General features: G+C 66.6%; 104 protein-coding genes and 2 pseudogenes (2 of these 106 cut by a window edge). 52 read left to right on the top strand and 54 right to left on the bottom strand.

Annotated elements, in window-relative coordinates; genetic code table 11:
* Positions 1-1,191 carry the 5' portion of an ABC transporter substrate-binding protein gene (locus tag ABV518_RS08750; RefSeq protein WP_367766544.1) on the bottom strand. The gene continues 453 nt to the left of window position 1, outside the view, so only the first 1,191 of its 1,644 coding nucleotides appear in the window; its start codon is at positions 1,189-1,191; its stop codon lies beyond the left edge, outside the window.
* A gap of 168 nt (positions 1,192-1,359) precedes the next feature.
* Positions 1,360-3,114 carry an exo-alpha-sialidase gene (locus tag ABV518_RS08745; protein WP_367766543.1) on the bottom strand — a complete coding sequence of 585 codons (1,755 nt, stop codon included), beginning with the start codon at positions 3,112-3,114 and terminating at the stop codon, positions 1,360-1,362.
* Between the two features lie 65 nt (positions 3,115-3,179).
* On the opposite strand from ABV518_RS08745, the gene ABV518_RS08740 reads away from it, so the two are divergent.
* The 3 genes from ABV518_RS08740 to ABV518_RS08730 all read left to right on the top strand — a co-directional run bounded on the left by ABV518_RS08740 (position 3,180) and on the right by ABV518_RS08730 (position 6,508).
* A complete protein-coding gene (locus ABV518_RS08740) occupies positions 3,180-4,118 on the top strand; it encodes a carbohydrate kinase (RefSeq protein ID WP_367766542.1) in 939 nt (312 codons plus the stop codon).
* A gap of 173 nt (positions 4,119-4,291) precedes the next feature.
* Positions 4,292-5,512 (top strand): MFS transporter, encoded by a 1,221-nt coding sequence (locus tag ABV518_RS08735; RefSeq protein ID WP_367766541.1) that lies wholly within the window; start codon positions 4,292-4,294, stop codon positions 5,510-5,512.
* A gap of 36 nt (positions 5,513-5,548) precedes the next feature.
* A complete protein-coding gene (locus tag ABV518_RS08730) occupies positions 5,549-6,508 on the top strand; it encodes a LysR family transcriptional regulator (protein WP_367766539.1) in 960 nt (319 codons plus the stop codon).
* A gap of 81 nt (positions 6,509-6,589) precedes the next feature.
* On the opposite strand, the gene ABV518_RS08725 is transcribed toward ABV518_RS08730, so the two are convergent.
* From ABV518_RS08725 to ABV518_RS08695, 7 genes are all read right to left on the bottom strand, one after another.
* Positions 6,590-7,366 (bottom strand): SDR family NAD(P)-dependent oxidoreductase, encoded by a 777-nt coding sequence (locus ABV518_RS08725; protein WP_367766537.1) that lies wholly within the window; start codon positions 7,364-7,366, stop codon positions 6,590-6,592.
* On the bottom strand, positions 7,366-8,370 hold the full coding sequence (locus tag ABV518_RS08720) for a fumarylacetoacetate hydrolase family protein (RefSeq protein WP_367766535.1): 1,005 nt from the start codon (positions 8,368-8,370) through the stop codon (positions 7,366-7,368). Before ABV518_RS08720 ends, ABV518_RS08725 begins: the two co-directional genes overlap by 1 nt.
* Before the next feature lie 11 nt (positions 8,371-8,381).
* Positions 8,382-9,455: an amidohydrolase family protein gene (locus ABV518_RS08715; protein ID WP_367766533.1), complete on the bottom strand. Its 1,074-nt coding sequence runs from the start codon at positions 9,453-9,455 to the stop codon at positions 8,382-8,384.
* Positions 9,452-10,576, bottom strand: a complete 1,125-nt coding sequence (locus ABV518_RS08710) for an FAD-dependent oxidoreductase (protein ID WP_367766531.1) — start codon at positions 10,574-10,576, stop codon at positions 9,452-9,454. Before ABV518_RS08710 ends, ABV518_RS08715 begins: the two co-directional genes overlap by 4 nt.
* A 62-nt stretch (positions 10,577-10,638) precedes the next feature.
* The gene (locus ABV518_RS08705; protein WP_367766529.1) at positions 10,639-11,682 is read right to left on the bottom strand and encodes a cyclase family protein; all 1,044 of its coding nucleotides are present in this window, start codon (positions 11,680-11,682) and stop codon (positions 10,639-10,641) included.
* Positions 11,679-12,626, bottom strand: a complete 948-nt coding sequence (locus ABV518_RS08700) for a fumarylacetoacetate hydrolase family protein (protein WP_367766527.1) — start codon at positions 12,624-12,626, stop codon at positions 11,679-11,681. The genes ABV518_RS08705 and ABV518_RS08700 overlap by 4 nt, the downstream gene beginning before the upstream one ends.
* A 6-nt stretch (positions 12,627-12,632) precedes the next feature.
* The gene (locus tag ABV518_RS08695; protein ID WP_367766525.1) at positions 12,633-13,652 is read right to left on the bottom strand and encodes a VOC family protein; all 1,020 of its coding nucleotides are present in this window, start codon (positions 13,650-13,652) and stop codon (positions 12,633-12,635) included.
* Between the two features lie 239 nt (positions 13,653-13,891).
* On the opposite strand from ABV518_RS08695, the gene ABV518_RS08690 reads away from it, so the two are divergent.
* From ABV518_RS08690 to ABV518_RS08680, 3 genes are all read left to right on the top strand, one after another.
* Positions 13,892-14,674, top strand: coding sequence for an SDR family NAD(P)-dependent oxidoreductase (locus ABV518_RS08690; RefSeq protein WP_367766523.1), 783 nt, complete (start codon positions 13,892-13,894; stop codon positions 14,672-14,674).
* Positions 14,675-14,759: 85 nt separating this feature from the next.
* Positions 14,760-16,052, top strand: a complete 1,293-nt coding sequence (locus ABV518_RS08685; RefSeq protein ID WP_367766583.1) for a DUF6379 domain-containing protein — start codon at positions 14,760-14,762, stop codon at positions 16,050-16,052.
* Positions 16,053-16,087: 35 nt separating this feature from the next.
* Positions 16,088-17,566, top strand: coding sequence for a DUF6379 domain-containing protein (locus tag ABV518_RS08680; protein WP_367766521.1), 1,479 nt, complete (start codon positions 16,088-16,090; stop codon positions 17,564-17,566).
* A 77-nt stretch (positions 17,567-17,643) separates the two neighbouring features.
* Here ABV518_RS08680 and ABV518_RS08675 read toward each other — a convergent pair whose 3' ends face one another.
* Complete coding sequence (locus ABV518_RS08675; RefSeq protein ID WP_367766520.1) at positions 17,644-18,588, bottom strand: LysR family transcriptional regulator; 945 nt, start codon at positions 18,586-18,588, stop codon at positions 17,644-17,646.
* A gap of 282 nt (positions 18,589-18,870) precedes the next feature.
* Here ABV518_RS08675 and ABV518_RS08670 point away from each other — a divergent pair, with 282 nt between their 5' ends.
* From ABV518_RS08670 to ABV518_RS08620, 11 genes are all read left to right on the top strand, one after another.
* A complete protein-coding gene (locus ABV518_RS08670; RefSeq protein WP_367766519.1) occupies positions 18,871-20,166 on the top strand; it encodes an ABC transporter substrate-binding protein in 1,296 nt (431 codons plus the stop codon).
* Between the two features lie 53 nt (positions 20,167-20,219).
* On the top strand, positions 20,220-21,179 hold the full coding sequence (locus ABV518_RS08665; RefSeq protein WP_367766518.1) for a carbohydrate ABC transporter permease: 960 nt from the start codon (positions 20,220-20,222) through the stop codon (positions 21,177-21,179).
* A 2-nt stretch (positions 21,180-21,181) separates the two neighbouring features.
* On the top strand, positions 21,182-22,018 hold the full coding sequence (locus ABV518_RS08660; RefSeq protein ID WP_367766517.1) for a carbohydrate ABC transporter permease: 837 nt from the start codon (positions 21,182-21,184) through the stop codon (positions 22,016-22,018).
* Positions 22,019-22,163: 145 nt separating this feature from the next.
* A complete protein-coding gene (locus ABV518_RS08655; protein ID WP_367766516.1) occupies positions 22,164-22,937 on the top strand; it encodes a TIM barrel protein in 774 nt (257 codons plus the stop codon).
* Complete coding sequence (locus ABV518_RS08650) at positions 22,934-24,493, top strand: GMC oxidoreductase (protein ID WP_367766514.1); 1,560 nt, start codon at positions 22,934-22,936, stop codon at positions 24,491-24,493. Before ABV518_RS08655 ends, ABV518_RS08650 begins: the two co-directional genes overlap by 4 nt.
* A 55-nt stretch (positions 24,494-24,548) precedes the next feature.
* Positions 24,549-24,944: a DUF6379 domain-containing protein gene (locus ABV518_RS08645; protein WP_367766512.1), complete on the top strand. Its 396-nt coding sequence runs from the start codon at positions 24,549-24,551 to the stop codon at positions 24,942-24,944.
* Positions 24,941-26,044: a sugar phosphate isomerase/epimerase family protein gene (locus ABV518_RS08640; RefSeq protein WP_367766510.1), complete on the top strand. Its 1,104-nt coding sequence runs from the start codon at positions 24,941-24,943 to the stop codon at positions 26,042-26,044. The genes ABV518_RS08645 and ABV518_RS08640 overlap by 4 nt, the downstream gene beginning before the upstream one ends.
* A 17-nt stretch (positions 26,045-26,061) precedes the next feature.
* Positions 26,062-27,126 (top strand): sugar phosphate isomerase/epimerase family protein, encoded by a 1,065-nt coding sequence (locus tag ABV518_RS08635; RefSeq protein ID WP_367766508.1) that lies wholly within the window; start codon positions 26,062-26,064, stop codon positions 27,124-27,126.
* A gap of 8 nt (positions 27,127-27,134) precedes the next feature.
* Positions 27,135-27,533 (top strand): DUF6379 domain-containing protein, encoded by a 399-nt coding sequence (locus ABV518_RS08630; protein WP_367766506.1) that lies wholly within the window; start codon positions 27,135-27,137, stop codon positions 27,531-27,533.
* A complete protein-coding gene (locus ABV518_RS08625; protein ID WP_367766504.1) occupies positions 27,530-28,726 on the top strand; it encodes a Gfo/Idh/MocA family protein in 1,197 nt (398 codons plus the stop codon). Before ABV518_RS08630 ends, ABV518_RS08625 begins: the two co-directional genes overlap by 4 nt.
* Positions 28,727-28,738: 12 nt before the next feature.
* On the top strand, positions 28,739-29,743 hold the full coding sequence (locus tag ABV518_RS08620; RefSeq protein WP_367766503.1) for a sugar phosphate isomerase/epimerase family protein: 1,005 nt from the start codon (positions 28,739-28,741) through the stop codon (positions 29,741-29,743).
* 144 nt (positions 29,744-29,887) lie between these two features.
* Here the strand turns inward: ABV518_RS08620 and ABV518_RS08615 are convergent, their stop codons facing one another.
* Positions 29,888-30,889, bottom strand: coding sequence for a restriction endonuclease subunit R (locus tag ABV518_RS08615; protein WP_367766501.1), 1,002 nt, complete (start codon positions 30,887-30,889; stop codon positions 29,888-29,890).
* Positions 30,890-30,947: 58 nt separating this feature from the next.
* Here ABV518_RS08615 and ABV518_RS08610 point away from each other — a divergent pair, with 58 nt between their 5' ends.
* Complete coding sequence (locus ABV518_RS08610; protein ID WP_367766499.1) at positions 30,948-31,373, top strand: DUF6379 domain-containing protein; 426 nt, start codon at positions 30,948-30,950, stop codon at positions 31,371-31,373.
* Between the two features lie 106 nt (positions 31,374-31,479).
* Here the strand turns inward: ABV518_RS08610 and ABV518_RS08605 are convergent, their stop codons facing one another.
* Complete coding sequence (locus ABV518_RS08605) at positions 31,480-32,742, bottom strand: ROK family protein (RefSeq protein WP_367766497.1); 1,263 nt, start codon at positions 32,740-32,742, stop codon at positions 31,480-31,482.
* A gap of 106 nt (positions 32,743-32,848) precedes the next feature.
* On the opposite strand from ABV518_RS08605, the gene ABV518_RS08600 reads away from it, so the two are divergent.
* The 4 genes from ABV518_RS08600 (at position 32,849) to ABV518_RS08585 (ending at position 37,948) form a co-directional block, all read left to right on the top strand.
* Positions 32,849-33,889, top strand: coding sequence for a Gfo/Idh/MocA family protein (locus ABV518_RS08600; protein ID WP_367766496.1), 1,041 nt, complete (start codon positions 32,849-32,851; stop codon positions 33,887-33,889).
* Entirely contained in the window at positions 33,886-34,704 is an 819-nt protein-coding gene (locus ABV518_RS08595; RefSeq protein WP_367766494.1) for a hypothetical protein, read from the top strand. The genes ABV518_RS08600 and ABV518_RS08595 overlap by 4 nt, the downstream gene beginning before the upstream one ends.
* 139 nt (positions 34,705-34,843) lie before the next feature.
* Positions 34,844-36,346 (top strand): MFS transporter, encoded by a 1,503-nt coding sequence (locus ABV518_RS08590; RefSeq protein ID WP_367766492.1) that lies wholly within the window; start codon positions 34,844-34,846, stop codon positions 36,344-36,346.
* A 21-nt stretch (positions 36,347-36,367) separates the two neighbouring features.
* On the top strand, positions 36,368-37,948 hold the full coding sequence (locus ABV518_RS08585) for a GMC oxidoreductase (RefSeq protein WP_367766491.1): 1,581 nt from the start codon (positions 36,368-36,370) through the stop codon (positions 37,946-37,948).
* A 21-nt stretch (positions 37,949-37,969) separates the two neighbouring features.
* Here the strand turns inward: ABV518_RS08585 and ABV518_RS08580 are convergent, their stop codons facing one another.
* Both ABV518_RS08580 and ABV518_RS08575 read right to left on the bottom strand, forming a co-directional pair.
* Complete coding sequence (locus ABV518_RS08580) at positions 37,970-38,341, bottom strand: lipopolysaccharide assembly LapA domain-containing protein (protein WP_367766489.1); 372 nt, start codon at positions 38,339-38,341, stop codon at positions 37,970-37,972.
* 165 nt (positions 38,342-38,506) lie between these two features.
* Positions 38,507-39,682 carry an ABC transporter substrate-binding protein gene (locus ABV518_RS08575; protein WP_367766487.1) on the bottom strand — a complete coding sequence of 392 codons (1,176 nt, stop codon included), beginning with the start codon at positions 39,680-39,682 and terminating at the stop codon, positions 38,507-38,509.
* Positions 39,683-39,884: 202 nt separating this feature from the next.
* On the opposite strand from ABV518_RS08575, the gene ABV518_RS08570 reads away from it, so the two are divergent.
* The 3 genes from ABV518_RS08570 to ABV518_RS08560 all read left to right on the top strand — a co-directional run bounded on the left by ABV518_RS08570 (position 39,885) and on the right by ABV518_RS08560 (position 41,852).
* Complete coding sequence (locus ABV518_RS08570) at positions 39,885-40,703, top strand: HAD family hydrolase (RefSeq protein WP_367766485.1); 819 nt, start codon at positions 39,885-39,887, stop codon at positions 40,701-40,703.
* Between the two features lie 95 nt (positions 40,704-40,798).
* Positions 40,799-41,044 (top strand): hypothetical protein, encoded by a 246-nt coding sequence (locus ABV518_RS08565; RefSeq protein WP_367766483.1) that lies wholly within the window; start codon positions 40,799-40,801, stop codon positions 41,042-41,044.
* A gap of 16 nt (positions 41,045-41,060) precedes the next feature.
* Positions 41,061-41,852, top strand: a complete 792-nt coding sequence (locus ABV518_RS08560; RefSeq protein WP_367766481.1) for a glycerophosphodiester phosphodiesterase — start codon at positions 41,061-41,063, stop codon at positions 41,850-41,852.
* Between the two features lie 24 nt (positions 41,853-41,876).
* Here the strand turns inward: ABV518_RS08560 and ABV518_RS08555 are convergent, their stop codons facing one another.
* Positions 41,877-42,302 carry a hypothetical protein gene (locus ABV518_RS08555; protein WP_367766479.1) on the bottom strand — a complete coding sequence of 142 codons (426 nt, stop codon included), beginning with the start codon at positions 42,300-42,302 and terminating at the stop codon, positions 41,877-41,879.
* A gap of 130 nt (positions 42,303-42,432) precedes the next feature.
* Between ABV518_RS08555 and ABV518_RS08550 the strand changes: the two genes are divergently transcribed.
* Positions 42,433-42,660, top strand: a complete 228-nt coding sequence (locus tag ABV518_RS08550; RefSeq protein ID WP_367766477.1) for a DUF6480 family protein — start codon at positions 42,433-42,435, stop codon at positions 42,658-42,660.
* A 56-nt stretch (positions 42,661-42,716) separates the two neighbouring features.
* Here the strand turns inward: ABV518_RS08550 and ABV518_RS08545 are convergent, their stop codons facing one another.
* The 3 genes from ABV518_RS08545 to ABV518_RS08535 all read right to left on the bottom strand — a co-directional run bounded on the left by ABV518_RS08545 (position 42,717) and on the right by ABV518_RS08535 (position 47,128).
* Positions 42,717-43,781, bottom strand: a complete 1,065-nt coding sequence (locus ABV518_RS08545) for an EAL domain-containing protein (RefSeq protein WP_367766476.1) — start codon at positions 43,779-43,781, stop codon at positions 42,717-42,719.
* Between the two features lie 173 nt (positions 43,782-43,954).
* Positions 43,955-45,496, bottom strand: coding sequence for a putative bifunctional diguanylate cyclase/phosphodiesterase (locus ABV518_RS08540; protein ID WP_367766475.1), 1,542 nt, complete (start codon positions 45,494-45,496; stop codon positions 43,955-43,957).
* Between the two features lie 21 nt (positions 45,497-45,517).
* On the bottom strand, positions 45,518-47,128 hold the full coding sequence (locus tag ABV518_RS08535; RefSeq protein WP_367766474.1) for an ATP-binding protein: 1,611 nt from the start codon (positions 47,126-47,128) through the stop codon (positions 45,518-45,520).
* 257 nt (positions 47,129-47,385) lie between these two features.
* Between ABV518_RS08535 and ABV518_RS08530 the strand changes: the two genes are divergently transcribed.
* The gene (locus ABV518_RS08530) at positions 47,386-48,147 is read left to right on the top strand and encodes a class I SAM-dependent methyltransferase (RefSeq protein ID WP_367766582.1); all 762 of its coding nucleotides are present in this window, start codon (positions 47,386-47,388) and stop codon (positions 48,145-48,147) included.
* 8 nt (positions 48,148-48,155) lie between these two features.
* On the opposite strand, the gene ABV518_RS08525 is transcribed toward ABV518_RS08530, so the two are convergent.
* The 3 genes from ABV518_RS08525 to ABV518_RS08515 are packed head-to-tail and all read right to left on the bottom strand — an operon-like array spanning position 48,156 to position 51,616.
* On the bottom strand, positions 48,156-49,148 hold the full coding sequence (locus ABV518_RS08525; protein ID WP_367766472.1) for a ribokinase: 993 nt from the start codon (positions 49,146-49,148) through the stop codon (positions 48,156-48,158).
* Positions 49,145-50,572 (bottom strand): MFS transporter, encoded by a 1,428-nt coding sequence (locus ABV518_RS08520; protein ID WP_367766471.1) that lies wholly within the window; start codon positions 50,570-50,572, stop codon positions 49,145-49,147. The genes ABV518_RS08525 and ABV518_RS08520 overlap by 4 nt, the downstream gene beginning before the upstream one ends.
* A complete protein-coding gene (locus tag ABV518_RS08515; RefSeq protein ID WP_367766469.1) occupies positions 50,573-51,616 on the bottom strand; it encodes a nucleoside hydrolase in 1,044 nt (347 codons plus the stop codon).
* Positions 51,617-51,861: 245 nt separating this feature from the next.
* On the opposite strand from ABV518_RS08515, the gene ABV518_RS08510 reads away from it, so the two are divergent.
* A complete protein-coding gene (locus ABV518_RS08510; protein ID WP_367766581.1) occupies positions 51,862-52,839 on the top strand; it encodes a LacI family DNA-binding transcriptional regulator in 978 nt (325 codons plus the stop codon).
* Positions 52,840-52,918: 79 nt separating this feature from the next.
* Entirely contained in the window at positions 52,919-54,043 is a 1,125-nt protein-coding gene (locus ABV518_RS08505; RefSeq protein ID WP_367766468.1) for a glycerate kinase, read from the top strand.
* Between the two features lie 9 nt (positions 54,044-54,052).
* On the opposite strand, the gene ABV518_RS08500 is transcribed toward ABV518_RS08505, so the two are convergent.
* Positions 54,053-54,715, bottom strand: coding sequence for a DUF6766 family protein (locus tag ABV518_RS08500; protein WP_367766466.1), 663 nt, complete (start codon positions 54,713-54,715; stop codon positions 54,053-54,055).
* A gap of 38 nt (positions 54,716-54,753) precedes the next feature.
* A complete protein-coding gene (locus ABV518_RS08495) occupies positions 54,754-55,248 on the bottom strand; it encodes a DUF6328 family protein (protein WP_367766465.1) in 495 nt (164 codons plus the stop codon).
* 217 nt (positions 55,249-55,465) lie between these two features.
* On the opposite strand from ABV518_RS08495, the gene ABV518_RS08490 reads away from it, so the two are divergent.
* The 4 genes from ABV518_RS08490 (at position 55,466) to ABV518_RS08475 (ending at position 58,807) form a co-directional block, all read left to right on the top strand.
* Positions 55,466-56,365 carry an SDR family oxidoreductase gene (locus tag ABV518_RS08490; RefSeq protein WP_367766463.1) on the top strand — a complete coding sequence of 300 codons (900 nt, stop codon included), beginning with the start codon at positions 55,466-55,468 and terminating at the stop codon, positions 56,363-56,365.
* 48 nt (positions 56,366-56,413) lie between these two features.
* Complete coding sequence (locus tag ABV518_RS08485) at positions 56,414-56,920, top strand: hypothetical protein (RefSeq protein ID WP_367766461.1); 507 nt, start codon at positions 56,414-56,416, stop codon at positions 56,918-56,920.
* A gap of 178 nt (positions 56,921-57,098) precedes the next feature.
* Positions 57,099-57,920, top strand: coding sequence for a GAF and ANTAR domain-containing protein (locus tag ABV518_RS08480; protein WP_367766459.1), 822 nt, complete (start codon positions 57,099-57,101; stop codon positions 57,918-57,920).
* A 17-nt stretch (positions 57,921-57,937) separates the two neighbouring features.
* On the top strand, positions 57,938-58,807 hold the full coding sequence (locus tag ABV518_RS08475; RefSeq protein ID WP_367766457.1) for an SGNH/GDSL hydrolase family protein: 870 nt from the start codon (positions 57,938-57,940) through the stop codon (positions 58,805-58,807).
* A 15-nt stretch (positions 58,808-58,822) separates the two neighbouring features.
* Here the strand turns inward: ABV518_RS08475 and ABV518_RS08470 are convergent, their stop codons facing one another.
* A complete protein-coding gene (locus ABV518_RS08470; protein ID WP_367766455.1) occupies positions 58,823-60,175 on the bottom strand; it encodes a uracil-xanthine permease family protein in 1,353 nt (450 codons plus the stop codon).
* Positions 60,176-60,433: 258 nt separating this feature from the next.
* On the opposite strand from ABV518_RS08470, the gene ABV518_RS08465 reads away from it, so the two are divergent.
* The gene (locus ABV518_RS08465) at positions 60,434-61,039 is read left to right on the top strand and encodes a malonic semialdehyde reductase (RefSeq protein WP_367766453.1); all 606 of its coding nucleotides are present in this window, start codon (positions 60,434-60,436) and stop codon (positions 61,037-61,039) included.
* Between the two features lie 25 nt (positions 61,040-61,064).
* Here ABV518_RS08465 and ABV518_RS08460 read toward each other — a convergent pair whose 3' ends face one another.
* The 3 genes from ABV518_RS08460 to ABV518_RS08450 all read right to left on the bottom strand — a co-directional run bounded on the left by ABV518_RS08460 (position 61,065) and on the right by ABV518_RS08450 (position 63,912).
* Positions 61,065-61,487, bottom strand: coding sequence for a response regulator transcription factor (locus ABV518_RS08460; protein ID WP_367766451.1), 423 nt, complete (start codon positions 61,485-61,487; stop codon positions 61,065-61,067).
* Between the two features lie 92 nt (positions 61,488-61,579).
* A complete protein-coding gene (locus tag ABV518_RS08455) occupies positions 61,580-62,812 on the bottom strand; it encodes a ZIP family metal transporter (protein ID WP_367766449.1) in 1,233 nt (410 codons plus the stop codon).
* Positions 62,809-63,912, bottom strand: a complete 1,104-nt coding sequence (locus ABV518_RS08450; protein ID WP_367766447.1) for a multicopper oxidase domain-containing protein — start codon at positions 63,910-63,912, stop codon at positions 62,809-62,811. Before ABV518_RS08450 ends, ABV518_RS08455 begins: the two co-directional genes overlap by 4 nt.
* Before the next feature lie 82 nt (positions 63,913-63,994).
* Here ABV518_RS08450 and ABV518_RS08445 point away from each other — a divergent pair, with 82 nt between their 5' ends.
* On the top strand, positions 63,995-64,669 hold the full coding sequence (locus ABV518_RS08445) for a metal-dependent transcriptional regulator (protein WP_367766445.1): 675 nt from the start codon (positions 63,995-63,997) through the stop codon (positions 64,667-64,669).
* 78 nt (positions 64,670-64,747) lie between these two features.
* Here ABV518_RS08445 and pgm read toward each other — a convergent pair whose 3' ends face one another.
* A complete protein-coding gene (gene pgm, locus ABV518_RS08440) occupies positions 64,748-66,400 on the bottom strand; it encodes a phosphoglucomutase (alpha-D-glucose-1,6-bisphosphate-dependent) (protein ID WP_367766443.1) in 1,653 nt (550 codons plus the stop codon).
* 239 nt (positions 66,401-66,639) lie between these two features.
* Here pgm and ABV518_RS08435 point away from each other — a divergent pair, with 239 nt between their 5' ends.
* Complete coding sequence (locus ABV518_RS08435; protein WP_367766442.1) at positions 66,640-67,569, top strand: nuclease-related domain-containing protein; 930 nt, start codon at positions 66,640-66,642, stop codon at positions 67,567-67,569.
* 71 nt (positions 67,570-67,640) lie between these two features.
* Entirely contained in the window at positions 67,641-68,306 is a 666-nt protein-coding gene (locus ABV518_RS08430; protein WP_367766441.1) for a DUF4190 domain-containing protein, read from the top strand.
* A 50-nt stretch (positions 68,307-68,356) separates the two neighbouring features.
* Here ABV518_RS08430 and ABV518_RS08425 read toward each other — a convergent pair whose 3' ends face one another.
* The gene (locus tag ABV518_RS08425) at positions 68,357-69,055 is read right to left on the bottom strand and encodes a FadR/GntR family transcriptional regulator (protein ID WP_367766440.1); all 699 of its coding nucleotides are present in this window, start codon (positions 69,053-69,055) and stop codon (positions 68,357-68,359) included.
* A 134-nt stretch (positions 69,056-69,189) separates the two neighbouring features.
* On the opposite strand from ABV518_RS08425, the gene ABV518_RS08420 reads away from it, so the two are divergent.
* From ABV518_RS08420 to ABV518_RS08410, 3 genes are all read left to right on the top strand, one after another.
* Positions 69,190-70,554 (top strand): SLC13 family permease, encoded by a 1,365-nt coding sequence (locus tag ABV518_RS08420; protein WP_367766438.1) that lies wholly within the window; start codon positions 69,190-69,192, stop codon positions 70,552-70,554.
* Between the two features lie 64 nt (positions 70,555-70,618).
* Positions 70,619-71,836: a CaiB/BaiF CoA transferase family protein gene (locus ABV518_RS08415; RefSeq protein ID WP_367766436.1), complete on the top strand. Its 1,218-nt coding sequence runs from the start codon at positions 70,619-70,621 to the stop codon at positions 71,834-71,836.
* A gap of 1 nt (position 71,837) precedes the next feature.
* The gene (locus ABV518_RS08410) at positions 71,838-73,358 is read left to right on the top strand and encodes a carboxyl transferase domain-containing protein (RefSeq protein WP_367766434.1); all 1,521 of its coding nucleotides are present in this window, start codon (positions 71,838-71,840) and stop codon (positions 73,356-73,358) included.
* A gap of 40 nt (positions 73,359-73,398) precedes the next feature.
* On the opposite strand, the gene ABV518_RS08405 is transcribed toward ABV518_RS08410, so the two are convergent.
* The 5 genes from ABV518_RS08405 to ABV518_RS08385 all read right to left on the bottom strand — a co-directional run bounded on the left by ABV518_RS08405 (position 73,399) and on the right by ABV518_RS08385 (position 78,334).
* The gene (locus ABV518_RS08405) at positions 73,399-73,758 is read right to left on the bottom strand and encodes a hypothetical protein (RefSeq protein WP_367766433.1); all 360 of its coding nucleotides are present in this window, start codon (positions 73,756-73,758) and stop codon (positions 73,399-73,401) included.
* 60 nt (positions 73,759-73,818) lie between these two features.
* A complete protein-coding gene (locus tag ABV518_RS08400; RefSeq protein ID WP_367766432.1) occupies positions 73,819-75,921 on the bottom strand; it encodes a hypothetical protein in 2,103 nt (700 codons plus the stop codon).
* A gap of 289 nt (positions 75,922-76,210) precedes the next feature.
* On the bottom strand, positions 76,211-76,414 hold the full coding sequence (locus ABV518_RS08395) for a hypothetical protein (protein WP_367766430.1): 204 nt from the start codon (positions 76,412-76,414) through the stop codon (positions 76,211-76,213).
* A gap of 93 nt (positions 76,415-76,507) precedes the next feature.
* Positions 76,508-76,726: a hypothetical protein gene (locus tag ABV518_RS08390; RefSeq protein WP_367766428.1), complete on the bottom strand. Its 219-nt coding sequence runs from the start codon at positions 76,724-76,726 to the stop codon at positions 76,508-76,510.
* Between the two features lie 171 nt (positions 76,727-76,897).
* Positions 76,898-78,334 (bottom strand): amidase, encoded by a 1,437-nt coding sequence (locus ABV518_RS08385; RefSeq protein WP_367766427.1) that lies wholly within the window; start codon positions 78,332-78,334, stop codon positions 76,898-76,900.
* A 172-nt stretch (positions 78,335-78,506) separates the two neighbouring features.
* Here ABV518_RS08385 and ABV518_RS08380 point away from each other — a divergent pair, with 172 nt between their 5' ends.
* From ABV518_RS08380 to ABV518_RS08370, 3 genes are all read left to right on the top strand, one after another.
* Positions 78,507-78,833: a rhodanese-like domain-containing protein gene (locus ABV518_RS08380; RefSeq protein ID WP_367766426.1), complete on the top strand. Its 327-nt coding sequence runs from the start codon at positions 78,507-78,509 to the stop codon at positions 78,831-78,833.
* Between the two features lie 94 nt (positions 78,834-78,927).
* Entirely contained in the window at positions 78,928-79,908 is a 981-nt protein-coding gene (gene pheA, locus ABV518_RS08375) for a prephenate dehydratase (protein WP_367766425.1), read from the top strand.
* 85 nt (positions 79,909-79,993) lie between these two features.
* On the top strand, positions 79,994-80,194 hold the full coding sequence (locus tag ABV518_RS08370) for a hypothetical protein (RefSeq protein ID WP_131132274.1): 201 nt from the start codon (positions 79,994-79,996) through the stop codon (positions 80,192-80,194).
* A 31-nt stretch (positions 80,195-80,225) separates the two neighbouring features.
* On the opposite strand, the gene ABV518_RS08365 is transcribed toward ABV518_RS08370, so the two are convergent.
* Entirely contained in the window at positions 80,226-81,287 is a 1,062-nt protein-coding gene (locus tag ABV518_RS08365; protein ID WP_367766423.1) for a diacylglycerol kinase family protein, read from the bottom strand.
* Positions 81,288-81,376: 89 nt separating this feature from the next.
* Here ABV518_RS08365 and serS point away from each other — a divergent pair, with 89 nt between their 5' ends.
* Positions 81,377-82,657 (top strand): serine--tRNA ligase, encoded by a 1,281-nt coding sequence (gene serS, locus ABV518_RS08360; protein WP_367766422.1) that lies wholly within the window; start codon positions 81,377-81,379, stop codon positions 82,655-82,657.
* 47 nt (positions 82,658-82,704) lie between these two features.
* On the opposite strand, the gene ABV518_RS08355 is transcribed toward serS, so the two are convergent.
* Positions 82,705-83,724 (bottom strand): hypothetical protein, encoded by a 1,020-nt coding sequence (locus tag ABV518_RS08355; protein WP_367766421.1) that lies wholly within the window; start codon positions 83,722-83,724, stop codon positions 82,705-82,707.
* 261 nt (positions 83,725-83,985) lie between these two features.
* On the opposite strand from ABV518_RS08355, the gene ABV518_RS08350 reads away from it, so the two are divergent.
* On the top strand, positions 83,986-84,843 hold the full coding sequence (locus ABV518_RS08350) for an HAD family hydrolase (RefSeq protein WP_367766420.1): 858 nt from the start codon (positions 83,986-83,988) through the stop codon (positions 84,841-84,843).
* A 183-nt stretch (positions 84,844-85,026) separates the two neighbouring features.
* On the opposite strand, the pseudogene ABV518_RS08345 reads toward ABV518_RS08350, so the two are convergent.
* The 7 genes and pseudogenes from ABV518_RS08345 to ABV518_RS08315 all read right to left on the bottom strand — a co-directional run.
* Positions 85,027-85,152 (bottom strand): annotated as a pseudogene (locus ABV518_RS08345) (hypothetical protein); the annotation flags it as partial.
* A 122-nt stretch (positions 85,153-85,274) separates the two neighbouring features.
* Positions 85,275-86,636: pseudogene (locus ABV518_RS08340) on the bottom strand (beta-galactosidase family protein); the annotation flags it as partial.
* 54 nt (positions 86,637-86,690) lie between these two features.
* Complete coding sequence (locus ABV518_RS08335; protein WP_367766419.1) at positions 86,691-87,392, bottom strand: hypothetical protein; 702 nt, start codon at positions 87,390-87,392, stop codon at positions 86,691-86,693.
* Positions 87,393-87,397: 5 nt separating this feature from the next.
* On the bottom strand, positions 87,398-88,318 hold the full coding sequence (locus ABV518_RS08330; protein ID WP_367766418.1) for a carbohydrate ABC transporter permease: 921 nt from the start codon (positions 88,316-88,318) through the stop codon (positions 87,398-87,400).
* Positions 88,318-89,241: a carbohydrate ABC transporter permease gene (locus ABV518_RS08325; protein WP_367766417.1), complete on the bottom strand. Its 924-nt coding sequence runs from the start codon at positions 89,239-89,241 to the stop codon at positions 88,318-88,320. Before ABV518_RS08325 ends, ABV518_RS08330 begins: the two co-directional genes overlap by 1 nt.
* Complete coding sequence (locus ABV518_RS08320) at positions 89,238-90,521, bottom strand: ABC transporter substrate-binding protein (RefSeq protein WP_367766416.1); 1,284 nt, start codon at positions 90,519-90,521, stop codon at positions 89,238-89,240. Before ABV518_RS08320 ends, ABV518_RS08325 begins: the two co-directional genes overlap by 4 nt.
* A 56-nt stretch (positions 90,522-90,577) precedes the next feature.
* The gene (locus tag ABV518_RS08315; protein WP_367766415.1) at positions 90,578-91,591 is read right to left on the bottom strand and encodes a hydroxyacid dehydrogenase; all 1,014 of its coding nucleotides are present in this window, start codon (positions 91,589-91,591) and stop codon (positions 90,578-90,580) included.
* A gap of 163 nt (positions 91,592-91,754) precedes the next feature.
* Between ABV518_RS08315 and ABV518_RS08310 the strand changes: the two genes are divergently transcribed.
* From ABV518_RS08310 to ABV518_RS08295, 4 genes are read left to right on the top strand one after another with little or no spacing between them, the layout of a single operon-like run.
* The gene (locus ABV518_RS08310) at positions 91,755-93,803 is read left to right on the top strand and encodes a heparinase II/III family protein (RefSeq protein WP_367766414.1); all 2,049 of its coding nucleotides are present in this window, start codon (positions 91,755-91,757) and stop codon (positions 93,801-93,803) included.
* Positions 93,800-94,948 (top strand): substrate-binding domain-containing protein, encoded by a 1,149-nt coding sequence (locus ABV518_RS08305; protein WP_367766413.1) that lies wholly within the window; start codon positions 93,800-93,802, stop codon positions 94,946-94,948. The genes ABV518_RS08310 and ABV518_RS08305 overlap by 4 nt, the downstream gene beginning before the upstream one ends.
* Positions 94,945-95,634 carry a ThuA domain-containing protein gene (locus ABV518_RS08300; protein WP_367766412.1) on the top strand — a complete coding sequence of 230 codons (690 nt, stop codon included), beginning with the start codon at positions 94,945-94,947 and terminating at the stop codon, positions 95,632-95,634. The genes ABV518_RS08305 and ABV518_RS08300 overlap by 4 nt, the downstream gene beginning before the upstream one ends.
* Before the next feature lie 34 nt (positions 95,635-95,668).
* The gene (locus ABV518_RS08295; RefSeq protein ID WP_367766411.1) at positions 95,669-97,627 is read left to right on the top strand and encodes a DUF2264 domain-containing protein; all 1,959 of its coding nucleotides are present in this window, start codon (positions 95,669-95,671) and stop codon (positions 97,625-97,627) included.
* On the opposite strand, the gene ABV518_RS08290 is transcribed toward ABV518_RS08295, so the two are convergent.
* From ABV518_RS08290 to ABV518_RS08245, 10 genes are all read right to left on the bottom strand, one after another.
* On the bottom strand, positions 97,624-97,962 hold the full coding sequence (locus ABV518_RS08290) for a YciI family protein (protein WP_367766410.1): 339 nt from the start codon (positions 97,960-97,962) through the stop codon (positions 97,624-97,626). The two genes, ABV518_RS08295 and ABV518_RS08290, sit on opposite strands and share 4 nt — an antisense overlap.
* Positions 97,963-98,033: 71 nt before the next feature.
* Positions 98,034-98,783 carry a ThuA domain-containing protein gene (locus tag ABV518_RS08285; RefSeq protein ID WP_367766409.1) on the bottom strand — a complete coding sequence of 250 codons (750 nt, stop codon included), beginning with the start codon at positions 98,781-98,783 and terminating at the stop codon, positions 98,034-98,036.
* Entirely contained in the window at positions 98,783-99,877 is a 1,095-nt protein-coding gene (locus ABV518_RS08280; RefSeq protein ID WP_367766580.1) for a Gfo/Idh/MocA family protein, read from the bottom strand. Before ABV518_RS08280 ends, ABV518_RS08285 begins: the two co-directional genes overlap by 1 nt.
* 83 nt (positions 99,878-99,960) lie before the next feature.
* Complete coding sequence (locus tag ABV518_RS08275) at positions 99,961-100,875, bottom strand: carbohydrate ABC transporter permease (RefSeq protein ID WP_367766408.1); 915 nt, start codon at positions 100,873-100,875, stop codon at positions 99,961-99,963.
* Complete coding sequence (locus tag ABV518_RS08270; protein WP_367766406.1) at positions 100,872-101,834, bottom strand: carbohydrate ABC transporter permease; 963 nt, start codon at positions 101,832-101,834, stop codon at positions 100,872-100,874. Before ABV518_RS08270 ends, ABV518_RS08275 begins: the two co-directional genes overlap by 4 nt.
* Positions 101,835-101,836: 2 nt before the next feature.
* Positions 101,837-103,126 carry an ABC transporter substrate-binding protein gene (locus ABV518_RS08265; RefSeq protein WP_367766405.1) on the bottom strand — a complete coding sequence of 430 codons (1,290 nt, stop codon included), beginning with the start codon at positions 103,124-103,126 and terminating at the stop codon, positions 101,837-101,839.
* 141 nt (positions 103,127-103,267) lie between these two features.
* Positions 103,268-104,266 carry a LacI family DNA-binding transcriptional regulator gene (locus ABV518_RS08260; protein ID WP_367766404.1) on the bottom strand — a complete coding sequence of 333 codons (999 nt, stop codon included), beginning with the start codon at positions 104,264-104,266 and terminating at the stop codon, positions 103,268-103,270.
* Positions 104,267-104,368: 102 nt separating this feature from the next.
* On the bottom strand, positions 104,369-105,298 hold the full coding sequence (locus ABV518_RS08255) for an alpha/beta fold hydrolase (protein ID WP_367766402.1): 930 nt from the start codon (positions 105,296-105,298) through the stop codon (positions 104,369-104,371).
* 40 nt (positions 105,299-105,338) lie between these two features.
* Positions 105,339-105,923, bottom strand: a complete 585-nt coding sequence (locus ABV518_RS08250; protein WP_367766401.1) for a histidine phosphatase family protein — start codon at positions 105,921-105,923, stop codon at positions 105,339-105,341.
* A 158-nt stretch (positions 105,924-106,081) separates the two neighbouring features.
* Complete coding sequence (locus tag ABV518_RS08245) at positions 106,082-109,591, bottom strand: Ig-like domain-containing protein (RefSeq protein ID WP_367766400.1); 3,510 nt, start codon at positions 109,589-109,591, stop codon at positions 106,082-106,084.
* Between the two features lie 205 nt (positions 109,592-109,796).
* Here ABV518_RS08245 and ABV518_RS08240 point away from each other — a divergent pair, with 205 nt between their 5' ends.
* Together ABV518_RS08240 and ABV518_RS08235 are read left to right on the top strand one after the other, a co-directional pair.
* Positions 109,797-110,648: a DUF6597 domain-containing transcriptional factor gene (locus tag ABV518_RS08240; RefSeq protein WP_367766399.1), complete on the top strand. Its 852-nt coding sequence runs from the start codon at positions 109,797-109,799 to the stop codon at positions 110,646-110,648.
* Positions 110,649-110,763: 115 nt separating this feature from the next.
* Positions 110,764-111,159, top strand: a complete 396-nt coding sequence (locus ABV518_RS08235; RefSeq protein WP_367766398.1) for a DUF1761 domain-containing protein — start codon at positions 110,764-110,766, stop codon at positions 111,157-111,159.
* Positions 111,160-111,168: 9 nt separating this feature from the next.
* On the opposite strand, the gene ABV518_RS08230 is transcribed toward ABV518_RS08235, so the two are convergent.
* Positions 111,169-111,768 carry a hypothetical protein gene (locus ABV518_RS08230; protein ID WP_367766397.1) on the bottom strand — a complete coding sequence of 200 codons (600 nt, stop codon included), beginning with the start codon at positions 111,766-111,768 and terminating at the stop codon, positions 111,169-111,171.
* 224 nt (positions 111,769-111,992) lie between these two features.
* Between ABV518_RS08230 and ABV518_RS08225 the strand changes: the two genes are divergently transcribed.
* Positions 111,993-112,261: the 5' portion of a phosphoketolase gene (locus tag ABV518_RS08225; protein ID WP_367766396.1), read on the top strand. Its footprint extends 2,140 nt past the window's final position; 269 of the gene's 2,409 nt are visible here — the first part of the coding sequence; the start codon lies at positions 111,993-111,995; its stop codon lies beyond the right edge, outside the window.

Below are 112,261 nucleotides of genomic sequence, written 5' to 3'. Positions count from 1 at the left end.
CACGTCCTTGACCCAGGCGGTGTCCGTGGTGAGGAGCTCGAATTCGAGGCTGGTGACGCCGGCTTCCTTGAGGAGTTCCTCGGCCTTCTTGGCGTCGTAGCCGTACACGTTCTTGGCCTTGACGTAGTCCGGGTGGCCTTCCTGGAAGTAGGAGCTGGCGGCCTTGGCGTTGCCGAACAGCGCCTTCTTGATGATGGATTCCTTGTCCAGGCCGTAGTGCAGGGCCTGCCGGACCAGCTTGTTGTCGAACGGAGCCTTGGCGCAGTTGAACATCAGGAACAGCAGGCCGAAGGACTGCACGGACTCCACCGTGGCCTTGGACTTCAGGCCGTCGATGTCCAGGTAGGGGACATCCTCGATGGCCTGGACGCGGCCGGACTGCATGGCGGTGACGCGGGCGGCGGCGTCGGAAAGCAGCAGCCAGGTCATGCCCTTGGCCAGGGCCGGCATCGGGCCGTTGTAGGCCGGGTTGGCCTCGAACACGATCTTGTCGTCCTTGACCGCGGAGACCAGCTTGTAGGGGCCGGTGCCCACGGGCTTGGCGTCGAACGCCTTGAGCTGCTCGGAGCCCAGCGGGAAGTTGGCCAGCGCCTTGGGCACCACCTTCACCACGGAGATGCGGGCCGCGAAACCGGGGAACGCGTACTTGAGGGTGAACTCCACGGTCTTGGCGTCCAGCGCCTTGACCTCCTGGATGAACGGGATGAACTGGGAGAAGAGTGACTTGTTGGCCGGATCCAGCACGCGGGTGAAGGAGAAGACCACGTCCTCGGCCGTGACGGGGGTGCCGTCGTGGAAGACGGCGCCGTCCCGGAGGGCCACCTGGTAGGTGGTGGGGCTGACCATCTTGGGGTCGGCGGCGGCCAGGGCGTTGTACGGCTCGCGGGTGGCGGGATGCAGTTCCACGAGGCCCTCGTAGATGTGCAGGTTGGCGGCCAGCGGGGTGGCGCCGGAGGAGGAGATGGGGTCGAACCCGGTGGAGAGGGCATAGGAGATGCCCGCCTCGATGATGAGGTCCTTGTTGACCGGAGCCGTATTGGAGGTGGCGCCGGCCGTTGTGGTGGCGGGGGCTCCGCAGGCGGCAAGGGAGGTGGTGAAAGCCGCTGCCGCGCCCAGAGCGCCGGTCAGCTTGAGGAAGCCACGGCGGCTGGCGTCAGTAGCCAGCGGCAGGTTCTTAAGGGTTGTGTTCATGAGATGCCTCGCCATTCCAGGGTGTTTATCGGATGTAGGACGTCCGATGCTCGTAGAACGACTGTAAGGGCCATCACATCCCCGCGTCAAGTGTCAAGCGCCAATCCCCCGATCCCCCTCCCCGCGCCCTCTCACTTCCTGCGGGTTTTTGGCCGGATGCTCTCCCCGTTACCGCACGGTGACGTCGCCGGTGGCCGTGTTGAACCTGAAGGTCCGACGGCGGCGCTCGGCAGTGCCGACGCGCTCGGCGGCCACCTCGTAGGCGACGTCCGTGAAGCCGCGGGCGGCATCCGCGCCGGTGACGGTGTACGTGGGTGTGAAATAAAGGACCTCCTCGCCGGCGCCAAGGTCCGCCACGGGGAAGGCCTCGGAGCCGGGCCCGGACAATCGGACCCCGGCGAGGGGCGTCGATCCGCCGTTGCGTGCCCTGCCGGTGAAGGCGAGGATGTCCCCGGCCTTGTAGCCAGGAATGATCGGGCCGTAGTTCAGGTCCTGCGCCTCCCGGGTGCCGATCACCTGCGCCGCCTCGGCCGAGTAACCTTGCCCGATTTCCTTCCATGTGTGGACGCCCCAGCCATCGCCGCCGGGCGCCATCACATGAAACTCCCCCACATTCCGCCAGACCGGCGGGCGGCCGGGAGTGATGGAACGCAGTACCATGTCGAACACCAGTCCGTCGCCGGGTTCGAGGCGGCCGCCAGCGCCGCCGTGCGGCTCCGGCCCGGAACGCAGGGAGCTCCCGCCGCCCTCGGACCCGGGAAGAGCGCCAGCGGGGAGGCAGGACGTGAGCTGTTCCGCCGGGATCGAGGCAAACACGATTTCCCGGTACCCCTGGCGCTCGTACAGGACGCCGATGTTGCCGTCGGGAAGCCGCGCCGCCGTCGAATACGCCGAGCTTCCCGGGCACAGGACCAGCTTCGCGGGCCAGGTGAGCCCGTTGTCGGTGGAGAGGCTGAGCACCGTGTTCCGCCGCAGCGACGTGTCATGGTTGTTGGTGGCCAGCAGCCAGGCGCCTGTGGTGTCGTCCGCCGCGGCGGCCAGGGCGGGAAGGCCGTCGAAGCGGGCCAGTGAGCCGTTGTCGCCCGGGTCCGGGAGGTCCTCGACCGGACGCAGGGCACTCCAGGTGGTCCCGCCGTCGTCGGACAGTGCGGCAAGGCGGCGCGGTGTGCCGCGGCTGTGCAGCAGGAGCCGGCCGTCTTGGAGGGCCGCCACCTTGTTTTCGTTGGGCGCATGGCCGTGTGTCCGGGCGCCAATGAGCTCGCCTAGGGCCCAGTTTTCGCCGTGGTCGTCGCTGTAGGCGGAGGCGGCCATGATCTCACCGCCCGCCAGGACCACATATTGCTGCACCAGCCGGCCGCGGTAAGGGCCGGTGTGGACCTGGATGCCCTGTCCCGCCGCCGCAAAGATGCCGGTGATGGCCGGGCCGGGAGGGTTTCCGGCAGAGTGTTCGGGCGGGCGCGCCTTGAGCTGGGCGGTGATCCTGCGGTGCCGCCAGGTCAGGCCGTCGTCGTCCGAAAAGCTGAGGTCACAGTGCTGGACACCGTCATCGGGCTCCAGCCCGGTCGCCGCTTCGAAGAATCCTGCGCGCGTTCCGGCGGCGTGGAACATAAAGATCCGGCCGGTCTCAACGTCAACCAGGAGGCTCGGATCGCCGTAGCCGTTGAGGCCGCCACCCGTCCTCACTACCTGCTGTTCGCCCCAGGTGCGGCCGTTGTCCGTGCTGCGCCGCAGCAGGAGGTCGATCGGGTTAGGCAGGTCATCGAGGTTGGGGCGGCCGTCGTAGCCGGCCAGCAGTGTGCCCTCCCGCGAGACGGCGAGGGCGGGGATCCGGTATTGCCGGTAGCCGCCGGTGCCGCGGACCGCCAGCACGTGTTCGATGTCGGGCATGGCAGCCGTCATTGGCCGAAGGACATAGGATGTCATATCTCCATGGTAGGCGATGCGCCACGGGCCGTGTGGGCGGCCGGTTTCTCTGGCAGAGTATGACCATGCTCACTGTTATCGGCGAGGGCCTTGTTGACGTTGTCCAGCGCGCCTCCGGAATCGAAGCCCACGTGGGCGGCAGCCCCCTCAATGTAGCGGTGGGGCTGGCTCGCCTGGACCACCCGGTGCAGTTCATTGGCCGCTACGGCCGTGACGCGTACGGGGATTCCGTGGCCGCGCACCTTCGTGCGAGCTCCGTAATGCTGCCGCAGGGCCCGGACGAGTTGCCCACCAGCGTGGCCACCGCCCTGATCGACGACGACGGCGCCGCCACCTACACGTTCGACCTCACCTGGGAGCTCCCCGGCCTGGCGGACCGGCTCGCCTTTATCCTGCAGGGCACCACCCTGCTGCACACCGGCTCCATTGCCACTATGCTGGCGCCGGGCGCGACGGCGGTGCTCGCCGCCGTCGAATACGCCCACCCGCGCGCCACCATCAGTTTCGATCCCAACTGCCGGCCCAGCATCATCACCGACGTTGACTACGCGCGGCGGCAGGCGGAGAAGTTCGCCTCGCTCGCGGATGTGGTCAAGGCCTCCGACGAGGACCTGGAGTGGCTCTACCCCGGGGTTGACCCGCTGGACTCGGCCCGCCGCTGGCTGTCCCGGGGCGGGGCGGAGGGGCCGGCGATGGTGGTGGTCACCCGCGGTGCGGCGGGTCCCTGGGGGATTACGGCCGCGGGCGAGGCTGAGTATCCGGCGCCTCGCGTGGACGTTGCCGACACCGTCGGCGCGGGGGATTCGTTTATGGCGGCGCTGCTGTCCGGGATTGTGGACAAGGGCCTGGACGGCGCGCAGAACCGGAAGGACCTGCGCGAGCTTCCGGCCGAAGGCTTGGCTGAACTGCTGGCACATGCGTCCCGCGCGGCCGCCGTCACGGTCTCGCGCCCCGGCGCCAACCCGCCGACGCGCGCCGAACTGAACGCGGTGCCTGGGGAGTAGGGCCGATTGCCCGAGGGCACTGGGCAGCCATCCCCTCCCATCCGTCGCGTGGATACCAGCTATCCCAAATGCTTGGTTCCCCGATAGCCCAAGCCTTGCCACAGTGTAGGCAGTCACTTGGCGCCCGTATCAGCGCCGTCCCTTAGTGACCACCAAGAGGCTAAGGACATTCAATGGAGAATATTCAGCTCACGGATACTCAGTCCAGGAACGGGACGACCGTTCCCGCGACCACGCGTACGGCCGGGCGGCTTCAGGCGACCCTCCTCGTTGCCGGCAGTTGCATGCCGGTGCTGGGGGCCGTACTTCTTGCACCCATCCTTCCCACCCTGAACCAAGCGTTCGCAGACAACCCCGGCGTTGCCATCCTGGTTCCGCTTACGCTGACCCTGCCGGCGCTGTTTGTGGCGCTTTTCTCGCCGCTGGCCGGCTACCTTGCCGACCGGGTGGGCCGAAAGCAGCTACTTGTTGTTGCCATGCTGGCATACGCCGCCTTCGGGACCGCGCCGCTCTGGCTGGACAGCCTCGAATCCATCGCGCTGTCGCGGGTCGGCGTCGGAATCGCGGAAGCCGCCATCATGACCTGCTGCACCACCCTCATCACGGACTACTACGCCGGCGAACAGCGGAACAAGTACCTTGGCCTTCAGACCATGGTCAGCGCCCTCGCAGCCACCGCATTCTTCGCCCTCGGCGGTGCCCTGGGCAGCATCAGCTGGCGGACCCCATTCTGGCTCTACGCCGTCAGTGCCGTCATCGTCATCCCCATGGTCTTCAAGCTCTGGGAGCCTGCAAAGAGCCAGCGCACGACGGCGGCCAAAACGCCGGTGCCATGGCGGCAGATCGGCGCCCCGGCCGCGGTGACGCTCTTCGGCGGCATTGTGTTTTACGCACTCATCGTCCACCTGCCCTACGTCATCACCGGCCTGGGTGTCGGGGACGCAGCACTCATCGGTCTCGCCGCGGCCATCGCGTCCCTCGCGACGGCGGCGGGAGCCATCTCCTTCCGCTACCTGGCGAAGCTGGGCACGCGGAACCTGCTGGCGCTCGCTTTCGGGCTGGCCGCCGTCGGACTTTCCCTGGTCTCCGTCGCTGGGACGGTACCGCTGGCTATCGCGGGAGCTGTCATCGCCAGCGCTGGCACCGGCGTGTTGCTGCCCACCTTGCTGACGTGGGCCGTGAATGGCCTTGAATTCCAGCAGCGCGGCCGCGGCACGGGCATCTGGACCGGAACGCTGTTCATCGGCCAATTCCTGACCCCCATCGTCCTCGGGATGGCCGCCGCGGCACTGGGCAGCTTGGGCTTCGCCCTGGGCGCATTGGGAATTGCGTGTGCGGTGGCGCTGCTGGCCGTCCTGGTCCGGGGACCGCGGCCGGCGCCCGTCGACCATTAGAAAGGACACAAGTCCGGGGACGGATAACCTGTGGGTATGAAGAACCTGGACCTGAACCTGCTGCCCCAGCTGCAGGTACTGCTGGAGCTTCGGAACGTTTCCCGGGCTGCTGAGCGGCTCCAGCTCAGCCAGCCGGCCACCAGTGCCGCCATGGCCAGGCTCCGGCGGCATTTCGACGACGAACTCCTGGTCCGCAATGGCCGCACGTATGACCTCACGCCCTTCGCACAGTCTTTGGTCCCGCTGGTTGATGAAGCAATGCTTCACGTCCAGCGGGCCACGCGCGTCCGGTCCGGATTCGAGGCAGGAACAAGCGAGCGGGAATTTGTCATTGCGGCGTCGGACTATGCGGCAGCGCTGATCGTTGGGCCGCTGCGGGGCATCCTGCGCGAGGAGGCTCCCTCCGTGTCCGTGGACTTTGTCCCCACGGCCGGTTCCGGAATCCAGGGCCAGATGGCCGACTATTCGAAAATCGACCTGCTCGTGGGCCCGACGGGCTATCACATGCAGGGCACCAGCAAGCAGCTTTTCCGCGACAGCTTCGTGGCCGTGACTGACGCCGGAAGTCCCCTACTCCAGCAGCCTCGCCTGACACTTGAGGATCTGGCAACGGTTCCGCACGCCGTCGGCTATTTCGGGGAGGGAATCAGTACCCCGGCGGACAAGCTGTTTGAGTCCCGCGGTATCCAGCGTCGGGTAGCGGCGGTGGTGGCCGGGTTCCTGTCCCTGCCGCTGCTCGTTGAGGGGACGGACCTGGCGGCGCTGGTCCCGCGCATGCTGGCGGCACGGGCCCAACGAGGCGCGGACATTGCTGTCCTGGAGTTCTCCGAGGGCACCGAAGCGTCCCTGGTGGAAGCCATGTACTGGCATCCCTCCCAGACGGAGGACCCGGCCAGTGTCTGGCTGCGCTCGGTGGTGCAGCGGGCCTGCTCCCGGCTGCACGAACTCTTCCCGGCCACTGCCCACCCGGTGCCCATCACATCCCCAACTGAGTAGCAGCAGATGTCGTTATGAGCGCTCATACCGACATCTGCTGCGACCTACTTGGGGGTTTGGGGGGCGCAGGAGTTGGGGGCGTCAACGCATCGCGTCGGAGACCGACTTGGCTCCGCCGTGGCCTGACTGGCCGCCGTCCACAGGGATCTCGGCGCCCGTCACGAATGAGGACAACGTGCTGAGGAGGAACAGCACGACGCCGGCCACCTCGTCCACCGTCCCGGTGCGGCCCAGCGGGGTCTCGGCAAGGGTGGCCTGCCTGAATTCCGGCCTGGCGCTCGCCGTCATGGGCGTTTCGATAAAGCCGGGATGGACAGTGTTCACCCGGATCCCGCGCGGTCCAAGTTCCATGGCCGCAACCTGCGACAGGCCCCGCAGGGCCCACTTGCTCGCGGTGTACGCCACCGGATAGTGCGCTGTCAGGCCAGCCACGGAGCCCACGTTCACAATCGCCGAGCCATTGCCCATCAGGGGCGAGAGGGCCTGGATTCCCAGCAGGACTCCGGCGACGTTCACCTCATAAACACGCTGCAGGTCAGTCACCGAGGCGTCCAACAGCCTGCTGCGCTGGGTGATGCCCGCGTTGTTGACCAGCCCGTCCACCTGCCAGCCCCGGGATCGGATCCAGTCAGCGAGACGCTGCCAGCCGTCGGCGTCGGACACATCCAGCTGCCGGTACACCAGTTCGCCGACTGAGGGCGAAGAAATGGCGGCCAGCTGCTCCGGAATCTCCGATGCCAGGTCCGTGGCGATGACACGAGCCCCGGCTTCGGCCAGCAGCCGCGCTTCCGCAGCACCCTGTCCCTGGCCGGCGCCGGTAACCACCACCGTCCGGCCCGAAAGCTGAAGGGAAATCACTACAGCCCGGGAACGGCAGCTGAAGGGACCCGGACCCGGTTCCGCGGACGGACCCGGGCAGCCACCCGGGTCACGGCTTCGCGCCGCTTGCCCACGGTGTTCTCGATGGTCCCGATGCCCTCCACGGTCATCCGCACAACATCGCCGGTCTTCAGCGGCGGGGGAGTCTGTGAGCCGTTGCGTCCCCAGAGTTCCGCCAGGCAGCCGCTGCCGCAGGTGCCGGAACCCAGGACATCCCCGGGCCGCACTACGGAATCCTGGGAGGCGTAGGCCACGAGCTCGGCGAATGGCCAGCCCATGTTGGAGAGCAGGTCCTGCCCGATGGCTTCGCCGTTCACTTCCACGGCCATGGAGATCGGCAGGAAACCCTCGGCGTCGTGGAGGTCCTCGAACTCATCCGCGGTGACAATCCACGGCCCCAGCGTGTTGGCAAAGTCCTTGCCCTTGCACGGGCCCAGGCTGACTTTCATCTCGCGGCGCTGCAGGTCCCGGGCCGACCAGTCGTTGAGGACCGTATAGCCGAAGATGTGCCGGTGCGCCGCGGCCGCGGTCAGGTTCCTGCCCTCGCTCCCGGGAACGCGTCCGACGACGGCGGCAACCTCCGTTTCAAAGTCCAGGTCCGCACAGCCCGCCGGAATCCCGATCACCTCTCCGGTGCCCGTCACCGTATGCGGATTGGTGAAGTAGAACGTGGGCGCTTCGTACCATTCGGGCACCACGCCGGCCACGCCGTCGATGCTTTTCCGCACGCCTTCGACATGTTCCTCAAACGCCACGAAGTCCCGGATGGTGGCAGGCACCAGCGGTGCCAGCAGCTGCACGTCAGCCAGCGGCACGGCGGGCCCCGAACCGACGGTTTCCCGGGCAAGATTCAGCGTTGCTTCGAGTCCGGCGTCCAGCAGGGTCTGGACGGTCTGCCCGACGGGCAGACCATAGCAGTTTCCGTTGTCCACGAAGCCGGACTGCGTCCCGCCGTCGTGGTTCCAGCGTGCAATTTTGACCATTTGAGTGTTCCTTAAGCGTTGGGCCGGGCGGTCAGGGCGGCCGCCGCTGTGATGCCCAGCGTGCGTGCGTTGCCGCCCAAAACCTGAGCCTCGTCGTCGGCAGAGAGTCCGGCCGCCTGGACCTCGTCCACAGGCAGGTCAGAGCCCATGTCGAACGGGTAGTCGGATCCCAGGAGGACCTGTTCCGGGCCGGCGGCCGCGACCAGCGCCCGAAGTTCGGCGGCGCTGTGGACCAGGGAGTCGAAGTAAAGCCTTTTCAGGTACGACGACGGCGGCGCTGCGCACGTGCGTGCCTCCGGCCGCACCTTCCAGGCATGGTCCGAGCGGCCCAGGCTGGTGGGAAGGTAGCCGCCGCCATGCGCGGCCAGCACTTTCAGGTCCGGGTGGCGGTCCAGGACTCCACTGAAGATCAGGTGGGACAGGGCCACCGCGTTTTCGGCCGGCTGGGAAACGGTGTTGGCCAGGTAGAAGCGGTCCAGCCGCTCATCCAGCGAGCAGCCGAACGGGTGCAGGAACACCAGGGCGCCCAGCTCCGCCGCCCGGCTCCAAAACGGTTCCAGCCTGGCATCGGAAAGCTCAACCGTGCTCCGCTGCGGATCGCCGGGCGTGGCGGCGAACGAGCCGATCTCCACCCCGAGCAGTCCGCACTCCAATACAGCGTGCTCGAGGGCTTCCACCATCAGGGCCGGGTGCTGCAACGGGACCAGGCCCAGCCCGTGGAGGCGTTCCGGGGCACGGTCCACGAAATTCCGGACCGCCTGGTTGGCCTGCTTCGAGAGCTGCAGGGACAGCTCCTCGGCGGCGAAGTAGTAGAAGTGTGACGGCGACGGCGAGACCAGCTGCACGTCCACGCCCTGCGCGTCCATGTCCGCGAGCCGGCGGTCCAGGTCCGTCAGTTGTGGCCAGCGCTCCTTGATCATCCGGCCGGAAGCTGCCATGGATTCCGGCCCGTTCCGGCGGGCTTCCAGCGCCTGCTGCGCGCCGAGGCCTTCGGGATCGGCTTCGGCCACCAGCTGCTGCAGGGCAGGAAGCAGGATGTGGGCGTGAACGTCGACGGTGGGTGTTTCCTGGGCGCCGGTGCTCATGCGGGTTCCTTCAGCAAGGTGGACAGCGAGTGCATGAGGCCGGGCACATCGGCGTCGCGGACGCCGTCGAGCATCCACTGGCCCAGTTGGACGGAGGCGTTGACCACTGCCTTTGCCCGGTCCAGGCGCCGGTCGGTGAATTCCTTCCACAGCGTCTCGGTGACGTGGTCGGCGTTGATGAGCAGTTCGGCCAGGACGGCCGCGTCTTCCAGGGCCATGGCAGCGCCCTGGGCCACCGTGGGCGGGCAGCTGTGGGCGGCGTCGCCGATGATGACGGTGCGGCCGCGGTTCCAAGGCCCGTCCACCAGATGAGTGGTGAACCAGGTGTAGTTGATGCGGGCGCTGTGGTCCAGATTGGCGCGGATCTCGTTCCAGGGCCCGCCATAGGCGGCGGCGAGTTCGGCCATGATGCGCGGGCCGTCCTCGTGCCTGCGCTCCTGGGCCTTTTCCACGAGGTAGGCGTAGATGGTGTCGGGGCCGGTGGGGCAGTAGCCCGCGATGAAGCAGGGTCCGCCGTAAGTCAGGTCGGTGCGGACCACGTCCGCGGGCCGTTCCACGAAGGCACGCCAGATGCCCATGCCGGTGGGCTGGGGCTCGACGTCGATGCCGATCGCCTTGCGGACCGCGGAGTGCAGTCCGTCGGCGCCGATCAGGAGGTCGAAGCTTGCGGTGGCGCCGTCGGCGGTGCTGACGGTGACCGAACCGCCGTCGTCCGTTATCCCGGTGACGGTCTTGCCGTAGCTGATCCGGGCGCCGGCCTGTTCGGCCCGTTCGCGAAGGATGGCCGTGAGGTCGGGGCGGTACATGCCCAGGGTGGCGGGGAGGTCCTCGCCGCCGGTGCGGATGTCCTCGAGGACCGCGATGACGGTGCCGTCGGGATTCGGCGCGCGCAGGCCGAGGGTGCTGAACGGGTAGCCCTTCGCCTCGATCTGCTCCCAGACGCCGAGCTGGCGGAAGATCCGCAGGGCGTTGCCCTGCAGCGTGATGCCGGATCCAAGGGCCTGCGGGGCGTCCGCCTTCTCCAGGACTTCCACGTTGATTCCGGCGTCGGCCAGGAGGATGGCTGCGGTCAGTCCCGCGGCTCCCGCTCCGACGATTCCGACGTTCTGTACTGCTGCCATCGCTGACTCCTTTGTGTTGACGGCGTTACTGCTGGTGGGTGTTTGTTGCTGCTACCTGAAAGCTACCGGAGGGCGATCGGGTTGACCGGTGAGCCGACGGCGCCGGTGATCGGGAGCGGTGCGGCAGTGAGCAGGAAGTCGTATCTGCCGTCCGCCGCGCACGCTTCCGCCAAGCCGTCCGGGTCCCACATTTCACCGAGGAACAGCCCGAGGTTGGGGATGGCGATCTGGTGGAGGGGCTGGAAGGCGCCGTCGAACTCGTTGGGCCGGACTTCGAAGCCCCAGGTGTCGGTGGCGATTCCGGCGATTTCGCTGCGGTGCAGCCACGGCGCGGTGCTGAAGGACAGTCCCGGTGCCGCGCCTCCGGCGTAGTCGCCCCAGCCGTCACGGCGGACGCGGGTGTGCTGCCCGGTGCGGACCACGACGATGTCGCCGCGGCCCACCGTGGAGGTGGGTCCCTGCAGTTCGATGGTCCGCTCGAGGTGTTCCGGGGTGATGGCGAAGCCGTCCGGCAGTTCGCCGTCGGTCCTGCCCAGTTCCGGGCCGAGCGCGCGGCCAACGTCCAGCAGTACACCGCGGGTGACGATCTTGGCTGCGGCCGTTTCGATGCCTGTGACCAGGTCGCCTTCGGACGTAACCACGTCGCCTGCAGCCCGGCCGTTCCAGGCCTTCCCCTGGTCGAAGATGTGGCCCAGTCCGTCCCACTGGGTGGAGCACTGCAGCGGCATCGCAATGACGTCGTCCGCACCGCCGAAACCGTGCGGGAAGCCCTGGTTGCCGCGTTCGGCGTCCACGCCGGTGTCCGTCATGGTGTGCACAGGGTTGGTGCGGCGGCGCCAGCCCTTCTGCGGGCCGTTGGTGTCGAACGGCTGGGAGAGCGAGAACGCCTCGCCTGTGCGTACCAGGCCGGCGGCCTCGACGCGCTTGGCAGCGTCGATGAAGTTCAGCGTTCCCAGTACGTCATCGGCACCCCAGCGGCCCCAGTTGTTGTGGGCAGCCGCCATGGCCCGGATGCTGCCCAGCGGGTCCTCACGCCGGATCACCGGGAAAGCATCGGCTGCTGCTTCCCCGGTGACGGTGTTCGGTGCAGTTTCCTGCGTGGTCACGGCTGGACCTCGTCCTTGCAAAGGATCAACTGGGTGCCGAGGCCGGTGATGGTGCCCTCCATCACGTCGCCGTCCTGCAGCAGCCGCCCCCAGTGCTGGCCGTTGCCGGCGGGGCTGCCGGTCAGGACCAGGTCGCCCGGGCGCAGCGGCATGATCTGTGAGGCTTCGCTGACCAGTTTGGCCACCCCGAAGATCATGTCGGAGGTTGACTCGTCCTGCATGGCCTTGCCGTTGAGCTTCAGCGTCACCTGGACATCCTGCGGGTCGCCGAAGTACTTCGCGGGCACCAGCAGCGGACCTGTGGGAAGGAAGCCGGGGGCGTTCTTGGCGCGATACCAGTCCGAGCCGATCGCGGGCATGTCCTTGCGGAAGACGTACTCACGGGTGGTGATGTCGTTCACCATGGTGTAGCCGAAGACGTAATCCAGGGCTTCCTCGGGGGTGACCCGGAACGCCGTCTTGCCAATGACGGCTGCCAGTTCCAGTTCCCAGTCGTGGGATGTGGAGTAGGCAGGCAGGGTGAGGTCGTCCGTGGCTGACGCGATCGCCGTCGGGAGCCCGATGAAGAAGTACGGTGTGCCCTGGCCGGCGCGCTTGTCCATCATGGCGGCGGTCTTGGCGCGGACTTCCTCTTCGTCCTGGCCAGGTTCGCGGTGCGCTGCGGCGAGATCGATCACGTGTTTCCGGTAGTTGGCGCCGGTCTGCAGGACCTGGACCGGCTCCACCGGGGCAAGGACCTCGACGTCGGCCAGCGCCAGGCCAGATTGTTCACCGGTTGAGGCTGCCAGGGCATCAAGCTGGCTTTCCATGGTGTCCCAGTGCTGGATCAGGGAGTTGATTTCGCCGTCCAGCGGCAGGACCCGCTGGCCGACAAGCAGGCCCACGCGGGCCTTGCCGTCACCGGCCTCCTGGAACCGGATCAGGGAATATGTCGTTTCAGGCATATTCGCTTAGCCCCGTCCCTGCTTGGCGTACGGGTTCAGGAGGGCTTCCTTCATTTCGGGGGAGGCGCCTTCTTCGGTGGCAGTGAAGCCTTCGGCCGGGGGGAAGGATTCGGTCATGGAGTGCGGCATGGCGCCGTTCTTGTAGAAGTTGTTGGAACCCTCGGACGGCTTCCAGGTGTTGGCTTCCCAGTCCGGGACGTAATTGCGGTAGCCACCGGAGTTCAGTTCCACGCGCAGGCCTGACGGATCGCGGAAGTACAGGAAGTTCTGCTCGCCCACGCCGTGGATGGAGGGGCCGTATTCCATGGCGGTGCCGTTTTCCATCATGACGTCCGCGGTGCGGAGCAGGTCTTCGGTGGCGTCCACCCAGAAGGCGATGTGGTTGACGCGGCCTGCGCGGCTGGAGGTGTCCAGTACGACGCCCAGGTCATGGGACTTCTCGTTGGTGGTCAGGACGGAGAAGACGGTGATGGGTGCTTCGTCCAGGTCAACAAACGCCATCACGCGGAAGCCCAGGGCCTCGTTGTACCACTTGGCGAAGCCGCGGACGTCGGAGCATGCCACGGTGACGTGGTCCAGGAAGCGGGGTGCTGCGGCGTGGCTGCTCCGGCGCTCCGGACGGTCCGGGTAGGTGGACTCGAAGCCGGGTTCGGCCACGAACTTCTCCACGTCATAGAAGAGGCGCATCCGGTGGCCGTAGGGGCCGGTGAATTCGTAGGACTTGCCGTAGCCGTGGCCACCAACGGTCCAGGTACCCTGTACGCCGGTTGCCTCAACCCGGGCGGCCGCGGCTTCGAGGGCTGCCTGGGAGTTTGTGCGCCATGCCATCCGGCCGAGGGATGCTTCGGGTCCTTCGGTGATGACCAGGCTGTAGCGGTAGTAGTCGCCCCAGCAGCGGAGGTAGACGTTGCCGTCCACGCGGTCGATGATGCGCATGCCGAACTTTTCCTCGTAGAACCGCGCCGACGCTTCGACGTCGGGTGTGGTGATCTCGAGGTGGGCGAGGTGGGAGAGGGGAGTTTCCACGTTGAATTCCTTCTGAGTTTTGGCTGCGGTCGGATTGGTGCAGGTCCTGTAACCACTGTGAACCAGCTCATGTATTTGGTGAAGAGGGATCTACTGATAACTGGCATTTGTCTGGCAGATACCCCGCGTACCCATCCTGACCATCCACGCGGCTGATACCAACTACTGCCGCAGCGCCGTTCCCCGTCCGGATCTCTCCTGGGAAAGTCGAGGAAATGTACCTGTCGAAAGGACCCCCTATGCCTGTTTCCAGCCAGCGCCTCGCCGGCAAGACTGCCGTCATCACCGGAACGGCCAGCGGCCAGGGCAGGGCCGCGGCGCTTGCCTTCGCCGCCGCGGGCGCCCTGGTCGTGGGCTGCGACATGGACGACGACGGCGCAGCGGGCACCGTCGCGGCGGTCACCGCTTCAGGTGGCCGGATGAGCAGCAGCCGCGTGGACCTCACGGACGAGGCCGCCGTCGCTTCCTGGGCCCAGGACGTGGCCGCGACCTGCGGACAGGTCCATATCCTGTATGCCAACGCCGCGGTCACCCGGTTCGCCCCGGTGGAGCAGCTTACGTTCGCTGACTGGAAGTGGAACGTGGAGCATGAGATGGATGTGGTGTTCCTGCCGGTCAAATACTTCTGGCCCCAGCTGATCCGGACGCAGGGTGCCGCCATTGTGCTGGTGGGCTCCACCGCAGGAGTCACCGGTTCCATGACCAACGGCCGGCTGGCCCACACTGCCACGAAGGGGGCCGTGGTCGCCATGACAAGGCAGCTCGCGGCCGAAGGGGCTCCGCACGGACTGCGCGTAAATGCCGTCAGCCCCGGAATGATCCGCACGGCGGCCACCGAAGGCAACCTCCTGGCCCCGGACCATCCCATGCGAACCATCGCCGGCAGCATCCCGCTGGGCCGGATCGGTTCACCTGAGGAAGTCGCCAGATGTGCACTGTTCCTGGCTTCCGATGACGCCTCGTACGTAACGGGCGCCAACCTGATGGTGGACGGCGGCTGGTCTGCGGTTCTTCCGGGCTAGTTGTTTCGTGGAATCTCAACAAACTTAGGTACGAAAGCGACATAATGGTGTACGCTGTACCCGCACCTACAGAGAGTGAGCAATGATGCTTCTCGAAAGAGACCTCATCCAGTCCGTCGGATTCCGTAACGTCACCGAGGGTGGACGCGTGACCGGCTTCCAGTTCCGTGTCCGCATGCCGTCCTACCGGGGCATGGCCGCGTCTCTCATTGACGGCATCGCGGTCCGCGTGGGCAACGTCGTCGACGTCGGCCCGGACGTTCCGCACTGGACCTTCGGCGGGCAGACCTACACACTGCAGCAGCTCTGGGATAGCGACGGTGTCCGGTGGCCGCTGGAGGAAGCGGCGCTGGTCACCGTACCGTTCGACGGCGGTCTGCCGCAGGGCGTCCATGAGCTTTCCATCGATCTGCGCCTGCGCATGTCCTATATACCGGTTGAACACCAGCCCACTATCCACCGCGCCAGCCGGACCGTGACGCTCGCACCCGAAGGCGGCGACGGCACATTCCGCTACGGCGTCTCCCTCTACAGCTTCATGGGCGACTACGGAACCGTCATGGACCTGGAAACGGCGCTCGCCGCCGTCGCTGACGTAGGCGCCACCGGCGTCGAAATCCTCGGCGAGGGACACATTCCCGGCTACCCTGAGCCATCCACGGCCTGGACGGACACCTGGTTCCGGCTCCTGGAGAAGTACTCCCTGGAGCCCACCAACTACGGTTCCTGGATCGACACCCGGCTCCACCACGGAAGGACCATGACCGCTGGAGAAGGTGCCGAAGCCCTGCAGCGCGACATGCGGCTCGCCCACCGGCTGGGCTTCGGCTTCGTGCGTCCGAAGATCGGAGTGGTGTCCGGGGACCTGGTCCCGGATCCCATCTGGACGGAATCGGTGGAACGCTCGCTCGATCTGGCGCACGAGCTTGGGGTCGTCATCTGCCCTGAGATCCACTCGCCCACGCCCATCAAACACCCCGTCGTGGAGGACTACATCGGCCTGATCGAACGGACCGGCACCAAGAACTTTGGCCTGCTCATCGATACCGGCATTTTCCAGGACCGCCCGATTCCGCTGCGCGAAGGGGAGTCCCGCGAAACCCGGCCCGCATTCCTTGACGGCATCGGCGTCGATCCGGCCGATTTCGCCGACATCGCCCAGTACGTGGTGTTCATTCAGGCGAAATTCCATGACATCAACGAACAGTTGGAAGACCAGCAGATCCCCTGGCAGCCAGTGCTCCAAAGCCTCAAGGACTCCGGCTATACCGGCTACCTCTCCAGCGAATACGAAGGCGAACGTACGCCGTGGCGCGCCATCGAACAGGTGCGGCGCCAACATGCACTGATCCGCCGCATCGCCGGCGGGCTTTCCTGACCCATCCCACCTCTCCACCTGCAAAGAGAGACACCATGCCAAACGGACTCATTGACGACGCAAGCCTGCGCACACACCCCGAAGGCTTCGCCCTGGCGCTGACCCTCCCGTGGTACCGGAGCCTCTGGCTCTCCTCGGTATCCACGCTGCGGCTCACCGTGGACGGCGAGGAGATTCCCGTTGGGGAGCTTTCCCTTGACCTCGGCGGTGTCCGCTATGCGCTCGCGGACCTTCCGGCCCAAAGCGACACGCTCTGGTACCTCCAGGAGCATCCGCTGCTCATCGCGCCGAGGGACACCCCGGTGTCCCTCGGCGAGCGGCACCAGGTTCAACTCATCGGGGAACTGCGGCTGCCGTACATGCAGATTGCGCCGGGACAGGACGGCGGTCCCGGCATGTACGTGCCGAACTTCGTGAACCAGACGCTGGAGCTGACAGTGACGGACAGCGCAGCGCCGGCGCCGGAACTCACGGCGGCGCTCACGCCGCCTCCGCCGAAGGCCGAGGATGATCCTTTCTCGCTGGGGCTCACTCTCTACTCGGCAAGCGCCGAATTCCGGGCCGGCTGGTACGACTTAGACGGCCTGCTCAACCGTGTTGGTGAGCTTGGCATCGGTCCCGGGATCGAGATCGTCGCATCCCAGGTCCTGCCCACGTACCCCAACGTCACGGACGACTTCGCCCGGTCCTGGCAGGAAGCCTTCGACAAGCACGGCTTCGTGGCCAGTTCCTTCGGCGCCAACCTGGACATGGGCCGCCGCCGCGACCGCGACATGACGCCGGATGAGGAATACGAGTTCACACGGACGCTCTTCCACGGCGCCAAAAAGCTGGGCTTCCCCCTGGTCCGCATCCAGAGCGCCAAGCCTGACCTGCTCCGCCGGCTGCTGCCGCTCGCCGAGGACCTTGAGCTCAAGCTGGCCTATGAGATCCATGCACCGCTGGGGCCCAACTCGCCGGAGATCATGAAGGTCCGTGATGTTTACGCCGACCTCGACTCGCCGCTGTTGGGATTCGTGGCTGATTTTTCGTCCACTATGCACAGCATGTCTCCCACGCTCCTGCGTGCTGTCCGTCGGGCCGGCCTCGACGACGGCGCCGTCCAGACGCTGCAGGCGATCTGGGCCACTGACGCGCCGATGCGGGCGCGGCAGGAGGAGTTCATCGGTTATCTCCGCGGACGTGACTTTGATCCCGCCCGCCTTGGTTCCTTCGCCCACTTGGCCTTCAACATGCATGGCCACGTCAGCCCGAAGGAATGGGCCGACATCATGCCCCAGATCATGCATGTACACGCGAAGTTCTACGACATCGACGAGCAGGGCAATGAGCCGGCGATTGATTACCCGGAACTGGTCCGGGTGTTTGTCGAAGGCGGCTACCGGGGCTATTGGTCCAGCGAGTGGGAGGGGCATGCCTTCGCCGAGCTTGGTGAAGTGGATCCGTTGCTGCTGGTCCGGAAGCAGCATGACCTCATCCGCCGCAGCATGCGGGCTGCTCTCGCCCCTGCCTGAGCGCCAGCCTGGTTTAGTGGAGCCAGGCTCCTGAAGCGATGATGCCCGGCCGGTGAAATCGGCCGGGCATCAGCGTCTTAAGGCACGTTCTTTAGCGCGGCGGCAGCCACGATGCCGGCTGCTTCCTCAAAGAGGCCGCGCATCCACTCATGTTCCGAATCCCGGTTGTGCACCGGGTGCCACCACAGCGCGTTGACCAGCGGCGTCGCATCGAACGGCAGCGGCAGCACGCGAATTCCGCCCAGTTGAAGGGCGAAGGGGGCAAGTGCCGCCTGGATGAGTCCGATCCGCTGTGTTCCGACGACGAAGTGGGGCAAAGAGAGGAAGCTCTCCACCACCACTTCAACCCGGGGCTCTATGCCGAGCTGCTGGATCTGGCGTTCCGCCGAGGTGAATGCCGAGCGTGACTGGTAGGACATCACCCACGGAAGTTCGGCCACGTTTTCCATGGTGACCTGATCACCGACGGCGTCGTTGGAGGATGACACAACGGCCACCCAGCCGTCCCTCCAGAGGTCCAGGTAGGGGAGCCCGGTGAGGAACCCGTGGGGCAGCACCATGCCGTCCACCGAGCGCAGGCGGTTGGCGGCGTCTTCCACCACCATCGGATTGTGGAGCATGAATCTGAACCGGACGCCCGGGGCACGCTCGGCCGCAAGCTCCGAGGCGACGCGGCCTATGGTGGTAAAGCCGTAATCCGATCCGTAAATGGAAAACTCACGTTCGGACTCCGCGGGCTCCCACGTGGCCTGGCTCTCGAAGACGCGGCGCGCGGCCTCAAGCGCTGTGGTCGTGTGCTCAGCCAGGCGCAGCGCAAAGGGCGTGAGCTCGTAGGCGTTGCCGCGCCGGGCCAGGATGGGGTCGCCGAAGTGCGATCTGAGCCTCGCGAGTGAGGCGCTGAGCGCCGGCTGGCTGAGATGAAGCCGCTCCGCCGCCCTGGTGACGCTTCGCTCCGTGATGAGGGCATCCAGGGAAATGAGCAGGTTGAGGTCAAGCCGGGAAAGCAGGGCAGAGTTTGTCACGGCGCGGCGATCCTTCGGGGAGGGATTCAGTCCGGCCAGTGTATCAGCGGCATCAATAACTTCCGCGGCCTCCATCATATTCTTCGATGGAAGCGCGACACTTTGGCTGCAGGCCGCCATGGACACGACACCCTCCCGATAGGCCTTCTGCAGGCCCCCGTACAACTTATGTCGAGTATCGGGAATACTTATGTGCTTTTTCTGCACATCTCCTGCATACTGATGAGTGACCGGGGTCACGGCTCCCGGATTTTTTCGACAACGAAGTCAGAAAGGCTGGACATGACACAGCACAGTCGCTTTTCGGGCCTGAAGGTCGGCGCCCTCGCCCTCCCCACCGCCGCAGCCCTTATCCTCACCGGATGCTCCGGTTCCCCCGGAAGCAGCACCGCCACGGGCGGAGCCCAGGAATTTTCCCTCAGCTTTTCCACCTCGAACACCATCGAGAGCCCGTTCCAGACGCTGGGCGAGAAGTACATGGAAACGCACCCCGACGTAAAGATTACCTTCAACCCGCAGCCCAACGACTCCTACGACCAGACGCTTCGGACCCAGCTTCAGGCCGGAAACGCGTCCGACGTCGTCGTCACCTCCCCGGGTTCCGGCACCGGCCGCAGCATCCTGCCCCTCGTGCAGGCAGGATTCCTCGAGCCACTGGACGGGGCCGCCAAGGCGCTCGTGCCTGAGGGCAGCGAAGCCCTGTTCGGGACGGACGGAAAAGTCTACGGCCAGGCGCCGGAGATCACCGTGGTTGGTTTGGTCGCCAACGAGACTGCCGCCAAGGCGGCCGGCATTTCCGATTTCCCGTCGGACTTCGCCTCCCTCGAGGACCAGTGCAAGTCGCTCGCATCGTCGGGCAAGTCGTTTATCGCGCTGGCCGGCTCCGCAGCTCCAAACACCGGCCTGATGGCGATGTCCCTGGCTGCGTCCCGCGTCTACGCGGAGGACCCCACGTGGAACGAAAAGCGTGCCGCCAAGGAAGTCACCTTCGCTGGCTCGGATGGCTGGAAGGCATCCCTTGAGGCAGTCGCCACGCTCAATGACGCCGGCTGCTTCCAGAAGGGCGCTGCAGGTGCCGGGTTCGATGCCATCACCAAGGGCCTTGCCAGCGGAACATCGGTTGCCGGCTTTATCCCGGGTCCCAGCTGGAAGCAGCTGAGGACCGCGGCTGCCGACTCGGATTTCAATGTGCGTGCACTCCCGGCAGAGAAGAGCTCAGGCAGGGCCTTCGTCTACGCCAGCGCGAACTACGCGTTTTCCATCAACGCAGCGTCCAAGAATAAGGACGCCGCCCAGGCGTTCCTCGACTGGGCGGCGGAGCCTGAGCAGACCAAGGCCTTCGCCGAAATCGACGGCGCCCTTCCGGTTACCGGGCTGGACAGCTACAACTTCGACGCCAGCGCCTACAAGAACGTCGGCGATCTCATCAAGGACGGAAAGTACGGCCCGCTGCCGAACAGCCAGTGGCCCAACTCCGCTGTGTATGACGCCCTCGCCACCGGCGTCCAGGGCCTTATCACCGGACAGAAGACCGCCGATCAGGTACTCCAGGCCATGGATACAGCCTGGGGCCAGTGACGGTTTCAGATCACCACAGTTCTGACGACTCAAAGGGACAAGCAAGGATTACCATGACTGCGACGATGCAACCGAAAAGCGAAGCAGCTAAAGCACCCCTGCGAGGCAGGCGCGCTCCGGGAGCGGGCGAAAAAACCCGTCCCCGGAGCACGGGCCTGCAGTTGGGGCATTGGTGGTGGGCGCTGCCCGGGATTGCCCTGGTCGTCGCCATCCACTATGTGGCAACCGGTATCGGCGGCTTCTTCGCCTTTACCAACTGGTCAGGCATCGGCTCGTTCAAAATCGTGGGCTGGCAGAACTTCGAAGCCATCTTCAAGGACCCCACCAAGCTCGGGGCCCTGACGAACACGTTGTTCCTGGCCTTTGGCTCGGTCTTCCTCGGCAACGTCGGCGGACTCATCATCGCCCTCGGCCTCAACCGGATGCTGAAGACGCGGTACATTCTCCGCACGCTGTTTTTTATGCCCGTGGTGCTCAGCCCCCTCGCGACTGCCTACGTGTGGAAGTACATCTTCGACTTCGACGGCCCCATTAACGTCTTCCTCATCTCGATCGGTGCAGGCGACCTCGCCAAACCATGGCTTGCCGATCCGCAATGGGCCATCTGGACGGTCCTGGTAGTCCTCGTCTGGGGGTCCACCGGCTTTGCCATGGTGATCTTTATGGCCGGACTTGCCAGCGTCCCGGTGGAGGTGGAGGAGGCGGCCGCCATCGACGGTGCCAACCTGTGGCAGCGTTTCCGGAACGTCACGTTGCCGGCCATCCGCCCCGCTATCGCTATTGCCACAACCCTGGGAATCGTCCAGGGGCTCCGGGTCTTCGATCCCATCATGGCGCTGACCAACGGCGGACCCGCCGGCGCAACCGAAACCCTGGCCACCCAGGTCTACAAGCAGGCGTTCGCGCTCGGCAACTTCGGCGGCGGTGCCGCCCTGGCCCTGGTGCTTGCCGCCATCATCCTGTTCTTCGCCGTGATCCAGCAACGGCTGACGCGATCGAACCCCGAGGACTGACAATGTTCCGTTACACCAAGCTCACCCTGCTCCGCGAGATTGGCCTTTGGGCCCTGGCGCTGACCTTCCTCGCCCCGTTCTATTTCCTGGTCACTACCGCCCTGAAGCCGGACAGCGAGATGTACACCACCTCACCCTTGGCGCTGCCGAAGAACCCTGACTTCAGCAACTTTGTGGCCGTCCTGACGGCCCAAGGCAATTCCAACGTGGTCATGGGCCTCGTGAACAGCATCATCATCACTGCCGGAAGCATCGTGGGGCTGATCGCCCTCGGGTCGATCACCGGCTACGTCATCTCCCGCAGCACGCGCCGCTGGAGCAAGGGCGTGTACTACCTCTTCCTGATCGCGATCATCCTCCCGGGCCAGCTCGGCGCAGTACCGCTTTACATGGGTGCACGTTCCCTGGGCCTCACCGGCTCGGCGTGGGGCCTGATCATCCTGTACACCGGCATGCTCCTGCCGCTGTCGATCTTCCTGTACTCAAACTTCTTCCGCGGGCTCGGTACCGACTACGAGGAAGCGGCAACCATCGACGGCGCCAGCAGGTCGCAGATCTTCTCGAAGGTGGTGCTTCCCATGATGGCTCCCGCCACAGGGACAGTGGTCATCTTCGCGGGGCTCATCGTGTGGAATGACTTCTTTACCTCGCTGATCTTCCTGGGCGGCTCCGCGAACCAGACCCTGCCGGTCGCCATGTACTACTACATCGGTTCCCTGGTCTCGGAGTGGAATTCCATCTTCGCGATTGTGATCGTGTCCATGGTCCCGATGCTGGTGCTGTTCCTGTTCGCGCAGAAAAGGTTCATCCAGGGCTTCTCCGGCGGCCTGAAGGGCTGACCGCACCAAACAGACAACCGCGGGGCGTACGAACGCCTCGTGGAGATATTCCACACCCAAAAACAGGTCTAAGGAAGCCGCCGGCTGCCGCCCGCCGCCGACGGCCATGTTCAAAACACCCTCCCTACACTTCCAGGAGATATCCATGTTCCAACTTTCGCCCAACATCGATCTTTTGTTTGCCGAAGCAGGCGACAGTGCCGCCGATCGCGTCCGCGCGGCCGCCGCAGCAGGCTTCGACGCCGTTGAAATGTGGGGTCCCACAGGCAAGGACATCCCGGCGCTCAAGGCCGCGCTGGAAGAGACAGGCGTCCAGCTCACCTCCCAGCTCGCCGAGCCCCGCATGCAGTTCATGATCCCGCCGCGCAACCACGAGCCGTTCTATGAGGGCCTGGACGCAGGCGTCAAAGTAGCCCAGGAACTTGGCTGCCCGCGCATTGTGGTGGGAAGCGGCACGGGATTCGGCGGACGCAAGCGGCAGGACCAGCTGGACGAACTCATCGAGATCTTTACCCGCGGCGTGGCACACATCGACGGGTCCGGCATCACCCTTGTCCTGGAGCCGGTGAACACCAGGGTTGACCACCCGGGTGCGCTCCTCGACCGGACCTCCGAGGCGATCTACATCGCCCGGGGAGTAGCCTCGGAAAACTTCGGCGTCCTCTACGACCTCTACCACTCCACCGTGGAGGGCGAGGATGTGGCCGCCGAACTCGCCAACGCCGGCAGCCTGATCAAGTACGTCCAGATCGCCGATGCGCCCGGACGCGGCGAACCCGGCTCGGGCTCCATCGACTGGCACGCCCGGCTCGCAGACCTGCAGAACAGCGGCTACGCCGGCCCGATCGGCCTCGAGTATTACCCCACCATCGACTCGGCCAAGTCTGTCCAGTGGATCCAGGAACTGGTGGCGCGGTGAGCCCAAACAGGTACCCCGCCGCCGTCGACGTCGCCATCGTGGGCAGCGGCCCCACCGCCTCGGCGTACGCACGGATCCTCAGCGAGGAAGCGCCCGGCACCACCATTGCCATGTTCGAAGTGGGACCCACGGTCAGCAACCCGCCGGGTGCCCACGTCAAGAACATCGAGGATTCCGAACGCCGCAGCCTCGCCCAGCGTGCCTCGGAAGGGCCGGGTGCCGGGGCGCAAACGGTGAACTCGCCCGGGGCTGTGAAGAGCGGGGACCGGCTGGCCCGTCCGGGAACCTTCCTCCTCCAGGATGGCTTCGCCTTCCCGGGCGAGGACGGACTCCCTGTTGCCGCCATGTCCAGCAACGTGGGTGGCATGGCCGCTCACTGGACCGCTGCGTGCCCCCGCCCGGGCGCCGGGGAGCGCATCAGCTTCCTCCCGGACCTGGACAGCCTGCTGGACGACGCCGAACGCCTGCTTGGCGTCACGACGCACGCCTTCGACGGGGCGCCCTTCTCGGACATCGTCCTGGGCCGCCTCGCCGCCGCGGTGGATGAGGGCCGCAACGCGGCCTTCCGCGCCCAGCCCATGCCGCTCGCTGTCCACCGGCGCGAGGATGGCCGCCTCGTGTGGTCCGGCGCCGACGTCGTCCTTGGCGACGTAACCCGCGAGAATCCCAACTTCGAGCTCTTTGATGAGTCACTGGTGGCCCGCGTGCTGGTTGAGGACGGCCGGGCTGCGGGCGTCGAGGTCAGGAGCCGGCGCACCGGAGAAACACATCGTGTGGCCGCCCGTGTTGTGGTGGTCGGGGCAGATGCGCTCCGCACTCCGCAGCTCCTGTGGGCCTCCGGCATCCGGCCCGACGCGTTGGGTCGCTACCTCAACGACCAGTCGCAGGTGGTCTTTGCCAGCAGGCTGCGGGACGTTTCTACGGACAGTGGGCTTGAAGCGGCAAGCGGCGCGCTTCGTGAGCAAAGCGGTGTGGCCTGGGTTCCCTATACGGACGGGATGCCGTTCCACGGCCAGATCATGCAGCTGGACGCCTCGCCGGTTCCGGTGGCTGAGGACGACCCCGTGGTGCCGGGCTCGATTGTGGGGCTGGGGCTGTTCTGCGCCAAGGACCTTCAGCGGGAGGACCGGGTGGCCTTCGACGACACATCGCTGGACGCCTACGGGATGCCGTCCATGCGGCTCCACTACCGCCTGACCGAACGGGACAGGGACGTGCTGGAGCGTGCAAAGCAGGAAATTGTCCGCCTGGGCAAGGCTGTGGGTGAACCGCTCGACGAGCGTCCGTTCGTCCTCCCGCCGGGAGCATCGCTGCACTATCAGGGCACCACGCGCATGGGAGCAGCGGACGACGGCGGCAGCGTCTGTTCGCCGGACAGCCAGGTCTGGGACGTCCCCGGCCTCTTTGTGGCCGGCAATGGCGTCATCCCCACGTCCACGGCGTGCAACCCCACGCTGACGGCCGTGGCGCTCGCCGTGCGGGGCGCACGAAAAGTCGCTAAGGACCTCAATAGCCCTTTACTTATGTCTGAATCAGACAATAGAATGATTAAATAATGAAGAAGCGGCTGACGGCTGCTCTTCAGCGCAAGGCACAGACAAGGAGGTCTCGATGATTGCCGACCGCATTATCGAGCAAGGAACACTTACCACCGAGGGCGGACGCACCGCCATAGAGGTCCGGATCCCGTGGTATCGCGCCCTTCCGGGCTCATGCATCGCCGGAGCTGCATTGACAGTTGACGGCGTCAGCGCCCCGGCGGATTCACTGCGCTGGACCATGAACGACCGCACGTTCAGCTTCGAGGAGCTCGTGGATGAAACCGGTGAATGGTGGTTCCCGCTGGACTCGGCCGTCCTGTCCGGCGATCTGACCGTGACAGATGACGATGCCGAGCACGAGGTACGTGTGGACCTCAAGCTCTACATCCCCTACATCATCACCGACCACGGCGTGCTCCACATCGAAGAAAACGACACCAAGACCATGAAGGTGGCACAGCGATGACCAGCCTCGGCACGCCGATCCAGGGCGTCACCCTTTACAGCTTCACCCGCGCCTCCCACGCCCGGCAGTACGACCTTGACGGGCTGATCCGCAAAGTGGCCGCCGATGGGTTCGGACCCGGCCTCGAACTCATCGGCTTCTCGAGCCTGCGCGGCTTCCCGGACCACATCGATGACACGTTTGTGGGCCAGTTCCGCGACCTGGTCACCGAGGTGGACCTGGTCCCCACGTCGCTCGCGATCAACGTGGACACCGGAATCCGCCGTGACCGGCTGATGAACCACGACGAGCTGGTTGAGTACATGCGCCGCCAGATTGAGGTGGCCGCCCGGCTTGGCTTCCCGATCGCCCGCGTGCAGATCTCGCTGACTCCCGACGCCATGGAAAGCCTGCTTCCCGTGGCCGAACAGTACGGCGTCACGCTTGCCTTGGAAGTCCATGCAGACCAGCACGGCGCCCACGAGCGCGTCCTCGCCCTCCGCGACCGCTACGAGAAACTCGATTCGCCCCTGCTCGGTTTCACCGCGGACTGGGGAGCCACCGTCACCGGCTTTGCGCCGTCGCTGCTGGAGGCCTACCGCCGTCGGGGTGCTTCCGAGGACCTGCTCCGCCAGGTTGTTGACCTGTGGAACGGTTTCTACGCGGAAGGACCGCCCAACACCCAGAAGATCCACGGTGAACGCTTCGGAGCCTTCATTGGCCTCGCAGCCCGCAACGGCCGGCCGGAACTCGGCATCGACTTTGCCATCAACGGGACCGGGCTCTTCGGCCCCGCGCCAGTGGACACGTGGCTCGAAATCATGCCCTGGGTCCGCCACGTCCACGGCAAGTTCTTTGGCATCGACGAGAACGGCGAGGAGCCCTCGGTTCCGGTCCGCGGCCTGGTCCGCCAGCTCGTGGAGAACGGCTACTCCGGCGCCATCTCCAGCGAGTACGAGGGCTGGCACTGGAACAACTGGCAGGACCCGTTCGACATCATCCGCGGCGAGCAGGCCGTCCAGCGTTCCGCCGCAGCCAACGCCGGCTCGGCCATGATCACGGACTCCGCCGAAGCACGCCGCATCCTCAACAGCCACCTCGCCCAGCCCGTCCGCGGCTGAAACAGAAGGAACACAACATGTCAGAAGGCATCGCAGGCTCGGGCATCGAGCTCGGCATCACCCTCTATTCGCTTACCTCAGAGTTCGCCGCCGGGCTCTACACCCCCGAAACGCTGATCAAGGCTGTCGCCGATGAAGGACTCGGTCCCGGCGTCGAATTCAACATCGCGCAGATGCTCCGCACCTACCCCGACGTCGACCAGGACTTTGTGCGCCTGTGGCGCGACAGCATGGACCGCTACGGGCTGACGCCCAGCGCCGTGGGAACCAACCTGGACATGGGCCGCCGCAAGGACCGCGACATGACGCCCGACGAGGAGTACGACTTCTTCGCCAGGCAGCTGCACACGGCCAACCGGCTCGGCTTCCACCGGGTAGTGATCCGCTCCGCCGGAAAGGAACTGCTCCGGAAACTGCTTCCCTTGGCTGAGAAATACGACCAGAAGCTCGGCTACGAAATCCACGCACCGCAGGGCCCCAACGATCCCAAGATCCTGCAGATCCGCGAAATGTACGCGGAGCTGGGAAGCGACCGGCTCGGCTTCACGGCAGACTTCAGCTCCACCATGCACAGCCTCTCCCCGACCCTTTACCGCACACTGACGCAGATGGGGCTCCCCGAGGAGCACTTCGCCGTCATGCAGGACATCTGGCGCAAACCGCTGCCCATGCAGGAGCGCAACCAGGAATTCGAGGATTACCTCAACGCGAACAACTTCGACCCCGCGCGCCTGGGCCCGTTCACCCGGCTGGCCTTCAACATGCACGGGCTGGTTCCCCCGGAGGAATGGCTGGACATCATGCCGCAGATCTTCCACGTCCACGCAAAGTTCTACGACATTGACGAGCACGGCAATGAGCCGGCGATGGACATTCCCCGCATTGTGCGGCAGTTCGTCAAGGGCGGCTACCAGGGCTACCTGTCCAGCGAGTGGGAAGGACACGCCTTCGCCGACCTGGGCGAATCCGATCCGGTCGACCTCGTCAAGAAGCAGCACACGCTCATGCGCCGTGCCATCGAAGAGGCTGTCGAGTCCGCAGCCCCCGATTCCCACTCCACCCTGGTCGAGACAGCGAAGTAAGGAAAGTCATGGCAACTCACAATTCCCTGTTCCAGGACACCGACGTCCGTAGGCACCCCGAGGGCATCGCCGTGTCAGTGCAACTGCCTTGGTACCGCAGCCTCTGGCTGTCTGCTGTTGACGACGTCGTCGCATCCGTCAACGGCGACGAGGTCCCCAAGGAGTCCCTCCGTTTTGAACTGCAGGGGAAGTCCTACTCCATTGCCGAACTTCCCGAGCAGTGGGAAACCCTGTGGTTCGTAGCGGACAAGCCTGAGGTGATCATCCCGCTGGACCGCGTGCCCGACGCCGGCGAAGAGATCGACGTCGAGGTAATCCTCACGCTCCGCCTGCTCTACATGCAGATTGCGCCCCAGCGGTACGTGGGCAACCGCGTGGCGGTGGAACGCAAGGTGGTGCTCGCATGAAAACCCTGCGCGTGGCCATGATCGGCCACGGGTTTATGGGTGCCGCCCACTCCCAGGGCTGGCGGACAGCCCCCCGGGTGTTCGACCTGCCCGCCGAGCCGGAAATGGCAGTTGTTGTAGGCCGGAACGCGTCCGCTACCGCAGCTGCGGCCAGAAAGTGGGGCTGGGCCGAGTCAGCCACAGACTGGCGCGACGTGATCGCCAGGGACGATATCGACGTCGTCGACATTGTCACCCCCGGTGACTCACACGCCGAGATTGCGATCGCCGCACTGGAGGCGGGGAAGCACGTCCTGTGCGAAAAGCCGCTGGCCAACACTGTGGCGGAGGCCGAAGCGATGGCCGAGGCCGCCGAAAGGGCGGCTGCCCGGGGCGTCCGGGCGATGGTGGGGTTCACGTACCGCCGGGTTCCGGCCGTCACGTTCCTGCGCGACCTCATCGCTGAAGGTGCTGTTGGCAGGATCAGCCACGTGCGGGCATCCTACCGGCAGGACTGGCTGGTGGACCCGGAGATGCCGCTGGCCTGGCGGTTGCAGAAGGAGCATGCGGGTTCGGGGGCGCTGGGGGACATCGGTGCCCACGCGATTGACCTGGCCCAGTTCGTCACCGGCCTGAACCTGCAGAAGGTGTCCGGGGTCATCGACACCATTGTGAAGGAACGGCCGCTTTTGGATGGGGCCGCTTCCGGTTCAGGCCTTTCCGGCACTGCCGGTTCTGGCAAGGGCGCGGTGACCGTGGACGACATCGCCATCTTTACCGGCCGGTTCGAGTCCGGGGCGCTGGCGTCGTTTGAGGCCTCCCGCTTTGCCACCGGCCGGAAGAACGCCCTGGAGATCGAAATCTCCGGGGACAAGGGTGCGTTGGCCTTCGACCTGGAGGACCTCAACAGAGTCCAGTTCTATGACCGCACGGTCCCGGCGGACCGCCAGGGCTTCCGGAAGATCATGGTTACCGAAGCTGAGCATCCGTACGTGTCCGCGTGGTGGCCTGCCGGCCACATGCTCGGGTACGAACACGGATTTTCGCACCAGGTCAAGGACCTGGTGGAGGGCATCGTAGGCAACACGGACCCGCACCCCACGTTCGCCGACGGGCTGCGCGTGCAGCGGGTGCTCGACGCCGTCGAACGCAGTTCCGCAAACGATTCAGCCTGGACGGGCGTCGCTTCCGGCGTTCGCGTCCACGCCGGCTAAGGAGGAGAAGGCATGGCCCGACCAATTACGTTGTTTACCGGCCAGTGGGCGGACCTGCCCTTCGAGGAGGTGGCCAGGCTCGCGGGAGAGTGGGGGTACGACGGCCTGGAAATCGCCTGCTGGGGTGACCACCTGGATCCCTGGCGCTGGAACGATGACGCTTACATTCAGGGCAAGCTCGACGTCCTGGAACGCCATGGCCTGAAGGTGTGGACCATCGCCAACCACCTCAAGGGCCAGGCCGTCTGTGACGACCCGATCGACGAACGGCACCGCGGCATCCTGCCGGACGTTGTCTGGGGCGACGGCGATCCTGAAGGGGTCCGCCGTCGGGCTGCCGAGGAGATGAAGAATACCGCGCGGCTCGCCGCCAGGCTCGGCGTGAAGACGGTCACCGGGTTTACCGGGTCTTCCATCTGGAAGTACGTGGCGATGTTCCCGCCTGCCACCGAAAAGATGGTCGACGCCGGCTACCAGGACTTTGCGGACCGGTGGAACCCCATCCTCGACGTCTTTGACGAAGTGGGGGTCTGGTTCGCTCATGAGGTGCATCCGTCGGAGATCGCCTACGACTACTGGACAACGCAGCGCGCTCTTGAGGCGATCGGGCACCGTGAGGCTTTTGGGCTGAACTGGGACCCGAGCCACATGGTGTGGCAGGACATCGACCCCGTGGGGTTCCTGTGGGACTTCAAGGACCGGATCTACCATGTGCACTGCAAGGACACGAAGAAGCGGCTTGCCAACGGGCGCAACGGCCGCCTGTCGTCCCACCTGCCGTGGGCTGATCCGCGCCGCGGCTGGGATTTCATTTCCACCGGGCACGGCGACGTGCCGTGGGAGGATGCCTTCCGAATGCTGAACTCCATCGAGTACAGCGGCCCGCTGTCCGTCGAGTGGGAGGATGCGGGCATGGACCGGCTGGCCGGAGCGCCCGAGGCCCTCGGGTTCGTCCGGCGGCTGTCCAGCTACGAGCCCTCCGCGGCCGCATTCGACGCGGCCTTCAGCACGAAGTAAGCAACCGCCGAAAGAGCGGCCGACCCGTATTTCCCGGGCCGGCCGCTCTTTCTGCGTGGCGCGCGGAGGGTGCGCGAACTGGCAGCTAATGACCCCAAATCCACTTTTTGAGGGCATTAGCTGCCAGTTCGCGCTCGGCTTGGGTCAGGTGGCTGCCCCGTCTGCTAGTGCCGTGGCGGCAACGGCCAGGTGCCGGCGGGTGATGTCTGTGGGGTCATCCTGGAGCCACTCGTGCCCGCCCCATTCACTGGTGAGCGTGCCGGAAAACCCGCTGCTGTCCAGGAGCCCGCCGAGGTCGCGGAGCGGCTGCGAAACGCGTCCGTCAGAGTCGTCCAGGTCCCAGAACTTGAGGTGGAAAGCGCCGACAAGGGGAAGGATGTTCCGAAGGTCTGAGGCGTCGCTGCGGCCGAAGCGGATGACCAGGTTCATGAAAAGCGTGTGGACATGCGGCGGCACGTTACCGGACTGCAGCAGGTCCTTCACGGCGTCGAGCGTGGCAGGGTTTAGCCATTCATCGGCCAGCCGGGTCACCAGCTCAGCGGGGACGCCGCCGCGGCGCAGTTCCTCCAGGTAGCTGGCAGGCAGGGCGGGCATGAGCATGCTGATGTCCACGAGGACCCGGACATGACCGTCCGCCAGCCCTGCGATCGCCTCCAGGGCCGGGGCTATGGCGGCGCTATCGGGGGCCTGCTGCCCTTGGATTTCCTCGTAAAGGACCAGGTCGAGCTCGTGCAGCAACGGCTGCACCAGGGCCAGCAGCTCGGCGCCCGCCTGGCCGATCGGCAACCGGACTCCGGTAGCCCCCACCCGCCGGGCCGCCTGGAGCTGGGGAACCAGGAAGTCCAGCCGCTGCCGGGTGGACCGCCGCTGTTCCGGTGAGAGGAAGTCGTCCAGGCTCGCGCCGACAATGCTCACCTTTCCGCTCACCTTGTCCAGGGCATCGCGGAACTCGTCCACCTCGGCATCCCGGGGCTCCGGAAAGGACCGCCACAGCTGTCCGGGCTCCAGCTCGACCGTATCGGCCACGCCGTCGGCGACGATGCCGGTGACAATGTCCAGGGCCGGGCGGCGCGCCGCCGTGACGTCAGATGTCCAGTTGAAGGCACTTGCGCAGAGGGTCCAGGTTTCAGGAATTCCAGTGGTCATGGGCACCTTTTCAAATAAGCGTGTTAATGACAAACTTATGTCACTTTTAGGATAAAGGATGGAAGTCTTGTTGCAAACAGCCCTGCGCGAAGATGCGCTCACCACCACTGCGGATGGCTTCGAACTTCGGATCGGGCTGCCATGGATCCGCTCCATGCCGCTGTCCAGCGTCTCGGGCCTCGCTGTGGAAGTCGACGGCGTGCCGGTGGGTCCGGAGGATCTTGCCGTGCGTCTCGGGCTGCGGGACATGGCGGTTGAGGCGTTGCGCCAAGAGTCCGGCTGGTGGTTCGTTCAGGACCGCCTGATGGTGACCGGCGGCCGCCGACTCGCGCCCGGCCCGCATGCCGTATCAGTAGACTTCCAGCTTCTGGTGCCGTACCTGCAGGCGCGGCCGGGCTCGCCGCTGATCCTGCCGTTCCACCTGGAAGCCCAACTTGAACCCGGTTGGGCAGCTGTTTCGGACGTCGCCAGGGACGTCGCCTGACGATTCAGGCCGCATCCCGGATTACGACGGCGGTGACGCTACTTCTGGGAGGCGGGTTCGCCCGCGGCAACCCAGTAGTTGAAGCGGGGAAGTGCTCCGGTGAAACCTATGCCGATACCTTTGCCCGTTCCGGTGAGGGCCGGCCCTCCGCGAACCAGCGGGGGAAGGTGACGTCGAAAAGCTGCTCGCGTGCCAGTTCGGCTCCGCCGCGCAGCGGTTCTCGCTCATCGTTGACCGAGAGCGTGATGGTGAGGTCCCGCGTGGCGAGCGGCAATGACAGTTCGTAGACCCGTTGGCGCACCTCGGCCAGGAATACCTCGCCGGCGGAGCCCATCGCGCCGCCGATCACAATAATTCCCGGGTTGAACATGTTCACCAGGGCTGAAATGGTCTCGCCTGCCACTCTCGCCGACTTCTGGACGAGGGTGATGGCGAGCGAATCCCCAGCCTGGGCTGCGAGGGTGATCTGCTCAAGAGTCAGCGCTCCCTTCTTCGCACTCGCTGCCAGGGAGCTTGTGGCGCCTTCCTTGATGGCGAGCTCGGCATCCCGGACGAGCGCCCAGCCGCCGGCCACGGCTTCCAGGCAGCCGATCTTGCCGCAGCGGCACTGTGCATCCGAGTCGGAGACCCGGACATGGCCGATGTCGCCGGCGGCCCCGTTCGCGCCCCGGTGGATCCTGCCCTTGGACAGCAGGCCGGCACCAATTCCCGAACCGATCTTGCAATAAATCAAGTCGGCCAGGGAGTCGCGCCGCCGTGCGCGTTCCCCGAGGGCGAGCAGGTTGGAGTCGTTGTCCACCCAAACCGGGGCATTGAAGCGTTCTTCAAAAGGAGTGCGGACATCGTAACCGTTCCACCCCGGCATGATCGGGGGCGCCACGGGCTGCCCCGATGCAAAGTCCACCGGGCCGGGAAGCCCTACCACCACACCCCATACGGGCACCGTGGGGTCCTTCTTGAGTAAATCGTCGACCAGGGACATGACCGCATCGATGGTCTTCTCCGGACCCTGCGCGATATCCCAGGCGCGGTGCGTGTGGTCCAGGATGTCGCCGTCGAGCGCAGTAACGCCGACCCTCATATGAGCCGCTCCAAGGGCGCATATGACGATCTTTCCCTGCTCCGCCCGGAAGCGAAGGGTCCGTGGCGCGCGACCGCCGGACGAGGCTCCGAACTCGCCATCGCCCAGGAAGCCGATATGGATGGCCTGGTCCACGCGTTGACTGACTACGCCCCTGCCCAGGCCGGTGACCTTGCCGATTTCCGGGCGGGTGGTTGCTTCGCCCGTGCGCACCAGGTTGACGATCCGCAAGAGGCTCGTCACTTCATCCGTTTGGGCTCCAAAGCGGAGTGTGGAGTCTGTCGTCATGGTCACAATTCTCACACATTGGGGCCCACTAAGGTGTCGTGGGACGCGACTATAGCCAGAACGAACCTAACTTATGAATAATAGAGACATAAGAAGGAGGGCAACGATGCCTTGGAACGTAGGTGTGCTGGGTGCCGGGCCGGGGGTTGCCGCGCTTCATCTGGCGACGCTGGGCCGGTTGAGTGAGCTGTTCGATGTGGTGCATATTGCCGATGCCGGCAGCGGCCGTGCCCGAGGCCTGGCTGAGGGGCTCGGTGCACGTTGGTCACAGGGAGAATCGGATCTTCTTGCCGACCCGGACGTGGACCTTGTGGCGGTGTGCAGCCCACCCGCAGAGCATGGCCGGCAGGTCCTCGCCGCCGTCGCTGCCGGGAAGCGGGCCATCTTTTGCGAGAAGCCGCTAGCCACCAGCCCGGAAGAAGCTGAAGTAGTGGTCGCCGCCTGCCGTGCGGCCGGGACCATCCTCCTGGTCGGCACGAACCATTTGTTTGATGCGGCCTGGGGGCATGCCAGGCACCAGCTTGTGGCACTCGAAGGGCGGGTGCAGGCGGTCTCTGTCACGTTGGCGCTGCCGCCGAACGACCGGTACCACCGGCTGGTCGCTGAGGGCGGGCCTTTCCAGCCTCCCCGTCGGGGCAGGCCGGACTTGAACGACCCCGCCGTGGCGGCGGATATCCTGCGGCAACTGCTGACGGGCCTTGGGATCCATGACCTCCCGGCGCTGCGGGACCTTGCGCCCACGATTGAGGAAGTGGTGTACGCGCGGCTGGTTCCGCCGATCGGCTACGTAGTGGGCTATCGCGCGAGCGGGGTACTTGTGCAGCTTGCCCTCACCATGCTTCCGGCGGGGCCCGATGCGCTTTGGCGGATGAGCATCTCCACGTCGCATGACCGCATCGAGGTGGACTTTCCACCGGCGTTTGTCCATGCGGGAAGCGCCGCCACGCGCGTCCGCACCCCCGGCGGACGCTGGACTGACTACGGCCGTGATCCGGAAGACGGGTATATGGCCGAGTGGCGCCTGGTGGCTGCGCTCCTTGAGGAAAAGGTGCCCGTGGAATACGACGAGCTGCTTGCGGACGCCCACTACGCGACTGCCCTGGCTGACGGCGCCGCCGCGAAGCTGCTCGAGGGAGTGCACGCATGAGCGGGGAGACCCAGCGGATGGGCGTCTGCGCCGTCCTTCCCGACTACCGGGCCGCCGTCGCCGAACTCCCTGTCACTGCGGCCTTGTCGGAAAGCCCCCGGGGTTCCGTGGTGGTGGTGCCCGGGGCCGGCATGTGGTGGGACCGTGCGCTCGCAGCCCGGGCGGAGGGTGCGGCAGCCCTCGTCATCGCGGACCCGCAGGACCTGCCGCGGGAAGCCCGGGAAGTCCTCCGGACGCTGACGGGCATCCCCGTCATTATTGAGCGTCCCCGCCTGAGGCCCGATCTGGTTGCCGATGCAATCCAGGGTCGGGCTGGTATTCCAGCCAGCATCATCGCCGTCGAGTGCGGCGCGCCCGCGTCGGAACTTAGTCCGGTTCTCCGTGACGGGTTTGGCTGGGCAAGGGTTTTCGCGGGTGGCCCGCTGAGCCTCCTTTCCGGCGCTGCCACGGCCCAGGCCAGGGTGGCGCTCCTGGAGCCCCGGGAAAGGCGGGCCGGTCCCGCCGTCACCGTTGCAGGCAATGTGGAGGCGGGGCACGGCCCGGGTGGCCTGCTGCGGATCCTGGCACTGGGCGAGGTGAGGTCTGAGGTGTCGGTGGACCAGCCTGCGGGTCTGACGAGGCTTGAGACCTGCACGGAGGAAGGCGGGCTGGTTGCTCCGCGCCGGTTTGAAGCGTCGGCGCGGCTGGCGCTGCGGCGGGCTTTCGAGGCTTGCTCCACGGGCGAAGCCGTGACCGACCTTGAAGACTTCCTGGACGATTGCGCGCTCGGGTGGGGCCTGGCTGCATTCGGAACGGCTGACCAAGCCAGCGTCTGATCCTGTCATTCTTCTGTTGCTTTCAGACAAAAGTGCGTTATGATGGATGTGTCGTCGGGGTCCCCTCGGATCCGTTCTCCGCCGCGATGGTGCGGCGGAGGCACAACACGTCGCGTCGATGGCCCGATCGTTCGGGTAGATGACTATGCCACTTTCGCCTTTGAGATTCCGTCTCCTTGTTATATCCCTGCTCACGGTCTCCTTCCTCGGAGCCCTGGACCACACCGTGGTGTCCACTTCGCTGGCAACCATTGCCGGTGAGCTGGGTGCCCTGAAACTCATGAGCTGGGTTGTCGTGGGGTACACCCTCGCAAGCACCGTGCTGTTGCCGGTGCTTGGCAAACTCGGTGACGTCCTGGGAGCCCGCCGGGTCTTTCTGGTCTCGCTCGTGACGTTCCTTGCTGCTTCCCTGGCCTGCGGCTTCGCCCAGGACATCTCCTGGCTCATCGCCGCGCGCGTCCTGCAGGGGATGAGCTCCGCCGGCCTGCAGCTGATGTCCCAGACCATCATTGCCCGCGTGACCACCCAGCGGGAACGGCCCCACTACATGGCCATCATCGGCGCGGCCTTCCCCATCGCGATCCTGGTGGGCCCCGTCCTCGGCGGTGCCATCACCGACTACTGGGGCTGGTCGTGGGTCTTCTGGATCAACATTCCGGTGGGAGCAGTGGCCCTCGGCCTGGCGCTCGTCGCCGTCCCGCACCTTGAACCGGGAAAGGCGCCGCGCCATTTCGACGTCGCCGGAGCCGCTGTCTTCACGGCCGCCCTGGTGTCCCTGGTGCTGGCTGTGTCGTGGGCGGCCGAGCGGAGCGCCGGCACTGCCACCATCGCGGCGCTCGCCGTCAGCGTTGTTGGTTTCGCTGCCTTCTTTATGGTGGAGCGGCGGGCGCCTGAGCCCATCGTGCCCCTCAAATTGTTCGCCAACCGCACTATTGCGGCCGGCACCGCGCTCTCGGCGATTATCGGCGTCGGGCTATTCTCTATCACCGCCTACCTGCCTACGTATTTCCAGATGGCGTACCAGACCACGGCAACCGTATCCGGGCTCGTGCCGATCGCCACCGTGTTCGGCATGCTGGTCAGCAACCTCCTCACCGGGTATTTGGCGAGCAGGACGGGCCGTTACCGGATCTTCCCCATCATTGGCACGTCGCTGGGAGCCGCCGGTCTTTTTGTGATGGCCATGCTGCCCGCCGGGCTCCCGCTCTGGGTCCCGATGATCGTGATGGGTGCGGTGGGCATGGGGACCGGCGCGTTTATGAGCCTGATCATCGCCGTGGTGCAGGGCGCTGCTCCGGCCAGCCAGACCGGCACCATCACCGCAACCATCAACCTCGTCCGGCAGGTCGGGTCAACCGTGGCCACGGCGATCATCGGCGGCGTGATCGGCTTCGGCGTGGCCGCCCTCCTTCCGGCAGGCCTGGACCCTGCCACCCTGACCCCCCAGTTCGTCCACGGGGCTGCGCCGGCCGTGCAGGCGGACATCGCCCGGATTTACAGCACCGTGTTCGTTCCCATCTTCATTGCCTTGGCGGTCACCTACTCAGTCGGAATTGTCGCCGCGGTCCTGCTTCCGCAAGGCCGCCTGTCCGATGAAGCGGTCCCCGCCACCCAGCCGGCGTCCCAGACCCTTCCGGCCTGACCCTTTAACGAAGGAGACACCATGTCCACCAACCCCACCATCGCCATCGTCGGCAGCGGTCCCATCGGTTCCACCTATGCACGCGTGCTCCTGGAGCAGGTCCCCGGCGCCCGCGTTGTCATGTTCGAGGCGGGCCCGCAGCTCACGGACCGCCCGGGCGAGAGCGTCCGGAACATCGCCGACCCTGATCAAAAGGCCCGTGCCCGGGAGATGTCGCAGGGACCGCAGGCCGGCGCCTACCGGGAGTCACTCGGCATCCCGTCCGGAACCGTCACCGAGGGCATGTTCACCGCGCGCCAGGGCACGCACCTGCTCGATTTCGGCGGAACCGGCTCCGCGCACGCCGCCGGTTTTCCCGCCGCGGCTGCGGCAACCAACGTCGGTGGCCAGGGCGCGCACTGGACCTGCGCGACGCCGTCGCCCGCCTTCAGCGAGAAGATCCCGTTCATCACGGACGGCGAATGGGATGAACTGATCGGCACCGCGAAGGGCCTGCTGCACGTGCAGGGTGCGGCGTTCGCCGACTCGGCCGTCGGTGCAGCCATCAGGTCCCTCCTCGACGAGGAGTTCGGCGCGGAGCTTCCCGAAGGGTACGGCGTGGATACCCTGCCGGTGGCTGGGGACCCGCAGCCGGACGGCTCGATCCGCTGGGCAGGCGCGGACGTTGTCCTCGGCCCGCTCCTCGATCCGGACAGCCCGCTCTCACAGCAGTTCGAACTGCGCGACCTGACGTTGGTCCGTCGTGTGGAACTGGACGGGCACCGCGTCACGGGGCTCACGGTGGAGGATCTCCGTACCGGCGGGACGTCATTTGTGGCCGCTGACATCGTGGTGGTCGCTGCCGATGCCTTCCGGTCGCCGCAGCTCCTGTGGGCGTCGGACGTCCGCCCGCAGGCCCTTGGCCACTACCTGACCGAGCACCCCGTGGTCATCTCGACGGTGGCACTGGATGCCGGGAAGATGGAGCGCTTCGCCACCGAGGCGGACCTCGACGCCGAACTGGCCCGGCGCGCCCTCAACCCTGCCGATCCCGTCGCGGCGGTAAACCGCATCCCGTTCTCCGAGCCGGAGCACCCCTTCTCCGTCCAGGTCATGTACTCCGAGTCCACCCCGTTCCCTATGGAGCCCGGAACGCCCTACTCGGAGAACCGCTGGGGCTACGTCAACATGGGCTACGGCATGCGCAAGCACCCCCGCTATGAGGATGCGGTGACCTTTGACGACAACGAGCCGGACTACAGGGGCTTCCCGAACATGACCATCGAATACGCGCTCACCGAACGGGAGAACTCGGAGATTGCCGACGCCACGGACCGGCTGCGCCGGGCCGGCAAAGCGCTTGGGGCTTTCGTGGCCGAGCCCAGGCTGATGCCCAACGGCTCCAGCCTGCATTACCAGGGCACCATGCGCATGGGCGAGACCGACGACGGCACCTCAGTGGCCGATCCGTGGTCGCGGGTGTGGGGCTACAGCAACCTCGTGGTCGGCGGAAACGCGCTCATTCCCACGGCGACGGCCATGAATCCCACGCTGATGAGCGTCGCCATCGCAGTCCGCGGCGCACGGAAAGCCGCAGAGGGGCTGGGCCAGGAACGGGCCTGAGGGCAGCTGCGGTCAGCTCCGCTAGAGGTTCGTAACCCTGCGCCGCCGTCGTTCAGTGCGGCGGAGCTGGAGGATGCGGGCGCCGCCGGCGATCGCCACAAGGATTCCGCCCCCAACGGCTGCGATGAAGAAGGCCACCCCCTGGGCAAGCCGGCCCTCCCAGCCCAGGAACTTGACCGACACCATGTCCTGGTTCTGGATGAAGAAGATGATCAGCAGCACCAGCACCGCCAGGCTGACGGCTACGGCACTCCAGATAACGGCGGCCCGGGTGACGCGGGTGGGAACAGCCTTACTCGCGGGTGGAGGGGCAGGTTCGGTGCGCTGAACCGTGGGCCGGGAATCCGGCGCGGGCGGCACAGCGGCGGGTGGCAGCGGTTCTTCGGAGCTCATACCGTCATTGTCCCTCCGCGCGGGCCTTTTGGCGGGACGCCGGTGAACATCCGCAGGGCGGCTGTTCCACTAGAACCGCCAGAACGCACGAACCCGCCCACCCGCCCCGAACTGTGTGAAGTTCCGGGCGGGTGCGCGGGTGACGTGTGGACTGAGCGGTAGGACCTACTCCTTGCCGAGCCCAGCAGCCGAGGTCTTCTCCCCTGTGACTTCATTGAGGGCGGTCAGGTCGAAGATCCCGTTGATGTCCGCCTGCTTGGTGGTGCCGGCTTCAACGCCGTCCTTCAGCAGTTTGGGGTAGGTCCCGGCCAGCGGATCCACGGTGAACACGATGTTCTTCAGGGACCGGTCGATGACGTCGGCCTTCAGCTCGGCGCCGGCGGCTTCCTTCAGTGCGGCGTTGATGACCTTGGCCTTCTCGTCAGCGGCGGCGCTGTTCAGCCACTCCACGGACTTCACGTGCCCCTTAAGCAGGGCCTTGACGGTGTCCGGGTGCTCTGCCGCAAACGTCTTGCTCACGATCAGGATGGTGGTGGGGAACTCGCCGGCCTTGCCGGAGAGCGAGCCGTCCCAGAGGTCCTTTTCGTCCACGAGGACCTTGGCGCCGGCGGTCAGCACCAGGCGGGAGGCCCAGGGCTCAGGCAGCCACGCGCCGTCGAGCTTTCCGTCCTGGAACAGTTTCAGGGTCTGCGCGTTTTCGGTCGGGTTGATGGCCACGTCGCCGCTGCCGTCAACGTTGGTTTTGTAGCCCTGCGTGGCGAGCCAGGCGCGGAGCGCCACGTCCTGCGTGCCGCCGAGCTGCGGCGAGGCAAGCGTCTTGCCCTTGAGGTCAGCGGCGGAGGTGATTTCCGGGCGGACCACCAGCTGCGCACCGCCGGCGGCGGCACCGGCGATGATGTTCACCGACTCACCGCCGCTCTTGACGAAGGAGTTGATGGCCGGGTTCGGGCCGATGTACGTGGCATCGATGGCGCCGGCGTTCAGGGCCTCGATCGCGGCGGGGCCTGCGTTGAAGACCTGCGTGGTGAGCTTGGTATCGCCCAGTTCTTTGGCGATGTAGCCCTGGCTGACACCCACCAGCGCGGGGGCGTGGGTCACGTTGCCGAAGTAGCCGAGCTTCAGCTCCGCTGCGGGGTTGCCGGCCGGTGCGGCGGCCTCGGCCGAGGCGGTGCTCGATGAGCTGCTGTTGACGGCTGATGCCACGGCAACGCCGCCGCCGATCAGGGCCAGGATGCCGGCCACGATGCCGATCTTCAGGCCGAGGGGGCGCTTGGGCGTGGCGGACTGGCCGGCCACAATGCGGGTGGAGTTCTGCGGACTGTTGTCCTGCGGTGTTGTCACGGGGATTCCTTTGTTGGGGCGGGTACTGGAGATGAGATTACGGACGGCCTCCCAGCGCCACAACGGGTCATGACACGGACGTTCACCGGACGTCGCGGACGCTCAACAGAACGTAGCCGGGCGTCAAAAAACGTCGCGGGGCGTCTTCAAACAACGGGGTCCGGCGCCTGATGGCCCCGGCCAACGCACGTAGACTGGCAGGATGCGGCTCGTAGCAAGTGACATTGACGGAACGATTCTTGGGCACGACGGAAAGATCAGCGACCGCACCGTCCGGGCATTCCACGCCTGCCGGGAGGCCGGCGTCGAACTCGTTTTTGTCACCGGACGCCCGCCGCGCTGGCTGCACCCGCTCGAAGAACAGCTCGGCCACACCGGCACCGTGATCTGCTCCAACGGGGCCGTGGTCTGGGACCTGGAGGGCAACCGGCTGGTGTCCGCGCGGGCGCTCAGCATCGATGCGGTCCTGGAGATCCGCCGGATCATCAAGGACCTGCGGCCCGCCGCGCTGTTCGCCGCGGAAACCCTGACCGGCTTCCACCTGGAGCCCGGCTTCATCGAGAACGGCTCCAGTGAACTGCTGGCCGAATTCACGCCCGCGCCGCTCGCCGACACCCTCACCCCGGACGACGCCGTGGTCAAGTTCCTCGCCATTGTCCGCGAAGGCACCCCGGACAGCTTCCTGGCCGAGGTGAAACCCGCCGTCCAGCACCTTGCCGCCGCCACCCACTCCTCGCCCGGGGTATCCATGCTGGAGCTGTCCCTCCCCGGCGTCAACAAGGCCGTCACCCTGGCCGAGTACGCCAAATCCCTGGGCATCAAGGCAGCCGACGTCGTGGCCTTCGGGGACATGCCCAACGACATCGAGATGCTCCGCTGGGCCGGCCACGGCTACGCCATGGCCAGCGGCCACCCCGAGGCCATCCTCGCCGCCGGCCAGCAGGCGCCCCACTTCGACGACGACGGCGTGGCCCAGGTCCTCGAGGCCAGGCTCGCGTCGCTCGGGGTAAAGCTTTCCTAGTCCGGCGGCCTATTCACAGCTGGCGCTCACCTGACGTTTACCTTGCCGCCCTACCGTGGGCAGTGGACAACCGATCCGCGGCTCAAGGGGACATCATGGCAAGGAACGTCAAGCACGATGCGGCCGAGGCGCCGCTGCGTCCGGCGGTACCGGAGGCCCACTGGAAGAAGCTGAAGCAGGGCGACCGTGTCCTGGTCCGCCTCACGCCCGGCTTCGAAACCGGCGGCGTCGTGGACGCCATCACGTGGGACCACTCGGCCATCTGGGTGGACCTCGACGGCGGCCGCGGCCGCACGCTGCTGCACTGCAGCGACGGGATTGAGGTTGTGCTCCGAGAGTAGGCGGTACGCTCACCATGTGACTGCACCCTCGCCGTTCCTGCACAACGCCGGCCATTCCGTGGCCCTGGCCCACCGCGGCTTCTCGCGAGAGGGGCTGGAGAATTCCATGGCCGCATTCCGCGCCGCCGTCGACCTCGGCTACCGGTACCTGGAAACCGACGTGCACACTACGTCCGACGGCGTCCTGGTGCTTTTCCATGACGAGACGCTGGACCGGGTGACGGACGGCGCTGGCCGCATCTCCGAACTCACCGCCGCAGAGGTTGCCGCGGCGCGGATCGGCGGACGCGAGCCCGTGCCCCTGTTCGACGAGCTGGTGGCCGCGTTGCCTGGTATCCGGCTCAACCTGGACGTGAAGGACTGGCACTCGGTCCGCAGCCTCGCCGCCGCCATCGAACGGCACGGCCTCCATGACCGGGTGCTGGTGGCCAGCTTTTCAGACCGCCGACGCCGGGCGGTGCTGAAGCTGCTCAGCCGTCCGGTTGCGTCGTCGGCCGGGATTGCCACGAACACGCTCTTTTTCCTGTTGCGGCCGCTGCCCACCGCCTGGCTGAGGCTGCTGCTACGGGCCACATTGAATGATGTCCAGGCGCTCCAGGTTCCGGTCAGATATGGGTCGGTCCGCGTGGTCACCCCAGGCTATGTCCGGCGGGCGCACGCCTTGGGCCTGGCGGTGCACGTGTGGACCATCAACAACCCGGCCGAAATGCGAAGGCTGCTGGACCTCGGCGTGGACGGCATTGTCACCGACCGGGCGGACCTCCTGAAGCAGGTCCTGCTGGAACGCGGGCAGTGGCCGGAAAACTAGGTCCAGCCACTCCGTAACGCAAGGTCAGCTGCGGCCCAGCGCTGTGGAGGGATCCTCGTCGCCCTCACCGGGGTCGGCGCGCAGGGCGTCGGGATCGCCGTCGGGCAGGCCGGCCGGACCCGGAACGTCGCGGGGCACCTCCCCGGCTTCCTCAGTAGCTGCCGAGCCGGCGTCTTCCGCTGCACCGTCGGTTGCGACGTCCGGGGTACTGACCGGCTCCGCCGGCGGGGACGACACGGGACCGGTCGCCGGGCCGGCCTTCAGGCCAGGCGCCTTCTCCTTCTCGGCCTCCATCGCATTGGATCCTTCGCTGATGGACGAGTGGACTTCGACGTCGCTGTTTGGATCCGTTGGTTCCGGAACCCGTGCGTTCTCCGTGGGCGATGATGTTCCCGCCAGGTCTTCCATGGCGTTTTCCGCTGCCTTGCCGATGCTGTCGCCGATGCCCATGTGAGTGCTCCTTCTGGCCAGGGGACGCCGGTTTTGCTGTCCCGTTACCCTTCCAGAATTATCAGCATGCTTACAATTAGTCCAGGGCTGAGGAAGTGGCCGCAGCCTGTCCAGGAAGGAACCAGCACCCATGAGCAGCTACCATCCGGAAAATGATCCCGCCAATCCCGACAAGCCCGGTGGGGAAAGCGATGCCGGAACTGATCAGGCACGCACGCCGACGGATTCAGCCGATACTGCCAACCCTGATCCGCTCGAGGGAAACATCACCGGTCTGGAGCCGGGTGGGGGAGTCCCGCCCGGGGAAACCCCGCCGGCGGAAGACCAAATGAGCGGGGACCAGGGGCACAGCGAATAGCTGGTGTTGGTGAGAGCTTGTCGGAACCACGTTTCGGCAAGCTCAACACCACGACGTCACCGCTTGTCGGCTCTGCCTGACGCGCCCTGGGCCACGTTCTCCGTACCGGAGAGCTGCCGGATGATGCCGTCCGGATCCTTTGCCGTGTTCCAGGCCGCCCATTCTTCGGGCCGCACGGACGGCCGGCCAAGCAGGTAGCCCTGGCCTGCGCTGATGCCAAGATCCGTCAGCACCTGGAGTTCCTCGCGCGTTTCCACGCCTTCGGCCACCAGTTCAGTGCCGATCTGCTCGGCGAAGTCCACCATGCAGGCTGCCAGCGCCTGCTGGGTTGGATCAACGTCCACGCCGCTGATGATGTCGCGCCCCAGTTTGATGAAATCGGGGCGCAGATGCACCATCCGGCTCAGCGCGCCGGCTCCGGAGTAGGAGTCGTCGATGGCAATGCGCAGGCCGCGCTCGCGCAATGGAGTAATTGCGGAAATGAAATGCGGGTATTCGTCATCCGGAATTCCCTCGGTCAATTCGAGCACAATCCGGTTGACCGGCAAATCGATGTGGTCGAACAATTCGGGCAGCCGCGGATCAATGCAGGACGTCGGCGAGACGTTCAGGGAAACGTAGAGATGTGGGGGGAGATTTGCGGCGGCGTCCGCAGCGGAGCCCAGCGCGGAGAATTCCAGGTTGGCTCCCAGCCCTACTGATGCAGCCTCGGCAAACCACAGCTCGGCGCCGGCGCCGTCGTCACTGACGAACCGCGAGAGCGCCTCGACGCCCACCACGCTTTTGCTCGCCAGGCCATAGATCGGCTGGAATGCGGTCATCAGCATCCGGCTCTCCAGCAGGGCGCTGATCCTCGAAAGACTGCGGATGGCATCCAGGCGTTCAATCAGCTGCGGCGGCATGGCATCCCGTGGGAACGCCGCGCGGGCAGTGTCCGGGGTTCCGCTCTCCAGGCTGTCCTGTTGCCGGTTTTCCAGCAGGTGTTCCAGGAGCGCCCGTTCAGGTACTCCCGGGTTTTCGTCCAGGCGGTCGCTAAGACGCTGACGTGTGGCTGCCTGGGCGGGGTCGGACCCCGCGAGGACAGCCGCAATTACTCCCCAAGCCTGCACTCGAACCGACATTAACTACGCCCCCAGTTGACGAAGTAATGACCCGTTGGCCCCGTAATTGTTCAATTTCCAGAAACCTTCGGAATCAGCAACTTCTGATTGAATCCGATCTCCCGCGCAGTGTAATTCTGACACCGCATCATGATCGTATATCGGGTAGGGCAAAAGTACATCCCTTTTCACCACTATGGCCGTATATTCCCAGCTGGGAAGGCCGCGGCCACCAGTGCCGGGATATCCTCCGCCGGCAGGGGTTTACTGAAGAAATAGCCCTGTGCGCTCAGGCATCCGAGGCTTCTCAAGTGCTCAGCCTGTTCGGCGGTTTCAACGCCCTCCCACACGGCTTCCAGCCCGCACGCCCGCACCAGCTGCAGGACCGCGGCCACCAGGGCGGGCTGGTTGGGATCAGTGCCCAGCCCGACGATGAGGGAGCGGTCCACCTTCACGCGGTCCACCGGGAGCCGCCGGAGGTAGCTGATGGATGAATAGCCCGTCCCGAAATCGTCGATCTCGATCCCGACACCCAGGCCGCGCAACCCGCCCAGTGAATAGCGGTCCAGGTCGTTGCCCTTCACGATGGCCATCTCGGTGAGTTCCAGGACCACCTGTTCGGGCCGGACGCCAGTCTCCTTGAGCACCTCCCGGACATCCTCGATGAACTGGAGGCTCTGCAGGTCAGTGGCTGAGATGTTGATCCGCACAGAGAACCCGCTGTCCACTGCGTCGTCCTCCACCCACCGGCGCAGCTGCTCCACAGCAGTTGTGAGGACCCAGCGGCCAAGCTCGGAAATCAGCCCGGCCTCTTCGGCCAGGGGGATAAATTCATCTGGCATGATCCGGCCCCGGGAGGGGTGGTTCCACCGGATCAGCGCCTCTACGCCTTCGACCCGGCCGGTGGCCAGCTCAACCACGGGCTGGTAGTTGAGCACCAGCCCCTCGCCCTTAAGCGCGGACCGGAGGTCGTCCAACAGCTGGCTGCGGAGCCGGCGCACGAGCAGGAGCCCGGGCTCGAAGATATGGAGCCGGTTCAGGCCCTCGGCCTTGGAGGCGTACATGGCGACGTCGGCCTGCATCAGCATTTCCTCGGGCCCCTGCCCGGCATCCCCGACGCTCAGCCCGACACTTGCTGCGCAGCGGATGCTCCGGTCGGGAAGCTCGATGGGTTCCTTGAGCGCGGCCAGGATCCGCTGCCCGACGACGGCGGCCTGGTCGGCTCCCGTGGCCGGCATGACGATGGCGAACTCGTCGCCGCCCAGCCGGGCAACAACGTCGGTGGCCCGGACGGCGCCCCGGATGCGGTCCGCCACCGTGATCAGGACCTTGTCCCCGGCCGTGTGGCCCTGGGTGTCGTTGATGGACTTGAACGCGTCCAGGTCCAGCAGGAGGATGACAGGCGGCAGGGTGTCACGCGCCCCGTCGGACTGCGCCGACTTCAGAGCGGTGAGCAGCGCCGAACGGTTGGCCAGTCCGGTGAGCGGGTCCTGCATGGCCATTTTCTGCATTTCCAGGTGCGCCTCATGCAGGAGCTTGGTCCGGACTTCCACCCGCTGTTCAAGCTCTTCGTAGATGATCTGCAGGTCCTCGGCAAGGAGGTTGGTGCCCATGATGATGGCATCGAGCTCGTCCCGTGCGGGGGACACTTCAATCCTTGAACTCAGGTCGCCGGAGGCCAGCCGGACGATGCCCTCCAGCAGCTGCGAAAGCCTGGGGTCATTGTCAGCGAACACCTGGATTGCTCCTTCCGGCGATCAGCTTGCCGGGGACGCGTCGGTGCCCAGGGGCAGAGTCACGGTTACGGTGGTGCCGGCTCCCAGCTCCGAGGCGACATCAATGCGGCCGCCATGCCGGCTCACGATGTCCTTCGTGATGGCCAGGCCCAGCCCGGTGCCCGGGACCGCCCCGGACATTGCGTTGGAGGCGCGGTAGAAGCGGGTGAAGACGTGGGCGATCTCCTCACTGGAAATGCCCATTCCGGTGTCTGTCACTCGGACGGTGGCCCAGCGCGAGCCGTCAGCGGCGGCGTGGGCGAAGCTGCCCACATGGATTTTTCCTCCGCCGGGCGTGAACTTGATGGCATTCGAGACCAGGTTGGTGAAAACCTGCTGCAGCTGCACCTCATCCCCCATAAGTTCAGGATCCTCCTGCGCGGGTTCCAGCGCTATGGTGACATCCTGCAGCGTGGCCAGCGGACGGAGGGCGCCGGCGACGATTTCCAGCGTGCGGCCCAGCCGGATCGGCGTCAGGTGCAGCGGGCCTTCCCCGCCGCCGCTGCGGGAAACGCTCAGCATGTCCTCGATGAGCATCCGCAGCCGTTCCGTGTTTCGAACCACGATGTCCAGCATTTGGTGAACCTCCGGCGAGACCGGATCGGCGGTGCTCTCCTGGATCATGTCCAGGTACGCCATGATCGACGTCAGCGGAGTGCGCAGTTCATGGTTGACCGTGGCCAGGAAGTCGGTCTTGGCCTTGTCCAGCTCCTGCAGCTGCTTGACCACCTGGAGCTGGCTGCTGATCAGGTGGCTTTGGATCAGCCCGTGGGCGGCATTGCCCGCCACGTGCTGGATGAGTCCCAGTTCGGCGCGTGACCAGGCCCGGGGGCTGTCCAGCAGCGCGATCCACAAAATACCGAGGGAAGAATTCCCTTCCCCCATGGGCACTACTACCGACGCTTTCGCGTGCAGGTCCTCCAGTGATTTTGGCAGCCTGATGGAGCCGTCCGAGCCGTCCGTTGTCAGCACTTCTGCCCTGGCCCACAGCTGGTCCGCGGTGGAGCGCGCGGCGGCTTCGTCTTCAAGCGGGCCGACCGGAAGCGGATCCAGCCCCTGCCGGCTCCACTGGGCGGTAATGGCAGGTACGCGTTCGTCCTCGAACGTGGTCAGCCAGACGTGGTCGGCGCCGAACGTTTCGCCGAACCCCGTCACAACGTAGTCTGCGATTTTCTGTGGATCATTGGTTCCACGCACGGCCGCCGAAACCAGCCGGAGCTGCTCGCGCAGGGCCTCGGCCTCCTGCCGCGCCCGGCTACGCCGTTCCACGAGGTTGATCAGGGCGGTGGCGCGGTGCACCAATTCCTTCGCCACCGGCGGCTTGGCGATGCAGTCGCGGACGCCCGTACCCTCCATGGCCGCGATCTCCGCGCGGTCGTCCAGGTCCACCAGCACCAGCACGGGCACGCGGCTTTCCCTGGGGGAGAGGGAACTGTCAACGACCAGAACGGAAGGCTTGCCGCCGTCGAGCACTGAGAACAGGGCCTCGGCATCCTGGGCCGTGTGGACGAGGTAGCCGGCTGCGCGGAGGGCCTCGGCACTGGACTCGAGCCGGCCGCCGTCGGGGTCGGCCACCACAGCTGTGCGTTGCATAGCTGTGACAAAGGGTGTGTCCGTTGCCACGATGCTCCCTTCGCTCCTAATTGAGTACATTCTAGGGGGACGCGGCGACGCTGCTCCTGTAGCGACGGGCGGAGTATGACGGCGCGAAGGATGCGGCCGCCGCAGGGGTTATGACGGCCGGCAGCGGCGGCATGACGCCAACGGACGTATTGGTGCCCGTCGGGACATATATTTGGACCGTGTCCTCGCCAGTAAAAACACTGCGCTCCGCGCTGCGGAAGTACCTGATGATCCCTAAGCTCATCAGGCTGTCCCGCTCTGCGCCGAAGGACAGGAACGTGGCCTGGGACCGGTACTGGGCGGGAATAGCCAGGACCGGTGCGCAGAGTGAGGTCCTGTGGGACTCCGGAAGCGACCACGAGGTCATTGGTTACGCCGACGTGCTGGGACGCCACTTTGATCCGACGCTTCCGGTGGTTGATGTCGGGTGCGGCCACGGCAGCTTCACGCGCGCACTTGCCCCGTTGTTTCCGCGGGCCGTCGGCGTGGATGTATCCGCCCACGCCGTGGAACGGGCCCGGAACGGGTCTGCCGGAATGGACAATGTCACTTTCCTGATTCGCGACATGACCCAGCCCGGTGCCGGTGCGGGCCTCGCCGGGAACACCGACGCCAACGTTTTTATCCGCGGCGTGCTGCACGTACTCGAACCGGCGGACCAGGCGGCCCTGGTGGAAAACCTGCGGCAACTGGTGGGCAGGCGCGGTGCAGTATTCCTGGCCGAAACGAACTTCCAGGGCAACCCGGTGGAGTACGTCACCCATCTGGGCGCCACCATTGAGGCCATCCCGGCCCCGCTGGAACGGGCCATCCGCGAACTGCCGATGCCCGGCCACTTCGGCCCTGCCGAACGCAGCCGGGCCCTGCCGCCGGAGACCTGGGAACTGCTGGAGGACGGCCCCACCACCATCGAGACGAACCCGATGACCGGGGACGCGGCTGCCAGCCTCGTCCCCGGTTACTTCGCGGTGCTGAAACCCCGCGCTTAGGTCCGGCACTAAGCCCGGGCCAGCAGCCGTTCGACGTCGGCCGTGCCGGGGTAGGCGGCCTGCGTCCCCTTCCGCGTCGCTGCCAGGGCGGCAGCCACAGAGGCGAACGCGGCAGCCGCAGCGAGGGGGTCTCCCGCTGCCAGGCGGGCCGCCACGGCACCGGTAAACGCGTCACCCGCGCCGGTGGTGTCCACCGCCTTCACCGCGGTGGGCGCAATCCTCGTGACCTTCGGTCCGGCCGCCTGCGAATCCAGGACCACCGAACCGTCCGCGCCCAGGGTGACCAGGACCCGGTCCAGCCCGCGCTCGGCAAAGCGCCCGCGGATCCGGTCCCAGTCGGCGTCGTCCGCCGCGGCACCGGGCATCGCAGCGTCCGGCACGTCTCCTGAACCCAGGAACAGCGACGCCTCGTGGGCGTTGACCAGCAGGACGTCCGCCAGTTCCGCCAGTTCCTGGCTGATCCCGGCGTACGGCGAGAGGTTCAGCAGGACGGTGGCGCCGGCGTTGTGCCCAGCGCGTGCCGCGGCCTCCACCGTTTCGGGGCTGACCTCGAGGCAGAGGCAGACGACGGCGGCGCCGTCGAACGCGTCCGCCGCGGCAGAGACGTCCGCAGGAGACAGGGTCCCGTTGGCGCCTGCGGAGATGATGATGTTGTTTTCGCCGTGCGCGTCGACGGCGATGACGGCCACCCCCGTGGCCTCGGGGACGCTCCGGACATGGCCTACGTCCACTCCGGCGCCGGCCGCGGAAGACAGCAGCATCTCGCCGTTGGCGTCGTCCCCCACGGCGCCGATGAGGCTCACATCCGCGCCCAGCAGGCTGGCGGCCACGGCTTGGTTGGCGCTCTTGCCGCCCGGGTTGACGGCGAATCCGGTGCCGTGGACCGTCTCGCCCGGCAGCGGGAGCCGCTCGCAGTAGATGGTCAGGTCCGCGTTCAGGGATCCGACGACGACGATCCTGCCGCCCTTTTCGACGGCGGTGCCCGCTGTTCCGGTGCTCATTCGGCCACCTCAGCCTCAACGGGCTTCGGGATCAGCAGCGAGGCGCCGAACGCGGCAACGGTGATGACCAGGCCGGTGACCACAACGGTCAGGTAGGAGGCCTTCGGGTCCCCGAGTGCCGACGTCGCCACCAGCACGGCCGGCAGCACCAGGAAGCTGAGGCCCGCACCAAGGTTGAAGGCACCCGCATTCATGCCGGGCAGGAAGCCGGGATTTCCGGCGGGGGAGAGCACCACACCAAGGCCGTTGAGCATGATGTTGACCGTACCGGCGTACATGATGCCCAGCAAGACCGTTCCGGCGATCATCAGCGGCAGGCTGCTGAGACCGAAAAACGCGATGATGGCCAGGGCGGCGACGCTGCCCAGCATGCCGATCCGCAGCACCCTGGTGTAGCCGAGCACTGGCGCCAGCCTGCCGCTGATGGGTCCCACCAGCCAGCCGAGCAGGGCGTACGGGGTGAGGATGATCAGCGACATTTCTGTGGGGCCGACGCCGAACCCTGGGGCTGCCGCCTGGACGTAGGCGGGGATGATGCCGTTGATGACGGCGAAGATGCCGGTCATGGTCAGCGTGGTGGTCAGCAGCGGCGCCCAGGTGGAGCGCTGGCGCAGGTGCATGGTTTCCACCATGGGCTCCTTCGCCCGCTTCTCCACCGTCCAGAACGCGTAAAACGCGACGGCGGCAACGGCCACCAGCCCGATGGCCAGCATCACCGTGCCGGCTGAGAACGCGCCCACCAGCTTGGAGCCTTCGTTCAGCGCCGTGAGCAGGGCGCCGACGGCCACCACGATGAAGAACACGCCCAGCCAGTCCATGGTGGTTCCGGCGGCGGGCTTGCTTTCGCCAGCGAGGAGGGCGATCAGGGCGGTGGCCACCACGGCCAGGACCACCATGAGCCAGAAGATGCTGCGGAAGCCGAAGTGCTCGGCGAAGTAGCCGCCCACGAACGAGTCCACGCCGGCCACGCCGCCGTTGACCGCGGTGATGAGGCCCATCAGCGTGCCGTACTTGCGCGGGTTGCTGACGGCGGAGCGCAGCATGATCAGGCACAGCGGAACGGTGGGGCCGCTGACGCCCTGGATGATGCGGCCTACAAAGAGCCACGTGACGTCCGGGGCCAGCGCCGCGATGACGGAGCCGACGGCCATCAGGAGCATCATGCCGATCAGGATCTTTTTGCGGCCGATGATGTCGCTCAGGCGCGGCAGGAAAAGGGAGAACAGTGCGGCGGCGGTGAAGAACCACGTCTGGGACAGCCCGATGACGGCCTGGTCGGTGTTGAGTTCATTGCCCATGGTGACCAGGGCCGGGCTGAGCATGGAGGCATTGAGCTGGAACGCCACGCAGGCTGCCAGCAGGGCAACCATCAGTGCGGTGACGTTGCCGCGGGAGGTCCTGGTTTCAAGGAGTGTGGCGGTCATTTACTTGATCCCTCCGATGGTGACATCGGCACGATCCTGGCGTTCGACGTCGGCCGTGTTGGCGTTGGTGCCTGCCTCGCCGGTGAACGGCTCACCGATCCGGACGAGGGCATCGGTGACAAGGTCCCAGAACCGTCCGTGGTCCAGGTCCACGGCGACCGAGGTATTGCAGTCGGCGGGAGCCGGGGCGCGGAAGTCGGCCACGGTCATGCCGAGGGTCAGCTTGCCCTGGAGTTCGATGTCCACAGGCACCTTGCGGGTGGTGACGATGCTGGGGTCGATTACGTAGGCCACGGCGCAGGGATCGTGCACCGGCGGGTAGTCGAAGCCCTGGGCGTCCTTGTACGTCTGCGTGAAGAACTCCATCAGTTCCATCACGAACTGCGCCGGCTTGGTGCCGATAGCCGCGATCTTCGCCACGACCTCCGGGGTGGCCAGTGCCTGGTGGGTGAGATCCAGGCCCACCATTACCACGGGCCACTTCTCGTTGAACACGATGTGTGCGGCTTCGGGGTCGATGATGATGTTGAATTCGGCCACGGCGCTCCAGTTGCCCACGTGGTAACCGCCGCCCATCAGGACAACTTCCTTGACGCGGTCCACGATGCGTGGTTCCTTGCGCGCCGCCATGGCGATGTTGGTGAGGCCGGCGGTGGGGACCAGGGTCACAGTGCCGGGTTCGTGCGCCATGACGGTGTCGATGATGAGGTCGACGGCGTGGCGCGGGTCCAGTTCGATGGCGGACTCGGGCTGCGCGGGGCCGTCCATGCCGGACTCGCCGTGGATGTCGGGTGCGGTTTCGATGGTGCGCACCAGCGGCCGGCCGCAGCCGGCGGCGAACGGAACTCCGGTGATGCCGGCGATGGTGCCCACCGACAGGGCATTGCGGGTGACCTTCTCGAGGGTCTGGTTGCCCACCACGGTGGTGACGGCCAGCAGCTCGATGTCAGGGTTGCCGTGCGCGAGCAGCAGCGCCACGGCGTCGTCATGCCCGGGGTCGCAGTCCAGGATGATCTTCTTGCGGTTTACGGGGTTGGGGTCCACGTTTGTCTCCACGTCATTGGGGGCCTGCCGGGCTGGGTGCCGGCAGGGCGCTAAAGCAATCAAGGGAGATCATGGCATCTCCGCAGGCGTTACGTCAAGCGCTTAACGTAGAAGGCGTCAAGCGCTTGATGCCTTGCGTTGCCTGATGGCGCCGATTGGCCCTCCGCGCCGACTACCATCGAGGTATGGAAACCGCGGAGCGCACCCAGCAGCAGCCAGGCCGGGGACCGCGGGTCACGGCGGCCATGGTGGCTGCCCGGGCCGGCGTCTCGACGGCGACTGTTTCCCTGGTGGCCAACGGCAAGACCCGGGGGCGCGTCTCCGAGGACAACATCACCCGCGTGCGGGACGCCATCGCCGAACTCGGCTACGTGGTGGACAGTGTGGGAAGCTCGCTGGCCAAGGGCGTGAGCTCCATTGTGATCCTGGTGGCACCGGACATCTCGAACCCGTTTTTTGCCAAGGTGATCGCCGGGGTCAGGGAATCCCTGGGTGCGGATTACCAGCTCCTGCTGTCCGTGACGGACGCCGGCGAGTTCCCGCAGGCCCACGATGTCCGCAAGCTGCTTGCACTGCGCCCGGCCGGGCTGCTCGTGGACGCACCCAACTCCGACTTCCTCGAGGACCTTTCGGCTCCGGGGCCGCTGGTGCTGCTCGACGCCCCGGGGCTGGAGTCGTACGCACCCTCGGTGAACCTAGACGTCGCCTCCGGCGCGCGCCAGCTGGCGGCGCACCTGGCCGATGCCGGCCACCGGACCGTGGCCTACGTTGACAGCGTGACCGGCACTGCCACCTTCGACGTGCGGCGCTCCGCGTTCCTGGATGAGGCCACGGCGCGGGGGATCTCCGTGCCGTCCGGCTGCATCGTCAGCACCACCATCGACGTCGGCGCGGCAGCGGCCGCCTTCACCCAGGCGTGGCCGCAGTGGCAGCAGGCCGGGGTCACCGCCGTCGTCTGCGGAACGGACACCCACGCCTACGGCGTGCTGCAGGAAGCCCGAGTGGCCGGCGTGCTGATCCCGGAGCAGCTCGCCGTGGCGGGCTTCGACGACCTCCCCTACTCCGCCACCAGCAATCCCGGCCTCACCAGCGTGCACTTGCCGGCCACCCCGCTGGGCCTGAAGGCGGGGGAGCAGCTGCGCGCGCTGATGGAGGGCCGGCCGCTCGAGCAGGCCCAGCTGACCCTGGCGAGCTCGCTCGTGGTGCGCGGCTCCACCAGCTGACCCGCTCCCGAAAGCTTCACGTGTCCGTATTACGGATTGGGCAAGCGCTTTCCGGCCGGGGGCTGGCATGATGGAGCGCATGCGCATTCTCATTGCTCCGGACAAGTTCAAGGGCTCGCTGACCGCCGCCGAGGCGGCCGCCGCCATCGCCGAAGGGGCGCTCCGCGTCTACCCCGATGCAGTCGCCACCCAGTTCCCCGTGGCCGACGGCGGCGAAGGCACCCTGGAAGCGGCCGTCTCGGCAGGCTATGAGGAACGGCTCAACGCGGTGGTCGGCCCCATCCTGGCTCCCGTCGGGGCTGCCTGGGCCATCCGCAAAACCGCGTTCGGCGGCGCCACCGCCGTGATCGAGACGGCGCAGGCCTCCGGTCTGGCCGAAATGGATCCCACCCCGGAGAATTCCCTCCGCGCCCACAGCTACGGCTGCGGGCAGCTCGTGGCCGCGGCCCTGGACGCCGGGGCAACGGAAATTGTGCTGGGCCTTGGCGGCTCGGCCATGACCGACGGCGGCAGCGGCGCCCTGCGCGCGCTCGGCCTCAAGCCGCTGGACTCCGCCGGCAACGTGGTGCCCCTGGGCGGCGGGTCACTCGCCGACGTCGTGGCCCTGGATACGACCGAACTGGATCCGCGGCTGTCCGCCGTGCAGTTCCGGATCGCCGTCGACGTCCGGAACCCGCTGTACGGACCCGAGGGAGCCGCCCACGTCTTCGGGCCGCAGAAGGGTGCGGACGCCGACGCCGTTGAACTGCTCGACGCCGGCCTCCGGAACTGGGCGTCAGTGCTGCGGGAGGCCACGGGCCGGGACGTCAACATTCCGGGCGCAGGCGCAGCAGGCGGGTTCCCGGCGTCGTTCCTTGCCTTCACTGACTCCCGGCTGGAAGGCGGCTTCGCGCTGGTGGCGGGGCTCACCGGGCTGGCCGAGCAGCTCGCGGACTCGGACCTGGTGATCACCGGCGAGGGTTCCATGGATTCCCAGTCGCTGACAGGCAAGGCGCCCATCGCGCTCGCCGACGCCGCCCGCGAACGCGGCATCCCCGTCATTGTGGTGGCCGGCCGGATCCTGGTCACGACCGAGGACCTCGCCCAGCACGGTGTGGTGGCCGCAGCCCAGCTGCTCGATGTTGCGCCCAGCCCGGCTGAGGCGATCTCCAACGCCGCCAAGTACCTGACCTGGGCCACCACCCAGGTGCTGGAAGGCGCCTAAAAGGCGGTTTTACGCCCCGGTCTCGTAATGCGGTTCAGCCACCGGCTTCGACTCGGGCGAGCCCTTTTCGCGGAGGTAGACGGACGCGCCCACCAGGACAGCGACCGCAAGGAATTCGCTTTGCCAGTTCTGGAAGGACTGGAACCAGAACTGGCTGGTTCCCAAGAAGTCCAGCAGTGTCACCGTGGGCTGGCCATGGCTCATCTGCTCCTCGTTGTACGCCGCCGTGCCGCCCAGCGCATGCAGGGCGAATGAGGCGACGAACAGCGCCAGGAGCACCAGGGACAGTGAGTGCTCATAAAGCTTGAGCACAAGGCCGCCGCGCTTCACCGGCCACGGCGTGGCGGCCTTGATGGGGGCGTCGCGCGGATCCTCGTCCTGGGGCGCCTTCTTGCCCATTGGCTTGGACTCGGAGGAGCCCTTCTGGAACAGGAAAACCGTCAGGATGACATACATGGCCATCTGCAGGAATTCCGATTCCCAGTTTTCAAAGGTGGCTTCCACGAAGTCGCCCGTGGACAGGTATTCAAGGACAGAAACGGCCTGCTGCCCGTGGGCGGCCTGCTCCTCGCTGTAGGCGGCAGCGCCGGAGAGGATCATCCCGCCGAAGAACACCACGAATAAACCGGCGTTTGCCAGCAGCAGTCCGTGTTCCCTGGCCCATGTGCGCATCTTTGCTCCCGTTGCTGTTTGTGCGGACTCCCGCCCGGCTATTGACCTTTGGCGCGGTGGTTCAGCCGGAGCGGGACGTAGACCAGCAGCACCAGCAGGACGGCCAGCAGGATGCCCCCTGCGGTCAGGCCCGCGGAGCGGCCCGCGGTGACGTCAAAGACGAGGGACGCCGTTCCAATGCTGAGCATGCCCACCCCGGCCAGGGCGATCTTGGTGATGGTATCCGCGCTGGAGACCAGCGTCTCCTTGAGGCGCTGGCGGAACAGTCGCCGATGAACGCTGACCGGGAGCAGGATGAAGGCGGTGGTGAGGGTGGCAATGACCACGTTGACGAGGTAGAGGGTGACCTGGAAATCGTCGAGGCGCCCGAAACGCTCCTGGAAGGGCAAGGTCAGCAGGAAGCCGGCGAGGATCTGGACGCCGGTCTGCAGCACCCGGAGTTCCTGCAGCAATTCCGCCCAGTTCCGGTCCAGCTGTTCTTCGCGGGTCTCGTTGCGGCCGGTGCTCCCGGTGTAGTCCTCCACATCCGACATGCCATCTCCTCCCTCCGCCCGGGTACTGCCTGCCGCGGAGTGCCTGCTGCAGCGCCGGGTGCTCCAAAGCTAGGCCGAAGTTGCGCCAAGATCAACGTTTGATAAGTTTACTGATTATTCGGCCCGAACGGTGGACTTTGCTTCACCCGCCGGGATAGTTTCGAAGGGCCGGAGCAGGCAGGACTCTCGAAACCTTTTCGACGTGAGTAGGTGGACTATGAGCGATACGCAGAAACAGACCGACCCGCCCACAGACCCCAGGGGCGGCTACCACTCCGGGCCGTTCCCGGAGCAGGAACAGAAGCAGCCGGGCCTGACGGCGCCCATGGATCCCCAACCGGACCACGGCGAGTATAGCTATGAGGGGCACGGTGTCCTGCAGGGTAAGGCTGCGCTCATTACGGGCGGTGACTCAGGAATCGGCAAGGCGGCCGCCATTGCCTTCGCCCGCGAGGGGGCCGACGTCGCCATCTCCTACCTGCCGGAAGAGGAAGACGACGCCCAGGACACGGCCAACTGGATCCGGAAAGCAGGCCAGCGTGCGCTGCTGCTGCCCGGCGACGGGCGGGAGGAGGAGTTCAGCACCCGGATCGTGGAAGACACCGTGGCAGAGTTTGGCGGCCTGGACGTCGTGGTGCTCAACGCGGCCTACCAAAAGAACCGGGAGAGCTTCGAGTCGCTCCCCACCGAGGAGTTCGACCGGGTCTTCCGGACCAACCTCTATTCGCTGCTCTGGACGGCGCGCGCCGCGGTTCCGCACTTGAAAGCCGGCGCCTCGATCATCACCACAGCCTCCATCCAGGCGTTCAACCCTTCGCCGGGGTTGATCGACTATGCCATGACCAAGGCAGCGCAGGTGGCTTTCACCAAGGCACTGGCCCAGGAACTGGGACCGAACGGGATACGCGTCAACGCCGTCGCTCCGGGCCCCATCTGGACGCCGCTGATCCCGGCGACCGAATGGCCGGACAAATTGCCCAAGTTTGGGCAGGACACGCCCTTGCAGCGAGCGGGCCAGCCCGCCGAACTTGCAGCTGCCTATGTGTTGCTGGCCTCTGACCAGGGGTCCTACATTTCGGGCGCCGTGCTGCCAGTGACCGGCGGCAAGGGCCTGTAGCAGGAAGTTTGCATGTCAGATTCATCCACATCCACAACAGGAGGAACCATGAGTCAGGACAACCAGTCGGAAGAGGAAGTTGGGGGCTACGGCACGCCGACGGCGGAGCAGGAGATGGGCGGTGCGGACAACAAACAGTTTGCCCAGCCCCGTGAGGAGGAGGACTTTGACGCTGCCGGCCTGAACCAGGACAGCGCCACTGGCGAAACCTTCCCCACCGGCTCACCCAACCTCGGCCACTTGGCTGACGAGGACCAAGACAGTGCCGGCGAGCCCGGGGCCGGCCGCTTCGGGGGCACGGACGACCAGCTCCACGCGGAAGCTGACACCAACGATCCCGGGTTCGAGCCGGGGGTACTGCCGGTCCCGCGCGATGCTGACGTCCCCTCCGCGGAGGCCGAAATCGACGAATCCAACGCTGATGAGCAGGGCGCTGAGCCGTTCTCGTCTGAGTCCGGGCAGGAGGCCGCAGGCCTGCCGGATGGCAGCGGGAATGATCTTCCGGCTGAGAAGGCCCCCAAGGATGACGACGGGGAAAGCTTCGACGCCGGCTAAACGCCAGGTGCCATGCACCGATAACGAAAGGTGCCGTCCGGCTGTGCGCCGGGCGGCACCTTTTTGTTGCCTGGGCCCAGTACTTTCGGGCGGGACACCGCCCCCGCAGGCCGATCCGGACGTATCCTAATTACAGGCTTTGAAGTGGGCCGGCTCGTATCGTAGCGAGGCGTGCACCATGGCCGCGTTGACCCCAGGGGACCCGGGCTGGGAATCACTTCCAGCCCCCCAGGATGTCGTGTTCGACAGCCAGGAAGTGGAGAGCTTCCTTGGCGAAGTCACCCATGAGTTCATGCGGAGCATCGACGGCCACCACCGCGGCATCAGCTGGGCTGCTACGTTCTACCGCCGCGGGGACGTCCACCCGGACGCGCACCCCATTGCCCACACTATCGCCGCAGGCAGCGAGGTCGCCCGGGCCGCAGACCGGGAGCAGTGCTCGTTCGAAGACGGACCCGTGCTGGAGGCCATGCGGTCAGGCGACTTCGTCCATCTCCCCGATATGGACCGTGACCGCAGATGGCCAGGCTACGCCAGCGCCGCCGCCGGCCATGGGGTCCGGTCGCTGCTGTCCATGCCGATTGCCGCCACGGCCGGATCAAGTGCGGCGATTAATCTCTACGCCTCCACTCCGCACGCCTTCACCAGCGAGGACATCGTCAGGACACGCGCGTACGCGCTGGAGGTGGGAAGGGCGCTGCGTGTGGTGCTGCGGGTGGCGGAGCGGGCAGAAGCCAGCGCCGAACTCGCGGTAGCCCAAAGCTCCATGGTGCTGATGGATCTTGCCGTTGGCACACTCATGGCGGACTACGGACTCAGCCGTGAGGTGGCACTCCAGTACCTCCGCACCGTCGCGAAGCACAACAACCAGGGGCTCCGCGACGCTGCCTTGAACATAGTGGCGGCCGCACGCCGGGATCCGGTAACACCGGGCAGGGATGGCGCGGGCTTCCCGGGACTCATTGCAGTCGAATCACAGGCCCTCAAAAAGGGACCCTAGAAGACAGGGAGTACGGCATGAACGTCTGGAAGCAGGACCGGCCAACCCGGGATGCCTCTGCAGTTCCCGCACCGCATCCGTGGCACCGGCTGGTGGCACTCGGAGACTCGTTCACTGAGGGAATCGGGGACCCTGAACCGCTCAGCGAAGGAGGGCTGCGCGGCTGGGCCGATCGCGTCGCCGAAGAACTCAGCGCGAACCAGCAGGACTTCGCGTACGCCAACCTGGCCGTCAGGGGCCTGATGCTGCAGCAGATCCTGGACCAGCAACTGGCACCTGCGCTGGCACTGAAGCCGGATCTGGTCACGCTGTCGGCCGGCGGCAACGACATTGTCTTCCGGCGCAGCGACCCTGACCGGCTGGCGGAAAAAATCGACGACGGCGTCGGTCAGCTGACGAGGTCCGGCGCCACCGTGGTCCTTTTTGCCGGCCCGGACTGGGGAGCCACACCGGTCTTCAGCCAGATCCGCGGGAAGGTGGCGATCTTCAACGAGAACCTCCATGCCGTGGCCGCCCGCCACGACGCCGTGATGGTGGATCTGTGGTTCCTGCGGGAGCTGACCAACCCGGGCATGTGGGACCGGGACCGGCTGCACTTCTCGCCCCTGGGCCACCACACCATCGCCACCGCCGTGCTGAATTCCCTCGGTGTCCCGCATACCCTGGTGCCCCTGCAGCCCAAGCAGCTGCCGCCGCGAACCTGGCGGCAGGCCCGGGCGGAGGACCTCATCTGGGCACGCGAATACCTGGTCCCGTGGGTGCTCCGGCAGCTGCGGCAGCACACTGCGGAAGACGAGTTGCTGCACGCCAAACGGCCCGAGCCGGGCCCGGTTTTTGGCATCGGCAGCCCGCCCGGACCGTTTATCGGCGGGAGCAGCGCCGCCTGACCCGGGCCGCCCCGGTCAGCGCTTCTTGGGTGCCCGTTTCGCGGCCGCGTTGACCGCTGCCTTCACGGCGGGTGGCAGGCCGGCCTGCTCGGTCTCCGGCTCGGCGGCCGTGCCCCGCGCCTTCGCGATCGCCTTCATGCCGTGGTAGATCACCAGGGCGGCGGCCGAGCCCAGCGCAATGCCGGTGAATTTCAGTTCCCCGATGGTCCAGGTGTAGTCGGCGATGCCGATGATCAGCGCCACGGCGGCCGTGGTCAGGTTCACCGGGTTGGAGAAGTTGACCTTGTTCTGCACCCAGATCTTGACGCCCAGGATGCCGATCATGCCGTACAGCATGGTGGCGGCGCCGCCCAGCACGCCAGGCGGAACGGTGGCGATCAGTTCGCCGAATTTCGGCGAGAAGCTCAGCACGATGGCGAACGCCCCCGCCACCCAGTATGCCGCCGTCGAATAGACCTTGGTGGCGGCCATAACCCCGATGTTTTCCGCGTAGGTAGTGGTGCCCGAACCGCCGCCGAGGCCAGCCAGGACAGTAGCCGCGCCGTCTGCCATCAGCGCGCGGCCGGAGACGCCGTCGAGATTCTGCCCGGTCATGGCGGACACGGACTTCACGTGCCCGATGTTCTCGGCCACGAGTACCAGCACCACGGGCACAAAGAGGCCCAGCACGCCCAGGTGGAATTCCGGCGTCTGGAACTGCGGCAGGCCAACCCAGGCCGCGGCATCCATCTTTTCGTAGTTCACTTCACCGCGCAGCATGGCCACCAGGTAGCCCACCACCACGCCCACCAGGATGCTGAGTCGCCCGACGATTCCGCGGAACAGGACACTGACCAGGATGATCGTGGCCAGTGTGATGACGGCGGTGATGGGTGCGGCGTCGAAGTTCATTTTGGCGGCGGGGGCAAGGTTCAGGCCGATCAGTGCCACGATGGCGCCGGTGACGATCGGCGGCATCAGCCGGTTGATCCAGCCCGCGCCGAACTTTTGCACCAGCGCACCGATCAGGGCAAGTGCGACGCCGGCGAGCACCACTCCACCCAGCGCACCGGGCACGCCGAACTGCTGCTGGGACGCCATGATGGGGGCGATGAACGCGAAGCTGGAGCCAAGGTAGCTGGGCACGCGGCCCTTGGTGATGACCAGGAACAGCAGCGTGCCGATGCCGGAGAAGAACAGGGTGGTGGCCGGCGGCATGCCCGTGATGATGGGCACCAGGAACGTGGCTCCGAACATGGCCACCACGTGCTGCATTCCCACACCGATGGTCAGGGGCCAGGCGAGCCGCTCATCAGGGGCCACCACGTGGCCGGGCCGGATGGATTTGCCGTTGCCGTGGAGCTTCCATTTCATTCCGAGCATGCTCATGGCGGAGGCCTTTCGAGGGGGTTGCCGCGGGGGCAGGGATCTTCCGCAGCAAGAATACCGCGCAGGCCGTCTTTCCTAAGCTTGTTCGCGGACCGGAACGGTTAAGGCCAGGAGCTGCGAACCAGCCCCTGAGCCGGGCGCGCTGTGGGCAACGTCACCTGCCGTCATGGGAAGAGGACTCAATCGCTTGAAGTTGCAACCATAGGAAGAGAAACAGGCAGCCGCCGCCCGGCGGGCTGCGCAGCGAAAGGTAAGCCAATGACTATTGCCCACGAAGAAGCGGCCATCGATTCGGCCGCCGTCGACGCCATCTTTGCCGAGGCCCGCACCGCCAACTCCTTCACCGGCGAGGTGACCGAGGACCAGGCCCGCGCCATCTACGAGCTCACCAAGTTCGGCCCCACCGCGTTCAACTCCCAGCCTCTGCGCGTCACCTATGTCCGCTCCGACGAAGCCCGCGCCACGCTGGTTGAGACCCTGTCCAACGGAAACCGCGCCAAGACCGCGTCCGCGCCGCTCGTCGCCATCCTCAGCTACGACACCGACTGGGCCGGGCAGTGGGAGAACTTCCTCCCCGGCTACAACGCCCCCAAGGCCATGTACGACGCCTCGCCGGAGCTGGCAGCCAGCACCGGCAACAACAACGCCCACCTGCAGGCCGGCTACTTCATCCTGGCCGTCCGCTCGCTCGGCTTCGCGGCCGGACCCATGACCGGCGCTGACTTCGGTGCGATCGATGCCGCGTTCTTCCCGGCCGGTGACCAGAAGAGCTTCCTGGTGGTCAACATCGGGCAGCCGGGTGAGGACGCCTGGGGCGCCGCGAAGCCCAAGTTCAGCTACGACGACGTCGTCCGGACCGTCTAATCCAAACCCTCAAAGAGGGGGTGCTTCAGGGGCGCCGTTTCGACAGTTCGGCCTGATCGCCTGCGGTTGCCGGTGCGTGTGCCGGGTCAGGGCAGAGGTGTGCGGCGGCGTCCCGAAGGTCCTGGGCGCGGAACGGCTTGGTCAGGTAGGCGGCGGCGCCGGAGGCCATGCCGGCGAGCAGGTCATCATCTTCCGCCCGGGCAGTAATGAACAGCAGCGGCGCCGAGCTCAGCGCCCGCACGGCCCTGGCCACGACGTGGCCGTCCATGTCCGGCAGCCCGAGGTCCAGAGTGACCAGGGAGACGGCCGGGTCGGCGGCCGCGGCGATGCCTTCCGCCCCTGTGGCGACTGAGCGGACCTCGAAACCGGCGCGCCTCAGCACCATCCCGATCAGTCCGCGGATGTCGTCATTGTCCTCAATGACAAGACATATGCGTCGTTTTTCCATGGAAGCCCCCCGGCCCTAGCTACGACAAGTATAGGGGCGCCACGTTTCCGGGACGGGCGCGGCGTCGCAGGCCCCGGCGCGTGACTCTAAAGCTACGCCAGGACCAACAGCCCGGTGGCGAACATGACCGCCAGGCCGAGGATGATCCCGGCCGTTGTGGCGGCTGTGAAGGTCGTCCCCGCCTTGTCCTTCAGCAGGGGGAGCAGCTTGACGGCCACCTGGGCCACCGCCCCGGCTCCGACGCCGAGCAGGAACGCGGCAAGTGCCGGCTGGTAGACGGTTGCTCCGATGAGTGCGCCGGCGATGGCTGGCGCGCCGGCGACGAGTCCCAAGGCTGCGAGCCGGGGCAGGCCAGGCGGCTGCTTCGCCAGCGGCGTGACGATGGCGAGGCCCTCGGTGGTGTTGTGGATGGCGAAGCCGATGATCAGTGAGGCGCCCAGGGCGAGTGAACCAACAGCGTAGGCGGATCCGATCGCGAGTCCTTCGCCGAGGTTGTGCAGGCCTATGCCGATGGCGATCAGCAGGGCAAGGCGGTGCGGCGGAAGGGCTGCGGACCTGCCCTCCGCGGCCGGGTCCCGGCGCCGGCGCATCCAGGCGTCCGTTCCCTCCAGCACCAGGTACGCCACCGCGGCGCCGAAAAACACCACCATCGGACCGCCGAACGCCCTGTTGTCCGCCACGAGTTCCGTGGCTTCGAGGGTGGCGTCGATGGCCAGGAAGGCGAGCAGGCCCACAGTGACGCCGAGCAGTACACGGACCCAGGACGCGGGCGCACGCCGCACGAACGGCATCCACAGCATCCCCAGAGCCACCGGAATGACGCCGACATACACACCGAGCAGCGTCATGAGGGCAAAGAATGAACCGCCACGTTCCGGACTAAGTGCGGCAGCTTCAATGGTCGCCGGGATCTTGCCGCCGTTCGAGGTCACCAGGGCCACCTCGTAGGGATCGCCGTCCACCCACTGGTAGCTGATGGTGAGGGTCGTGGACTCCAGCGGGGCCATCGTCTCCCGGGTCTGCGTGAACATGGCGTAGTAGTCCGAGACGTTGACCTGGGCGATGGACACCGGATCCGGGCCCTCGTTGCGGACCGTGATGGAGATCTGCCCGGGCGTGAGGCGGACATCTTCGACGGCGACCTCCTCCTTGGGCGGGACGCCCTCGGAAAGTCTGTTGAGGCCGGGCGCGTTGAGCAGGGTGAACAGGCCCAGCACGATCGCGATCAGGACCAGGGGCCCTAGCCCGAGCAGCCAGGGCGGTACAGGCGGCCTGCGGTGCGGTGCGGCAGCCTGCCCGGCCGCCGTCTTTTCGTCCAGGCTCATGCTGCGCCTACCTCGAAGAAGCCCATCCAGCCCAGTTCCGCGAACTCGGTCTTGTGGGCGTGGAACATGTACTTGCCGGGGTAGGGAAAGCGCAGTTCGACGATGCCGCGCTGGCCCTGCACCTGGGAGATGGTGTCGGTGTATTCGCTGGGCGCCAGCATGGTGCCGGTGGGGTAGTAGTGGAAGAAGTTGCCGTGTACATGGAAGGAATTGATGGGGTCGTATTCCAGCACGTTGATGAGGTGGATGCGGACCAGCGCGTGCTGTTTTACCTGGACCGGAAAGTCCATGAAGTGGAACGGCAGGCCGTTGACCGAATAGAACTCGTTGTCATCCCCGCCGTCGGTGTTGTAGCCGTTCATGACCATGACCATTTCGTCGTCGGCCGGCGGGCGGCCCTCGCGGGGTTCGATGATGAAGCCGCCGTAGAGCCCCTTGGCGATGTGCGGCGCAAGCGGTGACTGGTGGCAGTGGTACAGGTGCGTGCCGAACGGTGTGGCGTCGAATTCGTAGGTGAAGCTCTGGCCCGGCGCGATCGAGCCTGCGCCGATGCCGGGTGTCCCGTCCATCCCGGCCTTGTGGATGCCGTGGAAGTGCATGGTGTGCGGATGGGCGCCGGCGTTGGTGAAGTTGATCCGCAGCGCATCGCCTTCGCGGGCCCAGAGGGTGGGCCCCGGGATCCGGCCGTTGTAGGTCCAGCCGGGGAACGTGATGCCGGGCGCGATCTCGAAGTCCTTGTCCACGGCAACGATGTCCCACACCCGCAGTGTCCTGCCGTCCGGCAGAAAGCTGGTCTTCCCGCGGTCGAAGTCCCTCAGGATGGCGGTAGGGTCAATGCCGGCCCGCCCCGGCAGGACCGAGCCGCCCGCGAAGCCGGCATGGCCGGCGTGGTTGGTGGCGGCCGCGGAGGTGGCCGTGCCGGTGTTTCCAGTGCCGGTGTTCTCGGAAGCGCTGCTGCCGGAACCGCCGCCGCCATGCTGGTCATGACCGCTGGATGCGTGCGCCCGGAACGTTGAAAAGGCAGGGACGGCCGCCAGCGCGGCCGCGCCGGACAGCATGGACCGCCTGCTGGGGAGCTGCGCCGCCAATTTTTTCGGCATGCCGATTCCGTTTCACTTCATTGCGAAAACAAATTTGTTCGTCAAGCCTAACATTTGAGGTGGGCTTGGTACTATGGACGTCATGCCGGTCTCTGATTTGTCCCACGCCGCACAGGATTATTTGAAGCTGATCTGGTCAGCCACGGAGTGGTCACCGGCCCCCATCACAGTCAGCGTGATGGCAGAGCGGCTCGGCGTGCGGCCTTCCACCGTCTCCGACGGGATCAAGAAACTGGCCGGCCAGGGGCTTGTCACCCATGCGCCCTACGGCAGCATCGAGCTGACGGACGCCGGCCGCGCCCATGCCGTCGCGATGGTCCGCCGGCACCGCCTGCTGGAGACTTTCCTGGTGGACGTGCTCGGGTACAGCTGGGATGAAGTCCACGATGAGGCCGAGGTCCTGGAGCATGCCGTCTCGGACACGCTGATCGACCGGATGGACCGGAAGCTCGGCCATCCCACCCGGGATCCGCACGGCGACCCCATTCCCGGGGCCGACGGCCGGCCAAGCATGCCGAAGGGGACCCAGCTTTCCGCCGCCGCCGCGGGCAACACGGTGGCCATCACCCGCATTTCGGATGCGGACCCGCAGATGCTGCGCTACTTCACTGAGCTGGGTCTCGCGCCGGACACCAGGCTGACCGTCACGGAGCACCGCCCCTATGCGGACGTCACTACCGTCCGCGTGCACGAGCCCGAGCGGGACATCGACCTGGGCGCATCAGCGTCCGATGCCATCTGGGTAGTCGCAGTCTAGGGCCGGCCTGCGGTTGAGTGCCGGCCGGCTCCCGCTGCCTGCTGCCATCCGGCGCAGGCAGCGGTCCCCAACAGGTTCCTAGGCGATGACGCCGTCAACCAGGGCCTTGGCCTCGGCCTGGACCTGCTTGAGGTGTTCCTCGCCCTTGAAGGACTCGGCGTAGATCTTGTAGACGTCCTCGGTGCCGGACGGGCGGGCGGCGAACCAGGCGTTCTCGGTGACAACCTTCAGCCCGCCGATGGACGCGCCGTTTCCGGGGGCCTCGGTCAGCTTGGCGGTGATCGCCTCGCCTGCCAGCTCGGTTGCTGTAACGTCCGACGGCGACAGCTTGCCGAGTGCCGCCTTCTGCTCCCGCGTGGCCGCGGCATCGATGCGCGCGTAGACGGGCGCGCCGAACTGGTCGGTCAGGCCTTTGTACAGCTGCGACGGGGACTTGCCCGTGACGGCCGTGATCTCCGACGCCAGCAGGGCCAGCAGGATGCCGTCCTTGTCGGTGGTCCAGACGCTGCCGTCCTTCTTGTTGAAGGAGGCGCCGGCCGATTCCTCGCCGCCGAACGCGCCTTCGCCGGACAGCAGTCCCGGTACAAACCACTTGAAGCCTACGGGGACCTCCACCAGCTTGCGGCCCAGGCTTTCGGCTACGCGGTCGATGATGGAGGAGGAAACCAGCGTCTTGCCCACCACCGAGTTCGGGTTCCAGCCGCTGCGGTTGCGGTAGAGGTAGTCGATGGCGACGGCGAGGTAGTGGTTCGGGTTCATCAGCCCGCCGTCGGGGGTCACGATGCCGTGCCTGTCGGCGTCGGCGTCGTTGCCGGTGGCAATGTCGAAGGAACTGCCGCCGTCGGACATCCGCTGGATCAGCGAGGCCATCGCTGACGGTGACGAGCAGTCCATCCTGATCTTTTCGTCCCAGTCCAGGGTCATGAAGGCCCACTGCGGATCCACGGTGGGGTTCACCACGGTGAGGTTCAGGTGGTGGCGTTCGCCGATCTCGCCCCAGTAATCCACTGCGGCGCCGCCCATGGGGTCCGCGCCGATCCGGACGCCGGCGTCGCGGATGGCATCCAGGTTCAGCACGGAGGGGAGGTCGTCGACGTAGCTGCTGAGGAAGTCGAACTTGCCGGTGCTGTCGGCGGCGAGGGCGTCCGCGAGGGGGATGCGCTTCACGCCGCGGAGCTCGTTTTCGAGGAGCTCGTTTGCCCGGTTGGCGATCCAGCCCGTGGCGTCCGAGTCGGCCGGGCCGCCGTGCGGAGGGTTGTATTTGAAGCCGCCGTCGCCCGGCGGATTGTGGCTGGGAGTGACCACGATGCCGTCCGCTTCGGGCGCGCCGGGCAGGCGGGCCTTGTTGTACGTCAGGATGGCGTGGCTCAGGGCCGGGGTGGGCGTGTAGCCGTGGCGGGCGTCGACGAGCACGTGGACGCCGTTGGCGGCCAGCACTTCAAGCGCCGAGTTCTGCGCCGGCTCGCTCAGGGCGTGCGTGTCCTTGGCCAGGAACAGGGGACCGGTGATGCCCTGGCCGGCCCGGTACTCCACAATCGCCTGCGTGATGGCAACAATGTGCTTCTCGTTGAACGACGCCTTGAGGCTGGATCCCCGGTGCCCGGACGTGCCAAACGCCACGCGCTGGCCGGGATCACCAAGATCCGGGGTGATGTCGTAATACGCGTCAAGGAGCGCAGTGATGTCAACAAGGTCCTGGGGTTGGGCAACTGTGCCCGCGCGGCTAGCCATGGCACCAGCATGCCAGACGTGGGCTGGAGTCAAAACGCACTGCCCAAAATGCGGCTCCTATGACGCGGAAAGTCCCCCGCTGCTGGCCGGAAGCAGGTAGTCAACCTGAGTACACCAGGCCAAAAGTACTTATATACCGGGCACCCGCGGCGCTGTTACTTTCAAAAAACCTCGTAAGGACAAGGACGACGGCGGGACTCACCGCCGGGGTCGGACGGCGGAAGAGTGGGGGACCGGTCATGGCGGCAGGCGACAGCGCAGCCGAGCAGTCCCGGCTGGCTGCTGAACGGGTCGCACGCCTCAAACGCCAGCTGGACCTGGCCGAGCGGGCCACCAAATCGTGGGACACCGGCGCGGTGGGCGAACGGGTGGTAGCCGACCGGCTAAGCCAGCTCATCCCGCACGGCTGGTACGTGCTCCACGACGTGCACTGGCCCGGACGGCCCAAGGCCATCCTGGACCACGTGCTCGTGGGGCCAGGCGGCATTGTGGTGGTGGACGCCAAGAACTGGACCGGTGAGGTCCGCGTTTCCTCGGGTGTCCTGTGGCAGGGACGGTATTCCCGGACCCAGTCTGTGGAAGGCGCGCTGGCCCAGTGCGCCGCGGTGGCCTCCGTGCTGTCGCCTCCGCACCGGCGGCTGGTCCGCCCGCTGATCTGCATGGCCGCCCAGCCCGACCTCTTCGGCATCACCAGCTCGGACGTGGCAGTGGCCGGCGTGGAGCGCGTTGTCTCGGCGGTGACGGCGCTCCCGGCCGTGCTGGACCAGCAAACGGTGGTTGGCCTCTATGCGCACCTGGGCCAGATGCTGACACAGGACCAGGAAGACAGTGCGCTTTTGGGAATGCGCCCGCCAGCCGAAACCCCGTCTGGGACGGCGGCGTCAGTGCCGTCAGCGGCCGGAAGCCCACAGGCTGGCAGCGGACAGGCGGACAAAGGACAGCCAGGCAAGGGTCCGGCTGGCAAAGGACCGGGGTCCCGCCCGCAGGTCGCCAAGTCCGCCGGACACAGGCCTGCGGTTGGCCGCCAGACCGGCCGCGGAACCGTGGCGGGAACAGGCGGCCGGAAGTCCCGCGCCCACGACCACGCGGCCGGCAGCATGGCCAGGCTCGTTCTCCTGGGCGCCTTTGTGATCTTCGCGGTGTACATCCTCCCCTACTGGGGCCGGTAGTACCGTGAGCCGGTGGTCCCGGCAACAGTGCTGGCGGTAGGCTGGGAACACAGACTTTTGAGGGGGAAATCATGAGTGACCAGCCAACGCCGCGCCCGGATTCACAAGGGTCCGGCACCCACGCCTCGGGCGATTCGCCGGCCGGCTACGAGCCGCCGCAGTTTGTGCCGCGGCACGGCACCGACATCCCCGCGCCGCCGCTCTACGGCCAGAACCAGTTTGGGCAGACCCAGTACGGGGCCGGCCAGTACGGCCAGAACCCGCCGGGGCAGGACCAGCCGCACCAGGGGCAAGGCACCTACGGCCAGCCGGAGTTTGGCCAGAGCCAGCACAGCGCCGGCCAGTACGGCCAGCCCGGCGAACAGTACGGCCCGCCCTATGCGCAGCCTGCCGACCCCTACGGCCAGCCTTCCGCCTACGGCCAGCCGCCCAGCCCCTATGGCCAGCCCAATCCTTACGGCCAGCCCGCGTACTACGGCATGCCGGCTGAGCCCAAGGGGCTCAGCATCGCCAGTATGGTGTGCGGCATCGCCTCGGTCATCCTCGGCTGGTTCCTGCTTCCGCAGGTCGCTGCAATCATCACCGGCCACCTGGCGCTAAAGCGTGAACCGTCAGGCAAGGGCATGTCCATCACCGGGCTGGTCCTCGGCTACCTCTGCCTCCTGGGCTACGGCGCCTTCTGGTTGCTGGTTGTCGTGGCCGGGGCCATGTACAGCACGTCCGGATACTCCTACTAAGCCACCAGCGGGACGTGCCGCAGTTCCGCCGGCCGCCGTCTCCTGACGGATCAGCGAAGCAGCTCCACGTCTGACACCAACTCAATATGGGCCAACATGGCCTCCGCCGCGCCATCCGGGTCCTGTGCCCGGATGGCGTCCGCGATTTTGCGGTGCGAAGCCAAAGACTGTTCAGGCCGGCCCGGCTGGCCAAGGGATTCCATCCTGGTTTCCAGGATCATTTCGGCGATAAACGCCATCAGCTGCGCCAGCACCGCGGAATGTGCCGCGCCCGTCACCGCCTGATGGAAAAGCTCGTCGCCGTGGGTTCCCCGGTCTCCCTCGCCGATTTCGCCGGCCATCACCTCCAGCGCCGCGTCGATCGCCGCCAGGTCTTCCTCCGTGCGCCGTACCGCCGCCAGCGCGGCCAGTTTCACTTCCAGGGTGCTGCGCGCCTCGACAATTTCCGGCAGCCGGCTCTGGTGTTCGCGCAGCCCCTTGATCACTGATGCCACGCTGGGCCGCCGTGCCAGGACCGCGCCGGTCCCGTGCTGCACATCGATCACACCCAGCACCTCAAGTGCCACCAGCGCCTGGGCCAGCGTTGCCCGGGAGACCCCCAGCCGTTCTGCCAGGTCGCGTTCCGCCGGCAGCAGATCGCCGGGTCCCAGCTGGGCGGATTCGATGTACGCGAGGATCTGCTCCACCAGCTGCTCATACAGCCGGGGCCGCGTCACACGCTCCAGTCCGAGCCGGGCTGTTTTCTCCACTAGGGCCTCACTAGGTCGTCGATTTCTCCCAGAATACACCGCAGGCGTATTGACAGATTGACTCAGTGTCTAGGAGGCTAGTCCAGTGAGCCAGTTACTCACATCACATTCTTTAGACCCTAGGAGGACCAAAGATGTCCGCTCCTGTCTTGTCGATCATCATCCTGGCGGGGATGTTCCTGTTCGCCACCGTCCTGCCCCTGAACATGGGCGCTCTCGCTTTCGTCGGCAACTTCCTGCTGGGCAGCGTCGTCTTGGGGATGTCCACCAACGACATCCTGGCCAACTTCCCCGGCGGCCTGTTCCTGACCATCGTGGGCGTGACCTACCTGTTCGCGATTGCCCAGAACAACGGCACCATCGACCTCCTGGTCCGGGGAGCCGTCAAAATGGTGGGCAGCCGCGTGGCCCTGATCCCGTGGGTCATGTTCGCCATCACCGCCGTCATCACCTCCGTGGGCGCACTGTCTCCCGCCGCCGTCGCCATCATTGCCCCGATAGCCCTCAGCTTTGCCGGGAAGTACAAGATCAGCCCGCTGCTGATGGGCATGATGGTCATCCACGGCGCCCAGGCCGGCGGTTTCTCCCCGATCGCCGTCTACGGAGTCACAGTCAACGGCATCCTGGCTAAGACCGACCTGGATTTCAGCCCCACCGCACTCTTCCTGAGCAGCCTGGTCTTCAACCTCGTCATTGCCCTCGTGCTGTTCATCGTCCTCGGCGGCAGGGCGCTCTTGTCCTCCAAGGTCAGCCACTTTGTGGAGCAGGCGGCCGAAGCCCGGATGTCCGTCAGCGTGGGGTCCAAGGCAGGAGACGTACCGTTCAAGGGCTTCGGCTCCGGCATGTACGGCCCCCGGGACCCCGCAGGTGACGGCGTCGCAGCCACTAAGGAACGGTCCGAGCGAATTCCCCAGCTGGTGACTATCGCCGGACTGATCGCTCTGGCCGTCATTGCGCTCGGGTTCAAGGTGGACGTCGGCTTTGTCTCCATCACCATCGCCATCGTGCTGGCACTGGTCTCCCCGAAGGCCCAGAAGGGCGCCATCAACAAGATCAGCTGGTCAACAGTGCTCCTGATCTGCGGCATGCTCACGTTTGTCGGGGTGCTTGAAGAAGCCGGCACCATCGAGTTCGTCTCCAACGGTGTGGCCGGCATGGGCATGCCGCTGCTGGCCGCGCTCCTCATTTGCTACATCGGCGCCGTCGTGTCGGCTTTCGCCTCCTCCACCGCCATCCTCGCCGCCCTGATTCCGCTGGCCGTGCCGTTCCTCTCCACCGGCGAGATCGGCGCCGTCGGCGTAATCTGTGCGCTCGCCGTGGCCGCCACCATCGTGGACGTTTCACCGTTCTCCACCAACGGGGCCCTGGTCCTGGCCAACGCCCCGGAAGGCGTGGACAAGGACAGGTTCTACAAGCAGATCCTCGGCTACAGCGGGATTGTCATTGTGGCCGGACCGCTGCTCGCGTGGCTGGCCCTGGTGGTGCCCGGATGGCTTTAGGTCCCGCACACCGCGCCGTGCCCCGCACATGGCACCTCAACCACACCCAGAAAGAAGCCCGCAGATGAGCACAGCAAACGAAGACCGCAGGGGCGGCCCCCTCGCCGGGCACCTGGTGGTGGACCTGAGCCGGGCACTGGCCGGACCCCATGCCGGAATGATGCTGGCCGACCTTGGCGCCCGCGTCATCAAGGTGGAGAACCCGGGCACCGGGGACGACACCCGCGGCTGGGGCCCGCCGTTCGTCGGCCCCGAGGACGACCTGCAGTCCACCTACTTCATGTCCTGCAACCGCAACAAGGAATCCATCAGCCTTGACCTCAAAAGCGATGACGGCAAGGAGGTGCTGCGCAGCCTGCTGGAACGCGCCGACGTTGTGATCGAAAACTTCCGCCCCGGCGTGATGGACCGGCTGGGGTTCTCCACCGCCGCCATGCACGAGCTCAATCCCCGGCTGGTGATCCTCTCCATCACCGGATTCGGGCACGACGGCCCCGAGTCCCAGCGCAGCGGCTACGACCAGATCCTCCAGGGTGAAGCCGGGCTCATGTCGCTGACGGGATCCGGACCGGACGACCCCCAGCGTGTCGGCGTGCCCATCGCCGACCTGCTGTCCGGCATGAACGGAGCCTTCGGCGTGCTCGCAGCGCTGGTGGACCGGGACAGGACCCGCCGCGGACAGATCGTGCGCACATCGCTGCTGGCATCCCTGATCGGTGTCCATGCCTTCCAGGGAACGCGCACCACCGTTGCCGGCGAAGTGCCGCAGGCCCAGGGCAACCACCATCCCTCCATCGCGCCCTACGGGCTGTTCGCCTGCCGCGACGGCAGCGTCCAGATCAGCGTGGGCAGCGAGAAACTGTGGGTCTCCTTCGCCGCCGCCTTCGGCCTGGACCCGGCTGCCGCGGGCTTCGCCAGCAATGCCGACAGGGTGCGGAACCGGGCGGCGGTGATCGCCGCCGTCGAACGCGTTTTTGCCGGCTACGGCGCCGCGGAGCTGCTCGCGAAACTGAACGACGCCGGGATCCCGGCCGGGAAGGTTCGCTCGCTGGATGAGGTGTACGCGTGGGAGCAGGTGGCGTCGCAGGGGCTGGTGGTTGACGTGGAGCACCCGCTGCTGGGGAAGGTCAGCCTGCCCGGGCCGCCGCTGAGGTTTTTCGCGTCGGGCGACGCCGCCGAGACCACCGTGACGGCCCACGACGCGCCGCCCCTGCTGGACGAGGACGGGCAGAGCATCCGCGAATGGCTGGGCATGGCTGCGTCCGTCGCGGGGGTGAAATAGGATGCCGACGACGGAAAAAGTCCGCCACCTGAACGCCGCCGAACTGCTGGACGCCGTTGTCGACCAGGGCACCTTCGTCTCCTGGGACGAGCCTGCGCAGCAACCGCAGGCCAACGGGGACTACGCCCGTGATCTTGCGAGGGCGCGGGAACGGAGCGGGAGGGATGAATCCGTCGTTACAGGATCCGGGCTGATCCGCGGACACCGGGTGGCGGTCATCGTCAGCGAGTTCTCCTTCCTGGCCGGATCGATTGGCCACGCCGCGGCCCAGCGGATCGTGGCAGCCGTGGAGCGGGCAACGGCCGAAGGCCTGCCGCTGCTGGCCGGGCCCGCCTCCGGCGGCACGCGCATGCAGGAAGGGACACTCGCGTTCCTGTCCATGGTCAAGATCACCGGTGCGGTGCGCGCCCACCGGCAGGCAGGGCTGCCGTACCTGGTCTATCTCCGGCATCCCACCACCGGGGGAGTGATGGCCTCGTGGGGTTCGCTCGGCCATATCAATGTGGCGGAACCGGGGGCGCTGCTGGGGTTCCTGGGTCCGCGCGTTTACGAGGCCCTCTACGGGGAGGCATTTCCTGACGGCGTGCAGGTGGCGGAGAACCTGTTCAGCAAAGGCCTGATCGACGCCGTTGTGGAACCGGCCGAGCTGCCGGCGATCATCGGGCGGGCGCTGGATATCCTGGCGGTGAAGCCCGCGGCCGGACCCGTCCACGGGGCGGCCACCCCGCCGGACACCCTCGCGGTCCGACCGGCGGCCGCGGACGCATGGACCTCCATCGGCGTCTCCCGGCAGCCGCGCCGCCCGGACCTGCGCCAGCTGCTGCGGTACGGCGCTGATGACGCGCTGCCGCTCAACGGCACCGGCCAGGGCGAAAAGGATCCCGGCCTCCTGCTGGCGCTTGCCCGTTTTGGTGGACAGTCCTGCATCGTGCTGGGCCACGCCCGGCCCCTGCGAAAGGACGCGGCCGGTATGGGGCCGGGTTCCCTGCGGGAGGCCCGCCGCGGCATGAAGCTTGCCGAGGAACTGCGCCTGCCGCTGCTGACCGTGATCGATACCGCCGGCGCGGCCTTGTCGCAGGAGGCGGAGGAGGGCGGCCTGGCGGGCGAGATCGCGCGGTCCCTGCACGAACTGATCGGGCTGGAGTCGCCGTCGGTCTCGGTGCTGCTGGGCCAGGGAGCCGGCGGCGGGGCGCTGGCCCTGCTCCCGGCGGACCGGACCATCGCCGCGCAGCACAGCTGGCTCTCACCGCTGCCGCCCGAAGGGGCCAGCGCGATTGTTCACCGCAGCACCGAATTTGCGCCGCAGTTGGCCGATGCGCAGGGGGTCAACGTGGCCGCGCTCTACGCCAACGGCCTGGTGGACCACATCGTGGATGAACGGCCCGACGCGTCACTGGAGCCCAAGGAGTTCTGCGCCCGCATGGCGCGGGCCATCGAATACGAGCTTGGAACCCTGGCGGGCATCCCCGTGGCTGAGCTGCTGGCGTCCCGGGCCCGGAAGTACCGGGATCTGGGCGGGTAGGGCTCTGTGCGGGGTCTTTGTTCGGAGGACCTGCGGCGTCCTAGGCGGTGGCGATCCTCTCCGCCTGACCGCGTTCCGCACCGCTCAGCACTGCGGCATGGCTGCCCAGCAGGGCCCATTCCGTTGTCACACCCTCCGGGCCGGTGAGCGAGCCCGACGCCAGGGCTTTGGCTATCCGACGGCGGACCTCGGCTTCCTGCCCCGGTTCGGCGGCAAAGACGACCCGCAGTTCCACTGCACCACCTTGCCGCTCAGGGCTGGTGTGGTGCGGCGCCAGCGGACAGGGCGGAACATGATCCCAGCTCCCGCATAGCTCCAGTGTGATGGCGGCACCGGGCGCTGCCAGGTCGGCGTCCGGGTCCATCCGCAGGGAGGCCGCATGCACGTAGTGTCCTCGCATGCTGCCATTGTCCCAGCACCGCCCGGACCGCGTGCCGGGATCCTCGGGCCCCCGGCAGGGTCAGGGCAGCGCGCGGACAGTAACCTGGCAGGACCCCGATGTGCCATCGAGGCCAAGAGTGAGCATCTGGTCCCACGCCACGCCCGCGGCACCTGATGCCGGGACTGTGAGAACTTGTTCTGTACCCGGCTCCAGCTTGCCTTGGGTGACGTTCGAGGCATCGACGGTCCCGTTCGCAGCGGCTGGCGCAACCGTTGACCACTGGTACGTGAGGCCGTCGCAACCGGCAGTGGCGGGACGCAGACCGATCGAGCGTGCTGCCACGCTGTTGACGAGCAGCTGCGTAGGGGACGCGAGGGGACCGGCGGAGGTGGTCCAGGCCGTGGGAGTCTGGGCGCTTGGTCCTTCAGTGCGCAGATCATGATCCGTCAGCAGGGCGACCGCTCCCTGCAGCCCCTGCCCCGTGCCGGCTGGCAGATAGGGCTGGATGGCTGCCGCGAACGCGAGGGCGTCGGATTCCGGGATCACCAGGTGGACCGCCCGCAGGTCAGCAAGTTCCCCCGGGACGCCGGCATCGAGTGGTTGTGAGGATTTGATCCACCGCTGGGCGGCGGGCGATTCGAGGAACTCATTCACGGCTTGCAGGTTGCGGTGACCATCCGGCAGGTCGGGTACCCATTGCCGGGAAACCAATACAGTACGCCCGTCGTCGCCGATGAGACCGGACCAGGGCAGGGCATCCCGCAGGTCCACTTGAGGAAGCTGGTAGATGTCCGGAGTGGGGGCCCCGGCCTGTTGGACGTAGGTCTGGAACAGAAGGCTCGAGTTGAAGGACATGGAGGCAATCGGCACCATAACGGGCCCGTTGGTGCTGGCCAGGGTCCTGGCTGTCGTCGCGATCGCTACGAGATTGTCGAAATTCGTTTGAACGAACGGCTCAGTGACGCTGGCGCCCAGGCCCGCGGGCAGTTTCGACGCCGCGATGCGGGGCGCCAGCAGGGCCGGCACCGGGGCAAACATAAACACAAACAAAGCCGCCGCGAGTCCAAGAGCCACCAGCTGGCGGACTATGAGGCGTGGTCGCGGCACCATCCGAATGACGCCGGCAAATCCAAGCGTCATCAGGAGGGGCCAGACATGAACCTGATGGATGATGCCCGCCTGCTTCTGAGTGATGGCCCAGAGTATCTCTGAGACTCCCAGGAAAGCGGCAACGAAGAGAGCGTTGCGGGTGACTGCGGCGGACGTCCTCCGGGCTATGACCAACCACAGGGCAAGGACGGCTGCTGCCGCGAGTACCAGGGCAACAAAGCCGCCGGCAAAGGACAGGTTGCTGGAGAGGGCTTCCTTGACCGAGGTCTGATAACTGACATAGAAAAGGGAATTGTCCCGCGTGAAGATTGACGCCAGGGTCCCGGGTGTGACCGTCGCGATGGCAGTGATCACACCGGCTGCTCCGAGCAAAACCCTCAAGCTCAGTGCCTCTTTGACGAGGTGCAGGCCCCATGACGCTGGATGCCTGTACCGGAGTGCGGCGATTGAGTACGCAAGGAGGTAACACGCGACGACGGCTGTGAGATCGAAGAGGAAGTTCTTCTTCACCAGGAGTGCAGCTCCGGCAACCAACACTGCCCAGAACAGGGTCGACCGCCGCATGGGACGGGACACCAGGATCCACACGGCAGCGAGGACCAACGACATCCCAATCAGATCGGGAACGCCTTGAACGCATACGAGGAAAGCCAGCGGGTTGAGTCCCGCCATCAGGACGATCCACGGCGAGACGCGCAATCCGAATACGCGGCAGGCAATTTTGGTTGTGAACACCGTTATCGGAATCAGGCCGATCAGGCCCATAGCGCCGACGTAAGGCACTCGAAGGTTGAGGAGTTCGGGTGGCAAAACCGCCAGTGGCAGGGACCAGTACGGAGGATACTCGCTCAACGACTGCGTCTTGAGCCAATCGAAGAGATCGTGTGGGCCTTGGCGAAGCGCTATTGAGGCGTTGATTGCCACTTCCTGGAAGCCACGCGGATCGTAGAAGTAAATCCGGTGTTCACCGGCAACATACAGCACGAGAAGCCCGAGGATGGCGCCCAGCGGCAGGACCCAAGTTAGGAGAAATTTACGGCTGAACAGTCCCCAGGCACCCGTCCGCCTCATGTTTTCCTTACCCGTCATTCCTCGCCATCCGTCTTCCCCACGAAACTGATTTGAGAGTCCGGTAGCCTCCCCGGAGTTGGCTCCGCTCCTCACCGTGGACCCGATCAACCATACCCAACAATGCGAGACGGCCGTGGTTTGCAGTGCAAGGGGAGCCCGTGACGCGCATCGCATCGCAACGGGATGGCGAAGCGTCTATGTCGAACATTTCCTGTGATTTCAGGGTGCTCTTGACAGCGGAAAGGCCTCCGCGGGGAGGCCTTTCTTCGGGAAGTTCCGGCCCTTCGGGTCAGACCCTCTCGTGGGCGCGGTCAGCAACCGGTTCTTCAGCTGCGGGTGTCTTCCGGCGAAGCGGGAAGGCCCAGAACTTGAAGTCCTGCGCCGTGTAGTGCGGCCCGGGACGGTCCGGCGGTGTTTCGTGGCGCGCTTCGGGTTTCCGGTCGGCTTCCTTCTTATAGCCCCACCCGAAATCCTTGCTTGATGAATAGCACATCACAGGCCTCCTCAAAGTGACTGCCCTTTAATCGTCCTCCGGTTGCGGCTTCCCGTACACACTTATTCCGACATTTCCACTTCCCGCGAGGCGCTAGCCCCGGAGGATGTCCTCCGCCTCCTGCGGGTTATGGAACTCGCACGGCCCGTAGTGCCGGAACGGCAGCAGGCACGTCCGGCCGGTGGCAAGGTGGACGTTGGCGCAGCGTCCTGCCCGGGCCAGGTCTTCGCGGACATGGATGTTGCTCAGGTCCGACCTGACCGTGCCTGGTTCGCGGGGGCCGGTGTGCCCGTGCTCAGCGTTCATGCCCATGATGCAGCTCCTCTTTGAGTGCTTGCCATTTGAGTGCTTGCCGCCAGTGAGCGCGGCTGAGGTGTGAGACCGTCCTCTAATTCTGCTCCTCTCCGGTTACCAATGGGTTACGCGGGCGGCAGGTTTTTTGGTCAATATGGACTTTGCGAGCCTTCCGACATTGCTGAGGTGTCAGAACCCCAGCTGCGCCGCCACCTGGAGAAGCAGCCGTTCGGAGCCCGCAGGACCCACCAGCTGGATGCCCATCGGAAGGCCTAGTCCCGGGCCGTCTCCGGTCCAGTGCACGGGTATGGTGATGGCCGGCAATCCGCAGACGTTCACCATGGAGGACCACGGCGCGTATTCGCACTGTTTCCGGTAGTCGCCGTCGGCATCCCCGGCCCACTCGGCGGCGGGCCAGCGGTCATCCCCGTGGGCCGCGCCGGTAAACCAGCCCACGGGACGTGGTGTCTGCGCCAGCGTGGGCATCAGCATCAGGTCCCACTGCCCGTACTGGGTGATGGTGTCGCGCTGGAACTGGCGGAGGAAAGCCAGGGCTTCGCTGAGCTTTGCGGCGCTGCGTTGCTGGGCCCGCCGCCGGAAGGTCCGGGTGAGCGGTGCCAGCAGCGCCTCGCGGTGGGGAGTGATCCTGGCGCTGCCGACGGCGGCAGTCCAGGCAGTGGTGAACGCATCGGGGTAGCGGTTGTCATACCGGACGGCAGCTTCCGCGATGCGGTGTCCGGCGTGCTCCAGGAGTTCCGTACCTGCCCGCAGCGCGTCGAGGGCCTCAGGCTCGGTGATGAACGGGAAGGTGGTGGACCAGGGGCTGTCCAGGGTTACCCCGATGCGCAGCGGGCCGGGTGCGTGCCTGACTGCCCCGCTGTAGGTTCCGCCCGGACCGGCCGCCAGCGCGTCCATCATCAGAGCCGCGTCCGCCGCGCTGCGCGCCAGCGGACCTGCCGCCACCAGCCGTGCGGGGTCGCCGGAGCTCTCGCCGGAAGCCACCACACCGCGGCCCGGCTTCAGGCCCACCAGTCCGCAGGCCGCAGCCGGGATGCGGACCGACCCGCCGCCGTCGGTCCCGGGGGCGAACGGAAGCATTCCTGCGGCCACCGCGGCAGCGCTGCCTCCCGAGGAACCGCCGGAACTCCGGCTGGGGGCGTGCGGATTGCGCGACGGCGGGGCGATGCGGTTTTCGCTGTATGCCGTCAGTCCGAACTCCGGCACCTGTGTCTTGCCCAGGGACACGACGCCGGCCCCCTTCAGTTCGGTGACCAGGGCACCGTCCGTCAGCGCGGGTTTGTGGTCCAGCGCGGCGCTGCCGTGGGTGGTCACCACGCCGGCGACGTCTGTCAGGTCCTTGAAGCCGACCGGCATCCCGTGCAGCAGTGGCAGGGCCTCACTGACGTCGCCAGAGGACGCCGCACGACGAAGCCGCGCGAACTTCGCGTCCGCGGCGGCGGCGTCGGCCATGGCCTGCCCGCCGGTGACGGTGACGAACGCGCCCAGGAGGCGGTTGCCCGATTCGATCCGGGCCAGGTAGTGCGCAGTTGCCTCCCGCGCCGAGAGTTCTCCGGAGCGCAGGAAGTCCCGGAGCTGGACGGCGGACAGCTCGTGGATCTCAGCCAAGGAAACGTGGCTCCAGGCGCCGCTCGGAGGCGGCCGTGATGATGGGCTGCTCAGCGGGCAAGGATCCTCCTACGGGTCAGCAACAGCGTAACTTGTCCCAGGTTTCGGGAGCGGGGCGATCCGCTGGCACTAGGCTGGAAGGAGACCCGTGATTCTCCGAAAGAGGACTTCCATGAGCGATTTCGATTCCGTGCCAGTCAACGACGTCCCGGAGGACGCCGTGATTCTGGACGTCCGCGAAGACTACGAATGGGTAGCCGGGCACGCTGAGGACGCCGTCCACATCCCCCTGGACCAGCTCCCGGCGCGGCTCGGTGAACTCGACCCCGACGAGGACCTGTACGTCATCTGCCGGACCGGCGGGCGCTCGTTCCGGGCGGCCCAGTGGCTGACCGGCCAGGGCTACACCGCCATCAATGTGGCCGGCGGCATGGACCAGTGGCTTGAATCCGGCAGGCCGCTCGTTTCGGACAACGGCCTGAAGCCTTTGGTGCTCTAGGCCTTTGGTGCTCTAGCCCTTTGACCCTTGCCCGCCGGTGCTCGAGCCTGCGGGGATCCTGGTTCGCCCCTTCATAACCACTAAGGAATACTCGATGTCCGCGTCGCCCGTTACCTATACCTTCCTGGGGCCGGAAGGCACCTTCACCGAGGCGGCGCTGATGCAGGTACCGGGGGCTGGGGCGGCAACCCGGATTCCGGCGTCGAACGTGAACGCTGCCCTGGACAAAGTGCGTGACGGTTCCGCGGATGCCGCCATGGTCCCGATCGAAAACTCGGTGGAGGGCGGGGTGACCGCCACGCTGGATGCGATCGCCAGCGGCCAGGAACTGCGCATTATCCGGGAAGTGCTGGTGCCCATCAGCTTTGTGCTGGTGGCCCGGCCCGGTGTAACCGTTTCGCAGATCCGCAGGATTTCCACCCATGGCCACGCTTGGGCGCAGTGCCGGCTGTGGGTTGACGCCAATATTCCCGGTGCTGAATATGTTCCGGGCTCCTCCACCGCCGCCTCCGCCATAGGCCTGCTGGAAGGCGGCGCGCACTACGACGCCGCAATCTGCGCCCCCATCGTGGCCCAGGAACAGCCCGGGCTCTCCGTGCTCGCCGAGAACATCGGCGACAACCCGGGCGCCGTGACCCGGTTTGTCCTGGTCAGCCGGCCCGGGGCCCTGCCGGAGCGGACCGGCGCGGACAAGACCACAGTAGTGGTGCCACTCCCGGAGGACCACCCCGGTGCCCTGATGGAAATCCTGGACCAGTTTGCCACCCGCGGCGTGAACCTCAGCCGGATCGAATCCCGGCCCACCGGGCAGTACCTGGGCCACTACTTCTTCAGCATCGACGCCGACGGCCACATAGGCGACGCACGCGTGGCCGATGCGCTGGCCGGGCTCCACCGGATCAGCCCGGCCACCCGTTTCCTGGGATCGTATGAACGGGCTGACGCGCAAAGCGCGGACGTCGCCCCCCACACCTCCGACGAGGCATTCCAGGCGGCCCATCAATGGGTGGGAGCCATCCTTAGCGGGGAACCGGCCAGCCCCGAAACCGCTTCCGGGGCTTCGCCCACAGCGTAGGTCCAAGTACTACCGCGCGCATAACACTGTGCGTATGCTTACTTGATCCACATTGGGGGACGGCCCCTATCGAAGGGAGCGGGTCATGAGCAGCAGTACTGACAATGACGGCCAGGGAATGATTGTTAATCCCAAGCCGACTGCCGACAACCAGGACTGGGACGGCGACGATGCAGACCGCGCTGACCGCCTGCGCTTCGAAGAAGAGCAGGCCATGATCCGTGAACAGTCCGAGGCCCGGGCTGCCAAAGCTGCCGCCGAGGCTGCCAAGAAGGCCACCGCCTAGGGCGTTCCGAAATCCACCCGGCCGCGGGCGATCAGGCCTGCGGCTGGCCCTTGACCCGGATCAGGAGGGACCGCGGCTCCACGCGCACGGTGAGCTTCGTGGCTTCACCCGACGTGTCGCCGTCGAGCTGGGTGGGCATCGGCTCAGGGCACTTGATGACGATCTTCCCGGACCTGTACATGGTCATGATCGGCAGGTTGCCCCGGTGCCTGAGCAGTACCTTCCCGTACATGATGATCCAGCCGAGGGCGCTCCGGGGGCTCATCACCACCACATCGAGCATGCCGTCGTCGATCATGGCCTGCGGAATGAAATCGATGCCTCCGGGCACCAGCCCGCAATTGGCAAACAGGACGCTGCGGATGTTCCGGGACTGCTCCGGGCCGTCGTCCAGGGTGATGGACACTTTCCGGCGCCTGCCGGGCAGGTGCCGCATGCCGGCTTCCGTGTAGGCGAGCCACCCGACGGCTTTTTTGAGGCCGTCGTTCGTGTCGGCCAGGATCTCGGCGTCCAGGCCGATGCCCGCGATCACCAGGAACGCGTGCTCGGAGGAGTGCCCCGTGCGGGAGTTCTCGATGCCCATCCGCGCCGAATCGATGTACCGCTGCTGCCCGAAGAGCGCCGTCTGGACGTTCGAGTGGAGGTCGTTGACGTCCAGGTCAAGGTTGCGGGCCAGCAGGTTTCCGGTGCCCAGCGGGATGATGCCCATGGCAACATCGGTGTGGGCGAGGGACTCGGCCACCACCCGCACGGTACCGTCGCCGCCGCCCACCAGGACGACGTCGGACTTGTAGTCCAGCGCCGCCCGGGCCTGCGTGTATCCCGGGTCCTCCGCCGTCGTCTCCAGGAAGAGGGGATCGTCCCAACCCGCGGCAAGGCAGGCCCGCTGGATAGCTGCTTTGGCCTCCGGGGCGCGCGCCTTAATAGGGTTGAGGATCACCGCGACGCGCTGGTGGCTGAGGCCGGCCTCGTGCGCATCTTCGGCCACCGCGCTGCGGATGTGCAGTGCCTTGAGCTTGCGCACGCCCCACCAACTGGAGACGGCGAAGGCCAGTGCCGCGGCACTCAGGAGGTAAAGCAGCCAGTCGCTCATGGTGCTTCAACAGTATCCCGGCGGGAAGGTCCGCGTTCCCGCCCTCCTGCCGTCCGCGCTGACGCGCCCGGATTCGATACTCTTGTCTGGTGATCGACGTAAAAGACCTCAGCGAAAACCCGGACAAGTTCCGTGCCAGCCAGCGCGCCCGCGGCGCCGACGAATCAGTGGTGGACGCGATCATCGCCGCAGACTCCGCCCGGCGTGCCGCCCTGATCCGGTACGAAAACCTCCGCGCCGAGCAGAACGTCTTCGGCAAGAAGGTGGCCCAGGCCAAGGGCGACGAAAAGAAGGCACTGCTCGCAGAGGTCAAGGAGCTCGCCAACACGGTGAAGGCTGCCTCGGCCGAGGCTGACGCCGCCCAGGCCAAGCAGGACGAACTGCTGCGCTCCATCCCGAACCTCATCGAGGACGGCGTCCCCGAAGGCGGCGAGGACGACTACGTTGTGGTCAAGACCGTCGGAACGCCGCGCGAATTCCCCGACTTCGAGCCCCGGGACCACCTCGAAATCGGCGAGCTGATCGGCGCGATCGACATGGAGCGGGGCGCGAAGGTGTCCGGCTCCCGCTTCTACTTCCTGCGCGGCGTCGGTGCACGCCTGGAGATGGCGCTGCTGCAGATGGCCATGGACCAGGCCATCGAGGCCGGGTTCGTCCCCATGATCACGCCCACCCTGGTGCGCCCCGAAACCATGCAGGGCACCGGCTTTGACGTCAAGCACGACGCCGAGATCTACCGCCTCGCCGAGGACGACCTTTACCTCGTGGGAACCTCCGAGGTTGCGCTGGCCGGCTACCACGCCGATGAGATCCTCGACCTCGCCGGCGGGCCCATCCGTTTCGCCGGCCAGAGCTCCTGCTACCGGCGCGAGGCCGGCTCGCACGGCAAGGACACCCGCGGCATCATCCGCGTACACCAGTTCAACAAGGTGGAGATGTTCATCTACACCACGGTTGAAGAGGCGGCCGCCGAGCACGAGCGCCTGCTCGCCTGGGAAGAGGAAATGCTGGCCAAGTGCGAACTGCCGTACCGCGTGATCGACACCGCCGCCGGTGACCTCGGCATGTCCGCGGCCCGCAAGTTCGACTGTGAGGCCTGGGTCCCCACGCAGGGTGCCTACCGCGAGCTGACGTCCACCTCCAACTGCACCACCTTCCAGGCCCGACGCCTCAACATCCGCGAGCGGGTCTTCAACGAGGAGGGCGCCCCGAAGGGAACCCGCGCCGTGGCCACGCTCAACGGCACGCTGGCCACCACCCGCTGGATCGTGGCACTGCTGGAGCACCACCAGAACGCCGACGGCTCAGTCAACGTCCCGGCCGCGCTGCAGAAGTACATCGGTGGACTGACGGTTCTCCCGGTCCTCTAATACGCCGTTTCGACGGGAAATCCCCGCCGCGTGGTCAATTCCCCCGGTTATGCGAGGGGGATTAGTCCACCCGGCGGGGATTTTTGCCTCCTGAGCCCGGCACCATCGAGCTTCCGCCGCAGAATCTGCGGGCCCGTCACGGCTTTCCAGTCCCAGCGGACCACCGTGTAGCCGAGCGCCCGGAGCCGGTCCTCGCGTTTTTTCTCCGCCAGGATGGCTTCCCGTGTGCTGCGGTCGCCCAGGAGTTCGTCGTCGAGATACTTGGCGTCGCCGTCGAACTCCCCGATGACGCCGTATTCGGGCCAGAAGAAGTCGGTCCGCGCAATGAATCCTTCGTTGTCAATAAAAGAACGCTGCAGGACCGGAGCGGGAAACCCCAGAATGTGGATGAGTGCCCGACTCCGGGACTCCCCGACGGATTCCGCCGCCTGGTCAGCCAATGCCAAGACTTCCAGGACCCGACGGCGTTTGGCAGCCGATGCGAGGCCGGCCGACGCCTGCTGCAGGTCGATCCGGGTCAGGCCCGCGCCTTTCTTGCGGCGGCTTCCAAGGACGGTGTCAGCCACAGCCACAGCCTCCGGGAGTTCCAGCCTGACAATGGAATCCATCACCGTCTGAACGAGCGACGTCACAGCGTAGCCGCCGGCCTGGACGATATCGGCTTCCCAGTGATGCCGGAAGGTTCCGTAGCCCCGGACCGTTTCGAGACCGGTGAGGCCTGTCTTCGGATTCTTGGCTGCTTGGGTTGTTGAAGGGAGCCTGCCCGCTTTGTGCGGTGACCGCGTGACCAAGTGGACATGATCAGGGACCCCAGGGGTGGGCAATCGCCAAACACGCAGTGCGGTCAGATAGCAGAAGCCTGCCGCCGGATCGCTGGCGGCGACCGCGGCGACTGTGGCCGCATAGCGTTCCCATGCTTTGAGGGCCAGCCACGCGGGCTTGTTGTAGTAGACGCCAGCCCGGACCCGGACCAGGTCGCCCTTGGTGTAGGCGCGGCTCAGGCCACGGCTGCTTCCGGTGAGGGCGCGCGTTTGGCTGGCGAGGATCAGGGGAAGAGGAGATTCCATGGGTCCATGCTGGGCTGCTGGTCCCGGCGTCACCAGACGCGCCTGCTCGATTGTGGATAAGTACAGGTAAATCCCCGGCGGGTGGACTTATCCCCGTGAAAGGCGGCGGGGAATTGACCATACGGCGGGGAATTTGCCGCCGAAGCCGGCGAAGGTTAACACTCACACCGGGGATAACCCTGTGAGTATTAACGTGTTGTTCACAAGCTGCTGTGGCGTGCGTCCTAGCAGCGGTCCGCGGGCGTCTGCTCTACTGGATAAATGACAACACTGACTGAAAACACAGTCGCTGGCAACGATGACCAGCGAAACACCAACCCGGCCAGCACCAAGTTCATGGTGGCATTGGACGTCGACGGCACCCTCGTGGACCACGACGGCCACATGTCCGAAGGCGTCCGTGAAGCCGCCCGCGCGGTGGTTTCCGACGGCCACGACGTCCTGATCGCCACCGGGCGTTCGCTCAACGCCACCCTGCCCGTGATCGAGCAGATCGGCCTGGACCGGGGCTACGCCGTGTGCTGCAACGGCGGCGTGACCCTCCGCCTGGACCCGGCTCTCGCCGATGGCTACGAGGTCATCCACAAGGCCACGTTCGACCCCGCACCCGCTCTCCGCGCGCTGCGGGAAAAGCTGCCCACCGCGAAGTATGCGCTGGAGGACGAGGAAGGGAATTTCCTGTCCACGGAACGCTTCCAGGATGCCAGCTTCGGCGTGGAGGCCATCGGCGTCGACTTCCAGACCCTGCTGGAATCCACCGCTGTCCGCCTGGTGGTGTTCAGCACCGAGAACACGCCCGAGGAATTCTCCACCACCATCCGGCAGATCGGCCTGGCAGGCGTCACCTACTCCGTCGGCTGGACGGCCTGGCTGGACATTGCCGCCGCCGGCGTCACCAAGGCCAGCGCCCTCGAGAAGCTCCGCGGCACGCTCGGCACCCCGCAGCACCTCACCGTCGCGGTGGGGGACGGCCGGAACGACATCGAAATGCTCGGCTGGGCGGGACGCGGCGTGGCCATGGGCCAGGCGCCGGAGGAAGTGATCGCCGCCGCGGATGAGGTCACGCATTCGGTGTACGACGACGGCGCCGCGCACGTGCTGCGCAGCCTCCTGCCGTAGGGGGTTCTTCAGCCGGTCTGACGCAGGCGGTGAAGGCTACTTCTCGTCCGGACCGAGGTCGGGGCCGGACACAAAGCGGACGTCGCGGGTAGTGCTTCCCTGCAGTTCCAGGACAGCCAGGACATTGCTGCCCTTCCGGATCAGCGGCCCCGGCACGTACAGCGTGCGCTGCGGTCCGCGGCTCCAATAGCGGCCCAGGTTGAAGCCATTGACGTAGGCGTTGCCCTTCGTCCAGCCGTCCAGCCGCAGGTACCTGTCGCCCGGCCCTTCCGCTTCGAACGGAGCAAAGGACAGGGACGGACCGGCCACGCCTCCGGATCCGCGCAGGTCCCTGGCCAGCTCCGCAAGCGGGGTGGCGTCCAGATTTTCAGGTCCAGGGGCCGGATCTGCCAGCCGGTGAGCTCGTCGCCGTCGAGGACGGCCGGCCCGATCAGTCCCTTGGATTCGCCGATCCGCGGCCCGTAATTCACCCGCCCCTGGTCTTCCACGAGGATCTGCAGGAGCCCGCCTTGGGGGACCACGATGGAGCGTTCGGCCAGTTCACGGCTGAGCGTGCCGAGCGGGAACCCGTCGAGGAAGAACTGCGCCCGGTCACGGACCTCCCGGAACGCCAGGACGCCACCGCGGTCGAGTGCGCGTTCGTACAGGCAGAAGCCGCGGTACTGTCCGGTGGCCTCGCTGGCCGGGACAGGACCCGCAATACGCTGCGGGGAACCGAGGGCATCCACCACACTGAGCAGCGGGACACTGGAGCCCACGGTAACCACAGACTCCGGCCCGACCGCCCGGGCTGCCGGGACGTCCGCCGGAACAGGGAAGTGCGCGGCGATGACCTCCCGGAACGCGAAGTACTTGGCCGTCGGGTCCCCATCCTCGGACAGCGGCGCGTCGTAGTCGTAGGACGTGATGGTCGGTTCGTAGATGCCTTTGTCGTTGGCGCCGTTGGTGAAGCCGAAGTTCGTGCCCCCGTGGAACATGTAGATGTTCACCGACGCACCCGCGGACAGCAGCGCATCGAGTTCGGCGGCGGAAGCGGCGGCGTCGGTGGTGTGGTGGTGTGTGCCCCAGTTGTCGAACCAGCCGTTCCAGAACTCGGCGCACATCAGCGGGCCGGTGGGCTGCCGCTCGCGGAGGAACTCAAGGCGTTCAAGGGAACGTGAACCAAACGTCCCGGTCTTGTGCAGTTCTGGCAGGGAACCGTCCTCGATCATGCTGCCGAAGGGCTGGTCGCAGGTGAACAGCGGGATGTCCACGCCGTGCCGTTTTACCAGGTCCACCAGGTGCTGCAGGTACGCCTTGTCCTTGCCATAGGCGCCGTATTCATTTTCGATCTGCAGCAGGATGACCGGACCGCCGCGCGTAACCTGCCGCTCCACCACGGTGGGCAGCAGGGAATCGAAATAGGAGCCGACGGCGGCGAGGTAGCCCGGTTCGCTGCTGCGGACGCCCACTGTCGGGTCGCTGAACAGCCACGCCGGCAGCCCGCCGTTGTCCCATTCGGCGCAGATATACGGCCCCGGCCGGACGATGGCCCGCATGCCCGCGGCGTCCACGAGGTCCAGGAACCGGCCCAGGTCCAGCCGCCCCTCGGCACGGAACGTCCCCGGCTCCGGGGAGTGCTCGTTCCACGGCACGTACGTCTCGATGGTGTTCAGCCCCATCAGCCGGGCCTTCTGAATCCGGTCCTCCCACTGGTCCGGATGGACCCGGAAGTAGTGGACGGCGCCGGAGAGGATCCGGAAGGGCTCGTCGTTCAGCAGGTAGTCGTGATCGCCGATGGCAAAGGTATCCATGGGTTCCTTGGGATTCGCAATGTGGACCAGGGGAGGCCTGGCCAGGAAGCTTTGTCAGTCCCCGCGCAGGACCGCGTGGAACGCGAACGCGGCGTTGCTCCACACTACAAACAGCAGCGGTGCCGGTGCCAGGGCCACGCCCAGCACCGGCTGGAGCAGCGCGGCCGAGGCGATGATGCCGAGCAGTACCAGCATGGCCAGGCTCAGGTACCAGCGCTGGACGCACAGATAGAGCGATGCCTTGGCCAGGCTCCTGAGCCGGGCGCCGGGGAGAAGGACGACGCCGGCGATCACCAGCACGGCCACGGTCACCGTGGCAGCCGCGGCCACCACGATGACGGGGACCAGCACCGCTGCCGCCGGCATCGACTGGACGGCGACGAGGTCGACGCCGAGGAACAGCAGCAGTGCGACCGCTGCCAGCCCCAGCGGCGCGGCGCGCCGGAAGCTGCGCAGATAACCCTGGAGGAAGGAGGCAAACGGCTTGACCGCGCCGCCGTCGTCGTTCAGTGCCTGGAAGGCGGCGAACAGGCCGGCGAGCGACGGCGGCACCGTCACCGAAAGCGCCAGGAAGAACGGCCACGAGGCCACGGGATCGGCCACGAGGGCGAGGCAGAGCACCAGCGGGGCGTTGGCCAGTGCCAGCAATACATTCCCGGCGAGGAATGTGTAGACGAACCCGAAGATGCTCCCGAAGGTTTCGAACCCCGGTCCGGCCCAGCGGCGAGGCTTCTGCGGTATTCCGTGCTGGCGCACCGTGGTCACCCTTTCATGCCGCTCGTCGCGATGCCCTGGATGAAGTAGCGCTGGCCCACCAGGAAGATGATCAGGATGGGGATCACCGAGATGACGGAGCCGGTCATGATCATGGCGTATTCGGCGTCGAACTGGCCCACGAAGGAACGCAGTCCCAGCTGAACAGTCCAGAGGCGGTTGGACGTGAGGTAGATGAACGGGCCCATGTAGTCGTTCCACGTGTTGACGAACGTCAGCAGCGCCAGGCTGGCGAGGGCGGGCTTGGACAAGGGCAGGATCACCCTGGCCCAGATGCCGTATTCGCTCAGGCCGTCGATGCGGGCGGCCTCGCACAGTTCATCAGGAATGGTCATGTAGTACTGGCGCATCAGGAACACGCCGAACGCGCCGAAGGCCTGGAGCAGTATGAGGGCGTTGAAGCTGTTGGTGAGCCCCAGCTGCTGCATCATGATGTACTGCGGCACCATGTACGCCTGCCACGGGACCGCGATGGTGCCGATGTAGGCCAGGAACAGCACGTCCCGGCCCGGGAACCGGACCTTCGAGAAACCGTACGCCGCGAGGGACCCGGTGAGGACCTGCAGGCAGGTGATGATCACCGCGAGGTAGAGGGAGTTCTGCAGGTATCCCATCATCGGGATGCGGGTCCAGATGTCCGTGTAGTTGCTCCACACGAACTCCGAGGGGATCCACTGGATGGGGACGGTGAGGACCTGGTTGTTCTCCTTCAGGGAGGAGGACAGCATCCAGATAAACGGCACCAGGAGCGCCAGGACCAGCACCGTCAGGACTGCGTAGATGACGGCGTCGGTGGCCCGCGCCTTCCGTTCGCGGGGCGACCGGCCGCGGGGTGCCGGCGGCGCCGCGAGGGCGGCTCCGGCCCGGAAAGGAGCCTCCGCCTTGAGGTCTTCGGCCATGTTGGTCATCAGCGTTCCCTCCGCTGTTGGAGCTTGAATTGCAGGACGGTGACCGTCAGGACGATGACGAACAGCACCAGGGATATGGCCGACGAGTAGCCGAACTTCCCTTCGCCGATGCCCTCCTGGTAGATGAGCTGGGACAGCACGGTGGTGGCGCGTCCCGGCCCGCCATTGGTCATGACCACGATCAGGTCAAAGACCTTGAAGCTGGACACTGTCAGCATGACCACCACAAAGAACGTGGTGGGCCGCAGCGACGGCAGGGTGACGTTCCAGAACCGCTGCCACGGGCTGGCGCCGTCCACCTCGGCTGCTTCGTAGAGTTCGGCGGGGATGGCCTGGAGCCCGGCTAAGTACAGGATCATGTAGTAGCCCATGTCCCGCCACACGCTGGTGATGATCACCGCGGGCATGGCCCAGTCGGAACTGGACGTCCAGCCCGGTGCCTCGGCGACGCCAACGGCGTGCAGGAACTGGTTGATGGGACCGGTGTCCGGGCTGAAGAGCATGTTCCAGACGACGGCGACGGCCACCAGGGAGGTGATGTACGGGAAGAAGATGGCCACCCGGAAGAAGCCGATGCCCTTGAGCTTGCGGTTCAGGAGCAGGGCCAGGACCAGGGCGAGGGCCATAGTCAGCGGGACGTGTCCCAGGGCGTAGACCACCGTGTTGCGCAGGGCCACCCAGAAGGTGTCACTCTGCACCATCCGCTGGAAGTTTGCCAGACCCACCCACCGCGGGGCGCTGAACGAGGTCCACTCCATAAAGGACAGGGCGAAGGCGGCGAGGACGGGGATCAGGGTAAAGGCGAGGAAGCCCAGGAAGTTCGGAAGGATGAAAGTCCAGCCGATCAGGGTGTTGCGCCGCGCCTGCTTCCGGTTGCCCCGGCTGTGGACAGCCGGGGCCCTCTTGAGTGTCTCTGTAGTCACTGGCCCAGGACTTCGCTCTTGACCCGCTTGCCCATTTCAGCGATGCCGTCCGCCACGGAGCGCTCGCCGACCATGATGAGGTCGTGCTCCTGGTTGAGGATCTTGTCGGTCGCCGCGGACTTGTCGCTCACGGGCATTTCGAGGGCAGTCCTGTCAGGAGTGAACGCCTTCTTGGACAGTTCATCCGTGGGAAGGCCATCGAGCTTGAAGTAGGCGTCCGTTACCGTGTCATTCTTCAGGGCGGGAACGACTCCGATTTTGGAGATGGCCTTGGCGCCCTCTTCACCGGCGGCCCACTCGATGAACTTCTTGGCTTCATCCGAGTGGGAGGCGTTCTTGTTCACGGCGAAGGCTGTGGGGGAGCCGAACGTGGTGACATCGCCACCGGACTTTTTCTGCGGCATCGGGGCCAGGCCCCAGTTGACGTTGGTCTTGCCGTCCTTCTTCGCCTGGAGAATGCCGGCGATGTACCAGGTGCCCATCGGCATCATGGCTGCCTGGCCGGTCTCGAACATGGTGCGGTAGCTCGTCTTCTGGCTCTTGGCCGTACCGAACTCCAGGGTGGCGCCGCTCTTCTGCAGGTTCAGTGCGGTGTTGTACTGGTCTTCGAAGAAGCCGTAATCGCCGCCGATCTGGTCGCCGTCATTCTGGGCAGCGGCGATGGCCTGGATGACGGAGCGCCAGATGTGGTGGTAGGTGCCGTAGACCGTCTTGCCGTCGGCGCCCTTGGTGGTGAGCTTCTGGGCGAGGGCCGCGTATTCATCCCACGTGAGGTCCGCGGGATCTTCCACACCGGCGGCCTTGAAGAGGTCCTTGTTGTAGTAGAGGAGCCAGAAGTCCTGCCGGTAGGGGGCGGCGAAGTACTTGCCGTCGACGTCGAACGCGTCCAGGCCGGCGAGGTTGTCCTTGTCCAGCGTGTCCACCACGCTGTTGATCTCCTGGAGCTGGCCGTTGCTGGCGTACCGGGAGTAGTCGATGACGTTCTTCATGGTCAGGACGTCGGTGGTGTCGCCGCCTGCCAGCATGGTGGTGACTTTCTGCGGGTAGTCATCGGCCAGGATGTCCACAGGCTCGATGTCCACGTTGGGGTTGGCGGCCTCATAGCCGTCGAACAGTGCCTTGAACTCAGGTGTTCCTTCGTAGTTCCAGACGGACACAGTCAGGCGGGTCTTGCCCTCCTGGGCCTGCGGTTCCGCCGGGCCTGCGGCTCCTGCGCAACCGGTCATGCCGAGCCCGGCCGTTACGGCCAGCGCGATCGCGGCGAGGGTTGTGCGCTTCATTGCGTTCTCCTTAGGTGAGTGTTAGGTCTGCCGCAGGTGCGGCGTTTTGATGGGGGTTAGGCGCTGAGTGAGAGGTCTTCATGGACCACCTGGGCGAGGAGTTCCTGTCCGGTCAGGTACCGTTCCAGGTCATCCAGGGCCGCGTCCGACATCCTGCGGGTTTCCGTTCCCAGGGAGCCGGCGATGTGCGGGGTGATGACCACGTTGGGGAGGTCATAGAGTACGGAGTCCCGCGGCAGCGGCTCGGGTTCCGTGACATCGAGGAGCGCGTGGATCCGGCCGGTGGCGCACTCAACCTCGAGTGCCCTGGTGTCCACCAGCGATCCGCGGGCCGTATTGATCAGGGTTGAGTGGTCCTTCATGGCCCGAAGCTCCGGCGCGCCGATCATGTGCCGGGTTTCGGCCAGGGCGGGCGCGTGGACTGTGACGATGTCCGAGGCCGGAAGGAGTTCCTCGAGCGGGACGAGCCGTCCGCCGGCTGCCTTGACGGCGAGCGGGTCCGCGTGCGGATCACTCACGAGGACGGTGACGTCCTGCAGTTGCTGGACGAGCTGGACCACGCGGCGTCCGATCCGGGAATAGCCGATCACTCCGATGACCCGTCCGATGTTGCCGAGTTCGCCACGCTGCGTGGTGTAGCTCCAGTCCTCCCGGTTCGTCCGGGCATCGTTGGCCAGGACGTGGGCCTTCTTTCCCGCGAGGACGATGGAGGCGAAGGTGAACTCCGCGACAGGGATGGCGTTTGCGTCGGCGCCGTTGGTGACCAGGATGCCGCGTTCCCAGAGCTCGTCGCTGGCGAAGCTTCGCACCGTCCCGGCGCAGTGGAAGACTGCACGCAGTTTGGGCATCCGCCCGAGCCGCTCGGAAGTGAGCAGCGGAACTCCCCAGCTGGTGACCAGGATTTCGACTTCGGCCAACCTCTTGGCGAGGTCGGGCGAATCCAACGAATCCGTCCACGCCTGTCCCCCCAGGTCAACGAGTCCGCCGAGCCGCTGCAGGCGTGTGGAATCGAATTGATCTGCAAAGGTTCCGCTATTCATGACCAGCAGCGCCTTGGGTTTGGGTGACATCAGGGAATCCTCCTTTCAGGTTTCTTGGTGTTGCCCTCAGGGGCGATTTCATGTCTTGCATCACATCTAACAATCAGTAGATACTCATAAACAAGACAGATCAATCATGTCGTTCAGCGTCGATCACAAGCGATCTAACTCGAACATCCGAGAAGAGTCTTCAATGAATACACCACCTGCCGGCGCCACTCGGGCCACGGCCCTGGCCGCCCGCCCTCTCGCCTCCGCCTGGGGCGCGAACGCATCCCCATCCGGCCTCGCAGACCTGCTGGCCGGCGGCCTGTCCGGACTCCGCGTCCGTCCGCTGGGCGACGCCGCCTGGCTCGGCGTCAGCGAGGCTGCCGCCGCCGGCGTGGCCGCGCAGGCACGGACGGAACGTGGGACAGCCTGGCCGCAGCCCCTGGTTTCGCACTACGCCCGCTACTTCCGCGACGGCAACCGCACCGCCTACGAAGGGCTGGTGGGGGTGCGCCAGCAGCGCCTGACGCGCGCGGTGGCGATGGCCCTGCTGGCCGGACGGGACGGCGGAATGGTTGCCGGGATCGGCGCCGAAGCGGGCCACGCCAGCACCGACGCCGGAAGCGTCCTCCGAGGCGCGGACACCGCCGATTGGCTCGACGAGGTGGTGGACGGCGTCTTTCTGCTCTGCGAACAGAGCTCCTGGAGCTGGGCCGCTCACGACGATGTCTTCAGCCGCAGCGGCGAGGTGGTGCCGGACAAGTCCCGGCCGTACCTGGACCTCGGCGCCGGCGAAGTCGCTGCCCAGCTCGCGTGGACGGACTACGTGCTGGGCGACTCCCTGGATGCCAGGGCGCCCGGCCTGCGCCGCCGGATCCGGCAGGAAACCCACGAACGCGTCATCACCCCCTTCCTCGACCGGATGGACTGGCACTGGCTCGGGCTGGACGGGGACGTCCACAACTGGAACCCGTGGATCCACACCAACCTGATTGCGGCAGCACTGTTCCTGGTCAACGATCCCCAACTCCAGGCAGCCACCGTTGCCCGCTGCATCGAGGGCCTGGACCGTTTCCTCGCCTCCCTCCCCGCCGACGGTGCCATTGATGAGGGCTTCGCCTACTGGTGGAACGGGGCCGGCAGGGCGCTGGAGGGCCTCGCACTGCTGGAGGAAGCCACCGCCGGGGCGCTCGACGTCGATTCCCCCGTGGTGCGCCAGCTCGTCGCTTTTCCGCACCGGATGCACCTGGGCGGAAACTGGTTCCTCAACGTTGCCGACGGTCCGGCCCGGGCGGCCAGCGGTTTGCCGTGGGACATGCTGCACCAATGGGCGCTGCGCCTCGATGACCGTGACGCCGCAGGACACGCAGCGACTTTCGGCTCCGACCAGCCCGAGGCGACGGCGGGACTGGGCCGGGTGCTGTACGCACTCCTGCGCGGGACCGAAACCCGCGGAGCCGAAGAAAGCGGCCGTGCGCCGCTGGTGCCGTTCACCTACCTTCCGTCGGTGCAGATCATGGTGGCCCGCGAAACCGCCGGCACGGACCAGGGCCTGCTGCTCGCCGCGAAGGGCGGGCACAACGGGGAGCACCACAACCACCGCGACGTCGGCTCCCTGGTGGTTGCCGTCGACGGCGTTCCGCTGCTGGTTGACGCCGGCCAGCCCACCTACACGGCAAAGACCTTCAGCCCGGACCGGTACGAAATCCGCGCCATGCAAAGCGCATGGCACAGCGTTCCTGCGCCGTTCGGCCTGGAGCAGGGCACCGGGAAGGACTTCGCGGCTGGCGTCCTGCAGGCGCCGACCCCTGATGACCCGACGCTCCGGCTGGCGCTCGGGGCAGCGTACGGACTGCGCCCGGAGCAGTGGATCCGTTCATCATCGCTGAACCGAGAGGACGGGCGGGTGGTCGTCGCCGACCGCTGGGATCTTCCGGAGGTACCGGACAGGGCAACGCCCGACGTCGACATCACCTACCTCGCGGCCGGCACCGTCCGCCTCGGTGAAGAGGGCTCAGCCACCATCCTGCCGGACGGCATACCGGCAGCTGACATACCCGTCGCCGGGAACGGCAGGGGAGTCCGCCTGCGCTGGGAGCCGGGCGCCGCCGTCGTCCTGGTGGATGAATGGCCGCTGGATGACCCCCTGCTGTCCGAGGTGTGGGGCGCACGGCTGACCCGGCTGCGCTTCCGCCTGTCCGAAGAATTCCGCGCCGCCGGCGCATTTACCCTGACAGTGGAGGCAACATCATGAGCCCTGACCAGCCATCCGAAGGCGCCGGGAAATCCCTGTTCTCGCTCCAGCGCCGCGAGCGGCTGATGGAGGAACTGCGTGCACACGGAGCCATCACGGTCCGCGGCATTGCGGTGAAGCTGGGCGTCAGCGAGCTGACCATCCGGCGGGACGTCAACCTGTTGGCCGAGGAGGGCCTGGTGTCGCGCGTTCACGGCGGCGCCACACTGCCCAGCCCGCTGGACAGGTCGGCCGCGGCTGGCCGGCCCACGCCGCACAGCTACTCCATCGGCATGGTGGTTCCGTCGCTGGACTACTACTGGCCGCAGGTCATCAGCGGCGCGCGGGCGGAGGCCGAAGAGCAGAACCTGCGGATCCTGGTCCGCGGCTCAGCGTACGACGCCGCCGACAACCGCCGGCAGGTCCAGGCCCTGCTCGACACCCAGAACATCGACGGGCTGATCGTCGCCCCGGACCTGACCGGCGAACGTGGGCAGGAGCTGCTTCGCTGGCTCAACGCGCTGCCCATTCCGGTGGTGCTGGCCGAGAGGCGCTCGCCGGTGGAGAACCCGGCCCACCGCCTCGAATGGGTGGCCACGGACCATGCGTTCGGCGCCGGGGTGGCGGTCAGGCATTTGTGGCAGGAGGGCCACCGGCGGATCGGCTGCCTCGCCGATTCCTCCAGCCCCACGACACCCCATGTGGTGCGCGGGTGGCGGCAGGCCCTGACGGCACTGAAGATCCCGGTGGAGGGCTCGGTCCACGAGGATTCGGCCAAGCTGGACAACGGCCGGGCCGGGCACTTTGACCACGTCCTGGAGCTCTGCAACAAGACGGGGACCACAGCCATGCTGGTCCACTCGGACACCCAGGCGGTGGCGTTTGTCCAGCACTGCGTCGACAAAGGACTCCAGGTGCCGGGGGACATGGCGATCGTGGGATACGACGACGAAGTGGCTTACCTTGCCGAGCCCGCCATCTCCGCCGTCCGGCCGCCCAAGCAGTACGTGGGGAAGGTAGCCGTCCAACTCATGGCTGCGCGCCTCGCCGAGGGACGCATGCGGCCCGTGCACCGGATCGAACTGAACCCGGAGCTGATCCTGCGCGAGTCGTCCATCGGTGCCCCGCGGGTCCCGGCGTCCGGCGTGCTCCAGGAATCCCTGTGACGGCGGGGAGGCCAGCGGCTCCGCGCGCACTGCTCCTGAGCGGCACGGGCCGGTACGCGGACCCCTGGCACCCGTTCGCGGAGACGTCCGGGGCCTTGGCGGGCCTGGTCCGGGAGGCGGGGTTCGACGTCGATACGGCGGACGACGTCGACGCCGCCCTGGCAGGCCTGGCCTCCGACGCCGGGCGGCCGGACTTGCTCGTGGTGAACGTCGGGCTTCCGCGCGATGACCGGCCCTCGCCCGCGACCCCCGAAGCCTCGGCCGGGCTGCGGCACTGGCTGGCAGACGGGCGGCCGCTGCTGGTGAGCCATGTCAGCTCCACAAGCTTCGTCGATGCCCCCGAGTGGGAAACCGGACTGGGCGGCCGCTGGATCCGTGGGACCTCGATGCATCCCGAATACGGGCCTGCGGCGATCCGCGTCCTTCCGGAATCCGGCGCCCTGGTGGAGGGCATCGAGGACTTCGAGCTGCCGGACGAGCGTTACAGCTACCTCCGGACAGTGCCCGGCATCACCGTCCATGCCGCCCATACCCACGAGGGCAGCGAGCATCCGGTGATGTGGTCCCTGGACCGGCGGCCGGGGCGGACCTTCTACGACGCCCTGGGCCACGATGCCGCCTCCTACGACTCACCCGAGCACCGCGAACTCCTGCTGCGTGCCATCGCCTGGCTCGCCGCCGGCTAGCCCCCGACCGCCAGCCTCCAACCCTGAGGACCCCATGCCATCCACAGCGACCCCTGTTCTCCTGACCCTGCCCGCCCTGGACCGCAGTCTTTCGCCGCACACCGGCCTCACCCGCGGGCACTGGTGCGCCTACGCCGACTACCTGCTCCGCTCCGCCCAGCGCTACGGCACCGATGACCACGCCAACATCCACCTTCCCGGCGCCAACAGCGCCTACGGTCCGCGCAGTGACTCGCTTGAAGCATTCGCCCGGACCTTCCTGCTGGCCTCCTTCCGGATCGCCGGCGACCCGCAGGGAACGGGCTGGATCGCCGACTGGTACGCGAAGGGCTTCGACGCCGGCACCGACCCCGCGAACCCGGACCGCTGGCCAACGCCCGGAGAATTGGGCCAGGCGAAGGTCGAGGCGGCGTCGTTGGCTGTGGGGCTGGCGTTGACCCGGGACGTGCTGTGGGACAAGCTCCCGCAGCGGGTCCAGGAGCAGTTGGTTGCGTGGTTCGAAACGGTGATTGGTGCGGAGTACCCGCCCATCAACTGGGTCTGGTTCCAGATTGTGGTGGAGACCTTCCTGGCCAGCGTGGGCGGGCGCTTCTCGGACGAGGACATCGACGCCGGCCTGGCCATCCACGATTCGCTTTACCGCGGACACGGCTGGTTTGCCGACGGCCCCGAGCGCGCCTACGACCACTACGTGGGCTGGGCCTTCCAGGTCTACCCGCAGCTCTGGGCGCTGATGGCTCCTGCGGATCCCCGGGTCAAGGCCCGGAAAAAGCTCGACGGCGACCGGCTCGCCGACTTCCTGGACGACGCCGCCCACCTCGTGGGAGCCAACGGGGCGCCGCTCATCCAGGGCCGCAGCCTCATCTACCGCTTCGCCGCTGCGGCGCCCTTCTGGGTGGGCGAACTCTCCGGCCACACCCGGCTGTCCCCAGGGCTGGGCCGGCGCGCGGCCTCCGGCATGCTGGACTATTTCGCCCGCCACGGATCGATCACCGGCGACGGCCTGCTCTCGATCGGATGGCACGGCGAGTTCGCCGGAATGAAGCAGTCCTACTCCGGTGCGGGCTCGCCCTACTGGGCAGCGAAGGGCCTCCTGGGCCTTGCGTTGCCGGCGGACCACCGGGTGTGGACCGCCGTCGAGGAACCCCTGCCGGTGGAAGCCGGCGACACGCAGCGCCTGATCGCGGCGCCCGGCTGGCAGGTGGACGGAACAGCGGCCGACGGCGTGGTCCGGATCAGGAACCACGGCACCGACCACGCCAATGCCGGAGCCGCGGTGGCCGATTCACCGCTCTACGCCCGGCTGGGGTACTCCACGCATACCTTCCCGGACCTTGAGCCGGAATCCCTGGACAACGCAGTCGTGCTGGTCGACGCCGGGGGACGGCCCACGCACCGCACGGGTTTTGAGTTCCTGGGCCAGAAGGACCTCGGCGGGGTCCTGGCTGGCGCCTCCCGTGCCACCGTCAACTGGATCGAAGTTGATCCCGACGGCGGCCCGGACCACGGCAGCGGCGCCAGCGGCACGGCGACGCCCGGACCGGAAGTCACCGTGGTGTCGCTGACGCGCGGTGCCGTGGAGCTGAGGCTGGTCCGGGTCCGCGGCACGTCCCCCGCGGCGCCCGCACGGCTGCGGATCGGCGGCTGGCCCGTGGATGCGGAGTCCCCGGTGGCCAGTGAAATCCGTCCCCTGGCCGGCTGGGGCTCGCCCCTGGGCGACGCCGGATCCTGGCGCCGGGAGGCCCCGCACCCGATGGGGGAGCGGCTCACGATTCCCTGGATTGGCACGTCCGGCACGGCGGACGACGGCGACTACGCCGCCGTCGTCGTCCTTGCCGGAGCGGGAAGCGCGGAGGCCGCCGGCGCGGTCCGGTTTGTCCCGGCCGACGGCGGCCCTGGTGATAGCGGCCCTGGCGGTGGCGGGCGCTTCGAGTTCGCGGACGGAACCGCCGTTGACGCCGCCGCCGTCTGGGACGGCCTTACAAGACCCTAGCTCGCGGCGTCGTACCCGAACTCGCGGAGCTCCTGCGGGCAACGGCAGGCCACCGCGATCTTCCTCGCCCATTCGACCGCGTCTTCCCGCGTCGGCAGCTCCAGCACGGTGAACCCGCCCTTGAGTTCGGAGCCCGGATAGATCTCGGTGCCCACCGACCCGTCGGCGGAGACCAGCACGGGAGCGACGTCCTCCGCGATCCCGCCGCCGAACACGTAGACCCCCGCAGCCTTCGCCTCCTCGATCACCGCGTGGGATTCGGCGACGACGGCCGGGAACTCGTCGTCGGTGAGCACCATGGCTTCGCTCGGGAAGGAGATGAGGTACTTGGTCATGTCTCGATGGTGGCAGCAGGCGGGCCGGACAGCAACGCGCCCGCTGTCAGCAACGTCGTGGCCGGGTACCCCTAGTTCTCCCCGAACCAGCCACTGGCAGGGTTGCTCACGGCCGGAACCGCGCGGTGCAGCCCGGGCTGCGCGGCCCAGCGAACCCCGTTCGCAAGGACCCGCTGGATCTGCGGATGGTGGTACACCGGGTATTCCTGGTCGCCCGGGCTGAAGTAGAAGATCCTGCCCTTGCCGCGGGTGAACGTGACCCCGGAACGGAACACCTCGCCGCCGGCGAACGAGCTGATGAAAATCAGGTCGTCGGGGTCCGGGATGTCGAACAGCTCGCCGTACATCTCCTGCTCGGGGATGACGATGGGGCTGTCCACGCCCTCGGCGATGGGGTGCGAGGGCTTGACCGTCCACACGAGCTCGCGTTCGCCGTCGTTCCGCCACGCCAACGAGCAGCTGGTGCCCAGCAGCCGGGTGAACACCTTGGCGAAGTGCCCCGAATGGAGCACAATGAGCCCCATCCCGCCCAGGACGTGCCGGTGGACGCGTTCGACGACGGCCTCGCTCACCTCGGCGTGCGCCATGTGGCCCCACCACAGCAGGACGTCAGTCTCGGCGAGCACCTCCTCGTCGAGGCCGTGCTCATCATCGGTGGCCAGGACCGCCGTCGTGATCTCCGCTTCCGGATAGAAGGGACGCAGCCCGGCCGCGATGGCGCCGTGGATGCCGTCAGGGTAGATCTCCCCGATGTGGGACGGCTCGTTGAGTGCCTCGTGGACGCCCTCGTTCCAGACCCGGATTCTCAGCTTGTCGTTCATTAGAGACGAACCTCCCTCTGCTCGCGTGCCGACTGGTAGCACGCATCGATGATTTGGGCACGGTAGAGGGCCAGCGAGCCATCATGTTCGCCCCAGGCAGCCGCACTGCCCCGGACGGCCATTACGAAGTCTTCCACCACACCATCGTGCGCGCGGCCAGGCAGCGCAGCCGGCACGTAGTCGGCGTTTTCGCCGTCTTTTTCGGTGAACACCCTGAGCTGGCCAACGGGAGCAAAGGGCGCGCCCTGCACTTTCAGCTCGGCTCCGCCGTCGGTCCCGTAGACCGTGAAGTCCAGCAGGTCGTCCGTCTCCCGGTAAGTCGCCCAGCCTGCCTCGATCAGCAGCGTGGCGCCGCCCTCAAGGCGCAGGAACGCGGATGCAAAGTCTTCCACCTCGAACGCGTGGCTTGTGGCCATCGCGGTGTAGCGGTCGTTGCCGCCGCGGCCACGGGGGCCCAGCTCTGAATGCGTGGTGGCGGACACGGCCACCACTTTCGGTTCGCCGAGCAGGTGCAGGGCGTAGTCCAGGGCATGGACGCCGATGTCGGCAAGCGGCCCGCCGCCGGCGAGCTCGGGGTTGGTGAACCAGCTCCCCAGCATCGGGATGCCGGAGCGGCGCAGCCAGGAAGCCTTGGCGTAGTACGGGCGGCCCACACCGCCGCCGTCGATCACTTCCTTGAGGGCCTGGATGTCACCGCGGCGGCGGTGATTGAAGGCGATGTCCAGGACGCGCCCGGCCGTGCGGGCGGCGTCCACCATGGCCTGGCCTTCGACGGCGTTGCGCGCGATCGGCTTCTCGCTCAGCACATGCAGGCCGCGCTCGAGGGCGGCGATGGCGATGGGTGCGTGCAGGAAGGTGGGCACTGCCACGCTGATCGCGTCCAGGCCTCCGTGCTCCAGCATCTCTTCCCATCCGGCGAACGCGTTCGGGATCGAGTATTCGGCCTGCAGGGAGTCGCGGAGCTCCTGTTCCATCCCTGACAGCGACACGATGCGGACGCCTTCCAGGGAATCGTAGGCCTTAAGGTGCTGCTGCCCCGCCCAGCCAATGCCGACGACGCCCACCCTCAGTTCTCCGGCTTGTGGTTCCTTCAGGGAAGCGGCCTGCTGTCCAGGGGACTGCTCGTTGCTCACGGATATTTCCTTTTCTTGTGTTGTTCGAACTTGATGGTGAGGTTTTAGCCTTTGACGGCGCCGGCGGTCATGCCCGAAACGATGCGCTTCTGGCACACCAGCACGAGGATGACGAGCGGGACCGTGATGATCACCGACGCGGCACTGATGGTCCCCAGCGGCTGGTCAAACTCGCTGGTTCCGCTGAAGAACGCAATTGCCACCGGGACCGGACGGGCCTCGGGGGATGTGGTCAGGGTGACGGCAAGCAGGAATTCATTCCACACGGAGATAAACACCAGGATCGCCGTGGTGGCAAGGCCCGGAACAGCCAGGGGCAGGATGACCTTGCGGAATGCGGTGAACGGCGTGGCTCCGTCCATGTACGCCGATTCCTCCAGCTCACGCGGGATTTCCTTGAAGAAGGACGTCAGCGTGTAGATCGCCAGCGGCAACGCAAAGGTCAGTTTCGGAATGATGAGGCCCAGGAGTGTGTCGTACAGGCCGATTTCGCGCCAGATCGAGAACATCGGGGCCGCGATGGCGATGGCCGGGAAGGTGGTGACCGAGAGGATGAGGGTCAGGATCAGGGATTTGCGGCGCATCTTGAGCCTGGCCAGGGCATAGGCGGCGAAGGAGGCGAACACCAGCGCCACGGTGGTGGTGACGACGGCGATGATCACCGAGTTGCGCAGGGCCAGGAGGAACTCGGGGTTCTGGAACACCGCCAGGTAGTTCTCGAAGGTGGGCTGGCTCGGGAACAGTTCGCCCTTGGACAGGCTCACCCCCTTCTTCAGGGAGGTGTTGACCAGCCAGTAGAACGGTATGAGCGAGAAACCCATCACTGCGAAGACGAAGACCCACACGATGGGGTGCAGTTTCGCCTCACCGCGGAGCCGGCGCTTCCGTGCCCATCGCTTCGGTGACCTGCCGGGGGCGGCGGGTGCCGCCGTCGTGCGCTGTGCAGTCAGGGTGCTCATTGTTCCTCCTTGGCGACTTCACGGATGTTGCCGCCGGCGAAGCGGATGTAGACCACCGAGACGGCCATGACGGTGAGGAAGGTCAGGATGGACAGCGCCGATCCCTCGCCCACCAGGCGGTTCTCGCGCAGCTGGGTGTAGGCCAGCATCGACATGGACTCGGTGCCGTTGGCGCCGCGGGTGAGCACAAACGGCAGGTCGAAGACGCGCAGGGCGTCCATGGTGCGGAAGATCGCCGCGAGGACGATTGCCGGACGCAGCAACGGCAGGGTGATGTTGACGAATGTCTGCCATTTGCTGGCGCCGTCGAGTTCTGCGGCCTCGTAGGTCTCGGCGGAGATGACCTGCAGGCCGGCCAGGATAATGAGTGCCGCGAACGGCGTGGTCTTCCAGACGTCGGCAAGGACGATCACAGCCATCGCGTAGCCGTGCTCCCCAAGCCAGACGACGTCGCCGCCGGGCAGGCCAAGCGTTGAGAGGACGTTGGTGACCAGGCCCAGGTTGGGCTGGAACATGGTCTCCCAGGTGATGGCGCTGACCACGGTCACCACCGCGTAGGGCAGCAGGACCACGGTGCGCAGGAGTGCGCGGCCCTTGAACGCAAGGTTGAGCAGCAGTGCCATGGCCGTGCCGAGCACCAGTTCGAGGGAGACCGAAAGCCCTGCGAAGAGGAAGGTCTGGCCGAACGCCGCCCACCAGTGCGGCCCGCTGAGAGCCGTGATGTAGTTTTCCAAGCCGACGAACCGGGACAGGCCGGCGGTGCGGACACTGTACTGGTTCAGGGACAGCCAGAGCGCGTAGCCGATGGGGACTGCCGCCACCAACGCCATGAGCACCAGGGACGGAGCGGTCATCCGGAACGCGAGCCGCCGCTCCGCCCGGTCGCGGACGTTCACGCCACGGCTGGTCACCCCGCTGCTGCTCACCCCGCGGCCGGGGGAGAGGAACTTGGTTGCCATGGTCAGAAGCTCGCCTTTGCGGTCTTGATCTCTTCGGCCATCGTCTTCACGGCGTCCTCGGTGGAGACAGCGCCGGAGAGGACGGCGTAGACGTTTTTGTAGATCGCCTGCGAGATCTGCGGGTAGACAGGGGAGATCGGCCGCGGCTTGGCGCCCTTGACGGAGGCGAGCAGTTCGGTGGCGAACGGCATCTTCGCCAGGACGGCGGCGTCGGAGTAGGCGGCCTCGTTGACCGGGGCCTGCGAGAAATCCATGGCCACGTGCTTCTGCCAGTCAGGGGTGGTGGCGAAATCGATGAAGGCCACGGCCCCGGCCTGGTTCGTCGAGTGGGCCGAAATGGCCAGGTTCCAGCCGCCCAGGACGCCGGAGGCCTTGCCGCCTTCCCAGGCAGGAAGCGGAGCCACGCCGAACGTGCCGGCAAGCGGGGACGCGTTGAGCAGGCGGTAGACGTGCGGCCAGTTGCGCTGGTAGCCGTAGTTGCCTGACTCGTAGGCCAGCCGTCCCGGGTCCTCGTTGTAGGTCAGCACGGCACGCTCCGCCGAACCGTCCTTGAGGCCCTGGTTCATAAAGTCGAGCACCTCACGGGTTTCGGGCGAGTCGATGGCGACCTCGCCCTGGCTGTCCAGCACCTCGCCGCCGGCACTGTAGAGCATCTCCAGGAAGTTGACGGTCAGGCCCTCGTACTGCTTGCCCTGGTAGACGAAGCTGTTGCCCGGAGCCTTCGCTGCCTCAGCGTAGAGCTGCTGCCAGGTCTCCGGCTTGGCCACCTTGTCCTTCTGGTAGTAGACGAGCCCGGCGTTGGTGAAGAACGGCGAAGCCCAGTACTTGTCCTCGTACTTTGCGGTCTCCACGGTGGACGGGATGAGCCGGTCCTTGTTGGCCTCGACGAGCTTGGTCTGGTCAAGGAGCCAGCCCTGGGAGGCGAACTCGGAGGTCCAGATGACGTCGGTGAGGAAGATGTCGCATTCGGTGGACTTGCCTTCGAGCCGCTGCACGGCCTGCGTGCGGGCCTCGTCGGTGGTTGCCCCGATCTCGGTGTACTTGGCGGTGACCTTGCCGTTGGCCGTGGTGAAGGCCTCCGCCGTGCCCTTGTAGATGCCGGAGGCGTCCTTGCCGCCGCAGATGTTGATGCTGCCGCTGGCGTTGGCCGCCGACGCCGGATCGGCAGCCGCCGCGTTGTCGGCACCCTGGGTTGCCGCGCCACCGCCGCACCCGGCGAGCAGCATGCCCGCCGCCATGGCCGCGGCCGCGATAACTGCGGGTCGTGGGGAAGTAAGTCGAATCAAGTCCACAAGTGGCTCCTTTGCCTTGCCGGCGTCTTTTCGAGTTCGTTGGAATCGATTCCAAATTGAGGGCAAAGTGCCCGACATGCATGTTTGGAATCGATTCCAAAGTAGTGTGACAGCCGCCACGCGAGGGTGTCAACCCCCGTCTTAGGTCCTGGTCGAGTCCCGCACCACGAGTTCGTGGGGGAGGAAGGTCCGGCCGCGGCGGTGTGCACCCGGCACGGTCATCCGCGCGAGGAGCTCCTCGAAGGCCAGCCGCCCCATGTCATATGCCGGCTGCCGGATGGTGGTCAGCTCGGGCACGCACATTTCCGCCTGTACTGAGTCGTCAAAACCTGCCACGGCGATGTCGTCGGGGACGCGCAGCCCGGCGTCGGTGATTTCCCGGACGCAGCCGGCGGCGACGGTATCACTGCCGCAGAACACGGCGTCGGGAAGGGGGTCGGCCGTCAGCAGTTTCCTGGTGAGGCGGCGCCCGGTGTGGAAGTCGAACTCGCCTTCGACGAACAACATCTGGTCAGGCGACATGCCCGCTTCGGCGGCCGCCTGGCGAAAGCCTTCCTCGCGCAGCCGGCCAGAGCGGGCGGCCCTGTTCCCGATCATCGCCAAACGGCGGCCGCCGGTTTCAATGAGGTGCCGGGTGATGTCGAAGGCGGCCTGCCGGTCGTCGATGGATACGCCGAACGCCGCCTCGGAGTCGGCGATCTCGCAGACCTGGACAACGCTGAGCTGCTCTGCCATTTCGTCGACGTCTTCATCCGGCATTGTTGGCGAAAACATAATCAGCCCGTCCACGGATCCGTTCCGCAGCATGTCCACCAGCTGCTGTTCCCGTTCCAGGTCCCCGGCCGTCGGGGCGATGAGGCTGACGTAGCCCGAGGATGCCGCGGCGTCGCCGACGCCCCGGAAGGCTTCGCTGATGATGGGCGAGTTCAGGTTCTTTGCAAGGGCCAGGATGCGCATGGTCCGGTCCCGGCGGAGGTCGCGGGCGGAAGCGAGGGGCCGGTAATTGAGCTGGCGGATGGCCGCTGTGACTTTTTCCTTGCTCGACTCGCTGACGGCCGGGCTTTTGTTCAGGACGCGGGACACCGTCCCGACTGACACTCCTGCCGTCTTAGCGACGTCCTGGACTGTCGCACGCGCCATTCGGTTGTCCTTCCGCGACCAGCGTCGCTGGTTCTTGCCGCCATGCCGTGCCGTGCTGCGGCCGGGTTTTCCCCAGCATAGCCGCACGCCGGCGGTCCCTCATCACGAGGCCGGTCCGGGCGTCTGACCGTCGGGGTTGGTACCCCGAAGCCATTCGAGTGCGTAGCCGGGCGCGGTGTCGCCTTCCTCGAGGAAGAATGCAACGTGGGAGCCGCGCATCCAGTACAGCTCGGAGCCTGCGATCCGCCGGTGGGCGTGCGCGGCGTTCTCCGGTGGCACACTCGCGTCCATGGTGGCGTGCATGATGAGCGTGGGGCAGGTGATGGCTTCGAGATCCAGTGGGGTGAGCCGCTTGAACGCCGTGGAGTCATTGTCGAACCCGGCGCGGCGCCTGGCCCATCCGGACGAGGCGATGTAGATGGCCTCAAGGTGTTCGATGCGGACGGGATCCGCTGCGACGCGCAAGGCATGGGCCGCGGCCTCCTCCGGGGATTCCCCGCCGAACCGTCGGAACATCATTTTCAGCATCGGGACGGCTGCACGGCGGAGCAACCATAACTGGAATCGGATGGACGGATCTTTCGCCGACAGCCTGGCGAACGGGAGCGGCGGGATCGGCAGGCAGACCGAATCAACCTGGACCAGTCGTTTGACCCGGTCCGGATGCCTGGCCGCCAGGGCGTACGCCGCAGGGCCGCCGCCGGAACCGGCGAACACCGCGAATTTGGCGATGCCGATGGCGTCCATCAATGCTGCCAGTGCGTCAGCCTGCTCTTCGGGCGTGCGTCCCGTGGCCAGCGGTGTTCCCAGGTAGCCTGGGCGGCTCGGCGCGATGATCCGGAATCCGTTGGCCCGGAAGAACTCGGTGGCCACCAGCCCTTGGTCACAGCCCCCGAGGGTTCCGTGCACGGCCAGGAGCGGCTCGCCGCTGCCCCGGTCGGCATATTCCACCGGGCCTGCGGCCGTGGCCGTCGTTGTGCGGGGGTGTGTAAGGCAGGCCTTTAGGTCTTCGGGCCGCAAGGGATTCGGCATAGCCGCGATACTGGCACACCTTGCGTGTCCGCAACACCCCTCAGGCGCCGGCGGTCTCCATGACCGGCTCGCCGTTGAAGTACTCAAGCTGCCAGCCGTCAACGGCGTGGTGGTGGGCAAGGTTAAGTGCCGCGTTGTCCACGCTCTGCAGGGTGCGGCCGATGGCGCGGCTGAGGCTCACGCGCAGGAGCGTGCCGTGGGCGACCACCAGGACGCGTTGGCCGCGGAACTCCTCGGCAAGGGCTTCCAGCGCGGTCAGCCCGCGGGAGGCTGCCTCATCGTCGCTTTCGGCGCCGCGGAAGCCGCCGGGAATGCGCAGGGCATCCAGTTCGGGGCCCGCCTGCAGACCCTCCGCGGGCCCGAAACTGCGCTCAGTGAGCTCCGGAACGCGCCGGGCCACGCTCAGCCCGAGTCCGGCGGCAATCAGATCTGCCGTCTCCGCGGCACGGCTCAGCGGCGAGGAGACGACCGCGTCCCATTCGTAAGCGGACACTACGGCGACGGCGTCACGCGCCTGGCCCCGGCCGACGTCGTTCAGCGGAATGTCAGTGGCACCCTGCAGCCTGCGCTGCGCATTCCAGTCAGTCTGGCCATGGCGGATGAGGGCGAAGGTTGTGAGGGTCATGCCCTCCATTCTCCCCGACAGCGGGCAGGCTCCGGAAACTGCCGCGTCGTCCAAAGACAGCAAAGCCGTCGCAGCACCCGTGATGCCGGGTGGGTGCTGCAACGGCCGTGCGTGCGGTTCCTCGAAGGGGGCCCGATGTTCGTTTACGTCAACTGCCGCTATTTTGACGCGAAGTAGCTGACGCATTCCCCTTCGGAGGCGAACCCGGGTTCAACGTTGGTGGCCCAGCCGCCGTTTGCGCAGGCGGCCTTTCCGGTCACGAAGGCCACTGTGTAGTCCTTCGTGGTGCCGTCGGGGGCGGTCACGGTGACGGCCGCCGGGTGGTCAGCCGTCGCCTGGACGATGGAAACCGCCGCGCTCGTGTCCAGCGGATACGCCGCCACGGTTGGTGCCGCCGCCGACGTCGTCAGCACCGTGTAGCCGGTGGTCCCGGCCGCAAAGCCAACCACTGACTTCTGCCCCACCAGCAGCCGGCCAAGATCAGCGAGCCCGGCCCCACCCAGGCGCGATCCCGCGATGGCCACTTCGGCAACCTTGGTGTACGAGCCCGGAGTTGCCAGCGCCACCCGGATGCCGCGCGTGGTGACGGGGCTGAAGGACACCTTGGCCGGCGCCGCCGTGCCCAGGCCGGTGACCGTTCCCGCCGTCGTGTCCTTCCACGCGCCGGTTGCATCCTGGTACTGGATGGTGAGGCTTTGCGCCGCCTTTTCGGCGAGCGTCACGGTCACTGAATCCACGGTGTAGTTGCGGCTGAAGGCGTAGTCCAGGGTGTCGCCGCTGCGGCCTCCGCTGACCCAGTTCGACCAGCGGGTCGAGGTGTTGCCATCGCAGGTATTCTTCGCGATGTAGGAGCCTTCGGTGTAGCTGGCGGTGACGGCGGTGGTGGTGTCGTCCTTGCAGATGTGGCTGCTGGGGACGCGGTCCACCACGAGGACCGTCAGCTGCGCGTTGAGCGGTTTGTCGCCGTCCGCGCCGGTGGCCGCCTTGCCCGGGACGGTGGCGGTTCCGGCGGCCTGCAGCGCAGCAGGATCAAAAGCGCTCCAGTCCCAAGTGACAGCGAGGCTGTTCCTTGCCGTTCCAATGCCGATCTGCCCCGGCACGGTGGCCGGTGCCGCGGCCTGGACTTCGGCCAGCGTTGCGCCGGTGCCCACCGTGGCGGATACGGGGTCGGTGGCCGTGTACTTTCCGACGGCCACGGTGACCTTGGCGGCGTTGAAGGCCTGGCCATACACATCAGTGCCGCTACCGGTAACGGTTACCGTGCCACGTTTCTTCCAGACGGCGGGGTCAACCGCGTCCCACTGGACCGGCACGGGCCGGCCCTCGCCGTTTTCGTAGATCGGGGTGACGGTGGCGGGAAGGGAAGGCGCGACGCCGATGGGCGTGCTGAGGTCCACCGGTTTGATACCGAGCAGCGCCAGGTCCGCAAGGTCCGTGAACCCCCAGGACTGGTGCGTGCTGCCGGTTGCGGTGGCCGTAGTGCCGGTGGAGGAGCCGAGCGCGACGGCCGTTCCGGCCGCAGTCTGGTTCCCGGAAACCTGCAGGGCGATGGCCGCGGCTGCATTCACCAGGGACCACTGCTTGCCGTTTTCGGTGGTGACAATCCACTGTGCGGAGGGGGAGGTTTTGGCCTGCTCCAGGCCCATCGCAGCCAGGGCCGCGGTTCCGGACTGGCTCGCATTCAGCACGCCGCCGTTGCCGGTCAGCACCCGCCCGTCCCTGTTGGTGACCACCCAGCGGCGGTCATTGGCGTACTCAGCGCCGCTGTCCACGGCGTGGAACGTCCACAGTTGCGGGGTGACTTCCGCGGCCGTCGTTCCCAGCTCCTGGATGGAGGCTGATCCGTCTGCCCGTCCGGTGAGGTATTTGCCGCTGGCATCGCCGGTGAGGTGGTAGCTGTGGCCGTCCTTGACCGGTGCGGCGTCCTCCGCAACCCCGCTGACGCCGTCGACGACGAACGTCACCACGGAAGCGGCGGGAACCTCAAGCGTCGCGGACTTCGCCGCGGCGTCGACGGCGACCGGGGCGCCTTTGACGAGCGCGTTGCGTTCGATGTCATCGAGTGGGGATTTGGTGGTCACCACGGGCGTGACGGTGGCGCCGGGCGCGATGGCGGCGAAGCGGCTGAGGTCGATGGTGACCTTTTCCGCCGTCGGGGTGTCGTTGAAGTGCACCAGAGTGGCGCCGTTGCCGTCAGCGTCCAGGGCGCTCGCGGTCTTGGCGTTGTCGTTCTGGATGAGGAAGTCGCCGGGCCGGATGTAGTGCGTGAAGTTCCGGGTGGTGTTGTACTTCTGGTTGGTCAGGACACGGCATTTTGCCTGATCCCGGGACGCGCCGTCGTTGAGCCGGCGGTTGGAGTAGCCCTCGCGGCCCTCGTAGTTGCAGTCGAAGTCGACGTAGATCGAGCCCCAGCCCTTGTCGCCCTTTTCCTGCTTGTAGGTGTCCTCCACGGGCTGCCAGAAGACCCAGGCGTCGGGCTCGAGCTCGCGGAGGTCGTTGACCATGCGGCCGGCGATGCCCAGCCCGTTGGTGATGTTGGAGCGGTCCCAGCCGCTGGTGGAGTCGCCGAGGGCCGGGTTGCCGGGCCAGAATCCGCCCACTTCGCTCATCCAGAGTGGCTTGTCCGTGGAGTTCGCCAGGTCGCGGACCCGGCGGCGGTCGCTGGTGCCGTAGGTGTGGACGTTGAGCTGGCCGACGGCGTCCTTTGCCGCCTGGCTGTAGCCGTTCCAGTTGGTCATGAACTTGGTGGGATCGGTTTCGTCCATCGCGGAGATGACGGCGTCCGTGGTGGTGCCGTCCTTGGCGAGTTCGGCGGCGAGCAGTTTGGTGACCCGGTCCTGGGCCGCCGGGTAGATCAGTGCGCCCTCCTGCTTCTGCGTGTAGCTGGTGGGCGGTTTCCCGGTTGCCGGGTCGATCGCCGTGCCCCAGTAGCCGGAGTTGGGCTCGTTGAACGGATCGATGGTATCCACGGTGATGCCGCTGCCGGTCTCCAGGAGTTCGACGGCGTTCTTCATGTAGGCGGCGAACTTGGCTTCCGCCTGGGGCAACAGGTTTTCACCCTTGTTGGAGTTGACCTGGCCGGAGACATAGCCGCTTTTGGTCATAAACCAGGGCGGGGAGTTGCTGAACGCCTCCCAGTGCGTGATCTGCTGGTCAGCGGCCAGCCGTTCCACCCACCAGCGCTGGTTCCGGTCGGCGTCGGGGTTGTAGGAGGCGGGATCGTCCGGGTTCCACTGGTCCAGGAACGCCAGCTTGTTCGCCTGGGCCGGATCCACGGAGCCGTCGGGGTTGTAGAGGTTCGACCCGGCCGTGCCTGCCGCGGGTCCGGTGACCGGCTTCCACCAGCCTTCCACGGCGCTGCCGTCGTTGAGGTAATCGGGCACGTCCGAGGCGTTTCCGCCGCCCACGTTGTAGCGGGCGATGTTGAGGTTCAGTCCGTCCTCGCCGAAGACCTTCTGGTACAGCTCCTCACGCAGCTCGGGGGAGTAGCCCGCCGTCGCGTTGGCGAACCAGACCAGACTGGTGCCCCATCCTTCGAACGCCTCGCCGCGGCTGGCAGGGTTTGGGGTGATGGTCACCGGGGTTGCTCCGTCTGCTGCTGCCGGGAGTGCGGCCGGCAGGATCGCCAGCCCGGCCATGGCCGTCACGGCTGCTGCCAACGCAGCCACCGGCCTTCGGATTCTTCGTGCGGAAAACGCCATTGTTATACCTCATGGTCTCAGGGGAAGCGGTGCTGATCCGGAAAGCCGGGCACAGCGAGACTATGTTCGGGATGTTTCCGCTTCAAGGGATCCGAACAGGCTCGTTCGTGCTCGGTCAGAGGTGTTCACACGGCATCCTGCCCGGGACGCCGGCCCGCCGTAGACTGCTGGTGTGCTCTACGAGGAGTGTCCCGCCCCTGCCCGGCTGCGGCCGTATGTCAGCCACTTCTGGTTTGTGCGCGGCGAACCGGCGGCGAAGTACGAAAAGATCCTTCCCGGCCCCTTGGCGCACCTGGTCCTTAACCTGTCCTCGCCGTACCGCCTCATCGATCCGTTTGCCGCGGCTCCGGACCTCAGGGCGACGGAAGTGGCCGTCGGCTTCTACGCAGGCATCCAGCGCAGCTACCTCATCAGCGAGAACCCGCCGCAGCTGTTCAACATCGGTGCCGCGCTGCAGCCGTACGGCATCCGGGCACTCACTGACGTGCCGCCGTCGGACCTGCAGGGAAAAGTGCGCGACACTGACGGTTTCCTGCCCGGCTTCACGGGCCTGCGCGCTGGCCTGATGGAGGCCGATCCGGCCACTGCGTTCGCCGCCCTTGAAGGCTTCCTTTCCTCCCGGCTCCGAGGCGGAGCGGACCAGCGGACGGTCGAGGCTGCCGCGGTGTTGGCGGCGGTGGACGTACCCGTGGCCGGGCTCGCCCGCCGCCTGGGTGTCAACCCGTCCACCTTGCAGCGCACCATGTTCCGCGACTGCGGTATCACGCCCAAAAGCTACGCCGATGTCTGCCGTTTCTACCGCTTCGTCAACGCCGCTGCCCGCCTGCCTGAAGACGGCTCAAGCGGGCGGGAGCTGCTGGGGCTGGCCGACTACTACGACCAGCCCCACCTGATCCGCACCTTCCGGCGCTACAGCGGCTTCACGCCGTCGGAATACCTGCGCCTCATCCGGGAGCACGGGCCGGAATACGCCACGTTCGTCCCGCTTCATAGCGTGGGGGACAGCCCGACGGCGGCACGCTGAGGAAGTGCGCATCCCGCCGCCCGGCGGTGCGGCTTTTGTACAAGACCCAGCCCGCCGGCGGGCATAAGCTCCAGCCAAGGGACGCTGCCCGACGGCGTCTCCGGGAAGGACGGCTGTGGTGGGATTGGACATCAACTGGCTGGGTGTACTGCTGGCGGCATTGGCAACGTTTGTGGTGGGCGGCCTGTGGTACTCGGTGCTGTTTGCGAAAGTGTGGCAGCGCGAGGCCGGCGTGACGGACGAGCAACTTAAGCGCGGGACCGTCCGCGTTTTTGTGGGGTCGTTCCTGCTCGCGCTGGTCATGGCGGTGGTGCTCGCCGCGTTCATTGGCGACGGCGGCGCGGGCTTTGGCACGTTAGCCGGGCTGGCCGCGGGAGCGGCCTGGGTGGCGGCCGCCCTGGGAATCAACTACCTGTTCGAACGCCGCAGCTTGACGCTGTTCACCATCAACGCCAGCTACAACATTGTGGCGTTCACGGCGATGGGGGCGATCATCGGCGCCCTGCAATAGCCGGGGCGGTCAGCGCACCTCGAGGATGAGGGCGAGCAGTCTGGCCGCGGCGGGGCGGGCAGCGTGTTCCTCGGCCCACTGCGACCTGGCCACCGCCTTGCTCACGGCCTGGGTGGTGATGCCGAGTTCCTGAGCCACTGCCTTCTGCTGCCCGCGGACGCCGGGGGTCATGAGGTCCAGGACCCGCCATTCAGCGCCGGACCTGTCCCGCACAATATGGCCCAGGAGCCGCAGCACGGCCTCGGCCTCGTAGGCCACGTCGGCCAGGGGTCCCTCCACGGCCACCGGGACCCGGTCCTTGCCGTTCCGCAGCCGCTCCACGGCGCGGCGGGCGTAAACCAGGCCGTGCCCGGACGCGTCCTTGATCAGGTTCGGCAGCGGCTCATTCACGGGACCCACGCCGATGCCCACGTACCAGGAACCGGAGCGCAGGGCGATCAGCGCAGCCTCCACCGCCTGGTGCGGACAGTCAACGATGCCTTGCACTTCGTCTTCCACCGAGCGGTCAAAGTCCAGGCGCGCGGGGATATGCCGCAGGTCCTTGAGCAACTGCGGCACCCGGTCACCATCGCGCCGGCTGTCCGTTTGATTGATGGTCAGCGTGAACATTCTGGGTATACCCTACCCGGTGGCACGCATCACGGAAGTGCCCTTTTTCAGGCCTGGCCAAGCCTGGCCGCAGAGCTGGTTTGGACGGGCGGCAGGGCCTGCGGTCCGGCAGATTCTGCCACGCGGAGAGAGCGGCTGGGGAACCGTAGAGGTTGCCAGCGCGGCAGTCTTCTGTTCGGATGGAGCGACGGCCGCCCCGGCGGCGACGCGACGTAAGGATGGCTATGGCCGGCAACTTGGCGCAGGACGAACTTGAACTCGTGGACCGCTGGTGGCGGGCCGCGAACTACCTCTCGGTTGGCCAGATTTACCTGCGCTCCAACCCGCTGCTCCGGAAGCCGCTCGATGCCGAGGACACCAAGTCCCGGCTGCTGGGCCACTGGGGCACCACCCCGGGCCTGAACTTCGTCTACGCGCACCTGAACCGGCTGATCCGCCGGGACTCCCAGGAGATGCTGTTTGTTGCCGGGCCCGGCCACGGCGGTCCCGCAGT

The organism is Arthrobacter sp. HS15c (assembly GCF_040812005.1).
Classification (GTDB): Bacteria; Actinomycetota; Actinomycetes; order Actinomycetales; family Micrococcaceae; genus Arthrobacter.
The sequence above is the reverse complement of the archived record's forward strand: the minus strand, read 5'-3'. Positions and strand labels throughout refer to the sequence as shown.

What these genes read in the sequence shown, in the direction of transcription:
- ABV518_RS08745 (WP_367766543.1), bottom strand. Translation starts at nt 3,114, where the DNA reads ATGACATCCTATGTCCTTCGGCCAATGACGGCTGCCATGCCCGACATC.
- ABV518_RS08740 (WP_367766542.1), top strand. Translation starts at nt 3,180, where the DNA reads ATGCTCACTGTTATCGGCGAGGGCCTTGTTGACGTTGTCCAGCGCGCC.
- ABV518_RS08735 (WP_367766541.1), top strand. Translation starts at nt 4,292, where the DNA reads ATGGAGAATATTCAGCTCACGGATACTCAGTCCAGGAACGGGACGACC.
- ABV518_RS08730 (WP_367766539.1), top strand. Translation starts at nt 5,549, where the DNA reads ATGAAGAACCTGGACCTGAACCTGCTGCCCCAGCTGCAGGTACTGCTG.
- ABV518_RS08720 (WP_367766535.1), bottom strand. Translation starts at nt 8,370, where the DNA reads ATGGTCAAAATTGCACGCTGGAACCACGACGGCGGGACGCAGTCCGGC.
- ABV518_RS08715 (WP_367766533.1), bottom strand. Translation starts at nt 9,455, where the DNA reads ATGAGCACCGGCGCCCAGGAAACACCCACCGTCGACGTTCACGCCCAC.
- ABV518_RS08710 (WP_367766531.1), bottom strand. Translation starts at nt 10,576, where the DNA reads ATGGCAGCAGTACAGAACGTCGGAATCGTCGGAGCGGGAGCCGCGGGA.
- ABV518_RS08700 (WP_367766527.1), bottom strand. Translation starts at nt 12,626, where the DNA reads ATGCCTGAAACGACATATTCCCTGATCCGGTTCCAGGAGGCCGGTGAC.
- ABV518_RS08690 (WP_367766523.1), top strand. Translation starts at nt 13,892, where the DNA reads ATGCCTGTTTCCAGCCAGCGCCTCGCCGGCAAGACTGCCGTCATCACC.
- ABV518_RS08685 (WP_367766583.1), top strand. Translation starts at nt 14,760, where the DNA reads ATGCTTCTCGAAAGAGACCTCATCCAGTCCGTCGGATTCCGTAACGTC.
- ABV518_RS08680 (WP_367766521.1), top strand. Translation starts at nt 16,088, where the DNA reads ATGCCAAACGGACTCATTGACGACGCAAGCCTGCGCACACACCCCGAA.
- ABV518_RS08670 (WP_367766519.1), top strand. Translation starts at nt 18,871, where the DNA reads ATGACACAGCACAGTCGCTTTTCGGGCCTGAAGGTCGGCGCCCTCGCC.
- ABV518_RS08665 (WP_367766518.1), top strand. Translation starts at nt 20,220, where the DNA reads ATGACTGCGACGATGCAACCGAAAAGCGAAGCAGCTAAAGCACCCCTG.
- ABV518_RS08660 (WP_367766517.1), top strand. Translation starts at nt 21,182, where the DNA reads ATGTTCCGTTACACCAAGCTCACCCTGCTCCGCGAGATTGGCCTTTGG.
- ABV518_RS08655 (WP_367766516.1), top strand. Translation starts at nt 22,164, where the DNA reads ATGTTCCAACTTTCGCCCAACATCGATCTTTTGTTTGCCGAAGCAGGC.
- ABV518_RS08645 (WP_367766512.1), top strand. Translation starts at nt 24,549, where the DNA reads ATGATTGCCGACCGCATTATCGAGCAAGGAACACTTACCACCGAGGGC.
- ABV518_RS08640 (WP_367766510.1), top strand. Translation starts at nt 24,941, where the DNA reads ATGACCAGCCTCGGCACGCCGATCCAGGGCGTCACCCTTTACAGCTTC.
- ABV518_RS08635 (WP_367766508.1), top strand. Translation starts at nt 26,062, where the DNA reads ATGTCAGAAGGCATCGCAGGCTCGGGCATCGAGCTCGGCATCACCCTC.
- ABV518_RS08630 (WP_367766506.1), top strand. Translation starts at nt 27,135, where the DNA reads ATGGCAACTCACAATTCCCTGTTCCAGGACACCGACGTCCGTAGGCAC.
- ABV518_RS08625 (WP_367766504.1), top strand. Translation starts at nt 27,530, where the DNA reads ATGAAAACCCTGCGCGTGGCCATGATCGGCCACGGGTTTATGGGTGCC.
- ABV518_RS08620 (WP_367766503.1), top strand. Translation starts at nt 28,739, where the DNA reads ATGGCCCGACCAATTACGTTGTTTACCGGCCAGTGGGCGGACCTGCCC.
- ABV518_RS08615 (WP_367766501.1), bottom strand. Translation starts at nt 30,889, where the DNA reads ATGACCACTGGAATTCCTGAAACCTGGACCCTCTGCGCAAGTGCCTTC.
- ABV518_RS08610 (WP_367766499.1), top strand. Translation starts at nt 30,948, where the DNA reads ATGGAAGTCTTGTTGCAAACAGCCCTGCGCGAAGATGCGCTCACCACC.
- ABV518_RS08605 (WP_367766497.1), bottom strand. Translation starts at nt 32,742, where the DNA reads ATGACGACAGACTCCACACTCCGCTTTGGAGCCCAAACGGATGAAGTG.
- ABV518_RS08600 (WP_367766496.1), top strand. Translation starts at nt 32,849, where the DNA reads ATGCCTTGGAACGTAGGTGTGCTGGGTGCCGGGCCGGGGGTTGCCGCG.
- ABV518_RS08595 (WP_367766494.1), top strand. Translation starts at nt 33,886, where the DNA reads ATGAGCGGGGAGACCCAGCGGATGGGCGTCTGCGCCGTCCTTCCCGAC.
- ABV518_RS08590 (WP_367766492.1), top strand. Translation starts at nt 34,844, where the DNA reads ATGACTATGCCACTTTCGCCTTTGAGATTCCGTCTCCTTGTTATATCC.
- ABV518_RS08585 (WP_367766491.1), top strand. Translation starts at nt 36,368, where the DNA reads ATGTCCACCAACCCCACCATCGCCATCGTCGGCAGCGGTCCCATCGGT.
- ABV518_RS08580 (WP_367766489.1), bottom strand. Translation starts at nt 38,341, where the DNA reads ATGAGCTCCGAAGAACCGCTGCCACCCGCCGCTGTGCCGCCCGCGCCG.
- ABV518_RS08570 (WP_367766485.1), top strand. Translation starts at nt 39,885, where the DNA reads ATGCGGCTCGTAGCAAGTGACATTGACGGAACGATTCTTGGGCACGAC.
- ABV518_RS08565 (WP_367766483.1), top strand. Translation starts at nt 40,799, where the DNA reads ATGGCAAGGAACGTCAAGCACGATGCGGCCGAGGCGCCGCTGCGTCCG.
- ABV518_RS08555 (WP_367766479.1), bottom strand. Translation starts at nt 42,302, where the DNA reads ATGGGCATCGGCGACAGCATCGGCAAGGCAGCGGAAAACGCCATGGAA.
- ABV518_RS08550 (WP_367766477.1), top strand. Translation starts at nt 42,433, where the DNA reads ATGAGCAGCTACCATCCGGAAAATGATCCCGCCAATCCCGACAAGCCC.
- ABV518_RS08545 (WP_367766476.1), bottom strand. Translation starts at nt 43,781, where the DNA reads ATGTCGGTTCGAGTGCAGGCTTGGGGAGTAATTGCGGCTGTCCTCGCG.
- ABV518_RS08535 (WP_367766474.1), bottom strand. Translation starts at nt 47,128, where the DNA reads ATGCAACGCACAGCTGTGGTGGCCGACCCCGACGGCGGCCGGCTCGAG.
- ABV518_RS08530 (WP_367766582.1), top strand. Translation starts at nt 47,386, where the DNA reads ATGATCCCTAAGCTCATCAGGCTGTCCCGCTCTGCGCCGAAGGACAGG.
- ABV518_RS08525 (WP_367766472.1), bottom strand. Translation starts at nt 49,148, where the DNA reads ATGAGCACCGGAACAGCGGGCACCGCCGTCGAAAAGGGCGGCAGGATC.
- ABV518_RS08520 (WP_367766471.1), bottom strand. Translation starts at nt 50,572, where the DNA reads ATGACCGCCACACTCCTTGAAACCAGGACCTCCCGCGGCAACGTCACC.
- ABV518_RS08510 (WP_367766581.1), top strand. Translation starts at nt 51,862, where the DNA reads ATGGTGGCTGCCCGGGCCGGCGTCTCGACGGCGACTGTTTCCCTGGTG.
- ABV518_RS08505 (WP_367766468.1), top strand. Translation starts at nt 52,919, where the DNA reads ATGCGCATTCTCATTGCTCCGGACAAGTTCAAGGGCTCGCTGACCGCC.
- ABV518_RS08500 (WP_367766466.1), bottom strand. Translation starts at nt 54,715, where the DNA reads ATGCGCACATGGGCCAGGGAACACGGACTGCTGCTGGCAAACGCCGGT.
- ABV518_RS08495 (WP_367766465.1), bottom strand. Translation starts at nt 55,248, where the DNA reads ATGTCGGATGTGGAGGACTACACCGGGAGCACCGGCCGCAACGAGACC.
- ABV518_RS08490 (WP_367766463.1), top strand. Translation starts at nt 55,466, where the DNA reads ATGAGCGATACGCAGAAACAGACCGACCCGCCCACAGACCCCAGGGGC.
- ABV518_RS08485 (WP_367766461.1), top strand. Translation starts at nt 56,414, where the DNA reads ATGAGTCAGGACAACCAGTCGGAAGAGGAAGTTGGGGGCTACGGCACG.
- ABV518_RS08480 (WP_367766459.1), top strand. Translation starts at nt 57,099, where the DNA reads ATGGCCGCGTTGACCCCAGGGGACCCGGGCTGGGAATCACTTCCAGCC.
- ABV518_RS08475 (WP_367766457.1), top strand. Translation starts at nt 57,938, where the DNA reads ATGAACGTCTGGAAGCAGGACCGGCCAACCCGGGATGCCTCTGCAGTT.
- ABV518_RS08470 (WP_367766455.1), bottom strand. Translation starts at nt 60,175, where the DNA reads ATGAGCATGCTCGGAATGAAATGGAAGCTCCACGGCAACGGCAAATCC.
- ABV518_RS08465 (WP_367766453.1), top strand. Translation starts at nt 60,434, where the DNA reads ATGACTATTGCCCACGAAGAAGCGGCCATCGATTCGGCCGCCGTCGAC.
- ABV518_RS08460 (WP_367766451.1), bottom strand. Translation starts at nt 61,487, where the DNA reads ATGGAAAAACGACGCATATGTCTTGTCATTGAGGACAATGACGACATC.
- ABV518_RS08455 (WP_367766449.1), bottom strand. Translation starts at nt 62,812, where the DNA reads ATGAGCCTGGACGAAAAGACGGCGGCCGGGCAGGCTGCCGCACCGCAC.
- ABV518_RS08450 (WP_367766447.1), bottom strand. Translation starts at nt 63,912, where the DNA reads ATGCCGAAAAAATTGGCGGCGCAGCTCCCCAGCAGGCGGTCCATGCTG.
- ABV518_RS08445 (WP_367766445.1), top strand. Translation starts at nt 63,995, where the DNA reads ATGCCGGTCTCTGATTTGTCCCACGCCGCACAGGATTATTTGAAGCTG.
- pgm (WP_367766443.1), bottom strand. Translation starts at nt 66,400, where the DNA reads ATGGCTAGCCGCGCGGGCACAGTTGCCCAACCCCAGGACCTTGTTGAC.
- ABV518_RS08435 (WP_367766442.1), top strand. Translation starts at nt 66,640, where the DNA reads ATGGCGGCAGGCGACAGCGCAGCCGAGCAGTCCCGGCTGGCTGCTGAA.
- ABV518_RS08430 (WP_367766441.1), top strand. Translation starts at nt 67,641, where the DNA reads ATGAGTGACCAGCCAACGCCGCGCCCGGATTCACAAGGGTCCGGCACC.
- ABV518_RS08420 (WP_367766438.1), top strand. Translation starts at nt 69,190, where the DNA reads ATGTCCGCTCCTGTCTTGTCGATCATCATCCTGGCGGGGATGTTCCTG.
- ABV518_RS08415 (WP_367766436.1), top strand. Translation starts at nt 70,619, where the DNA reads ATGAGCACAGCAAACGAAGACCGCAGGGGCGGCCCCCTCGCCGGGCAC.
- ABV518_RS08410 (WP_367766434.1), top strand. Translation starts at nt 71,838, where the DNA reads ATGCCGACGACGGAAAAAGTCCGCCACCTGAACGCCGCCGAACTGCTG.
- ABV518_RS08405 (WP_367766433.1), bottom strand. Translation starts at nt 73,758, where the DNA reads ATGCGAGGACACTACGTGCATGCGGCCTCCCTGCGGATGGACCCGGAC.
- ABV518_RS08400 (WP_367766432.1), bottom strand. Translation starts at nt 75,921, where the DNA reads ATGAGGCGGACGGGTGCCTGGGGACTGTTCAGCCGTAAATTTCTCCTA.
- ABV518_RS08395 (WP_367766430.1), bottom strand. Translation starts at nt 76,414, where the DNA reads ATGTGCTATTCATCAAGCAAGGATTTCGGGTGGGGCTATAAGAAGGAA.
- ABV518_RS08390 (WP_367766428.1), bottom strand. Translation starts at nt 76,726, where the DNA reads ATGGGCATGAACGCTGAGCACGGGCACACCGGCCCCCGCGAACCAGGC.
- ABV518_RS08380 (WP_367766426.1), top strand. Translation starts at nt 78,507, where the DNA reads ATGAGCGATTTCGATTCCGTGCCAGTCAACGACGTCCCGGAGGACGCC.
- pheA (WP_367766425.1), top strand. Translation starts at nt 78,928, where the DNA reads ATGTCCGCGTCGCCCGTTACCTATACCTTCCTGGGGCCGGAAGGCACC.
- ABV518_RS08370 (WP_131132274.1), top strand. Translation starts at nt 79,994, where the DNA reads ATGAGCAGCAGTACTGACAATGACGGCCAGGGAATGATTGTTAATCCC.
- ABV518_RS08365 (WP_367766423.1), bottom strand. Translation starts at nt 81,287, where the DNA reads ATGAGCGACTGGCTGCTTTACCTCCTGAGTGCCGCGGCACTGGCCTTC.
- ABV518_RS08355 (WP_367766421.1), bottom strand. Translation starts at nt 83,724, where the DNA reads ATGGAATCTCCTCTTCCCCTGATCCTCGCCAGCCAAACGCGCGCCCTC.
- ABV518_RS08350 (WP_367766420.1), top strand. Translation starts at nt 83,986, where the DNA reads ATGACAACACTGACTGAAAACACAGTCGCTGGCAACGATGACCAGCGA.
- ABV518_RS08330 (WP_367766418.1), bottom strand. Translation starts at nt 88,318, where the DNA reads ATGACCAACATGGCCGAAGACCTCAAGGCGGAGGCTCCTTTCCGGGCC.
- ABV518_RS08320 (WP_367766416.1), bottom strand. Translation starts at nt 90,521, where the DNA reads ATGAAGCGCACAACCCTCGCCGCGATCGCGCTGGCCGTAACGGCCGGG.
- ABV518_RS08315 (WP_367766415.1), bottom strand. Translation starts at nt 91,591, where the DNA reads ATGTCACCCAAACCCAAGGCGCTGCTGGTCATGAATAGCGGAACCTTT.
- ABV518_RS08310 (WP_367766414.1), top strand. Translation starts at nt 91,755, where the DNA reads ATGAATACACCACCTGCCGGCGCCACTCGGGCCACGGCCCTGGCCGCC.
- ABV518_RS08305 (WP_367766413.1), top strand. Translation starts at nt 93,800, where the DNA reads ATGAGCCCTGACCAGCCATCCGAAGGCGCCGGGAAATCCCTGTTCTCG.
- ABV518_RS08295 (WP_367766411.1), top strand. Translation starts at nt 95,669, where the DNA reads ATGCCATCCACAGCGACCCCTGTTCTCCTGACCCTGCCCGCCCTGGAC.
- ABV518_RS08290 (WP_367766410.1), bottom strand. Translation starts at nt 97,962, where the DNA reads ATGACCAAGTACCTCATCTCCTTCCCGAGCGAAGCCATGGTGCTCACC.
- ABV518_RS08285 (WP_367766409.1), bottom strand. Translation starts at nt 98,783, where the DNA reads ATGAACGACAAGCTGAGAATCCGGGTCTGGAACGAGGGCGTCCACGAG.
- ABV518_RS08275 (WP_367766408.1), bottom strand. Translation starts at nt 100,875, where the DNA reads ATGAGCACCCTGACTGCACAGCGCACGACGGCGGCACCCGCCGCCCCC.
- ABV518_RS08270 (WP_367766406.1), bottom strand. Translation starts at nt 101,834, where the DNA reads ATGGCAACCAAGTTCCTCTCCCCCGGCCGCGGGGTGAGCAGCAGCGGG.
- ABV518_RS08260 (WP_367766404.1), bottom strand. Translation starts at nt 104,266, where the DNA reads ATGGCGCGTGCGACAGTCCAGGACGTCGCTAAGACGGCAGGAGTGTCA.
- ABV518_RS08255 (WP_367766402.1), bottom strand. Translation starts at nt 105,298, where the DNA reads ATGCCGAATCCCTTGCGGCCCGAAGACCTAAAGGCCTGCCTTACACAC.
- ABV518_RS08250 (WP_367766401.1), bottom strand. Translation starts at nt 105,923, where the DNA reads ATGACCCTCACAACCTTCGCCCTCATCCGCCATGGCCAGACTGACTGG.
- ABV518_RS08230 (WP_367766397.1), bottom strand. Translation starts at nt 111,768, where the DNA reads ATGTTCACGCTGACCATCAATCAAACGGACAGCCGGCGCGATGGTGAC.